The organism is Planomonospora antibiotica, from assembly GCF_014647955.1.
In the GTDB taxonomy this organism is placed as follows: domain Bacteria; phylum Actinomycetota; class Actinomycetes; order Streptosporangiales; family Streptosporangiaceae; genus Planomonospora; species Planomonospora parontospora.
Genome location: NZ_BMQE01000003.1, coordinates 1 through 114,042, shown reverse-complemented (window position 1 = coordinate 114,042; position 114,042 = coordinate 1). Strand labels below are relative to the sequence as shown.

Annotated in this window: 96 protein-coding genes, 1 tRNA gene and 1 pseudogene (1 of these 98 only partly in view); 41 read left to right on the top strand and 57 right to left on the bottom strand. The window is 72.3% G+C overall.

Annotated elements, in window-relative coordinates:
* Positions 1-1,213: the 3' portion of an MFS transporter gene (locus tag IEZ06_RS03805; RefSeq protein WP_189235236.1), read on the top strand. 8 nt of this gene lie to the left of the window's left edge; the window shows 1,213 of its 1,221 coding nt (coding positions 9-1,221); its start codon lies off the left edge, out of view; the stop codon is at positions 1,211-1,213.
* A gap of 194 nt (positions 1,214-1,407) precedes the next feature.
* On the opposite strand, the gene IEZ06_RS03800 is transcribed toward IEZ06_RS03805, so the two are convergent.
* Together IEZ06_RS03800 and IEZ06_RS03795 are read right to left on the bottom strand one after the other, a co-directional pair.
* The gene (locus IEZ06_RS03800; RefSeq protein ID WP_189235235.1) at positions 1,408-2,877 is read right to left on the bottom strand and encodes a UvrD-helicase domain-containing protein; all 1,470 of its coding nucleotides are present in this window, start codon (positions 2,875-2,877) and stop codon (positions 1,408-1,410) included.
* 274 nt (positions 2,878-3,151) lie between these two features.
* Entirely contained in the window at positions 3,152-4,471 is a 1,320-nt protein-coding gene (locus IEZ06_RS03795; protein ID WP_189235234.1) for an ABC transporter substrate-binding protein, read from the bottom strand.
* Between the two features lie 420 nt (positions 4,472-4,891).
* On the opposite strand from IEZ06_RS03795, the gene IEZ06_RS03790 reads away from it, so the two are divergent.
* From IEZ06_RS03790 to IEZ06_RS03775, 4 genes are all read left to right on the top strand, one after another.
* The gene (locus IEZ06_RS03790) at positions 4,892-5,875 is read left to right on the top strand and encodes a LacI family DNA-binding transcriptional regulator (RefSeq protein WP_189235233.1); all 984 of its coding nucleotides are present in this window, start codon (positions 4,892-4,894) and stop codon (positions 5,873-5,875) included.
* Positions 5,876-6,054: 179 nt separating this feature from the next.
* Positions 6,055-7,308, top strand: a complete 1,254-nt coding sequence (locus tag IEZ06_RS03785) for a serine hydrolase domain-containing protein (protein ID WP_189235232.1) — start codon at positions 6,055-6,057, stop codon at positions 7,306-7,308.
* Positions 7,309-7,436: 128 nt separating this feature from the next.
* Positions 7,437-8,396 carry an aldose epimerase family protein gene (locus IEZ06_RS03780; RefSeq protein WP_189235231.1) on the top strand — a complete coding sequence of 320 codons (960 nt, stop codon included), beginning with the start codon at positions 7,437-7,439 and terminating at the stop codon, positions 8,394-8,396.
* 122 nt (positions 8,397-8,518) lie between these two features.
* The gene (locus IEZ06_RS03775; protein WP_189235230.1) at positions 8,519-8,821 is read left to right on the top strand and encodes a hypothetical protein; all 303 of its coding nucleotides are present in this window, start codon (positions 8,519-8,521) and stop codon (positions 8,819-8,821) included.
* A 263-nt stretch (positions 8,822-9,084) separates the two neighbouring features.
* Here the strand turns inward: IEZ06_RS03775 and IEZ06_RS03770 are convergent, their stop codons facing one another.
* Complete coding sequence (locus tag IEZ06_RS03770) at positions 9,085-9,630, bottom strand: TetR/AcrR family transcriptional regulator (RefSeq protein ID WP_189235229.1); 546 nt, start codon at positions 9,628-9,630, stop codon at positions 9,085-9,087.
* 43 nt (positions 9,631-9,673) lie between these two features.
* Between IEZ06_RS03770 and IEZ06_RS03765 the strand changes: the two genes are divergently transcribed.
* Positions 9,674-10,084 (top strand): nuclear transport factor 2 family protein, encoded by a 411-nt coding sequence (locus IEZ06_RS03765; protein WP_189235228.1) that lies wholly within the window; start codon positions 9,674-9,676, stop codon positions 10,082-10,084.
* 45 nt (positions 10,085-10,129) lie between these two features.
* Here IEZ06_RS03765 and IEZ06_RS03760 read toward each other — a convergent pair whose 3' ends face one another.
* Both IEZ06_RS03760 and IEZ06_RS03755 read right to left on the bottom strand, forming a co-directional pair.
* Positions 10,130-10,774, bottom strand: coding sequence for a LysE family translocator (locus tag IEZ06_RS03760; protein WP_189235227.1), 645 nt, complete (start codon positions 10,772-10,774; stop codon positions 10,130-10,132).
* Positions 10,775-10,993: 219 nt separating this feature from the next.
* Positions 10,994-11,926: pseudogene (locus IEZ06_RS03755) on the bottom strand (LysR family transcriptional regulator); the annotation flags it as partial.
* 75 nt (positions 11,927-12,001) lie between these two features.
* Between IEZ06_RS03755 and IEZ06_RS03750 the strand changes: the two are divergent.
* On the top strand, positions 12,002-12,526 hold the full coding sequence (locus IEZ06_RS03750) for a cysteine dioxygenase family protein (protein ID WP_229797758.1): 525 nt from the start codon (positions 12,002-12,004) through the stop codon (positions 12,524-12,526).
* A 129-nt stretch (positions 12,527-12,655) separates the two neighbouring features.
* On the opposite strand, the gene IEZ06_RS03745 is transcribed toward IEZ06_RS03750, so the two are convergent.
* The 4 genes from IEZ06_RS03745 to IEZ06_RS03730 all read right to left on the bottom strand — a co-directional run bounded on the left by IEZ06_RS03745 (position 12,656) and on the right by IEZ06_RS03730 (position 18,049).
* On the bottom strand, positions 12,656-13,237 hold the full coding sequence (locus IEZ06_RS03745) for a TetR/AcrR family transcriptional regulator (RefSeq protein WP_203871811.1): 582 nt from the start codon (positions 13,235-13,237) through the stop codon (positions 12,656-12,658).
* A 98-nt stretch (positions 13,238-13,335) separates the two neighbouring features.
* A complete protein-coding gene (locus IEZ06_RS03740; protein ID WP_189235226.1) occupies positions 13,336-15,690 on the bottom strand; it encodes a YhgE/Pip domain-containing protein in 2,355 nt (784 codons plus the stop codon).
* Positions 15,687-16,610: an ABC transporter ATP-binding protein gene (locus IEZ06_RS03735; protein ID WP_189235225.1), complete on the bottom strand. Its 924-nt coding sequence runs from the start codon at positions 16,608-16,610 to the stop codon at positions 15,687-15,689. Before IEZ06_RS03735 ends, IEZ06_RS03740 begins: the two co-directional genes overlap by 4 nt.
* Before the next feature lie 89 nt (positions 16,611-16,699).
* Positions 16,700-18,049, bottom strand: coding sequence for a M20/M25/M40 family metallo-hydrolase (locus IEZ06_RS03730; RefSeq protein WP_189235224.1), 1,350 nt, complete (start codon positions 18,047-18,049; stop codon positions 16,700-16,702).
* A 283-nt stretch (positions 18,050-18,332) separates the two neighbouring features.
* On the opposite strand from IEZ06_RS03730, the gene IEZ06_RS03725 reads away from it, so the two are divergent.
* Together IEZ06_RS03725 and ald are read left to right on the top strand one after the other, a co-directional pair.
* On the top strand, positions 18,333-19,727 hold the full coding sequence (locus tag IEZ06_RS03725) for an aspartate aminotransferase family protein (RefSeq protein WP_189235223.1): 1,395 nt from the start codon (positions 18,333-18,335) through the stop codon (positions 19,725-19,727).
* Between the two features lie 40 nt (positions 19,728-19,767).
* Positions 19,768-20,886, top strand: a complete 1,119-nt coding sequence (gene ald / locus IEZ06_RS03720; RefSeq protein ID WP_189235222.1) for an alanine dehydrogenase — start codon at positions 19,768-19,770, stop codon at positions 20,884-20,886.
* Positions 20,887-20,921: 35 nt separating this feature from the next.
* Here ald and IEZ06_RS03715 read toward each other — a convergent pair whose 3' ends face one another.
* The 5 genes from IEZ06_RS03715 to IEZ06_RS03695 form a co-directional block, all read right to left on the bottom strand.
* On the bottom strand, positions 20,922-22,418 hold the full coding sequence (locus IEZ06_RS03715) for a tetratricopeptide repeat protein (protein ID WP_189235221.1): 1,497 nt from the start codon (positions 22,416-22,418) through the stop codon (positions 20,922-20,924).
* Positions 22,419-22,503: 85 nt separating this feature from the next.
* A complete protein-coding gene (locus IEZ06_RS03710; protein ID WP_189235220.1) occupies positions 22,504-23,580 on the bottom strand; it encodes an urease accessory protein UreH domain-containing protein in 1,077 nt (358 codons plus the stop codon).
* A 119-nt stretch (positions 23,581-23,699) separates the two neighbouring features.
* Complete coding sequence (locus IEZ06_RS03705; RefSeq protein WP_189235219.1) at positions 23,700-24,323, bottom strand: Uma2 family endonuclease; 624 nt, start codon at positions 24,321-24,323, stop codon at positions 23,700-23,702.
* Positions 24,324-24,391: 68 nt separating this feature from the next.
* Positions 24,392-25,093, bottom strand: coding sequence for a response regulator (locus IEZ06_RS03700; protein WP_203871803.1), 702 nt, complete (start codon positions 25,091-25,093; stop codon positions 24,392-24,394).
* Entirely contained in the window at positions 25,090-26,325 is a 1,236-nt protein-coding gene (locus IEZ06_RS03695; protein ID WP_189235218.1) for a sensor histidine kinase, read from the bottom strand. Before IEZ06_RS03695 ends, IEZ06_RS03700 begins: the two co-directional genes overlap by 4 nt.
* A 148-nt stretch (positions 26,326-26,473) precedes the next feature.
* On the opposite strand from IEZ06_RS03695, the gene IEZ06_RS03690 reads away from it, so the two are divergent.
* Positions 26,474-28,267 carry a gamma-glutamyltransferase family protein gene (locus tag IEZ06_RS03690; RefSeq protein WP_307811649.1) on the top strand — a complete coding sequence of 598 codons (1,794 nt, stop codon included), beginning with the start codon at positions 26,474-26,476 and terminating at the stop codon, positions 28,265-28,267.
* 94 nt (positions 28,268-28,361) lie between these two features.
* Here the strand turns inward: IEZ06_RS03690 and IEZ06_RS03685 are convergent, their stop codons facing one another.
* A complete protein-coding gene (locus tag IEZ06_RS03685) occupies positions 28,362-29,819 on the bottom strand; it encodes a flavin-containing monooxygenase (RefSeq protein ID WP_189235216.1) in 1,458 nt (485 codons plus the stop codon).
* A 215-nt stretch (positions 29,820-30,034) separates the two neighbouring features.
* A complete protein-coding gene (locus IEZ06_RS03680) occupies positions 30,035-30,205 on the bottom strand; it encodes a hypothetical protein (protein ID WP_189235215.1) in 171 nt (56 codons plus the stop codon).
* A 168-nt stretch (positions 30,206-30,373) separates the two neighbouring features.
* On the opposite strand from IEZ06_RS03680, the gene IEZ06_RS03675 reads away from it, so the two are divergent.
* On the top strand, positions 30,374-31,216 hold the full coding sequence (locus IEZ06_RS03675; RefSeq protein ID WP_203871804.1) for an SURF1 family protein: 843 nt from the start codon (positions 30,374-30,376) through the stop codon (positions 31,214-31,216).
* A gap of 112 nt (positions 31,217-31,328) precedes the next feature.
* Complete coding sequence (locus IEZ06_RS03670) at positions 31,329-31,652, top strand: DUF3817 domain-containing protein (protein WP_189235214.1); 324 nt, start codon at positions 31,329-31,331, stop codon at positions 31,650-31,652.
* A 142-nt stretch (positions 31,653-31,794) separates the two neighbouring features.
* On the opposite strand, the gene IEZ06_RS03665 is transcribed toward IEZ06_RS03670, so the two are convergent.
* The 3 genes from IEZ06_RS03665 to IEZ06_RS03655 form a co-directional block, all read right to left on the bottom strand.
* Entirely contained in the window at positions 31,795-31,986 is a 192-nt protein-coding gene (locus IEZ06_RS03665) for a tail-anchor membrane protein (protein ID WP_189235213.1), read from the bottom strand.
* A gap of 303 nt (positions 31,987-32,289) precedes the next feature.
* On the bottom strand, positions 32,290-34,230 hold the full coding sequence (locus IEZ06_RS03660; protein ID WP_189235212.1) for a protein kinase family protein: 1,941 nt from the start codon (positions 34,228-34,230) through the stop codon (positions 32,290-32,292).
* Positions 34,227-36,245: a serine/threonine protein kinase gene (locus IEZ06_RS03655; protein ID WP_189235211.1), complete on the bottom strand. Its 2,019-nt coding sequence runs from the start codon at positions 36,243-36,245 to the stop codon at positions 34,227-34,229. Before IEZ06_RS03655 ends, IEZ06_RS03660 begins: the two co-directional genes overlap by 4 nt.
* A gap of 246 nt (positions 36,246-36,491) precedes the next feature.
* Between IEZ06_RS03655 and IEZ06_RS03650 the strand changes: the two genes are divergently transcribed.
* Positions 36,492-37,181, top strand: a complete 690-nt coding sequence (locus IEZ06_RS03650; protein WP_068894672.1) for a response regulator transcription factor — start codon at positions 36,492-36,494, stop codon at positions 37,179-37,181.
* Between the two features lie 82 nt (positions 37,182-37,263).
* Positions 37,264-40,665, top strand: a complete 3,402-nt coding sequence (locus IEZ06_RS03645) for a DUF4153 domain-containing protein (protein ID WP_189235210.1) — start codon at positions 37,264-37,266, stop codon at positions 40,663-40,665.
* Between the two features lie 136 nt (positions 40,666-40,801).
* Here the strand turns inward: IEZ06_RS03645 and IEZ06_RS03640 are convergent, their stop codons facing one another.
* On the bottom strand, positions 40,802-42,511 hold the full coding sequence (locus IEZ06_RS03640) for a glycosyl hydrolase family 8 (RefSeq protein WP_189235209.1): 1,710 nt from the start codon (positions 42,509-42,511) through the stop codon (positions 40,802-40,804).
* A 207-nt stretch (positions 42,512-42,718) separates the two neighbouring features.
* On the opposite strand from IEZ06_RS03640, the gene IEZ06_RS03635 reads away from it, so the two are divergent.
* From IEZ06_RS03635 to IEZ06_RS03625, 3 genes are read left to right on the top strand one after another with little or no spacing between them, the layout of a single operon-like run.
* A complete protein-coding gene (locus IEZ06_RS03635; protein ID WP_229797757.1) occupies positions 42,719-43,852 on the top strand; it encodes an alanine racemase in 1,134 nt (377 codons plus the stop codon).
* A 25-nt stretch (positions 43,853-43,877) separates the two neighbouring features.
* Entirely contained in the window at positions 43,878-44,264 is a 387-nt protein-coding gene (locus IEZ06_RS03630) for a Rid family detoxifying hydrolase (RefSeq protein ID WP_189235208.1), read from the top strand.
* A gap of 30 nt (positions 44,265-44,294) precedes the next feature.
* Entirely contained in the window at positions 44,295-45,506 is a 1,212-nt protein-coding gene (locus IEZ06_RS03625; protein ID WP_189235207.1) for a hypothetical protein, read from the top strand.
* A gap of 12 nt (positions 45,507-45,518) precedes the next feature.
* Here IEZ06_RS03625 and IEZ06_RS03620 read toward each other — a convergent pair whose 3' ends face one another.
* Complete coding sequence (locus IEZ06_RS03620) at positions 45,519-46,073, bottom strand: TetR/AcrR family transcriptional regulator (protein WP_189235206.1); 555 nt, start codon at positions 46,071-46,073, stop codon at positions 45,519-45,521.
* A gap of 57 nt (positions 46,074-46,130) precedes the next feature.
* Between IEZ06_RS03620 and IEZ06_RS03615 the strand changes: the two genes are divergently transcribed.
* The gene (locus tag IEZ06_RS03615) at positions 46,131-46,898 is read left to right on the top strand and encodes an alpha/beta fold hydrolase (RefSeq protein WP_189235205.1); all 768 of its coding nucleotides are present in this window, start codon (positions 46,131-46,133) and stop codon (positions 46,896-46,898) included.
* Here the strand turns inward: IEZ06_RS03615 and IEZ06_RS03610 are convergent.
* Entirely contained in the window at positions 46,850-47,470 is a 621-nt protein-coding gene (locus IEZ06_RS03610; protein ID WP_189235204.1) for a LysE family translocator, read from the bottom strand. The genes IEZ06_RS03615 and IEZ06_RS03610 overlap by 49 nt on opposite strands.
* 117 nt (positions 47,471-47,587) lie before the next feature.
* On the opposite strand from IEZ06_RS03610, the gene IEZ06_RS37455 reads away from it, so the two are divergent.
* On the top strand, positions 47,588-50,347 hold the full coding sequence (locus IEZ06_RS37455; RefSeq protein WP_189235203.1) for a helix-turn-helix transcriptional regulator: 2,760 nt from the start codon (positions 47,588-47,590) through the stop codon (positions 50,345-50,347).
* A 40-nt stretch (positions 50,348-50,387) separates the two neighbouring features.
* Here IEZ06_RS37455 and IEZ06_RS03600 read toward each other — a convergent pair whose 3' ends face one another.
* On the bottom strand, positions 50,388-50,771 hold the full coding sequence (locus IEZ06_RS03600) for a response regulator transcription factor (protein WP_203871805.1): 384 nt from the start codon (positions 50,769-50,771) through the stop codon (positions 50,388-50,390).
* An 819-nt stretch (positions 50,772-51,590) separates the two neighbouring features.
* Here IEZ06_RS03600 and IEZ06_RS36075 point away from each other — a divergent pair.
* The 4 genes from IEZ06_RS36075 to IEZ06_RS03580 all read left to right on the top strand — a co-directional run bounded on the left by IEZ06_RS36075 (position 51,591) and on the right by IEZ06_RS03580 (position 53,304).
* On the top strand, positions 51,591-52,082 hold the full coding sequence (locus IEZ06_RS36075) for a C40 family peptidase (protein ID WP_229797756.1): 492 nt from the start codon (positions 51,591-51,593) through the stop codon (positions 52,080-52,082).
* An 81-nt stretch (positions 52,083-52,163) separates the two neighbouring features.
* A tRNA-Arg gene (locus IEZ06_RS03590) sits at positions 52,164-52,238 on the top strand.
* A 323-nt stretch (positions 52,239-52,561) separates the two neighbouring features.
* A complete protein-coding gene (locus IEZ06_RS03585; protein ID WP_229797755.1) occupies positions 52,562-52,996 on the top strand; it encodes a type II toxin-antitoxin system RelE/ParE family toxin in 435 nt (144 codons plus the stop codon).
* Entirely contained in the window at positions 52,996-53,304 is a 309-nt protein-coding gene (locus tag IEZ06_RS03580) for a helix-turn-helix domain-containing protein (RefSeq protein ID WP_189235202.1), read from the top strand. The genes IEZ06_RS03585 and IEZ06_RS03580 overlap by 1 nt, the downstream gene beginning before the upstream one ends.
* 139 nt (positions 53,305-53,443) lie before the next feature.
* Here IEZ06_RS03580 and IEZ06_RS03575 read toward each other — a convergent pair whose 3' ends face one another.
* Entirely contained in the window at positions 53,444-54,229 is a 786-nt protein-coding gene (locus IEZ06_RS03575; protein WP_203871806.1) for a GntR family transcriptional regulator, read from the bottom strand.
* A gap of 71 nt (positions 54,230-54,300) precedes the next feature.
* Between IEZ06_RS03575 and IEZ06_RS03570 the strand changes: the two genes are divergently transcribed.
* Positions 54,301-54,762 (top strand): NUDIX hydrolase, encoded by a 462-nt coding sequence (locus tag IEZ06_RS03570; RefSeq protein WP_189235200.1) that lies wholly within the window; start codon positions 54,301-54,303, stop codon positions 54,760-54,762.
* Positions 54,763-54,807: 45 nt separating this feature from the next.
* Here the strand turns inward: IEZ06_RS03570 and IEZ06_RS03565 are convergent, their stop codons facing one another.
* Together IEZ06_RS03565 and IEZ06_RS03560 are read right to left on the bottom strand one after the other, a co-directional pair.
* Positions 54,808-55,311, bottom strand: coding sequence for a hypothetical protein (locus tag IEZ06_RS03565; RefSeq protein WP_203871807.1), 504 nt, complete (start codon positions 55,309-55,311; stop codon positions 54,808-54,810).
* Position 55,312: 1 nt separating this feature from the next.
* Positions 55,313-58,063 carry an HD domain-containing protein gene (locus IEZ06_RS03560; protein WP_189235199.1) on the bottom strand — a complete coding sequence of 917 codons (2,751 nt, stop codon included), beginning with the start codon at positions 58,061-58,063 and terminating at the stop codon, positions 55,313-55,315.
* A 721-nt stretch (positions 58,064-58,784) separates the two neighbouring features.
* Between IEZ06_RS03560 and IEZ06_RS03555 the strand changes: the two genes are divergently transcribed.
* On the top strand, positions 58,785-59,894 hold the full coding sequence (locus IEZ06_RS03555) for a hypothetical protein (protein WP_203871808.1): 1,110 nt from the start codon (positions 58,785-58,787) through the stop codon (positions 59,892-59,894).
* A gap of 150 nt (positions 59,895-60,044) precedes the next feature.
* Here the strand turns inward: IEZ06_RS03555 and IEZ06_RS03550 are convergent, their stop codons facing one another.
* The 3 genes from IEZ06_RS03550 to IEZ06_RS03540 all read right to left on the bottom strand — a co-directional run bounded on the left by IEZ06_RS03550 (position 60,045) and on the right by IEZ06_RS03540 (position 61,409).
* Entirely contained in the window at positions 60,045-60,446 is a 402-nt protein-coding gene (locus tag IEZ06_RS03550; protein WP_189235198.1) for a PIN domain nuclease, read from the bottom strand.
* Positions 60,443-60,670, bottom strand: coding sequence for a type II toxin-antitoxin system VapB family antitoxin (locus tag IEZ06_RS03545; RefSeq protein WP_189235197.1), 228 nt, complete (start codon positions 60,668-60,670; stop codon positions 60,443-60,445). Before IEZ06_RS03545 ends, IEZ06_RS03550 begins: the two co-directional genes overlap by 4 nt.
* 196 nt (positions 60,671-60,866) lie before the next feature.
* Positions 60,867-61,409, bottom strand: coding sequence for a TIGR03086 family metal-binding protein (locus IEZ06_RS03540; RefSeq protein WP_189235196.1), 543 nt, complete (start codon positions 61,407-61,409; stop codon positions 60,867-60,869).
* Here IEZ06_RS03540 and IEZ06_RS37450 point away from each other — a divergent pair.
* A complete protein-coding gene (locus IEZ06_RS37450; RefSeq protein WP_308427600.1) occupies positions 61,399-62,355 on the top strand; it encodes a DUF6597 domain-containing transcriptional factor in 957 nt (318 codons plus the stop codon). The genes IEZ06_RS03540 and IEZ06_RS37450 overlap by 11 nt on opposite strands.
* A gap of 80 nt (positions 62,356-62,435) precedes the next feature.
* On the opposite strand, the gene IEZ06_RS03530 is transcribed toward IEZ06_RS37450, so the two are convergent.
* From IEZ06_RS03530 to IEZ06_RS03475, 12 genes are all read right to left on the bottom strand, one after another.
* Entirely contained in the window at positions 62,436-63,131 is a 696-nt protein-coding gene (locus tag IEZ06_RS03530) for a trypsin-like peptidase domain-containing protein (RefSeq protein WP_189235194.1), read from the bottom strand.
* A gap of 305 nt (positions 63,132-63,436) precedes the next feature.
* A complete protein-coding gene (locus IEZ06_RS03525; protein WP_189235193.1) occupies positions 63,437-64,981 on the bottom strand; it encodes an RICIN domain-containing protein in 1,545 nt (514 codons plus the stop codon).
* 35 nt (positions 64,982-65,016) lie between these two features.
* Entirely contained in the window at positions 65,017-65,844 is an 828-nt protein-coding gene (locus tag IEZ06_RS03520; RefSeq protein WP_189235192.1) for a PulJ/GspJ family protein, read from the bottom strand.
* Positions 65,844-67,586, bottom strand: coding sequence for a putative Ig domain-containing protein (locus tag IEZ06_RS03515; RefSeq protein ID WP_189235191.1), 1,743 nt, complete (start codon positions 67,584-67,586; stop codon positions 65,844-65,846). The genes IEZ06_RS03520 and IEZ06_RS03515 overlap by 1 nt, the downstream gene beginning before the upstream one ends.
* 358 nt (positions 67,587-67,944) lie before the next feature.
* On the bottom strand, positions 67,945-68,580 hold the full coding sequence (locus IEZ06_RS03510; RefSeq protein ID WP_189235190.1) for a type 4a pilus biogenesis protein PilO: 636 nt from the start codon (positions 68,578-68,580) through the stop codon (positions 67,945-67,947).
* A complete protein-coding gene (locus IEZ06_RS03505) occupies positions 68,580-69,302 on the bottom strand; it encodes a PilN domain-containing protein (protein ID WP_189235189.1) in 723 nt (240 codons plus the stop codon). The genes IEZ06_RS03510 and IEZ06_RS03505 overlap by 1 nt, the downstream gene beginning before the upstream one ends.
* Positions 69,302-70,339: a type IV pilus assembly protein PilM gene (gene pilM / locus IEZ06_RS03500; RefSeq protein WP_189235188.1), complete on the bottom strand. Its 1,038-nt coding sequence runs from the start codon at positions 70,337-70,339 to the stop codon at positions 69,302-69,304. Before pilM ends, IEZ06_RS03505 begins: the two co-directional genes overlap by 1 nt.
* Positions 70,340-70,405: 66 nt before the next feature.
* Entirely contained in the window at positions 70,406-71,194 is a 789-nt protein-coding gene (locus tag IEZ06_RS03495) for a prepilin peptidase (protein ID WP_189235187.1), read from the bottom strand.
* A gap of 82 nt (positions 71,195-71,276) precedes the next feature.
* Complete coding sequence (locus IEZ06_RS37445; protein ID WP_307811650.1) at positions 71,277-71,753, bottom strand: prepilin-type N-terminal cleavage/methylation domain-containing protein; 477 nt, start codon at positions 71,751-71,753, stop codon at positions 71,277-71,279.
* Positions 71,754-71,876: 123 nt separating this feature from the next.
* Positions 71,877-73,100, bottom strand: a complete 1,224-nt coding sequence (locus tag IEZ06_RS03485; protein ID WP_229797754.1) for a type II secretion system F family protein — start codon at positions 73,098-73,100, stop codon at positions 71,877-71,879.
* Positions 73,101-73,154: 54 nt separating this feature from the next.
* A complete protein-coding gene (locus IEZ06_RS03480) occupies positions 73,155-74,270 on the bottom strand; it encodes a type IV pilus twitching motility protein PilT (protein WP_275414858.1) in 1,116 nt (371 codons plus the stop codon).
* A 180-nt stretch (positions 74,271-74,450) separates the two neighbouring features.
* Positions 74,451-76,130: a GspE/PulE family protein gene (locus IEZ06_RS03475; protein WP_189235185.1), complete on the bottom strand. Its 1,680-nt coding sequence runs from the start codon at positions 76,128-76,130 to the stop codon at positions 74,451-74,453.
* Positions 76,131-76,365: 235 nt separating this feature from the next.
* Between IEZ06_RS03475 and IEZ06_RS03470 the strand changes: the two genes are divergently transcribed.
* A complete protein-coding gene (locus IEZ06_RS03470) occupies positions 76,366-77,853 on the top strand; it encodes a phosphoribosyltransferase family protein (protein ID WP_189235184.1) in 1,488 nt (495 codons plus the stop codon).
* Between the two features lie 52 nt (positions 77,854-77,905).
* Here the strand turns inward: IEZ06_RS03470 and IEZ06_RS03465 are convergent, their stop codons facing one another.
* Both IEZ06_RS03465 and IEZ06_RS03460 read right to left on the bottom strand, forming a co-directional pair.
* Entirely contained in the window at positions 77,906-78,799 is an 894-nt protein-coding gene (locus tag IEZ06_RS03465; protein ID WP_189235183.1) for a serine/threonine-protein kinase, read from the bottom strand.
* A 271-nt stretch (positions 78,800-79,070) separates the two neighbouring features.
* Positions 79,071-81,113, bottom strand: coding sequence for an N-6 DNA methylase (locus IEZ06_RS03460; protein WP_229797753.1), 2,043 nt, complete (start codon positions 81,111-81,113; stop codon positions 79,071-79,073).
* Between the two features lie 84 nt (positions 81,114-81,197).
* Between IEZ06_RS03460 and IEZ06_RS03455 the strand changes: the two genes are divergently transcribed.
* On the top strand, positions 81,198-81,995 hold the full coding sequence (locus tag IEZ06_RS03455; protein WP_189235182.1) for a PP2C family protein-serine/threonine phosphatase: 798 nt from the start codon (positions 81,198-81,200) through the stop codon (positions 81,993-81,995).
* Positions 81,996-82,012: 17 nt separating this feature from the next.
* Here the strand turns inward: IEZ06_RS03455 and IEZ06_RS03450 are convergent, their stop codons facing one another.
* From IEZ06_RS03450 to IEZ06_RS03435, 4 genes are all read right to left on the bottom strand, one after another.
* Positions 82,013-87,259 carry a DNA repair ATPase gene (locus IEZ06_RS03450; protein ID WP_189235382.1) on the bottom strand — a complete coding sequence of 1,749 codons (5,247 nt, stop codon included), beginning with the start codon at positions 87,257-87,259 and terminating at the stop codon, positions 82,013-82,015.
* A gap of 53 nt (positions 87,260-87,312) precedes the next feature.
* Complete coding sequence (locus IEZ06_RS03445; RefSeq protein WP_229797752.1) at positions 87,313-89,559, bottom strand: flotillin family protein; 2,247 nt, start codon at positions 89,557-89,559, stop codon at positions 87,313-87,315.
* A 12-nt stretch (positions 89,560-89,571) separates the two neighbouring features.
* The gene (locus IEZ06_RS03440; RefSeq protein ID WP_229797751.1) at positions 89,572-90,213 is read right to left on the bottom strand and encodes a hypothetical protein; all 642 of its coding nucleotides are present in this window, start codon (positions 90,211-90,213) and stop codon (positions 89,572-89,574) included.
* A 492-nt stretch (positions 90,214-90,705) separates the two neighbouring features.
* Entirely contained in the window at positions 90,706-91,470 is a 765-nt protein-coding gene (locus tag IEZ06_RS03435; protein ID WP_189235181.1) for a PP2C family protein-serine/threonine phosphatase, read from the bottom strand.
* A gap of 236 nt (positions 91,471-91,706) precedes the next feature.
* On the opposite strand from IEZ06_RS03435, the gene IEZ06_RS03430 reads away from it, so the two are divergent.
* Positions 91,707-93,293, top strand: coding sequence for a peptide chain release factor 3 (locus IEZ06_RS03430; protein ID WP_189235180.1), 1,587 nt, complete (start codon positions 91,707-91,709; stop codon positions 93,291-93,293).
* Between the two features lie 190 nt (positions 93,294-93,483).
* On the top strand, positions 93,484-94,464 hold the full coding sequence (locus tag IEZ06_RS03425; protein ID WP_189235179.1) for a Gfo/Idh/MocA family protein: 981 nt from the start codon (positions 93,484-93,486) through the stop codon (positions 94,462-94,464).
* Positions 94,465-94,566: 102 nt separating this feature from the next.
* On the opposite strand, the gene IEZ06_RS03420 is transcribed toward IEZ06_RS03425, so the two are convergent.
* The 4 genes from IEZ06_RS03420 to IEZ06_RS03405 all read right to left on the bottom strand — a co-directional run bounded on the left by IEZ06_RS03420 (position 94,567) and on the right by IEZ06_RS03405 (position 96,364).
* Positions 94,567-94,962, bottom strand: a complete 396-nt coding sequence (locus tag IEZ06_RS03420; RefSeq protein WP_268245576.1) for a PIN domain-containing protein — start codon at positions 94,960-94,962, stop codon at positions 94,567-94,569.
* Between the two features lie 11 nt (positions 94,963-94,973).
* The gene (locus IEZ06_RS03415) at positions 94,974-95,255 is read right to left on the bottom strand and encodes a type II toxin-antitoxin system Phd/YefM family antitoxin (protein WP_189235177.1); all 282 of its coding nucleotides are present in this window, start codon (positions 95,253-95,255) and stop codon (positions 94,974-94,976) included.
* A gap of 49 nt (positions 95,256-95,304) precedes the next feature.
* On the bottom strand, positions 95,305-95,601 hold the full coding sequence (locus tag IEZ06_RS03410) for a DUF3995 domain-containing protein (protein WP_189235176.1): 297 nt from the start codon (positions 95,599-95,601) through the stop codon (positions 95,305-95,307).
* A gap of 154 nt (positions 95,602-95,755) precedes the next feature.
* A complete protein-coding gene (locus tag IEZ06_RS03405) occupies positions 95,756-96,364 on the bottom strand; it encodes a hypothetical protein (protein ID WP_189235175.1) in 609 nt (202 codons plus the stop codon).
* A 221-nt stretch (positions 96,365-96,585) separates the two neighbouring features.
* Between IEZ06_RS03405 and IEZ06_RS03400 the strand changes: the two genes are divergently transcribed.
* From IEZ06_RS03400 to IEZ06_RS03380, 5 genes are all read left to right on the top strand, one after another.
* Positions 96,586-100,044 (top strand): ATP-binding protein, encoded by a 3,459-nt coding sequence (locus IEZ06_RS03400; RefSeq protein WP_189235174.1) that lies wholly within the window; start codon positions 96,586-96,588, stop codon positions 100,042-100,044.
* 111 nt (positions 100,045-100,155) lie between these two features.
* A complete protein-coding gene (gene glgX, locus IEZ06_RS03395; RefSeq protein WP_189235173.1) occupies positions 100,156-102,261 on the top strand; it encodes a glycogen debranching protein GlgX in 2,106 nt (701 codons plus the stop codon).
* An 82-nt stretch (positions 102,262-102,343) separates the two neighbouring features.
* Complete coding sequence (treY, locus tag IEZ06_RS03390; RefSeq protein ID WP_189235172.1) at positions 102,344-104,614, top strand: malto-oligosyltrehalose synthase; 2,271 nt, start codon at positions 102,344-102,346, stop codon at positions 104,612-104,614.
* A 3-nt stretch (positions 104,615-104,617) separates the two neighbouring features.
* Complete coding sequence (gene treZ, locus IEZ06_RS03385) at positions 104,618-106,348, top strand: malto-oligosyltrehalose trehalohydrolase (RefSeq protein ID WP_189235171.1); 1,731 nt, start codon at positions 104,618-104,620, stop codon at positions 106,346-106,348.
* Between the two features lie 137 nt (positions 106,349-106,485).
* Positions 106,486-106,944, top strand: a complete 459-nt coding sequence (locus IEZ06_RS03380) for a GNAT family N-acetyltransferase (RefSeq protein WP_203871809.1) — start codon at positions 106,486-106,488, stop codon at positions 106,942-106,944.
* Positions 106,945-106,962: 18 nt separating this feature from the next.
* On the opposite strand, the gene IEZ06_RS03375 is transcribed toward IEZ06_RS03380, so the two are convergent.
* From IEZ06_RS03375 to IEZ06_RS03355, 5 genes are all read right to left on the bottom strand, one after another.
* Positions 106,963-107,607, bottom strand: coding sequence for a DNA alkylation repair protein (locus IEZ06_RS03375; protein WP_189235379.1), 645 nt, complete (start codon positions 107,605-107,607; stop codon positions 106,963-106,965).
* 109 nt (positions 107,608-107,716) lie between these two features.
* Complete coding sequence (locus tag IEZ06_RS03370) at positions 107,717-108,367, bottom strand: SRPBCC domain-containing protein (RefSeq protein ID WP_189235170.1); 651 nt, start codon at positions 108,365-108,367, stop codon at positions 107,717-107,719.
* Positions 108,364-108,813, bottom strand: a complete 450-nt coding sequence (locus tag IEZ06_RS03365; RefSeq protein WP_307811653.1) for an ArsR/SmtB family transcription factor — start codon at positions 108,811-108,813, stop codon at positions 108,364-108,366. The genes IEZ06_RS03370 and IEZ06_RS03365 overlap by 4 nt, the downstream gene beginning before the upstream one ends.
* A gap of 163 nt (positions 108,814-108,976) precedes the next feature.
* Positions 108,977-109,438 carry an ATP-binding protein gene (locus IEZ06_RS03360; protein ID WP_189235169.1) on the bottom strand — a complete coding sequence of 154 codons (462 nt, stop codon included), beginning with the start codon at positions 109,436-109,438 and terminating at the stop codon, positions 108,977-108,979.
* The gene (locus IEZ06_RS03355; protein ID WP_229797750.1) at positions 109,435-109,809 is read right to left on the bottom strand and encodes a hypothetical protein; all 375 of its coding nucleotides are present in this window, start codon (positions 109,807-109,809) and stop codon (positions 109,435-109,437) included. The genes IEZ06_RS03360 and IEZ06_RS03355 overlap by 4 nt, the downstream gene beginning before the upstream one ends.
* A gap of 242 nt (positions 109,810-110,051) precedes the next feature.
* On the opposite strand from IEZ06_RS03355, the gene IEZ06_RS37070 reads away from it, so the two are divergent.
* From IEZ06_RS37070 to IEZ06_RS03335, 5 genes are all read left to right on the top strand, one after another.
* The gene (locus IEZ06_RS37070; RefSeq protein WP_268245572.1) at positions 110,052-110,186 is read left to right on the top strand and encodes a hypothetical protein; all 135 of its coding nucleotides are present in this window, start codon (positions 110,052-110,054) and stop codon (positions 110,184-110,186) included.
* On the top strand, positions 110,183-110,878 hold the full coding sequence (locus tag IEZ06_RS03350) for a DUF5753 domain-containing protein (protein WP_189235168.1): 696 nt from the start codon (positions 110,183-110,185) through the stop codon (positions 110,876-110,878). Before IEZ06_RS37070 ends, IEZ06_RS03350 begins: the two co-directional genes overlap by 4 nt.
* Complete coding sequence (locus IEZ06_RS03345) at positions 110,869-111,069, top strand: DUF397 domain-containing protein (RefSeq protein WP_189235167.1); 201 nt, start codon at positions 110,869-110,871, stop codon at positions 111,067-111,069. Before IEZ06_RS03350 ends, IEZ06_RS03345 begins: the two co-directional genes overlap by 10 nt.
* 139 nt (positions 111,070-111,208) lie before the next feature.
* Positions 111,209-111,862 (top strand): DUF433 domain-containing protein, encoded by a 654-nt coding sequence (locus tag IEZ06_RS03340; RefSeq protein WP_189235166.1) that lies wholly within the window; start codon positions 111,209-111,211, stop codon positions 111,860-111,862.
* On the top strand, positions 111,843-112,295 hold the full coding sequence (locus tag IEZ06_RS03335) for a PIN-like domain-containing protein (RefSeq protein ID WP_189235165.1): 453 nt from the start codon (positions 111,843-111,845) through the stop codon (positions 112,293-112,295). The genes IEZ06_RS03340 and IEZ06_RS03335 overlap by 20 nt, the downstream gene beginning before the upstream one ends.
* Before the next feature lie 153 nt (positions 112,296-112,448).
* Here the strand turns inward: IEZ06_RS03335 and IEZ06_RS03330 are convergent, their stop codons facing one another.
* Complete coding sequence (locus tag IEZ06_RS03330) at positions 112,449-113,258, bottom strand: SAM-dependent methyltransferase (RefSeq protein WP_189235164.1); 810 nt, start codon at positions 113,256-113,258, stop codon at positions 112,449-112,451.
* 179 nt (positions 113,259-113,437) lie between these two features.
* Here IEZ06_RS03330 and IEZ06_RS03325 point away from each other — a divergent pair.
* The coding region (locus tag IEZ06_RS03325; protein ID WP_189235163.1) for an RNA-guided endonuclease InsQ/TnpB family protein at positions 113,438-114,042 on the top strand (605 nt) is incomplete at its 3' end.

Here is a 114,042-nt window from a genome sequence, read left to right as displayed (position 1 = left end):
TGCTGACACCCCGGCCCCCGTGAGGGGCCTGGGCAGGGACTGGCGTCACCTGTGGGGCGCCGGGGCCCTGTCCACGCTCGGCGACGGCGCACTCGTCGCCGCGATGCCGCTGCTCGCCGCCGCGACCACCGACGACCCCGTGCTGGTCTCCGGCGTCACCGCCGCGGCCACCCTGCCGTGGCTGCTGCTCAGCCTGCCGATGGGGGCCTGGGTCGACCGGTTCGACCGGCGGCGCCTGATGATGGCCGCCCAGGGCGCGCACGTGTTCCTGATCGCCGTGCTGGCGCTGCTGGTGACGTTCGGCGCGGCCCGGATCTGGATGCTGTTCGTCCTGGCCTTCGGCGTCGGCGCGGCCGGCCTGCTGGTCACCGGGGCCGGTGAGGCGCTGATCGTCTCCGTCGTGCCGAAGTCGGAGCTGGAGACCGCCAACGGGCGGAGGGTCGCCACCGAATCGGTCCTGGGGGAGTTCGGCGGCCCGCCCCTCGGTTCGGCGCTGTTCGCGCTGGCGACGCCGCTGCCGTTCTGGCTGGACGCCGCCATGTTCCTGCTGGCGCTCATGATGATCGTCCGGATCCGCGCGGGCGGCGCGGTCGAGCGCTCCCGGCCGCGCGGGCGCATGCTCGCCGAGATCGGAGAGGGCCTGCGCTGGCTGGCCCGCAACCGGCTGCCCAGGACCCTCACGCTGATCGCCGGGGCCGGCAACTTCTGCGAGACCATGGCCCTGTCCACGCTGGTGCTGTTCGCCCGTGACGTGCTCGGCGTCGGATCGGGGGGGTACGGCCTGCTGGTGGCCGCCATGGCGGTCGGCGGCGTGGCCGGCAGCCTCGTGGCCGGGCGCGTCGTCGTCCGGTTCGGCGGCCGGCCGATCGCGCTCGGCGTCCAGCTGGTGATCCCGCTGAGCTGGCTGGGCATCGCCCTGGTCGGCAGGAGCGCCGTCACGGTGGTGGCCCTCTTCACCGTCTTCTCACTGGCCGTGGCGCTGTGGAACGTCATGGCCTCCTCCCTGCGCCAGCGCCTGATCCCGGCCGAGCTGCTGGGCAGGGTCGGCGGAGCGGGCCGCATGATCTCCTTCGGCGCCATCCCGCTCGGCGCGGTCTGCGGAGGCCTGGTCGCCGACTCCTTCGGGCTGGTCGCCCCCTGGATCGTCTGCGCCGTGCTGCGCCTGCTGGTCAGCCTGCTGGCCTGGCCGAGCCTGCGCCGCTGGGAGGGCTGACCGGGCTCCGCCGGGCCGGACGGCGGGGACCTTCGCCCGGCGCCCGGCCCCTTCGCCCGGTGCCCGGCCCCGATCGGCGGCTGGGCCCCTTCGCCCGGTGCCCGGCCCCGATCGGCGGCTGGGCCCCTTCGCCCGGTGCCCGGCCCCGATCGGCGGCGCGGGCCCCCGGCGCGGACGACCGGCGCGGGCCCCGGTCACGAGGTCGGGGCGTACCGGTCGATCCAGGACAGGCCGCCGAGGTCCAGGCGGTGGCGGGCCCGGGTCACCGCGACGTAGGCCAGACGCGCCTCGGCGTCGTCGACCCGGCCCTGGCGGCGCTCGCCGTCCTCGCCCTCCGAGACCTCGGGCTCGCCGCCCCTGAAGTCCCCGCCGATGCGCACCCGCGTCCACTCGCGGCCCTTGGCCTTGTGCGCGGTGGAGACCACGACCTCGGCGTCGCGCTCGTCGGTCAGCCGGGAGAGCGCGTCCAGGAGGACCTCGGGGCCGTGCTCGTCGACCAGATCGACGAAAGTCCGCAGGTCACGGCCGGCCGGGTCGAACTGCGCGTAGTCCTGCAGGTCGCCCCAGGTCTCGAAGAGGGCCAGCTCGGGATGCCAGGTGCGGCGGCCGGCCTTGAGGTCGCGGGCGGCCCTGGTCAGCGTGGCCAGGCCCTCCCCGCCGCCGACCAGGCCGACCCGCCCGCCCGTCTGCAGCAGGGCCATGATCTCGGCCATCGTGCCCAGGTTGGTCCGGCACAGGATCGCGTCCGGCCGCTCCACCGCGGCCAGCTCGGTGGGGACGTCCGGGGTCCCGCTCAGCCGGATGGGGGCGTCGACCAGGGTCAGCCACCGGTTGGCCTCCTCCGCCAGCGCCGGGCCGAACCGGAAGGACCGGGAGAGGGCGAGCCGGGTGCCGTCGAAGCCGGACATCACGTCGCGGGCGCCCCGCCAGCCGTAGATCGCCTGGGCGGAGTCGCCGACCATGACGAGCTGGGCGCGGCCCCGCTGGCCGGTGAAGAGCCGCTCGACCGCGGGGTTGGTGTCCTGGGCCTCGTCGAGCAGGAGGAAGTCGGCCTCGATCCGGGGCTCGGTCAGCGCCCACATCTTCAGGTAGTGGTCGTGGTCGAAGCGCACCGCGCCCTCGTACGGGTTCTGCAGGTCCGCCCAGGCCCTGCGGGCGTAGGGCAGGACGAGCTCCGCCAGCTCGGCGTGCAGGGGGTCGGCCTCCAGGCCGCGCAGCCGGGGGACGTGGCCGGCGGTGATCTCCCGGGCCGCGGAGTGGCAGAACCGGCTGACCGTCTGCAGGGCGGCCATGGACGCGGTCCTGCCGGTGATCCTGCGCTCGCCGATGCGCACCGCCAGATTGGGGGCGATGCCGAGATGGGCGCCCACCTGCCAGCTCGGGATCCGGACGGCGTTCGCCATCCGGTCCCGGTAGCGGTGGCCCACGGCCCGGTAGGCGAGCGAGTGCGTGGTCCGGCACTCCACGGTCGGCGGGAAGACCTGGGCGGCGGCCACGGCGATGGCCTTGTTGAAGGCCATGTACAGCCCGCGCCGCGGGGTGGCGGCGGCGAGCATCGTGAGCGTGGTGGTCTTACCGGTCCCCGCTCCGGCCTGCAGGGTGAGGTCCTCGCCGTCGCGGAAGGCCGCGACGGCGGCCTCCTGCTCGATCGTCGGTGCGGGCACGGGGGCTCCTGCGGAAGAGGTCGGATATGACGGAAGACCTCAGAATGTAATCGATCGGTGACGTTGAGGTATATCGGTTTCGGTGAAGGCTCCGACGAGGCGCCGGTGGAGCGCGGCGTTCCGGGCACGGAGCGGGAGGAGGCCGCAGGGGGCCGGGCCCCACCGGGTCAGGCGGCGGGACCCGGGGAACGGGGAGCGGCCGGCCGGGTCCGCGCGAGGGACCCGGCGGGCGGGTCGGCCGCTGCGGCGCTGCCTGTGCCGGCCTGGGCCGCGGTCAGCCGCTGTGGCGCTGCTTGTAGGCGGCCTGGGCCGCGGTCAGCCCGGCCGCCATCTCGCTCAGGAAGTCCTTGGCGGTCAGCTGGCCGAGCAGGACCTTCTGGAACTGCGGCTCCGCGTCGGTCTTGGTGATCGTGTTGAACTCCGGCAGGTGGTACGGCATCTGCACGACCCTGGTCGCCGGGTCGTTGAGCACCTTGACCGCCATGTCGACGTGCTGCAGCTTCTTGATCCAGGGCTCGTCGTTGACCTCGGTGTTGGCCGGCAGCACACCGGTCTTCTCCGCCCAGTGGCTGTTCATCGCCTTGGAGGCGGCGAACTCGGCGAACTTGAAGGCGGCGTCCTGCTTCTCCCCGCCGGCGAACAGGCCGATGCCGGTGACCGGGTTCGACAGGATCGTGCGCACGCCGCTCCCGGACCTCGGCACGGCCATGGCCGCGACCCGGTCCGCGCCGAGCGTCTTGACGTGGTCGTTGTAGGACCCCAGGTTGTGCTGCATCATCCCGATGCCGCCGCCGTCGAACTGGGCGACCATCTTCACGTAGTCGTTGTTGTAGTCGGCCTCGGGCGTGACCCGCTTGTAGAGGGCGGCGTACCTCTCCAGCGCGGCCACGTTCCGCGGGTCGTCGACGGTGGCCCGGCCCGCGGCGTCGAAGACCTCCGTGATGCCGGACTGGGCGTACAGCACCTCCAGCAGCTGCGCGATGGAGCCGGCGCCGCCCCGGATGGTGTAGCCGTAGCGGTTCTTGCCCGCACGGGTCAGCGTCTCGGCCGCGGTGTAGAAGTCGTCCCAGTTCTGCGGGACCTCCAGGCCGGCCGCGGAGAACCAGTCCGTCCGGTACCAGAACACGCCCATGTTGGTGGACATCGGCACCATGTAGATCCTGCCGTCCGCCGCGGTCGCCTTCACCGTGTTGACCACCTGCTCGTTCAGCCTGCCGTTCAGCGCGCCGTCCGAGATGCGGTCGTCGACCGGCTCCAGCGCCTGCTGCGCCACCAGGCTGGAGAGCATCGCGCTGGTGACGCCGCCCACGTCGGGCAGTTCGCCGCCGGCGATCGCGGCGTCGTACCTCTGCTGCGCCTGGGAGATCGGGATGCCGACGTACCTGACCTCGATGGTCGGGTGGGCCTTCTGGAACTCGGCGATGATGCGCTGCCACACCGGGGTGCGGGCGGGACCGCCGTTGTCGTCCCAGAAGGTGATCACGACCTTGCCGTCGGGGCCGGTGCCCGGCTCCCCGGACCCGCAGGCGGCGGCGCCGGTCCCGAGCACGAGTGCGGTGGCGAGGACCGCCAGACGCCTGGAGCGTGTGGTCATTGCGCTGAACCTCTCAACCCGACGTACCTCTCAACGGGACGTACCTTCATCGACGCGACGGCGGCCGGTGCGATCGGCGGGCGGGCGGCCCGGCGGGCGGGGCGTCCGGGCCGCGCGACCACGGCGGGGGCGTATCCTGGGATCCGCCGCGTCGACTGCCATCGTCGGGCCGACTCCTTCCCGTTCGGTGCCGGAGACTTGCAACCGGTTGCGTGAAAGATGGCGGATATCGGAACGCAACGTCAAGAGCGCAATTTGATAAACCCCCGTTAACCTGGGGCGCAGTGGCGCTTCAGGATTCACCGCGATGGCAACCGCTCCCACCCCTGCGAAGCTTCTGACATGCGGCATTGACACTAGTGCAACCGTTTGTACTACCCTGCTGCCGAGCCCGGTGAGCGACTCCGGCGAAGGAGCAGAGTGGCAGCGACGATCAGGGACGTGGCACAGGCGTCGGGTGTGCACGTCTCCACGGTCTCCCGCACCTTCTCCGCGCCCCATCTGGTCAACCCCGAGACGCGCAACCGCGTGCTCGCGGTCGCCGAGGACCTCGGCTACCGCCCGAACCGCGCGGCCCGCGCGCTGACCACCGGCCGGACGCACAACCTCGGGCTGATCGTCGCCGACATCTCCAACCCGTTCTTCCCGCCGCTGATCAAGGCGGCCCAGGCGCATGCCCGGACGCGCGACTACCACGTCTTCGTGGCCGACACCGACGAGGACCCGCAGGTGGAGGAGGAGCTGATCAAGGCCCTCGCCAAGCAGGTCGACGGGGTGCTGCTGTGCAGCCCGCGGTTGTCGAACCGGGCCATCGAGCGGCTCCACGCCGACGTGCCGTTCGTCGTGGTGAACCGCGAGGTCAAGGGCATGCCGACGGTGCTGATGGACATCGGCCAGGGCGCCCGGCTCGCGATCGAGCACCTGGCCGGGCTCGGCCACCGCCGGGTCGCCCTCGTCTCCGGGCCGAGCGGGTCGTGGACGAGCAAGCGGATGCGCGAGGCCGCCGCCGCGGTGGACGGGGTCGACCTGGTCTTCCTCGGTCCCAACACCCCCACCGAACAGGGCGGCCTCGCCGCCGCCGCCGAGGTGACCGCCTCCGGCGCGACCGGGGTGCTCGCCTACAACGACCTGGTCGCCATGGGACTGATCGAGGGGCTCCACGAGCGGGGCGTCCGGGTCCCCGGCGACGTCAGCGTCGTCGGCGTGGACGACATCGTCTCCGGCCGGCTGAACCGGCCCAAGCTCACCACCGTGGCCATGCCCACGGCCGCCGCCGGGCGGATGGCCGTGGACCTGCTGCTCCAGTCGGTGGCCGAGGGCGGCACCGCCACCCTGGCCACCCTGGCGACCGATCTGGTCGTCCGGGAGTCCACCGGACCGGCCCCGGGACCGGCCGTCTCCTGACATCGGCCGGTCCCTGACATCGGCCGGTCCCTGACATCGGCCGGCCCCGGGATCGACCGTCTCCTGACGCCGTCCGCCGCCTCCGCGCCGGCCGGTTCCGCCGAAAGATCATCACTCGGGTGCATGATCCCCTAACATGATCTCTTCTCGTGAAGATCTGTCTTTCGGATGGGGCGGAAATGGCGACGTTCAGCCGGAGAAACCTGATCAGGGCGGGCGCGGCGCTGGCGCCGGCCCTGCTCACCGCCCGCCCGGCCGCCGCCGCGCCGCCGCCCGCCGGGCTCCGGACGACCGGTACGGCTCCGGCGGAGCTCGCCGGGTTCGACGAGGTGATGAAGACCTTCGTCAAGGAGCGCGAGATCTCCTGCGCGCAGCTCGCGATCTCCAAGCGGGGCAGGCTCCTGCTGGCCCGGGGCTACTATGCCGCCTCCCAGGCGCGGTACGTCCCGCCCGTGAGTCCGACCTCGCTGTTCCGGATCGCCAGCCTGAGCAAGCCCGTCACCGCGGCCGCGGCCATGCGCCTGGTCCAGGAGGGCCGGCTCGGCCTCTCGGCCCCGGTCACCACTCTGCTGGGCCTGTCGGCCGAGGCCGACCCCCGCCTGGCGCAGGTGACCGTGCTCCGTCTCATGCAGCATCTGGGCGGCTGGGACCGGAGCGTCTCCCTGGACCACCTCTGGTCCGACCACGCGATCTCCGCCGCGCTCGACGTACCCCTGCCGATCGACCACGCCGACATCATCAGGTACGCCACCGCCCGGCCCCTGGACTTCGCCCCCGGGACGAGGATGGCCTACAGCAACTACGGCTACCTGCTGCTCGGCCGGATCATCGAGAAGGTCTCCGGGACGGACTACGAGTCGTACGTCAGGGAGAAGGTCCTCGCCCCGCTCGGCATCACCCGGATGCGGATCGGCCGCAGCCTCCGGTCGGAGGCGGCCCCGGGCGAGGTGGCCTACGCGTCGCAGTACACCGCCAAGACCGTCCTGGACGACACCGGGGCCACCGTGCCGTACCCCTACGGCGGATTCAACGTGCCCAACCACGACGCCAACGGCGGCTGGCTGGCCTCCGCCGTCGACCTCGTCCGCTTCGCCGGCGTCCTCGACGCCGCGGGCCCGGTGCTCGACGCGGCGTCGATCGCGAAGGTGCTCGCCAAGCCCGAGATCGGTGTCAGCGGGGACGGCTGGTGGTACGGGTGCGGCTGGTACGTGCGCCAGGTCCCGGGGAACCTCAACACCTGGCACGCGGGCGGCATGCCCGGGACCCACACCTACCTGGCCCGCCTGCAGAACGGCTTCACCTACGCCGCGCTGTTCAACCGGCGCGAGGAGCAGGGCACCCCCGACTACGACGTGCTCAGCTCCCGGATGAACGCCGCCCTGAACAAGGTCGCCTCCTGGCCCGCCACCGATCTCGGCCCCCGTTACTTCTGAGCGACCGGCGTGCCCGCCTACAATGATCCGGTCACCATGGGACCGATCGAGGGGCTCCACGAGCGGGGCGCCCGGGAGCCCACCGGACCGGCGCCGGGACCGGCCGTCTCCTGACGAAAGGCGCACGCATGCACTTCGGAACCACGCCGTCGGGGGAGCCCGTCGAGCGCCACGTCCTGTCCAGCGGGCGGATGCGCGCCGCGGTGCTGAGCTACGGCGCGGTCGTGCAGTCCCTGGAGGTCTCCGGGGTCGACGTGGTGCTCGGCTGCGCCACCCTGGACGACTACCTGACGCGCAGCCGCTACTTCGGCGCGGTCGTCGGGCGGTACGGCAACCGCATCGCGGGCGGGCGGTTCACCCTGGACGGGGCCGCCTACGAGCTGCCGGTCAACAACGGTCCCAACAGCCTGCACGGCGGGCCGGGCGGCTTCTCCTCGCGGGTCTGGCGGGTCGCCGACGCCTCGCGGTCGGCCGTGACGCTGGAGTACGTCAGCCCGGACGGCGAGGAGGGCTATCCGGGCACGCTGACCGCGAGCGTCACCTACACGCTGACCGACGACGCCCTGGTCCTGGACTACCGCGCGACCACCGACGCGCCGACCGTGCTCAACCTGACCAACCACTCCTACTTCAACCTCGCGGGCGCCGGTTCCGGCGACGTCCTGGGGCACGTCGTCCGGATCGACGCCGACCACTACCTGCCCGTCGACTCCACCAAGATCCCGACCGGTGAGCCCGCCCCGGTGGCGGGCACCCCGTTCGACTTCACGACGCCGCGCGCGATCGGCGAGCGGATCGACGACCCGGCGCTGGACGGCGGCTACGACCACTGCTACGTCCTGCGCGGCGACATCGAGGTCCGCGAACCCGTCAGCGGCCGCGTCATGCGGGTCACCACCACCGAGCCGGGCGTGCAGTTCTACTCCGGCAACATGCTCGACGGCGTGGCCACGGACTACGGCAGGCACGCGGGCCTGTGCCTGGAGACCCAGCACTTCCCCGACTCGCCGAACCGGCCGGAGTTCCCCTCCACCGTGCTGCGCCCCGGCGAGGAGTTCACCTCCGGCACGGTCTACCGGTTCTGCTGACCCCTCCGGTGTCCCGTCGGCGGCGACCGCCTCGGCCGAATGGAACGGCCGGGTACGGGCAGGGGACCGGGGACGGCGCGCGGCCCGCGTCCGGGCGCGGCGCCGGGAGGAGGAGGTGCGCCATGCCCGCACGCGGTGAGCCCTCGGTCGCGGCCTCGGGGGAGTGGGTGGACGACGGCGGCGTGCGCATGCCCGCGGGCGAGGTGCACGCCTGGTGGCCGGGGACGAACCAGACCCTGTGCGGCCTGGCGCTCAGCCGGTCGCGGCTGCACCGCTTCCACCACGTACGGTGGCCGGAGACGTTCCCGGAGTCGGGCGGCTCGGCCGCCGAGGTGCGCCAGGTGTGCCGCAGGTGCGAGGGCGCGACCGGCCGTTCCAGCCGGGGCTGGAGCAAGGGCTGGACCCGCACCTCGCCGCGTCCCTGAACCCGCGGATCCCCGGACCCGGGGCCCTGGGGACTGTTCGGAGTCCGGATCTCAGGGGGCCGAGGTTTTCGGATCCACAGGAGTTTTCGGATCCACAGGAGGACGCCTCGCGGCTGAGACCCGCCGCTGCGTCCGTTGAGCGCCAGGTCCGCGCGCCGGTCATCGCCGATGCCGTCCGAGGGCCGAGCGGAGACGAGCAGGTACACACGTCCCGCGCTCCGCCCGTCCTGCGGAAGCAGGCGCAGTGACCCGGTGAACGGCGCCTATGCAGCCAGACCGGCGAAGACGATGGCGAGTGTCCGTTCCTGCAGTTCCACGTCCCAGCCGCCCTGCAGGGCGCCTTGGCAGACGCTCACCAGCAGTGCCATCACCTCGGGCCGGCGGACGTCACCGCGTACCGTGCCCGCGGCCTGCGCCTGGCGCAGCAGCTCGTCCACCGCCTCGTCCAGCTGACCCACCGCCGCCGGGACACTGACACCGGCCAGGGCGACCACCGCGCGCTTGGCCGCCGCCTGCTCGACCAGCCGGCGGAAGAAAATGTGCAGGCCGTCCGCCCCGCCGAGCGTGGCCGCCTCCTCCGTCAGCCGCGCCAGCAGGCGTTTCAGGATCGCCGCCAGCAGGTCGTCCTTGGTCGGGAAGTGCCGGAAGACCGTGCCGATCGCCACGCCGGCCAGCCGGGCCACCTCCTCGGTGGACGCCGAGGCACCGCGGTGCGCGAACACCTCCTCGGCCGCGTCGAGGATGCGTTCCCGGTTGCGCTGCGCGTCCGCCCGCACGCCGACCCCCTTGGAAAATGAGTCTCGACTCATTATCTTAAGTCGAGTCGCCACTCATCTTATCTTGGAGGCAGGCATGACCCCACACGAGGTCTTCGGCCGCATGCGCGAGCGCTGGATCGCCAACGAGACCGTCTTCGACGACGACTCGCTCAGCGGGGACGTCATCCTGGAGATGCCGTTCGCCGCACCCGGTCAGCCCGGCCGGATCGAGGGCCGGGCCGCGGTGCTGGCCTTCGTCCGCGCCGGGCACGCCGACCTGCCGTTCCGCTTCGACGACTGCCGCGCGCTGGCCGTGCACGACACCGCCGACCCCGGCACCATCGTCGTCGAATACGAGCTGGCCGCGACGGTGACCGAGACGGGAGTGTCCGCCGCGGCCCCGTTCGTCGGCGTGCTGACCGTCCGCGAGGGACGGATCGCCCGCTGGCGGGAGTATCAGAATCCGCTCGCGATCGCCTGGGCGCTGCAGACCGCGGTGTCCTGAGCGGCCCTCGGCTCCGCTGCCCCGGACCCTCACGGCGGTCCGGGATCAGGCCCTGGCGGCGGCGCTCTCGCCGGTGAGCGCCGTGGCGGCGCCCAGGCCGAGGTAGACGAGGCCGCTGGTGACGTCGAGGCGGCGGCGGGCGCGGGCCGAGCGGCGCAGACGGCCGGCCAGCGCGGAGGCGAGCAGGGCGAAGGCGCCGTCGCTGGCGATGCCCAGGGCGATCCAGATCACGCCGAGGAGCACGATCTGCGGGGCGATCGGGCCCGCGGCCGGGTCGGTGAACTGGGGGAGGAAGGCGAGGAAGAAGATCGCGGTCTTCGGGTTGAGCACGTTGACGACGAAGCCCTCCCAGAACATCCGCCGCCTGCTCGCGAGTTGCGTCCCGGCCGTCTCACCGGCGTCCGCACGCGTCAGGAGCTTGCGCAGGCCGAGCCAGACCAGGTAGGCCGCGCCGAGGTACTTCACGATCGTGAACGCGGTGGCCGAGGCGGCGAGCACGGCGCTGACGCCGAGCGCGGCGGCGGCCACGTGGACCACCGAGCCGGCGTGGATGCCCAGGACGGAGACCAGGCCGGCGCTGCGGCCCTGGGCGACGCTGCGGGTGACGATGTAGGCCACCGCGGGGCCCGGCACGAGCAGCAGGGCGAGGGTGGCGGCGGTGAACAGGGCGAGGGTCGCGAGATCCGGCATGCCCGGATCGTAAGCCGGGCCGTGCCCTGATCACCTCCGGTTTTCCGGCGGCGCACCGCGGCGGGAGCGGGGACGGCCGTCCGGGCCGTCGTCCGGACCCTCCGCCGAGTTCTCGTCCGGGGCGTGATCCGAGACCCGGTCCGGCGCGCCGTCCGGGGCTCGGTCCGGGGCGCCGTCCGGGCCGGGGGGACGGTACGGCGCCGCTCGGACCACCGCGGCCAGGGCCTTCAGCAGAGCGGTGGTGGCGGGCGGGTCGGGCGGCTCGCCGTAGGTGGCGGCGTAGACGTGGCGGGTCGAGCCGGGGAGCTCGATCGCGCCGACCGCCGGATGCCGGTGGGCCCGCAGCGCCAGGCCGGGCAGGGCGGTCACCCCCATCCCGGCGGCGACCAGCGCCTGGACGGCCACGATGTCGTCGGTGGTGAAGGCGATGGCGGGTTTGAAGCCCTCCTTGGCGCACAGGTCGAGCAGGTGGCTGCGGCACCGCTCGCACCCGGCGATCCACCGGGCGTCGCGCCGGGCGCCCAGCACACCGCCGCCCGGCTCTGGGCCGCCTGCTCCCGGGCCCGCCGGTTCCGGACCGGCCGGTTTCGGGCCCCCGCTCCCCACGGGGACCGGGGAGCCGTCCCCCGGGACGACCAGGTAGCTCGGATCGTCCAGGAGGTGGACCAGCCGGATGCCGTCGTCCTCCGGGGCGGTGTCGTCGTAGCGGAAGATGACCGCCAGGTCCACGTAACCGGCGCGGAGCATGCGCAGGGCCTCGGGGGGCTCGGTCTCGGTCAGCCGGAGCTCCAGGCCGGGGTGCCCGCGGGCGAGCAGGGCGGCGGCCTCGGGGACGAACGTGCCCAGGGCCGAGGGGAAGGCGGCCAGCCGGACCCGGCCCGCGCGCAGGCCCACATGGGCGGCGAGCTCCGCGGCGGCGGAGTCCACCCGGCCGATGATCTCGGCGGCCCGCTCGGCCAGCAGCCGCCCCGCCTCGGTCAGCCGGATGCCCCGCCCCGCGCGCTGGACCAGCTTGGCCCCGGTCTCCGCCTCCAGCCTGGCGAGGTGGTGGCTGACCGAGGGCTGCGAGTAGTGCAGCTCCCGCGCGGCCCCCGTCACCGAGCCGGTCCGGGCCACGGCGGCGAGCACGCGGAGCCGTACGACATCGAGCACATATCAACGTTATCTATGAATCAGCGGAAAGATAGGCATTGGACGCCATGTGTCGTGAAGGCGCACGCTGGAGTCATGGGAACCATGACACTCGCGCGTCCCGGGCTCGCCGAGCTGGTCGAGGGGATCCGGGAGCTGCTCAGCAGGCCGGCCGAGCCCCGCGCCACGGCCTTCGCCGTCGCGGAGCTGCTCCGCGGGCGGCTGCCCGCGCCGGAGATCCTCACCGAGGAGGAGCGGACCGGCGACCCGGAGACCTACGTCAGGCACACCCTGCACACCGAGCCCGGCTTCTCGGTCGTCGCGGTGGTGTGGCGCCCCGGTCAGGGCACCAGGCCGCACGACCACATCGCCTGGTGCGCCTTCGGCGTCCTGCAGGGCGTGGAGTACGAGACGCTCTACCGCGACGAGGGCGACCACCTGACCGAGATCGGCCGCGCCGCCAACCGCGCCGGCGACGTCAGCGGCTTCGCCCCGCCCGGCGACATCCACCGGGTGCACAACGTCGGCGACGTCACCGCGATCTCCCTGCACGTCTACGGAGCCGATCTGAGCGTCGAACCGACGAGCGTGCGCCGCACCTACGACCTGCCCGTGCGCTGAGCCGGTCCGAAACCGTACGGCGCCGCCCTGCGCGCCGAGCCGGGCGGGCCGGGGGAACCGGAGGGTCCGGGAGACCCGCGGGAGGCGGCCGGAGCCGGAAGCCCAGGCGGGGAACGGGCCGGGGGACACCTACCCGGTGACCCGGCCGTGCAGGAGGTCGACCAGGGTGGCGTGCACCCGTTCGATCGGGCGGTCCGGATGCAGCGCCCTGCGCTCGATGGCGACGGTCAGCACCATGCCGAACACGGCGGTCGCCGCCGTCTCGACGTCCAGGTCGTCACGGACCGCGCCCTCGGCCACGGCCCGGCGCAGCACGTCCGCGTAGACCCCGAGCACGTCCCGGCGGAGCCTGGCCACCGCGTCCTGCCAGGCGGTGCGCCACATCTCGGCGAGCAGCACCCGGGCGAACGCGCCGTACTCCTCGAAGAACCGCAGCTGCGCCATGACCACCGCGTCCAGCGCGTCCAGCGCGGTCTCCCCGGCGGCCGCCCCGGACAGGGCGGCGGACAGCAGCTCGATCCCGTGTTCGAGCAGGCCGGAGAAGAGGGCCTCCTTGGTGCCGAAGTTATAGAACACGGTGCCCTTGGCCACCCCGGCCCGCTCGGCGATCGCGTCCACGGTGGTCGCGGTGTAGCCCTGCTCCGCGATCAGCTCCACCGCCGCGCCGAACAGCCGCAGCCTCGTCTCGGCCCGCCGGCCGTTCACCATCATGCCGACCACGGTAGCCACCCTGTCCCCCCACCGTGCGGGAGCTTCCCCGCGTCGTGCGGGGGTCGGGTCGCGATCCCGCCTCCGGGCGGAGGGGGACGTCAGAGCGACAGCTCGGGGTGGAGGCGGCGCATCGACCAGGTGCGCCCCCGGTGCACGGCGTAGACGCTCAGCGCCAGCCCCAGCGCGGTCCACAGGGTCAGCACCCCGCAGGCCTGCCAGACCACCGTCAGGTCGCCGCCGCTGATCAGCCGGCGCAGCGCGCTGACCACCCAGCTCATGGGCAGCCACGGCGAGATCGTCTGGAAGAAGCCGGGTGAGGTCTCGATCGGGTAGGTTCCGGCGGCGGAGGTCAGCTGGAGCATGAGCAGCGCCAGCACCGCGACCCGGCCGGGCGCGCCGAGCAGGGCGTTGACCGCCTGCACGATCGCCAGGAACGCGGCCGTGGTGAGCAGGAGGATCCCGATCGTCCCGGCCCAGTGCGCCGCCTGGAGGCCGAGGGCGAACCGGAGCACCGCCGCCAGTACGGCGGCCTGCGCCGCGCCCAGGGCCAGGCCGGGCAGCCATCCGCCCAGGGCGATCCGCCAGGCGGGGGCCGTGCCGGCCAGGAGGCGCGGGTTGAGCGGCCGGAGCACCATGTAGGCGACCATCGCGCCGACCCAGAGCGCCAGCGGGACGAAGAACGGCGCGAAGCCGGTGCCGTAGTTGGGCACCTCGTTGACGACGTCGCTGGCCAGGGTGACGGGCTCGCTCATCATCGCGGTACGGCCGGCGCGCTCCTCCTCGTCGTAGTCGGGGATCTCCCCGGCCCCGTCGCCGAGCTTGCGGCTCAGCTCGCGCGAGCCGTCCGCGAGTTCGCCGAGCCCGCCGGAGAGCCGGTCGATGCCGCCGGTGAGCTTTCCGGCCCCGCCCCGCAGGGTGCCGACCCCGGCGTCGGCCCGGACGGCACCGTCGCGGAGCTCCACCACGCCGCCGCCGAGCTCGGTGAGCCCGTCGGAGAGCTTTCCCGCCCCGTCGCCGAGCTCCGCCACGCCGGAGGTGATCTTTCCGTTGGCGGCCGAGGCGTCGCGCAGGCCCCGGTGGACCTTCGCCGAGCCGTCGGCCAGCCTGCCGAGCCCTTCGTCGAGCCGGTTCACCGCGTCCCGGGCCTGGTCGATCGTGCGGGCGGCGCCCGAGGCGCGGTCGGCCAGGAGGTCGGCGTACCGGGCGGCCTCCGCCGCGCGGGGAGCGCTCTGCCGGAGCCGGGCGAGGGCCTCGCCGGCACCGCCCGCAGGGGCATCCGCCGCTCCGCCCGCCAGGCCGCTCGCGACCTGGCCGGTGGACTGCACGAGCCGCCGGGCGGCGGCCTGCAGCTCCGGATCGGCGGCGGGGTCGCTCTCGAGCAGGTCCAGCAGCCGCTCGGCCTGCTGCCGGGCCTGTCCCGCCTCCCGGCCCACCTGGGCGGACGCCCCCCGCGCACCGCCGCCTGCGGCGGCCGCCGCCTCGGCGTCCTGCTCCAGGGCACGGGCGAGGGCGCGCAGCCGGGCGCTTCCCTCCTCCAGCGCGGGCACGGCCGTGCCCGCCACCTGATCGACCTTCGGCACCTGGGCGTGGACCTGCCGGTGGGCCTCCGCGTTGCCGTCGGCGACCTGCCGGGCGCCCTCGGCGAGCTCGCCGAGGCCCCGGCCCAGCTTCCGGGAACCGTTCCCGGCCTCGGCCAGGCCGGCGGTGAGCTTCTCCGCCCCGGCGCTCAGCCTCCCGGTGGCGGTGGCGGCGGTGCCCAGGCCGGTGGAGAGCTGCCGGGTGCCGTCCCTGAGCCGGTCGAGCCCGTCGCTCAGGTCGCCGGCCCCCCGGCGGAGCGCACCGGTGCCGTCCAGGGCCTTCCGGCTGCCGTCGTGGAGTCTCTCCGCGCCGTCGGCGGCCCTGGCGGTCGCGTCGTGCAGCTCGCCGAAGGAGACGAAGACACCGTCCCAGTAGTCCTTGAGCGCGGTACGGCCCGCGGCCTCCTTGACCTCGGCGAACACCGCGTCGGAGATGGTGCCCATGATGTAGCTGCGGCCGGTGTCCACCGTGACGCCCAGCTCCGCCGGGGTCGGCGTGCCGTCGCCGGAGGGCGAGGCGAGCCGGGCGCTGAAGTCGGCGGGGATCGTCAGGGAGAGGTAGAAGGAGCCGTCGGCGACGCCGTCGGCGGCCTGCCGGGCGCTCACCCGGCGCCAGGCGAAGACCTCGCGCTCGGTGAGCTCCCGGGCCAGTTCCCGGCCCGCGTCGACGGTCTCGTCACCGGCCCTGGCCGGGCGGTCCTCGACGACGAGCGCCACCGGGATGTTCTCCAGCCTCCCCTGCGGGTCCCAGAAGGACCACAGGTAGAGCCCGGCGTAGAGCAGCGGCAGCATCACCACGCCCGCCAGCGCGGCCCGGGTGAGCCGCGAGCGGGTGAAGCGCCGCAGCTCCAGTCGTCCCAGCCGGACGGGTCTCATCGCAGTCCCTCCTCGTCCGGCACGTCTCCGGTCCCGTCCCCGTCCCCGTCCCGTGCTCCGGTGTCGCCGGGATCCGGTGCGGTCCCCGTCCGCACCGGATCGCCGGGGTCTTCGGGGTGTGCTGCGGCCTCGGGAGCCGTGGGCTCCGCGGACTCGGGGAGCTCCGCGGGCTCTGAGAGCTCCGCCGCCTCGGAGGGTTCCGCCGTTTCGAGGAGCTCCGCCGCCTCGGGGAGCTCCGCCGCCTCGGGGAGCTCCGCGGGCTCGGAGGGCGAGGGCTCCACGGGCTCCGGGAGGCCGGGGCCGCCCAGGCGGAGGGTCCGGGGCAGGGTGCTCTCGGTGCAGGCGGCGACGACGGTCAGCCCCTGCGCGGCCAGGTCCTCCAGGGTCGCCCAGAGCGCGTCGCGCCGGTCGCCGGGGAGACCGGCGTCCACATTGTCGAGCACGAGCAGCCCCGGCCCGTCGAGCAGGGCGAGTGCGACGCCGAGCCGCACCCGCTGCTCGCGGCCGAGCTCGCGGACCAGGGTCCGGTCGTCGGGGGAGAGGCCCAGCCCGGCCCGTTCCAGCGCCGCCGCGGCCCGGTCCCTGCTCCGGGCGTTCCAGAACAGGCCCCGGGACCGCTCGTGCACGTGCTCGCGGACGGTCAGCGACCCCTCCAGGTCGTTGACCCCGTCGACCAGGCCCAGCGCGGCGACCCGCCGGATCGCCCTCGGCCGGGTGTGCCCTGCGACGGTGAGCACTCCCGCGGTGGGCCGCATGCGCCCGGCCAGAGTGAGCAGCAGGCTGGTCCGGCCGCTGCCCGCCTGCCCGGCGAGGGCGGTGAGGCTGCCCGCCGGGGCGTCCAGGTCGACGTCCCGGTAGACCGGCCCGTGCCCGCCCTCCAGGGACAGCCCCGCCGCGTGCACCGCCACCCCTCCGGCCATCGGGACCTCCATTTTTAAAACTGACTGGTCAGTACAAAAACTAGCACAGGAAAAAGCCCCGCCCTGCGCGGGCGGGGCCGTGCGGCGGATCAGCCGGCCGCGGTGGAGCCGTACTCCTGGAGGAAGAGAGCCTCGGAGACGATCGTGCGGCGGAGCTCCTCGATGACGAGCCGCTCGTTGGGCGCGTGGATCGAGGCGCCGTCGTCCTCGGCTCCGAAGAGCAGGACCTCGGCCGCCGGGAACTGCCTGACCAGCGTGGAGACCAGCGGGATCGAGCCGCCCGCGCCGACGTCGCGCGGCGGGCGGCCGTAGGCGCGCTCCATGGCCCGGTTGAGCGCGGAGCGGGCCGGGCCGGCCGTGTCGGCGAGGAAGCCCGAGCCCATGGTGTAGTCGGTGACGTCCACGCGGACGCCCCAGGGGGCGACCTGCTGGAGGAAGCCGACCACGGCCTCGATCGTCGTCTTGGGGTCGCCCGCCGGAGGGACGCGCACGGTGACGCGGGCCCTGGCCATGGGCTGGACCGCGTTGATCGCCCCGGAGACGGTCGGTACGTCCAGGCCGGTGACGGTGACGGCGTAGGAGGCCCAGAGGCGGTCGGCCAGCGAGCCGGAACCGACCAGCGAGACCCCGTCCAGCACGCCGGCGGTCTCCCGGAACTCCTCCTCCGAGGGCCCGACCCCCAGGAAGGTGCCGCGCGGCAGGCCGGGAACGCGGATGTCGCCGTGGTCGTCGTGCAGGGCGGCCAGCATCCGGATGAGCGCCGCCAGGGCGTCCGGGGCCGCGCCGCCGAACGAGCCGCTGTGCAGCGGCTCCTCCAGGGTCCGCACCTCGATGGTGAACGCCCCCATGCCGCGCAGCGAGGTGGTCACCGACGGGTCGCCCACCCGCGGGTTGCCGGTGTCGGCGATGATCATCGTGTCGGCCCGGACCAGCTCGGGGTTGCGCTCGACGAACGCCTCCAGGCGCTCCCCGGCGTACTCCTCCTGGCCCTCGATGAGGACCCGGACGCCCACCGGGAAGCGGCCCTGGAAGACGCGGAGCGCGGCGACGTGGGAGATGATGCCGGACTTGTCGTCGGCGGCGCCGCGGCCGTGGACCGCCCCGTCGATCTCCGTCGGCTCGAAGGCCGGGGTGCGCCAGAGGGCGGGGTCGCCCGCGGGCTGGACGTCGTAGTGGGCGTAGAGCAGCACGGTCGGCGCGCCCGGCGGGGCGGGGGCCTCGGCGTAGACGGCGGGGAAGCTGCCCTCCACCGGGATCTGCCGGACGTGCGGCAGCCCCGCGCCGCGCAGCAGCTCCTCGGTCAGCGCGGCGGCCGCGCGCACCGGCTCCTCCGGGTGGCCGGGGAAGGCCACCGAGGGGATGGAGACGAGCCGCTTGAGCTCTTCGATCGCCCGGGGCAGGTCCGCGGCGACGGCGCCCTCGATCTCGTCAGGAGTCAACGCTTTCCTTCGCATCTCGACAGCTGTACCTCCCCCTATTTGAGCACAGCCGCCGCACGGCCGTGTCCGGGCGCCGCGCCCCGCGGGCCGCTCCGCCGCTCCCCGGCCCGGGGCCGCTCCACGATCACCGGGGCGAAGAGCCGGTGTCGCTGATTTCGTTGCCGTTAGACGAATGTGATGCGGATTCCGGTGTTCTCCCTACATGGTTCGACGCTTTCACTTGTCAAGACTCCGCCTTGGTGTGCACACTGTGGGAAGCCCAGCTCACCGAGGGAAGATGGCGATGACGCACCCCGAGAACACCGACGTGACGTCGGTCATGAAGGCCGCGCAGGACAACCTGTGGATGCACTTCACCCGGCACGGCTCCTACGCCGACGCCGACGTGCCGATGATCACGCGGGGCGAGGGCGCCTACGTCTACGACGTCAACGGCAAGCGCTACCTCGACGGCCTGGCCGGGCTGTTCGTCGTGCAGGCCGGGCACGGGCGCAGCGAGCTGGCCGAGGCCGCCGCCAAGCAGGCCCAGGAGCTGGCCTTCTTCCCCCTGTGGTCCTACGCCCACCCCAAGGCCGCCGAGCTGGCCCAGCGCCTGGCCGCGCAGACCCCCGGCGACCTCAACCGGGTCTTCTTCACCACCGGCGGCGGCGAGGCCGTCGAGACCGCCTGGAAGCTCGCCAAGCAGTACTTCAAGATCACCGGCAGGCCGCTCAAGCACAAGGTCATCAGCCGCCAGATCGCCTACCACGGCACCACCCAGGGCGCCCTGTCGATCACCGGCGTGCCCGCCTTCAAGGTGATGTTCGAGCCGCTGGTGCCGGGCTCGGTCCGGGTGCCGAACACCAACCACTACCGCGCCGACGAGATCACCGGCGTCCCCGGCATGACCCCCGAGCAGTACGGCTACTGGGCCGCCGAGCGGGTCGCCCGCGCCATCGAGATGGAGGGCCCGGAGACCGTGGCCGCCGTCTTCGTCGAGCCGGTGCAGAACGCCGGCGGCTGCTTCCCCCCGCCGCCCGGCTACTTCCAGCGGCTGCGCGAGATCTGCGACGCCTACGACGTGCTGCTCGTCTCCGACGAGGTCATCTGCGCCTTCGGCCGCCTGGGCACCATGTTCGGCGGGCAGAAGTTCGACTACGTCCCCGACATCATCACCTGCGCCAAGGGCATGACGAGCGGCTACTCGCCGATCGGTGCCATGATCGCCTCCGAGCGCCTCTTCGAGCCGTTCAAGAACGGCACCGAGATGTTCGCCCACGGCTACACCTTCGGCGGCCACCCCGTCTCCGCGGCGGTGGCGCTGGCCAACCTCGACCTCTTCGAGCGCGAGGACCTGCTCGGTCACGTGACCCGTAACGAGCCGGTCTTCCGCGCGACCCTGGAGCGTCTCCTCGACCTGCCGATAGTCGGCGACGTGCGCGGTTCCGGATTCTTCTGGGGCATCGAGCTCGTCAAGGACAAGGCGACCAAGGAGACGTTCACCGCGGACGAGTCCGAACGGATGCTCCGCGGGTTCCTGTCCAAGGCCCTCTACGACGCGGGCCTGTACTGCCGTGCCGACGATCGCGGAGATCCCGTGATCCAGCTCGCCCCGCCGCTCATCTGCGGCCCCAAGGAGTTCGACGAGATGGAGTCGATCCTCCGCTCCGTGCTGACCGAGGCATGGAACCGGCTCTGATCCCCTCCGTCCCGCCGAGGCTCCGGAAAGGAAACCCCCCATGAAGATCGGCGTGCCCGCCGAGGTCAAGAACCACGAGTACCGCGTCGCCGCCACCCCGGCCGGCGTGCACGAACTGGTCCGCCACGGCCACGAGGTGTCCGTGCAGCGCGGCGCGGGCCTCGGCTCGCACTTCCCCGACGAGGACTACCTGGCGGCCGGCGCCAAGATCTCCGACTCCGCGGACGCGGTGTGGGCGGAGGCCGACCTGGTCCTCAAGGTCAAGGAGCCGATCGCGGAGGAGTACCCCCGCATGCGCCCCGGCCAGGTGCTCTTCACCTACCTGCACCTGGCGGCCGGCCGCGCGTGCGCCGACGCCCTCCTGGAGCGGCGGGTCACCGGCATCGCCTACGAGACCGTCCAGTCCGGGAGCGCACTGCCGCTGCTCGCCCCGATGTCGGAGGTCGCGGGCCGGCTGGCCCCGCAGGTCGGCGCCTACCACCTGATGCGCTCCAACGGCGGCCGGGGCCTGCTCCCCGGCGGCGTGCCCGGCGTGGCGCCGGCCAAGGTCGTCGTCATCGGCGCCGGCGTCTCCGGCCTCAACGCGGCCCAGATCGCGGTCGGCATGGGCGCGGACGTCACCGTGCTCGACCTCAACGTCGACCGCCTGCGCTTCATCGACGCCGTCTACCAGGGCCGGATGAAGACGCTGGTCTCGACCTCCTACGCGATCGAGCAGGAGGTCCTGGAGGCCGACCTGGTCATCGGCGCGGTGCTGATCCCGGGCGCCAAGGCCCCGACCCTCGTCTCCAACGACCTGGTCTCCCGGATGAAGCCGGGCTCCGTGCTCGTCGACATCGCGATCGACCAGGGCGGCTGCTTCGAGGACTCCCGCCCCACCACGCACGCCGAGCCGACCTACCGGGTCCACGACTCGATCTTCTACTGCGTGGCCAACATGCCGGGTTCGGTGGCCAACACCTCCACCCGCGCCCTGACCAACGCGACCCTGCCGTACGCGGTCAGGCTCGCCGACCTGGGCTGGCGCGAGGCGCTGCGGCAGGACGCGACCCTCGCGCCGGGCCTCAACACCCACGCGGGCCTGCTCACCAACGAGCAGGTGGCCGTCGCCCTCGGCCTGCCGTTCACGCCGGTCTCCGAGGTGCTCGCCCAGGCGTAGCGCCCGCCCCCCGGCGCCGCGTACGGCGGGCGGCGTCAGCGCGTCTCCAGGCGGCCGCGCAGCTCGCGGGCGGTCACCAGGACGTGCTCGATCTCGGCCGGGGTCGGCCAGGGGGCGCTGCCGGGACGGAGCAGCGTGGCCCTGACCGCGCTCAGGTGCTCGACCGCGCCCCGGTGCAGCCCGCTCCGCTCGGCCAGCCAGTCCACGACGCCGGTGTGGTCGAGCAGCGGCCGGGTGACCAGGTCCCAGGTGCCGAGGATCTCGGCCAGGTCGCCGGGGACGAGCGCGGCGCCGCCCCGGCGGGCCACGGCGGCGGCCGTCAGCTCGGCGCGGGCGACCAGCTCGGGCTCGGCCGTACGGTCCCACGGCGACGAGGGCGGGGCCGGCGGCCACGGCTCGCTCCGGTAGAGCTCGGTCAGCTCGGGCGCCGAGCCGGTCACCGAGAGCAGCGCCGCCAGCTCGGCCGCCGCCTGGCGGTGACCGGCCAGCGCCGCCTGGCGGAACCAGTGCTGCCCGCCCTTGAGGTCGTTCAGCTCCGCGATGAGCAGCAGCCCGAAGTTGAAGGCGGACTCCGCGTCGCCGCAGGCCGCCGCCCGCCCGAACCAGTGGCTGGCCGCCTGCGGGTCCTTCAGCTCCACGCAGACGAAACCGGCCGTCCGCTGGTCGTCCACCCGCCCCGCCTGCGCGGCCTGCTCGAACCAGGCGCGGGCGGCGCGCAGGTCTCCGCGGGCCAGCGCGATCCCCCCGAGCCGCGAGGCGGCGCCCGGATGCTCGTTGCGGGCGGCCGTCCGGTAGCACGCCTCGGCGCCCTCCGGATCCCGGTGGGCGGCCATGAGCAGGCCGAGATGGTAGGCCGCGTCGGAGTGGCCGTTCCGAGCGGACAGCTCCCACCAGCGCAGCGCCTCGTCCTCCGCGCCGGAGGAGTAGGCGAGGAAGCCGAGATCGTGGGCCGAGAGCGGGTCGCCGTCCAGCGCGGCCCTGCGGTGCCACTCCCCGGCCTCCTTCACCTCTCCGGCGTCCTCGCAGATCAGGGCCAGCCGCCGGGCCGCGGGCCGGGAGCCCGCCCGGGCCGCCGTCTCGAACCACCGCCGGGCCGCCGGCAGGTCGCCGTGCTGCTCCATCAGCAGTGTCGCCAGGTTGAGCGCGGCCTCGGCGTCGCCGCCGCCCGCGGCCAGCTCGTACCAGCGCACGGCCTCGTCGAGGCTGCCGTGCTTCTCGTGCCAGACGCCGAGGTTGTAGGCGCTGTCCAGGTTGCCCGCGGTCGCGGCCCGCTCCCACCAGTGCCGCGCCGTCGACCGGTCGCCCCGCTGCGCGTGGCGGCGGCCGAGCAGGTGCGCGGCGTGCGCGTCACCGCTCTCGGCGGCCCGCAGCAGGGCCGCCTCGTCGACCGCGCCGTTCTCGTCGTCCGCCCCACCCGCGTCGTCCGCCCCACCCGCGTCGCCCGCGCCGTCCGGAGCGTCGTGCCCGGTGCCCCGGGGAGCGGGCACCAGCGCCGCCGTGGTCGTCTCCGGGTCGTCCGGCCACCACCCCATGTCCAACCTCCTCGCAGCCAAGCCACAGGTTCGCATGCGACGGATTGACAGCGGAGCGTAATCACTTCTTCTGCTCGGGGATTTCTCAGCGGAAGGTGATGAAGCCGACGTACATCCCCATCGAGCAGACGTAACGCAGCGAGCCGGGCCGGCGCGGGGCGAGCCGCACCGCGGCGGGCAGCGTCACGTCCCGGCCGTCGACGGTGACCGTCCGGGTGCAGCCCGGCGCCCCCGCGAGGTGGAAGGAGACCTCGGTGGGCACGCCCGCGCGGGCGGTCACGATCCCGGGCCGGTAACCGCGGTCCGTCGCCCAGACGTCGATCCGCTGCACGCCGTCGGCGCCGACCGGCCGCACGGGCGGCGCCGCGGCGGCCGTGCCGCCGGAGGAAGGGAGCCAGCCGCCCAGCCGGAGCCCCGAGCCGGCGGTCCACAGGCCCGCGGCCAGCGCGGCCACCCCGGCCAGCGCCGCCAGCCTGGTCGCGGTCACCCGCCGCAGCACCAGCCCGAGCAGCGCGAACGCGGGCGCGCTGCCCGCCGCGAACCCGGCCATGACGGCCGCCCCGCCTGCCGCCGAACCGCTGGAGACCGCCACCGCCTCGGTGCTGAGTGTGACCCCGCAGGGGACCAGGACCGTCGCCGCCCCCAGCAGCACGGCCCGCCGGGTGGAGGGCGGTGCGGTCTGCCGGGTGGAGGGCGCAGGACCGTCGGCGGGCGGTGCGGGGTCGCCGGGAGTGGGCGGTGACGCCGGAGCCGGATCGGCGGGAGACGCGGACGCGTCCGGCGGACACGAGGCGGAACCGCGGACGAGCAGCCGGAGCCCGAAGCCGGTGACCGCGATCCCGGCCGCGACGAGCAGCACCGCCCGGACCGGAGGGCCGAGCCGTACGGCGGAGCCCAGCAGGCCGAGCAGGACGCCGGCGGCGACGTGGGAGGCGAGCCGTCCGGCGAGGAAGAGGGCGACGGCCTTCGGGCCCGACGGCTCACGGGACGGGTGGCATCCCCCGCCCGCGGCTCCGGGCGCTCCGCGGCCTCCGGCGGACCGGCGGGCTCCGGGGGCCAGTCCGGCCAGCAGCCCGCCCTGCGCCGCCGTGCACGATGCGGTGCCCACCACCGCTCCGGCGGCCAGACCGCCGGTGAACAGCGTGATCACCTCGGGGCTCAACGAACGCCCCCCGCCCGGGTCCTCACGCCCCGAACGCTAACCGCCCCCGGCCGGTGCGAACAGTGACACTTCGCTCACCCGCCGCCACACCGGAGGGCCGGAGGTGGGACCGGCCCGTGCTAGCCGAGGGCTTTCTCGAAGATCGAGGTCTCCAGGGTGAAGTCGACGGGTGCGGGGAGGCGGAGGGGGCTGCCCACGGCGACGCGGGAGACCGTGTGGTACTCGCCGCCCTTGGGGTCGCTGAACACGGTCACGGTGGCGGGGGTGGCGACGGGGTCGATGAGGAGCATCACGGGGACCAGGCCCATGGCGTAGAGGTCGGGTTTGCGGTCGCGGTCGTCGATGACGCTGCCGGGGGAGACGATCTCGGCGACCATGAACAGGCCGGAGGAGAGCAGCTCGCGCGTGCCCCAGCGGGGGCAGTCGGCCGGGGCCAGCACGAAATCCGGCTCGACCGGGTCGCGGGGGCCGTCGATGCAGACGTCGACGTTGCCGACGTACGCGCGCCAGTCACGGTCCATGACCAGTGACTGGAGGGCGTGATAGAGCAGCGTGGCGGTCCAGCCGTGCTCGGGGGTGCCTACCGGACTCACTATCAGACTCCCGTCGATGACCTCGGTCCGCAGCCCGGGCAGCTGCGGGAGCGCGTCGAACAGTTCGCGCGCGGTGCTGGGCAGGGGCCGGGACGCCGTCTCGGGAGTGGGCCGCAGTTCGGCGGGGAGCCGTCGTGACGTCTTGACCATGACCGTGTCCCTTCGTGTCCTGATGAACACGTTCAGTATTGCAAACGCCTGGTCGGATCGCGAGGAGTTCAGGCCCAGCCGGGGCGGACGAGGCCGGACTCGTAGGCGATCACGACGAGCTGGGCGCGGTCGCGCGCGTGCAGTTTGGTCATGGTGCGGCTGACGTGGGTCTTGGCCGTGGCGGGGCTCATGAAGAGCGTGCGGGCGATCTCGTCGTTGGTCATCCCGGTGCCCACCAGGGCGAGGACCTCGCGCTCCCGGTCGGTGAGCGCGGACAGGTCCATCCCGGCGACGGGCTCCTTGGCGCGGCCGGCGTACTCGGCGATCAGCCGCCGGGTCACCCCGGGGGAGAGCAGGGCGTCCCCGGCGGCGACGACGCGGACGGCCTGGATCAGCTCGGCGGGCTCGGTGTCCTTGACCAGGAAGCCGCTGGCGCCGCCCCGGAGGGCCTCGAAGACGTACTCGTCGAGCTCGAACGTGGTCAGGATGATGATCCTCGGCCCGGGGGGCATGCGCCGGGTGGCGGTCAGGCCGTCCATGCCGGGCATCCGGACGTCCATCAGGACCACGTCCGGCCGGTGCTCCTCCGCCAGGACGAGGGCCTCTGCCCCGTCGGCGGCCTCGGCCACCACGGTCATCCCGGGCTGGGCGTCGAGCAGCGCCCGGAACCCGGCCCGGACCAGGGCCTGGTCGTCGGCGAGGACGATCCTGATGACGTCGTCCCCCCGGGTGCGGGCGTCGTCACGGCTCCCGCCGGGCGGGGGCGTCACGGCGTCCTCTCCGGTGCCCTCGCCGGGACGGACGCGGTGGCGTCCCGCCCGGCGCGGGGGTCGCGCGGCCCCTCCGGGACGGGCAGCCGCGCCTCGACGCGGAAGCCCCGCTCGAAGGGGCCGGCGGTCAGCGTGCCGCCGAGGGCGGCGGCCCGCTCGCGCATGCCGGGGATCCCGTTCCCGCCGCCCAGCCTCTCGCCGGGGTCCGCGTCCGGTCCCCCGCCGGGCACGCCCGCCGGACGGCCGTCCGGACCCGCGGCGGTGACCCCGGCGCCGGAATCGGTGACCCGGATCAGCAGTTCGCGGGCGCCGTACTCCAGCAGGACCGTGACGGAGGAGCCGGGGGCGTGGCGGCGCGCGTTGGTGAGCGACTCCTGCACGATGCGGTATCCGGCCCGTTCCACGCCCGGCGGGAGCGGCCGGACGCTTCCGGAGGTCTCCGCGGTGACGTCGAGGCCGCTCCGCTCGACCAGCTCGTCCAGCCGGTCCAGCCCGGCGGTGGGGGAGCGCGGCGCGTCGTCGCGCAGGACGCCGATCACCGAGCGCATCTCGGTCAGCACGTCCTTGGAGGCCTGCTTGATCGTGGTGAGCGCGGTGCGGGCCTGTTCGGGGTGGTCGTCGATCAGGTGCAGCGCGGTGGAGGCCTGGACGTGGATGAGCGAGATGTTGTGCGCGAGCACGTCGTGCAGCTCCTGGGCCATGGTCAGCCGCTCCTCGCTGACCTGCCGCCGGGTCTCCTCCCGCGCCGTCCGCTCCCGCTCGGCCTTGCGCTCCCGCCTGGCCCGGGCGAACTCGCCCGTGGCCAGCAGCACCCCCATGACGGCGGCCATCGCCAGGGAGTGCCACAGGCCTGTGCTGGGGACGGGCGCCAGCCAGGTGGTGTGCACGAGGAAGAACGCGTAGGCCGCCGCCGCCGCGGTCCAGGCGGTCCGGCGGTGGCCCAGGACGAGGGCCTGGTGGAGCGCGATGGCCGGGCTGAAGAAGATCGGGCCGTAGGCGTGGCCCCGGGCGACGAAGACGATCATCGTGGCGACGGTGACGGTCAGGGTGAGCACCGGGTTGCGCCGCCGCCAGAACAGGGCGAGCGGCCCGGCGAGCAGCAGGACGACGCCGAGCGGGTCCGCCGGGAGCCGCTCGGGCTGGTTGCCCTGCGCCGCGTGGTTGGTCGCGACCTGAGCGGCTCCCACGATCAGCGGGAGCATCCGGTCGGTCCAGCGGGGTCGGGTGCGCACGCCAGCACCCTACGCCCGCCCGCCTGACCTGCGCGTCCGCCCGGAGGCGCGGGCGCCGCTACATCTTCGGCGGTACATGAGGCTGACAACCCTGCCGAGGTGGGTAAAGCTGTGCGCGGGAGGACATATGATCACTAATCGCTCTGTCGTGCCCCTCGCAGTGATCCTGGTGGCGGGCTCCACCGCGCTCACCCCGCCGGCCTGGGCCGATCCGCCGCCGACCCCGCAGCCGGTCGCGCCGGCCGCCTCGCCGACGACCGGGAGACCGGGCGGCGGCCAGACCGGGAAGGTCCCCGTCGCCGAAGGGTACGGCGGCGCGGTCTCGACCGTCGACCCGGAAGCGAGCAGGGCGGCGCTGAAGGTCCTCAGGCGCGGGGGCAACGCCGTCGACGCGGCGGTCGCGGCCGCGGCCGTGCTGGGGGTGACCGAGCCCTACTCGGCCGGACTGGCCGGGGGAGGGTTCCTGCTCTACTACGACGCGCGGCGCGGGAAGGTCCACACGATCGACGGCCGCGAGACGGCTCCGAAGGCGATGACGGCGACCTCGCTGGAGGGAGTCCCGTTCGAGGAGGCCGTCACCAGCGGGCTGTCCGCCGGGGTGCCCGGCAGCGTCGCCCAGTGGGAGCTGGCGCTGCGCCGGTTCGGCACGCTCTCGCTCCGGCAGGCGCTGCAGCCCGCCGTCGAGGTGGCCGACCGCGGCTTCACCGTCGACCGGACGTTCCACGACCAGACCGCCGCCAACGCGGCCCGGTTCGCGGGCTTCACCTCCACCGCGAAGCTCTTCCTGCCCGGCGGCGCGCCGCCGCGGGTCGGCTCCACGTTCCGCAACCCCGAGCTGGCCGAGACCTACCGCACGCTCGGCAGGAAGGGGCCCGGCTGGCTGTACGGCGGGCGGCTCGGCGAGGAGGTCGTGGCGACCGTGAAGCGGCCGCCGGTCACGCCCGGCTCCACCCGGAACGTCCGGCCGGGCCTGATGGAGCTGCGCGACCTGAGGGCCTACCGGGCGCTGGAGCGGCCGCCGACGAAGGTCGCCTACAAGGGCATGGACGTGTACGGCATGGCGCCCCCGTCCTCGGGCGGCTCCACCGTCGGCGAGGCGCTGAACATCCTGGAGGCGCTGCCGGAGGTCGGCCCGCACGAGTACCTGGAGGCGTCCAGGCTGGCCTTCGCCGACCGGGGGAGGTACGTCGGAGACGTCCCCGGCGTGCCGCTGGCGGAGCTGCTCTCCGACGGGTTCGCCAAGGAGCGCGCCTGCCTGGTCACCGAGCGGGCGATGGCCCACCCGGCCCCGGCGGGCGAGCCCGACGGGACCTACGGGCCGTGCCCGGCGGACTCCCCGGCGGTCCCGGAGACCGGCACGGCCGCCCCCGAGGGCCCGGAGACCACCCACCTGGTGGTGGCGGACCGGCGGGGGAACGTGGTCGCCTACAACATCACCATCGAGTCCACCGGCGGCAACGGCATCGTCGTCCCCGGTCGGGGCTTCCTGCTCAACAACGAGCTGACCGACTTCACCTTCGGCCCGGCCCCCGGCGACCCGAACCTGCCCGGTCCCGGCAAGCGGCCCCGCTCGTCCATGGCCCCGACGATCGTCCTGGCCGACGGCGAGCCGCTGCTGGCCCTGGGCTCGCCGGGCGGGTCCACGATCATCACGACCGTGCTGCAGATCCTCGTCAACCGCTGGGAACTCGGCATGTCCCTGCCCGAGGCCCTCGCCGCGCCCCGGGCGACCCAGCGCAACACCGCCCAGACCCAGGCGGAGCAGGGGTTCATCGACCGCCACGGCGCCGAGCTGACCGGGCTCGGCCACAGCCTGGTCCTCAACCCGGAGATCGGCGCGGCCACCGCCGTGGAGTTCCTCGGCCGCGGCCGGCTGCAGGCGGTCGCCGAGCCGTCCCGCCGGGGCGGCGGCAGCGCGCTGGTCGTCTCCCCGGCCCGGTGACCACGCCGGTCGTCTCCCGGCCCGCCGCGACCGGGAGACGACCGGCGCGCCGCCGGTCTGGGCCGGGGCCGGGCCGTCCGCCGTCCGCCGGCGGTCAGCGGATGAGCCGGTAGGCGCCGGGTCTCACCTTCCGGGTCCGCGCCCAGTACTCGAAGGTGAAACCCGGCCAGATGGTGCGGTTGACGCCGCGGGAGTCGAGGTACCAGCTCCGGCAGCCGCCCTCGTTCCAGACCAGTGCGGAGAGGCGCCGCTGGAGGCGGTCGTTGAAGTCGCGCTGGGCCTCGGGCCGGACGTCCAGCGCCCTGGCCCCGGTGCGGGAGAGCAGCCGCAGGCACTCGATGACGTACCGGACCTGGGACTCGATCATGAACACGACCGAGTTGTGGCCCAGGCCGGTGTTGGGTCCGAGGAGGAAGAACAGGTTCGGGAAGCCCGAGACGGTGACGCCGTAGTAGGCCTCGACGCCGTCCTGCCAGGCGTCCTGGATCTTCCGGCCGTTCCGGCCGGTGATCCGCTGGTCGTTCAGCGCGTCCACGACCTTGAAGCCGGTGCCGTAGACGATCACGTCGGCCTCGGTCTCCCGGCCGGCGGCGTCGACGATCGAGCCCTCTCGGATCTCGGTGATCCCTTCGGTCACGACTTCGACGTTCTCCCTGGTGAGCGCGGGATAGTAGTCGTCGGAGAGCAGGATGCGCTTGCAGCCGATCGTGTAGTCCGGGGTCAGCCTGGCCCGCAGCCCCGGGTCGGGGACCTGCCGCTCCAGGTGGCGCAGGGCGACCGCCTCGTGCACCTTCATCAGGCGCGGATCGACGGTGAAGCCGAGCGCACGGGTCTCCAGCACCCAGTAGATCGCGTTGCGCAGCGTCCGGGCCGCGCCGGGCAGGGCGAGCAGCCGCTTCGCCCGCTCCGGGAAGGCGAAGTCGGGCTTGGGCTGGATCCAGGGCGCGGTGCGCTGGTAGACGGTCAGGTGCGCGGCCCGCTCGGCGATCCTGGGGACGAACTGCACCGCGGAGGCCCCGGTGCCGACCACCGCGACCCGCTTGCCGGCCAGGTCCACCGAGTGGTCCCAGGCGGCCGAGTGGAAGGCCGGGCCGCGGAAGCGCTCGCGGCCCGCGATCTCCGGGAGCGACGGGACGTGCAGCGCGCCGACGCCCGAGACGACCGCGTTGGTGGTGAACGCCGCACCGCCGGCGGTGCCGACCCGCCAGTTGCGGGCCGCGTCGTCGTACTCCAGAGAGACGACCTCCTCGCCGAACCTCAGGTGCGGGCCGAGGCCGTACTTCTCCGCGCAGGCGCGCATGTAGTCCCGGATCTCCTCCTGCGGGGGGAACATCCGCGACCAGCCGGGATTGAGCTCGAAGGAGAAGGAGTACATGTGGGAGGGGACGTCGCAGGCGCAGCCGGGATAGGTGTTGTCCCGCCAGGTGCCGCCGAGCTCGGCGGCCTTCTCCAGGATCACGAAGTCGTGGTATCCGGACTCCTTCAGCTTGATCGCCATGCACAGTCCGGCGAAGCCCGAGCCGATGATGGTCATCCCGGGGGAGGTTCTCATCCCATCTCCTTATTGGACGCAAAGTCCAATGTAACGAGCGGGCCTGCCTGCCGTCCATCCCCGAGGCCGCCGGGCATCGATGAAACCGACCGGTCGGTACGGCATGGCCCCGGGGCACGCGAAAAGCGCCGAGGGCGAGGCCTTCGGCGCCGGCGGACGTGCGTCGGGTCGTACGGCGGGGCGGTCGCCGCCCTGCCGTGTGACTGGAGGTGCGGCTAGAGGATCAGGTAGGCGGCGACGGCGGCGATGACCAGCACCACCACCACGCCCGCGACGATGGGGACGATCGGCGACCGCCGCTGGGGGGCGGCCTCCGGGTCCTTGCGCTGGGCGAACGCGCGGAACTGCTGGGTGTTCCCTGCCGGGTCGATCTGAGGGTCAGACATGGGTCGACTTTAGCGACACATCGCGACTTTTCAACCCGGGTTCCCGTACCCGGACCGTTCCCGATGCTCCGCCGGTTTCCGGCACCCTACCGGGTCGCCGGCGCGCCACCGCGGGCGTGGCGCGGTCCTGGAGGCGGGACCGCGGGTGCGGGCGGATAGCGTGGTGTCATGCTCCGGATCCTGTTCTCTCCGCGCGTGGTGGTGCTCCACCTCCTCGCGGTCGGAGCGCTCGTCGTGTGCGGACTGCTCGGCCGCTGGCAGCTCGGGGTCTTCGAGGACTCCGGCAGGCCCCAGTCCACGCGGGACCCCGCCCCGGTGGCGGTGGGCACGCTCACCGAGGCCGGTCGCCACCTGACGGCCGACGCGATCGGCCGCAGGGTGACGGCGGAGGGGACCTTCGACGCCTCCCGGCAGCTCCTGGTGGCGCAGCGGGACGAGGGCCTGTGGATCCTGACCCCGCTCGACCTGGGCGACGGCACGGTGGTCCCCGTCGTGCGCGGCCGGGTGCCCGCCGCCGGAGACCCGGCGACGGCCGTGCCGCAGGGGAAGGTGACCGTGACCGGGCGGCTGCAGGCGTCGGAGCCGACCGACAGCGTGCAGCGCAGGACCCGGCAGCTCCCCCAAGGGCAGGTGCTGACGGTGTCGTCGGCGGAGCTGGTGAACCTGTGGCGGGGCGTGAAGCTGCGCGACGGCTTCGTGATCGCCACCACCCAGTCGCCGGCCCCGCCCGTCGCCGCCGAGCCGGTCCACGCCTCCGCGCCGACGCAGGAGGGCGTGCTCACCTGGCGCAACCTCGCCTACGCCGCCCAGTGGTGGATCTTCGGCCTGTTCGCCGTCTTCATGTGGTGGCACTTCGTGCGCGACGCCCTCCGGGGCGGGAGGGCCGCTCCGGAGGGCGGAACGGGCGCGGGCTCCGGGCCGGATCCCGGCGCGGAGCCGGGATCCGATCCGGAACCCGCCTCCGGTGCGGACTCCGGATCCGAACCGGAGTCCCGGCCGGCCGCCGTCTGATCGGTGGTCCCGGGTGCGGACCCCGGATCCGTCCGCGGGGCCGGCCCGTCCCGTGCACACCCCGTCCGACCCCGCATATCGTTGAACGTCCCCGCTCCCCGACCCGAGGTAGATGACCGTGGAATCCGCCCTCAAGCCCTTCCGAGTCCTGGCGTACGTCGTCGGTGTGATGCTGCTCGTCCTGACCGTGTGCATCGTGCTCAGGTACGGCTTCGGCATCGAGGGCCCGTCGAAGGTCGTCTCCCCGATCCACGGCTTCCTCTACATGCTGTACCTGGTGGCCGCGATGAACCTGGGCATGAAGGCCCGCTGGTCGTGGCAGTACATCCTGGGCGTGATGCTCGCGGGCACCGTGCCGCTGCTCTCGTTCGTCTTCGAGCGCAAGGTCACCCGGCGTGTGGAGACCGAGGCCGCCGCCGCGACGGCGACCGCCTGACCCCTGCCGGGTTCCCCGCCTGGCCCCTGCCCGGATCCCCGCCTGACTCTGCGACGGGGCGGGGCCATACGGAGATCCCGTCGGGCGGGACCCCGGAGCGCTGTGACGTGGAGGCCCGCCGGGAGCGGGCCTCCACGCCGGATCAGCGGCCGATGCCCCGCCTGCGGGCGCGCTTGAGCCGCTCCCGCTGGGAGGGGTCGAGCATCATGTAGCCGACGGCCGGGGCGGCGACGACGCCGAGGACGACCAGCAGGGTCAGCCAACCCGGCAGGAAGATCCACGAGAGCAGCACGGCTGCTCCGGCGCCGATCGCGTACTTCTGGATGGGCGACATCCTCAACATCCTCCGAACGCGGAGCGCGCGCCCCGCCTGGTGACATTCTGCGTCGCCCGGTCAACGCGCGGGCCACCGCCCGGGTTCCAGCTGAGATATATCTCGTCTCCCGGGACGGGATCACCGCGGTCCGCCGAGGGCTCACCACGGTCTGCCGGGCCGTCCTGAGCGCCGGACCGTCCTGAGCGCCGGACCGCCTGGCGGAGCCGGTTCAGGACGGGGCCGGTTCAGGGTGGCGCGGGTTCAGGACAGGGCCGGTTCAGGGTGGCGCCGGTTCAGGGCGGTGCGAAGCGGCCCGGCGGGTCAGCCGCGGGCTCTGAGCGCCTCGGCGACCCAGCGGGCCACCTTCGCGCCGTTCTCCGCGACCCTGCCGTCGGCGTCCTCCTTGACGCTGCCCCGCTCGTACTCGACCTCGGCGACGAGGTTGCTGACACGGAAGACCACGGTCACCTTGTAGGAGCCGCCGTAGAGCTTGCTGGGGCCGTAGCCGCCGGTGATGAAGGCCTCCTCCCCGAGTCCCTTCAGGTCCTGGGGCGGGAGGGGGGCGGGCGTGGCGCGCTCGCTCCGGTCGCGGGTGTCCTGCTTCCTGCCCGCGAGGTACTCCTGTGCCCGCCGCACCTCCGACCCGTCCTGCTTCTGGGCGACCAGGCGCACCCGCAGGTCGAATTTCTCCGAGCCGGGTTTGCGCCAGTCGGCGCTGTTGAGCCAGTTGCACTCGGCGGGCTCGACCTCCGAGCTCCTGAAACCGGGGACGACCTCCCCCGCCTGCGCGTCGGTGAGCAGGCCGCAGGCCCTCGGGGCGGCGGCGAAGCGGCCCTTGGCACCGGGGTCCGTGCTCTCCTCCTCACCGGAACCGCTCAGCACCGGCACGAGCAGGATCCCGATGGTGACCGCCATCCCCGCCATCAGCACACCGGTCAGCGCCACGATCGAGCGGGGCACGAGGACGCCGCCCGGCCGACCCGTGGGGCGCGCGGCAGGAGGCGCGGCGTCGACGGGTCCGGAGCCCTCGCGGGAGGAGCCGTCCTGGCGGACGGAGGGCGCGCCGTCCCCTGGATCGGATGGGATGGAGCCCGCGGGGGTGTGCGCGGCGGGTCCGGAGAAGATGGCGGGGCCCGCCGGGGTGGCGGGATCCGTCGGCGTGAGGGGGCCCGCCGGGGTGGCGGGGCCCGTCGGTGCGGGTGCGGGAGCCGGTGCCGCTGAGGGGGCCGCCGAAGTGGAGGCGTGAGCCGCGGCACCGGGCGCCGCGGCGGCCGAGGACTGAATCCGGAAGGGCACGGTCAGCTCGGGGGAACCGGACGGCGCGGAGCCGGCCGCTCCGGCAGGGAACGGCGGTGCCCCCCCGGGCTCCGGAGACGGCGACCCGGGGGTCGGCCCCGGCTCCTGGGATGAGAACCCGGGGGCCGCCCCGGGCTCCGGGGACGGGAATCCGGACGGAGCCTCGAACGGGGCGCCGGCCCAGGGCGGCTGCGGGGCCGGGGGCACCGGACCGGGGAACGCGCGGCCCGGTACGGAGTCCGGTGACGAGAAGGGGAGGGCGCCGCCCGGGTCGGAAGTGGGCGGCGGGGCGGGGAGGGCGGGGAGGGCGGGAGCCGGTTCCGAGGTGGGTGGTGAGGCGAAGGCACCGAGGGGACCGGAGGCCGGAGGCGGGGCGGGGAGGGCGCCGCCCGGGTCGGAAGCGGGCGGCGGGGCGGGGAGGGCGGGAAGCGCGGGGAACGGCGCGGGGCGGCCCTGGGAGACCTCCAGCAGGCCGCCGCGGAGCGCGCCCGGGTCGGGTCGGAGGGCGGGGTCGCCCGAGAGGAGGCCGACCAGGATCGGGCCGAGCGGGCCCGCGTTCTGCAGCGAGGCGCCGGGGGCCGGGGGTCTGCCCTCGACGGCGGTGAAGAGGGTCGCGCCCAGGGACCACAGGTCCGCGACCGGGCCGGTGACGCCCTCGGGAGCGGTGAAGACCGGGGAGCGGAGGGACGGCCCGGCCAGGACCACCTGATCCTGCGGCCCCATCAGGACCGAGCCCGGCCGTACGTCGCCGTGGGCCATCCCGTGCCGGTGCACGCTCATGAGCTGGTCCAGCACGGACAGGCCGATCCGGGCGGCCTGGGCCGGCGTCATCGGGCCGTGGCGTCCGATGACGAGCTCCAGGGAGGTCTGCGCGGGGACCCCGAGGCCGAGGGGATCGGCGTCGGAGACGCCGGATCCGGATCCGGCGTGCCTGCCGTACGGCCTGGGGGTGTCTGCCTGGTTCATCCGGCTGCCGCCTTCTGCTTTCTCAACGCGTCCGCGACCCAGGTCGCTGCGGTGTGGGCCCCACTCTGGATCGAGGGACCGTCCTTGCTGCCGTCCGCCACGGTGTACTCGGCCTCGACGACCAGGTTGTCCACCCGGAACGTCACGTGGCTCCGCTCCAGCCTGCCGGTCGTGCGGTTCTCGTACACGTCGTGGCGGAACGCCTCCTCCCCGACGGGATTCACCGGCAGCGGGCCGGTGCTCCTGGCGGAGCGGATCCCGGCGGAGATGCTCGACCGGCTCCAGACGAGCCCGCCGTCGGGGATGGTGCCGTTGCGCCGGTTGACGAAGAGCTCGTGGGCCTGCCGCGGGCTCCTGCCCCACTGCGCGGCCGGACCGGCCGGGACGACCCTCAGACCCGTCCCGGGGCTGGTCCACTCGCAGCCGCCCCCGTCGGTCGGCCTCCCCTCGCCCGTAAGGGCCGGGAGCAGCTGCCTGACCCGGTCCACGGGGATCAGGCCGCACACGTCCACCGGGGAGGTGAAGGCGCCGGGCCGCTCGCTGAGCTCCGCGGCGGGGGCCGGGTCCGCTCCGGAGGAGACGAGGCCGGTCACGCCCATGGCGACCCCGCCGAGCACCGCCAGGGCGGCGATCTCGGCCGCGGCCCAGACCAGAGGCCCGCCCGCGCGCGGAAAGCGGACGGGGGCGCCGTCCTGGCGCGGAAACCGGGCGGGGAGCGGCGCCCGGACGGAGGGGGCCGTTCCGGGGGACGGCTCCGGGGGGATCCCGGGGGTCTCGCCGGTCACGTCCCGATGGTGGCCGGTCCCGCCGCGCCGGGGGCCGTCGGTCCGGGCGGGGGCAGGCAGGGGGAGCGCGCGTTCCGGCGGAACCGGCCCGGGGACGTCGGCCCGGTCAGGGGCCGTCCCGGAAGGGCCGTGCCCGGAGGCGGCGGGCCCGGGGAAGGCGGGAGCGGAGGCGGACGGTCCCGGGAAGGAGCTTTCGGGAGCGGCCGTCCCGGGGAGGACCGGCCCGGAGGCGGCGGATCCGGGGAAGGCGGGAGCGGAGGCGGACGGTCCCGGGAAGGAGCTTTCGGGAGCGGCCGTCTCGGGCGTGACGGATCCGGGGAGGGAGGTCCCGGAGGAGGCCGGTGCGGGGAACCCATCGGAGGAGACCGGTCCGGCCGGGGTGGACGCCGGGGGGAGCGAGGCGGTGGAGCGGCCCTGGGCGACGTCGTCCAGCATCCGGGCGACGGCCTCGGCGGACGGCCGGGCCATGGGGGACGGGGCCAGCATGAGCATCAGCAGCGGACCCAGCGCACCCGCGCGCTCCGGCCGCCGGGGCGGTTCGGCGAGCGTCCGCCTGATCGTGTCGGCGGGGGTGTCCGCGGGGTGCGGGGGCGTGCCCTCGACGGCGAAGTAGAGGGTGGCGCCGAGCGACCACAGGTCGGAGCGCGCGTCGCCCAGTGCGCCGCGCAACCGCTCCGGAGCGGTGTAACCGGGGGCGCCGATCGGGCGGCCGGTGCTCGGGGCCTCCCCTCCGCCCTCGGTGAGGACGATGCCGAAATCGGTGAGGAGGGCCCTGCCGTCCTCGGCGAGGAAGACGTTGCCCGGCGCGATCCCCCGGTGCAGCACCCCGGCGGCGTGCACCGCGGACAGCGCGCCGAGGATGCCCGCACCGACCCGGGCCGCCTGACGCGGCGGAAGCGGCCGCTGTTCCCGGACGGTCTCCTTCAGGGAGGCCCCGTGCAGCAGCTCCATGACGATCCACGGGCGGTCGTCGTCGACGACCACGTCGTGGACGACGACGATGGAAGGGTGCTTGATCCGCACGGCCAGGTTGGTCTCGCGCAGCGCGGCGGCGTGGAACGTCTGCCGCGCGACGGGTCCGAGACCGGACGGGATCCGCACCTCCCTGACCGCCACGTCGCGGTGGAGCACCTCGTCGGCGGCGAACCACACGATGCCGTCGCCGCCCTCGGAGAGGGGGCGGAGGAGGCGGTAACGGCCCGCCAGCACTCGTGTGTCGATCCTGCTCACCCCGTTCACCGGCTGCCGCGCTCAGAAGGTCCACTGGCCCGTATCGGACAGCTTGTCGCGCTCAAAAGATAGTCATTCAACGGGATGGGGACCAACGAGAGTGACCTCCCCTTTCCGTCACGATCGCGGTCTCACGCCGCAAGACCATCTCAACCACCGTAATCCGCACGGAGCATGTTCCGGTGTGCGCGGAATCTTCACAATCCACCCCAAGTCATCTGCACAGGGCCCCTCTACGCTCCTCGTATGGCATTTCCCCAGCAACGACGTGTCCTCGTGGTGGAGGACGACGAGACGATCGCGCGGGCCGTACGGCACCGCCTCGCGGCGGAGGGCTTCGACGTGCGGGTGGCCGGGGACGGGGAGGGCGCGCTGGCGGCCTACGCGAAGGCCGAGCCCGACGTGGTGATCCTCGACCGGCTGCTCCCCGGCCTGGACGGCCTGGAGGTCTGCCGCCGGATGCAGGCGGCCCGGCCGGTCCCGGTGCTCATGCTCACCGCGCTGGGGGAGGAGACCGACCTGCTGGTGGGGCTCGGGGTCGGAGCCGACGACTACATGACCAAGCCCTTCAGCATGCGCGAGCTGGTGGCGCGGGTGCACGCGCTGCTGCGGCGGGTGGAGCGCGCCTCGCAGCTGGCCGTGGACGACTCGGTGGTGCGCGTCGGCGACGTCGAGATCGACACCGCCGAGCGCCGGGTCTACGTGGCGGGCGCGGAGGTGCGGCTGACCCGGACCGAGTTCGACCTGCTCTGCCGGCTGGCGGAGCGCCCGGGTCAGGTGTTCGAGCGGGAGCGGCTGCTCGCCGACATCTGGGGTTTCTCCGAGGCCGCGGCCACCCGAACGGTGGACAGCCACGTACGGGCCCTGCGCCGCAAGCTCGGCCCCGGGGCCGTCAGGACCGTCCACGGGGTCGGATACGCCCTCGTGCGGCCCTGACCGTCCCGCAGGCCGGTGGTCCCGCCGGGGTCCGGCGAACCGATCCCCTTTCCCGCCACTCGAACACCCCGGAATGCGAAACATGACGAGATCCGACGAGGAGAGCACCCGGCCCGCCCGGCGGGGAACCGGTCTCCCCGCCGCCTCCTCCCCGTCCCGCGGGGACGCGGCCCGCCCGTCCGCCGCCCCGGCGGAGGAGCCGGGAGGGCGGCCCGCCCGCGGGGGGAGGCGGTGGCTGCGGCCCCTGGACTTCCTCGGCCGGATCAAGGCGAAACTCGGCGTGGTGATCCTGCTGGCCGTGGTGGCGGCGTTCGTCGTCAACGAGGTCGGCATCAACGCCGGCTACTCGCGGAACACCCGGATCGCGGTGGCGGTGCTGCTCGCGCTCGTCATGGTGCAGTTGCTGGCCCGGGGGATGACCCGGCCGCTGCGCGAGATGGCCGCCGCCGCGCAGACCATCGCCAAGGGCCGGTACGGGCTGCGGGTCACGGCCACCTCCCGCGACGAGGTCGGCGAGCTGGCCCGGGCCTTCAACGCGATGGCGGCGGACCTGGGCGAGGTCGACCGGCAGCGGCGGGAACTGGTCGCCAACGTCAGCCACGAGCTCCGCACCCCGATCACCGCTCTGCGCGCGGTGCTGGAGAACGTGGTGGACGGGGTCTCGGAGCCCGACCCGGTGACGCTCGGTACGGCGCTGGCCCAGGCGGAGCGGCTGGGGCGGCTGGTCGCCCAGCTGCTGGACCTGTCCCGGCTGGAGTCCGGGGCGCGGCTGATCGAGCGGGACGAGGTCGAGCTCGGCCCGCTCTGCGAACAGGCGCTGCGCGAGGCCGTACTGGCGCGGGACGGGGTGGCGGCGCGGTGCGAGGTGCCCGGCGGGCTGAGCGTCCGGGCCGACGCCGACCTGCTGGCGCAGGTGCTGGCGAATCTGCTCGACAACGCGGTACGGCACAGCCCCGAGGGCGGCGTCGTGGTCCTGTCCGCCCGGCCCGAGGGGTCCGGCGTCCGGCTGCTGGTGACCGACCAGGGGCCGGGCATCCGCGAGGAGGACCGGGCCCGGGTGTTCGAGCGGTTCTCCCGGCTGGACGCGGGACGGGCGGCGGACCAGGGCGGCGCCGGGCTGGGCCTGGCCATCACGAAGGAGATCGTCGAGCTCCACGGCGGTTCCATCCGTGTCGAAGACGGCGTCGGCTGCCGGATAGCGGTCGACCTCCCAGGAAGGATCCAGATGACCCCCTCTCCCGCCTCCGGCGGTACCTCCGCGGAGGACTCCCCCTCCGGAGGGTCCGGTGTGCCGGAGACCCCCGTCCCCGGTGGTCTGCCGGACGCCCTCGGTGCGTCTCCCGGCCCGGACGGCCCTCCCGGGGGGCGTTCCGGCCCTGATCCCGCCCCCGCAGGGGCCCCCGCCCCCGCAGGGGCGGTCCGGACGCCGTCCCATCCTCCGGCCCATCCCGGGGTCACGGCCCCCAGGCCCCTGCCGGGACATCCCGGAGCGGTCCCCGTTCCGGTCCGGAACTGGCCGGGAGCGATCGCCGGGGTCCTGCTCGGTGGTTTCCTCGGCGTTCTCGCGGGCCTGCTCCTCGGCTTCGGGCTCGGGGCCGTCTCGCCCTCGCTGGGCATCCTGGTGGGAGTCGGCGTTCCGCTGGTCGCGGGGTTCGTCGGCACGGTGATCGGCGCCACCACGGCGTCGGACGGGTTGTGGACGGGCTACCAGCCGGCCGCCGGCCCGTTTCCCGCCGGCCCGCCTCCGGCTGGTCCGTTTCCCGCCGGTCCGCCTCCGGCGGGTGCGGGGCGGACGCCGCAGGGACCGGTGGAGAAGACGGCAGGAGGACCTCCCGGTGCGGCGGCGGGCGGGGGTTCCGCCGTCGCGCCGGCGGGACCGGCCCGGGAGCCCGCCGCGGCGGGACCGGTCCGGGGACCGGCCGCCGGAGGGAGGACGGCCGCTCCTTCCGCGGTGAGGGCGGCCGGGGGGCCGCCCGGCGGGTACGTGGCGCCGCCGGTGTTCCCCCGCCCCGAGCTGCCGGACGCGCCGCGGTGGCTGCTCGCCGCCTGCGCGGTCGTCGGGCTGCTCGCCGCGGTGGCACTGCCGTACAGCTCGGTGGGAGTGGGGCTCGTGCTGGTGGCGGCGGCCATGGGGGCGGCGGTGCTGCCGGTCGTCAGAAAGCGGATCACCGCCTGGTCGTCGGCGATGGGGCTGGTCGCCTACGGGCTGATCTCGGTGGCGCTCTTCCGGGACGCCGACTGGCTCGTCGGGCTGCTCCTGCTCGCCGGGTTCGGGATGGCCGCGCTCGCCCTGTCGGGGGCCGGGCGCGGCTGGCTCGGGGTGGCCAGGGGCGGGGCCTCGGTGCTGCTGGGGCTGCTGCCGGTGCCGTGGTTCCTGGCCGCGCAGCTGAAGGGGCCGGCGAAGGGGATGGCGACCCGCAGGGTGCTGCCCACGCTGGTCGGGCTCGGCCTGACCGCGGTGCTGCTCGGGATCTTCGGCGCGCTGTTCGCCTCGGCGGACGCGGTCTTCGCCCGCACGGTGGAGCAGCTGCTGTTCTCGCAGGACTGGGCGGAGACACTGCCGCTGCGCGTCCTGGTCTTCGCGGTCTTCGCGGCCGTGGTCGCCGCGGCCGTGCTGGTGGGCCTGCGGCCGGTCGCCGAGCCGGAGGCGCCGGGCCTGCGCCTGCGCGTCGGCCGCGGCCTGTGGGTGACCCCGCTGGCGGCGCTCAACCTGCTGTTCGGCGCGTTCGTGGCGATGCAGCTGACGGCGCTGTTCGGCGACGCCGGCTGGGTGGTGGCCACCACCGATCTCACCTACGCCGAGTACGCCCGCTCCGGGTTCTTCCAGCTGGTGGTGGTCAGCGTCTTCGTGCTGGCGATCGTGGCGGTCGCGTCGGCGGTGGTCGAGACGGAGGGGCGCGAGCGCTGGCTGATGGCCGGGCTGCTCGGCCTGCTGTGCGCGCTGACGATGGTGATCCTGGCCTCCGCGATGTACCGGCTGGACCTGTACGTCGACGCCTACGGCCTCACCCGGCTCCGCGCCTCGGTGCAGGCGGCCATCTGGTGGCTCGGCGGCGTCTTCCTGCTGGTCCTCGCCGCGGGCGCGCTGCGGCTGCTGCGGCGCGGTCCGGCCGGGTGGCTGCCCCGGACGATGGTCCTGATGACGGGCGTGGGCCTGCTGGCCTTCGCGGTGTGGAACCCGGACCTGCGGGTCGCGGAGACCCAGCTCGCCGTCCGGGGCGTGGACCGGCTCGACCAGCGCTATCTGGGCGGTCTGGGGGCGGAGGCCGTGCCCGCGCTGGACCGGCTGCCGGAGCCGCTGCGCAGCTGTGTGCTGAGGGAGGTGACCCGGGCCAACCGGCTCGACCGGCCGGACCCGTGGAACGGCTGGAACCTGGCGCGGGACCGGGCCAGGGAGGTGCTCGCCGCGCGGCCCGTCCCGCCGGGACCGGTCCTGTGCCTGGACGGCTACTCGTCGTCCCGGCTCATCCCCGACCAGGACTGACAGGGCCGGCCAGGACTGATCCGGGGCGGCCACGGCATCCAGACCGGGACGGGCCGGGCCCGTCCCTGCCCGGCGAGGGCCGGCGGGCCCGGCCGTGGCCCCTCCCCGGGAGAGGGACCGCGGCCGGCCGTGCGGGTCAGGGCACCCAGTGGTTGCCGGTCACGGTGATCATGACCTGGAGCTGGATGCTGGCGGCGTAGTAGCTGTCGGTGGAGATCGGGGTGGCGAGCATCCGGTTCCAGAGGGCGTCCAGCCAGGCCTGGCTGCCGGGGTCGGTCATCGCCGCCACCGCGAACGGGGCGAAGAAGGCGGGGGAGGCGTAGTCGGCCAGCGCGCCGCCGTCGAGCCGGTAACCGGCCACGATCCTGCCCGGGTCGCCGCCCGTCCTGGCCTTGATCCAGGCGTTCAGCTTCCGCGCCGCGGTCAGGGACCTGGCGTCCCCGCTGGTCACCGCGTCGTTGGCGATCCGCCACGGGACCCGGCAGGCGTTCCACCAGAAGTCGCCGTCGTTGGCGCTCTCCAGCACCTCGCCGGGCGCGGGCCGGGCGTTGCCGTTCGTGTCGACCACGAAGTCGGGCAGCAGGCCGGTGCCCGGGGCGTACTTCGACTGCATGGAGGCGATCAGGTTCTGGTGGTTGGCCCGGACGGTGTCCCAGGTCGCGTCCCCGGTCGCCTTCCGGAAGGCCCGGAAGTGGTCGATCATCCAGTCGGAGGGCCGGCTGATCCAGTAGTGCTCGCCGCCGGAGCTGCTCCAGTCGCCCAGCTTCAGCAGCTTGGTGGTCGGGTTGAGCTCACCGGCCTTGATCGCGTTGATGTGCCTGATCGCGAGCCGCCTGTAGTCGTACGTGCCGGAGCTGCCCCACTGCCGGTCGGCCAGGAGCAGGCCGTAGGCGACGTCCAGATCGCCGTCGGTGGCGGAGTCGCCGCCGTTGACGCTCCTGCAGGAGGCGTCCTGCTCGGCGGCGAGCAGCCCGGGGGTGATCGAGGACGGGTGGGCGAGGACGTACTTCAGCAGGCCGTCGAAGATCTTCTTGGCGTCGGGGTCGGCTCCGGCCATGGTCGCGGCGATGACCATGCCGTAGCCCTGCGCCTCGGCGACGTAGGGGTGGTCGGCGTCGGGGGAGATGATCTGGTACCAGCCGTTGCCGCAGTTCTGCCGGACGAACGCGGCCTTCCACTTGCGGTAGTAGTCGACGACCTTCTGGTCGAGGGCGGCCTGACCGCCGCCGGGGCGCAGCATCCCGGAGGCGTAGGGGATCGTGTGGCCGCCGAACGGCACGCGCGGGCCCCCCGCCGTGGGCGTCGGGGTCGGGCTCGGGCTCGGACCCGGCGTGGAACCGCCGGTGGAGCCGTAGACCTCCATCTCGTACAGCGAGTAGCCGTACGGGGTGCCCCGGCCGGTCCCGTACATCCGGACGTAGCGGCCGGTGCCGGAGACGGGGAGGTCGTCCACGGCGCCGTCCCCCGACGAGGTCGCGTAGACGTCGGTCCAGGACGAGCCGTCGGGTGAGACCTGGATCCGGTACGCCCTGGCGTAGGCCGCCTCCCAGGTCAGCCTGACCCGGGAGACGGCGGCGGAGCGGCCGAGGTCGACGCGGAGCCACTGGGGGTCGACGCCCTCGGCCGAGGCCCAGCGGGTGGCGGCGTTCCCGTCGAAGGCCCTGGCGGGCAGGAGCGTGGCGTCCTCGTCCGAGGAGGAGGCGGCCGGACGGCCCCGGGAGAGGAGGGAGTCGGCGCTGTGGCCCGGGGCCGCGGTCAGCACGAGCGCCGGCGCGATCAGTCCCAGTGCCAGGGCGAGGAGGGTCGAGGGGCGGCGGAGACGCCGCGGGCGCGGTCTCGCGTACATGGGAGCCCTCTCTGTCGTCGGCTAGCCCTGTTCGGCTAGTTAGGAAAGATTCCTAATTAAGGGAAGATGGCACCATTCCTGACACGCCGTGGTCAATAGTGCCGGGGACCCAAATTCCCCCCGAGACCGTGCACGGACGGCTTCCGGAGCCGGATAGGGTCCTCGGGAAAGCGGATCACGGAGCATCGCGCGCACGCTGGGGGGCCGATGAAGGGGCCGATCAAGGGACCGGTGAAGGGGATCGCGGATCTCGACGCGGCCGTGGGGTCGTCGCTGTTCGGCGGGGCGTTCACCTTCCCGGTGATGACCGCCCGCCGCAGCGCGCTGCGGCACAACATCGAGACGCTGGCGGCCTTCGCGAGCGGGCACGGCATGCTGCTCGTCCCGCACGCCAAGACGACCATGTCGCCCGAGCTGGTGGCGGCCCAGCTGGAGGCGGGCGCCTGGGGGCTCACCGTCGCCACCCCCAGCCAGGCGCTCATCCTGCGCGGCTTCGGCGTCTCCCGGATCACGATCGCCAACCAGGTCTTCGACCCCGCGGGACTCGACGCCCTCGCGGCGCACCTCGCCGAGGACCCGTCGTTCGAGCTGCTCTGCTTCGCCGACTCGGTGGCCGGGATCGAGACGCTGTCCGAGCACGCCGGACCCCGGCCCTTCCGGGTGCTGGCCGAGCTCGGCCACACCGGCGGGCGGGCGGGGTGCCGGACCCTGGAAGGGCTCCTGGAGGTCGCCGCGGCGGCCCAGGCCGCGCCCGGAGTGGAGCTCGCGGGCGTCGCCGGGTACGAGGGCACGCTGGCCTCGGCCGCCGAGGTGCGGGCCTTCCTGCACCGGCTGCTGGAGGCGCTGGAGCACCTGCGGGTCCGCCGCCCGGTCCTGTCGGTGGGCGGCAGCCAGTGGTTCGACGTGGTCAGCCGCGAGCTCGCCGCCTGCCAGGCGACCGTCATGCTCCGCAGCGGCGCCTACATCTCCCACGACGACGGCCACTACCGCGAGCACACGCCGTACAACCGGATCGAGGGCGAGCTGCGCCCCGCGCTGGAGGTCTGGGCGCACGTGCTCTCCGTGCCCGAACCCGGCCTGGCCGTGGTCGGGCTCGGCAAGCGGGACGCCCCGTTCGACGAGGGCATGCCGATCCCCCGGGGGGTCCTCGCCGGGGCGGAGGTGACCAGGCTCTACGATCAGCACGCGGTCCTGCGGACCGCCCCGGACTCGCCGGTGAGGCCCGGGGACCTGGTGTCGTTCGGGATCTCCCACCCGTGCACCGCCTTCGACAAGTGGCGGGTCATCCCGGTGGTGGACGACGACCACGTGGTCGTCGACCTGATCCACACCTATTTCTGAAACTCCGCACTTGAGGACGGGTGACATGAGCGAGAAGCTCGAACTGCGGACCGACGAGGGCGCCGCGCCGGTCGGGGCCTACTCGCAGGGCCTCGTGGTCGGCGACTTCGTCTACACGTCGGGCATGGGACCGCTGGACCCGGCGACCGGCGAGGTCGTCGGGACCGACGTGGAGACGCAGACCCACCAGGTGATGCGCAACCTCGGCGCGGTCCTGGCCGCGCACGGCCTGGGCTTCGACGACGTGGTGAAGTCGACGGTCCACCTGCAGCACCTCAAGCGCGACTTCGGCGCCTACAACGAGGTCTACAAGTCCTACTTCACCAAGCCCTACCCGGTCCGCACGACCGTCGGCTCCGAGCTGATGGACATCCTCGTGGAGATCGACTTCGTGGCCTACAAGGGGCGTTAGAGTCTGAGCGACTGCGCACCGGGAGGCGGCTTGGACAGCTCTGTGTACGTCCACGTGGAGGACGTGCGGGGGGAGGGATCGGAGCGGGTCCTCGACCGGATCGCCGGGTACGGCGTGACCGGGGTGACCGTGGCCGCGGCCTCCCGGCGGACCCGCGACGTCACCCCGCACGGCTCGTCCCGGGTGACGGTCCGCGGCGACGGCGTGCACTTCGCCCCGCCCGGGGACCTCTTCGGCGGCCTGCGCCTGGTCCCGCCCGTCCAGGCGGGGGCGGAGGAGGAGCCGCTGGCGGCCCTGCGGCGGGCCACCGCCGAGCGGGGGCTCCGGCTGCACGGCTGGGCCGCCTTCCTGCGCAGCGCCCCCCTGGGCGAGGCCTGCCCCGACGTGACCGTGCGCAACTGCTTCGGCGACGCGGCCTCGGCCGAGGACCTGTGCCCGTCCCACCCCGACGTCCGCCTCTACGCGGTGGCGCTGGGCCGGGCGGTGGCCCGGCAGGGCGTCGACGGCGTGGTCGCCGAGGCCCTGCACTTCGCGCCCTACGGGCAGGGATGCCGGCACGACCGGAGCGCCGTCCCGCTCGGGCCGATGGACGCGTTCCTGTTCGGGCTCTGCTTCTGCGAGTTCTGCCTGCGCCGCGCCGCGGACCTGGGCGTCGACGCGGGGGCCGCGCGCCAGGAGTGCGCCAGGATCGTGGACGGCGTGCTCGGCGGGGACCCGCCCGCGCAGGGCGAGGTGACCCGGGCGGCGCTGACCGCCTACGCCGGGCCCGAGGTGGTGGCCTACGCGCGGGCCCGCTCGGAGACGGTGACCTCGCTGGTCTCCGAGGTCTCGGCGGCGGTCTCGGCCGAGGGCTCCCGGCTGGTCTTCCTGGACGGCACCGGGTCGGTGAAGGGCTACGCCGACGGGCTGCCCTCCTCCGGTCTCGCCGCGCACGACTCCTGGCAGCTCGGCGTGGACCTGGTCGCGCTGGGCGACCTGGTGCCCTCGCTCGGCGTCCTGGCGTACGCCCGCGACGCGGCCCGGGTCGCCGACGACGTGGCGGCCTACCGGCGTTCGACCGGCAAGGACCGGGAACTCCGGGTGGTGCTCCGGCCGGGCCCGCCGGACACCGACTCGGCCGACCGTCTCGCCGCGAAGGTCCGGGCCGTCCGGGCCGCCGGGGCCGGGGCGGTCGACTTCTTCGCCTACGGGCTTCTGCCTTACCCGATCCTGGACCGGATCCCGGGCGCGCTCACGGGCTGAGGCCGTACGGCCTCACCTCGGGGAGGCGCCGCCGAGGACGGTCCGGACCGCCTCGGCGGCGAAGCCCTCGTCGACGGAGAGTCCCCGGAAGACCGCCCGCAGCCACACCGCGCCCCCCAGCAGATCCATGATCATCATGGGGTCGGCGCCGTCGGCGAGCTCGCCGCGCCGCCGGGCCCGTTCGAACACCCGCTCCTCGCGGGCGAGGCGATCGGCGAAGAAGCGGCGGGCGACGTCCGCCAGCTCGGGGTGGTGCACGGCGGCGCCGAGTGCGGCCACCGCGACGTCCGCGGCGGGAGGCCGGGTGAGCAGCGCGGCGACCTGCCCGACCAGTGCCTCCAGGTCGCCCCTGAGGCTCCCGGTGTCCGGCGGGTCCAGGGCGAGCACGTCGGCCTCGACCAGCGCGGCGGCCAGCAGCGCCGCCTTCGACGGCCACCACCGGTAGATCGTGGTCTTGTTCACCCCCGACCGCTCCGCCACGCCCTCCACGGTCAGCCCCTCGTAGCCCCTCTCGGCGAGCAGGCCGAGCGTGGCCGAGAGGATCTCCTGTTCCCTGCGCGGTGCCATGGGGTGATAATAGCAACGCAACGGTGCGTTGCATTTTCTCGGTGCGGGAGGTCCGTCATGGTGCCCATCGTCTTCGTCCACGGGATCCGGGTCAGCGCGACCATGTGGGACCCGGTCAGGTCCCGTCTCGACCGGCCCTCCGCCGCCGTCGACCTGCCCGGGCACGGGAGCAGGAGGGGAGAGCCCTTCACCATGGAGGCGGCCGTGCGGGCCGTGGCCGACGCGGTCGAGGGCGTCGCGGGGAGCGGCGGGCGGGCCGTCGTGGCCGGGCTCTCCCTCGGCGGCTACGTCGGGATCGCCACCGCCGGGCGGTTCCCCGACCGGGTGGCGGGGCTGGTCGCGATGGGCTGCACGGCCTCCCCGGGCCGCCGCGCCGGGATCTACCGCTCCGTGGCGTCCCTCGCCGCGCGCGACCCCGGGCTCGCGAACCGGATCAGCGCGTACGGCCTGCGCCGCCTGCTGCCGGGTCCGGCGGGCGAGGCGCTCGTGGCGGGCGGGCTGTCCTGCGAGGCCGTGCCCCAGGTGGTCGAGGCCGTCGCCGGGCACGACCAGCTCGCGGCGCTGGCCGCGTATCCGGGGCGGGTCTGGCTGGTCAACGGCACCCGCGACCCGTTCCGGGCGGACGAGCGGGCCTTCCTGCGGGCCTGCCGGAACGGCCGGCTGATCCACCTTCCGCGCCGCGGCCACCTGGGGGTGCTCGCCGCCCCCGGACCGCTGGCCCGCCTGCTGGACGACCTGTGCGACCAGGTGGACCCGGCCCCGCGCGACCGGGCGGATCAGACCGAGCGGCCGGAGAAGGCGGTCGCGACGCCGAGCCCCAGGTAGACGACCCCGCTGGCGCGGCCGAGCAGCCTCGCCCGGCTCCGCAGCCGCCGCCCGAGCGCCCCCGCCCCCGCGGCGTAGACCATGTCGGAGAGCAGCCCCAGGAGCAGCAGCGTCCCGCCCAGGACGGCGATCTGCAGCGGGACCGCGCCCGCCGCCGGGTCCACGAACTGCGGCAGGAACGCCAGGAAGAACAGGATCACCTTGGGGTTGAGGACGTTGACGACGACCCCTTCGAGGAAGATCGAGCGCAGCGGCTGCGGGGCGGTCTCCCGGACCTCCGGTTCCGGCCGGCTCGTCAGCGCCCGGACCCCCAGATAGAGCAGGTAGGCGACCCCCGCCCACTTGACCGCGTTGAACAGGGTCGCCGACCGGGCGATCACGTAGGAGAGCCCGGCCGCCGCCGCGGCGATGTGCACCAGGGTGCCGACCTCCACGCCGAAGGCGCTGGCCATCCCGGCCGCCCGGCCCTGGGCGACGCCGCGGGCGATGATGTAGAGGTGGTTCGGGCCGGGGACGAGGACCAGCGCCAGGGACGCCGCCGAGAACAGCAGGAGCGTGGAGAACGAGACCATGCCCCGACCATAGGCGCGGGACGCCCATCGGGGGGAAGGCCAATCCGGAGCGCCCGCGGCGGACCAATCCGGCCGTCGGCGGTCCGTGGGATACTCGCCGACGTGGAGCCGCAAAAGGTGCAAAGCACGCTGGTAGGGCGACTGGGGGAGCTCGATCGCCTGCTCGCCGTACTGCGCGCCGCCGCCGAGGGGACGGCCGGGGTCGCCCTGGTCGGCGGGGACGCGGGCATCGGCAAGACCCGGCTCGTCACGGAGCTGGCCGAACGGGCGCGGGCGGAGGGCTTCGCCGTACTCGTCGGGCAGTGCGCCGAACTCGGCGACGCCCTGCCGTACCTCCCGCTGGCCGACGCCCTGCGCGGCGTGCGCGGAGAGCTGCGCGCGGCGCTCGACGCGCGGCCCGTCCTCGGCAGGCTGCTGCCCGGCGGCACCGACGCCGGGCCGGAGAGCGCCTCCGCCCTCACCCAGCAGCAGCTGTTCGGCTCGGTGCTCGGCTTCCTGTCCGCCCAGCCGGTGCTGCTGATCCTGGAGGACCTGCACTGGGCCGACCAGTCCACCCGCGACCTGGTGGTCTTCCTCAGCCGGATGCTCCAGGGCGAGCGCGTCTGCCTGGTCGGCACCTACCGCACCGACGACATCCACCGCCGCCACCCGCTCCGCCGGGTCCTCGCCGAGCTCAAGCGCCTTCCCTCGGTGACGTCCGTCGAGCTGAGCCCGCTGGACCGCGGTGAGATGGCCGACTACGTCGCCCTGCTCGGCGGGACCGACGCCCGCATGATCGGCGAGGTCGTCGACCGGGCCGAGGGCAACCCGTTCTACGCCGAGGAGCTCCTGGAGGCGGCGACCGAGGGCTGCGCGATGACCGACGGCCTGGCCAGCCTGCTGCTCTCCCGCTCCGAACAGCTCTCCGAGTCCGCCCAGCGGGTGCTGCGCGGCGCGGCCGTCGCCGGGCGGAAGGCCGACCACGACCTGCTCCGCGAGGCCTCCGGCCTCGACGAGCTGGCCTTCGAGGAGGCCATGCGGGAGATCGTCTCGCGGGGACTCATCCGCCCGTCCGGCGAGTACGGCTACGCCTTCCGTCACGCCCTGCTCCAGGAGGCCGTCTACACCGACCTGCTGCCCGGTGAGCGGACCCGCCTGCACGCCGAGTTCGCCCGGCTGCTGACCGCGCGGAACGCCAGCGCGGCGGAGCTCGCCCACCACTACCTGGCGGCCCACGACCTCGCCGGAGCGCTGGCCGCCTCGGTCGAGGCGGGCCGCCGGGCCGAGCGGCTCGGCGCCCCCGCGGAGGCGCACCGCCACTTCGAGCGGGCACTCGGCCTCTGGGAGCGGGTCGCCGACGCCGAACGCCTCACCGGGACGGACCACACCCGCCTCGCGCTGCGCACCGCCGCCGCCGCGGCCGACATGGGCGACAACCACCGGGCGGTCGCGCACGTGCGGGCGCTGCCGCCGTCGGCGGAGGTGTGCGAACGGCTGGCCTACTACCTCTACGACTCCGGCCAGGAGACGGAGGCGCTGGAGACCGCCCAGGCCGCCGTCGAGGCGGCCCCCGAGGGGCCGCTGCTGGGCCGGGCGCTGGCGACCTTCGCCCGGACCGTCTTCTGGACCGAGCGGCACGCCGAAGCCGAGCCGCTGGCCGGGCGGGCCCTGGAGGTGGCCCGCGCGGCCGGGGCCCGGGACGCGGAGAAGAGCGCGCTGATCATGCTCGCCTCCTGCGCGGAGTTCGACGGCGACCGGGACCGGGCCGAGGAGCTGTTCGCCCAGGTCGCGGCAGAGGAGTCCGGCGACCTCGCGATGGACCTGCGAGGGCTGTTCCACTACACCCGGATCCAGTTCGAGCGGGGCGCCATGGCCGAGGCCGCCGCGACCGCCGACCGCGGCATCCGGCTGGCGGCCGAGACGGGTCTGTCGTGGAGCACCTACGGCACCGACCTGCGGTTTCTCCGCTTCCTGATCCACTACACGGCCGGGGAGTGGGAGCAGGCCCGCGCCGCCGGGTTCGGCCGGCGGGTCGGCACGATCCCCGAGGCGATCCTCTCCTCGTTCGCGCTCTTCGTCGAGGTCGCCATGGGCCTGCCGGAGGTCGACGAGCGGCTGGCCTGGCTCCGGCCGTTCTGGCGGGACTCCCTGGTGGCGTACATGTCCCGGGGGCTGGCCGCCGAGCACGCCCTCTGGCGGGGGGAGCCCGAGCGGGCACTGGACCACGTCACCGCGGTGCTCGGCGTCCTGGAGCCCTCCGACACCGGCAGCATCCGCATCGCCGCGATCGGCCTCTGGGCGCTGGCCGAGCTCGGCCGCGCCGACGGGGCCGACGGGCTGCTCGACCGGGCGCGGAGCGCGGCGCGGACGGGGATGGGACGCGAGGGTACGGCCTGGCTGCTGCGGGCCGAGGCCGAGTGGCACCGCGTCCACGGCAGGCTCGACGCCGGGGCCTGGCGCGCGGTGGCGGAGGCGTTCGACTACGGGTTCGTCTACGAGGTCGCGCGCTCCCGGTGGCGGTTGGCCGAGGCGCTGCTGGCCGCAGGCGACCGCGCCGCCGCGCTGGAGGAGTGGGAGCAGGCCGTCAAGACCGCCGAGTCCCTCGGCGCCCGGCCGCTGGGTGATTCCCTGGCGGCGCTGGGACGGCGGGCGCGCTTCGGCCCGGTCCGGAGGTCCGAGCCGGAGCCGGCCGGCCCGGACCGGACGGCGGCGCTGACGGGACGCGAGCGGGAGGTGCTCGCGCTGGTGGCCGAGGGGCTGCCCAACCGGGAGATCGGCGAGCGGCTCTTCATCGCCCCGAAGACGGTGAGCGTGCACGTCTCGAACATCCTGGGCAAGCTCGGCGTCGCCTCCCGCACCCAGGCCGTCGCCGCGGCCCGCAGGGCGGGCCTCCTCTGAGCCGGATCCGCTGAGCCGAGACGACTCCGTTCCGGGCGGGTCAGCCCCTGTCGAGGGCCAGGTCGCGGACGACCTGGATGAGCTCGGCCGGGTCGAACGGTTTCGTGAGGTAGGCGTCCACCCCGATCTCCATGCCCCGCCGCTTGTCCTCCTCCTGGGCCCGAGCGGTGATCAGGACGACCTTGATGTGACCGGTGCCGTCGTCGCCGCGCAACCGGGCGGCGGTCGTCCAGCCGTCCAGCCTCGGCATCATGACGTCCAGAGTGATCACGTCGGGCCGCACGTCCAGCACCCGGTCCAGGCAGTCCTGCCCGTCGAAGGCGGTCTCCACCTGGAAACCCTCCAGCGTCAGGTTGACCGCGATGAGCTGCCGGATGACCTCGTCGTCGTCCACGACCAGTACCTTGCCCAGAACCTCGTCCACGGCCGCCAAGCTAACCCCTCGACAACGATCATGCGAGGTTTTCCGGGAGATGAGGGCGCCCGCTCATTCGGCGGGTCGCCCGACAGGTCGGCCGGTGGGTCGCCTGGCAGAGCGTTTGGCAGGGCGCTTGGCAGGTCGGCCGGTGGGTCGCCTGGCAGAGCGCTTGGCAGGACGCTTGGCACGCCGGCCGGTGGGTCGCCTGGCAGAGCGCCTGGCAGGTCGGCCGGTGGATCGTCCGGTCGGCCGTCCACAGGTGAGGAGCCGTCTGGCGGATCGTCCACAGAATCCGGATCGGTCCATTGGTGATCATCCCGTTCTGCGGATCCTGGGCTCGGTCGTCCAACGAGTCCAGGAGGTCCGCACATGATCGTCGCTCTCACCGTCGCCGCCGCCCTCGCCACAGCACCCGCGGGTGGTCCCGGAGCCTTCCAGACACGGCCGTCGTGCCCGGCTCACCTCCACGGGTTCACGGCCCACGTCCGGCACTGGATCCCCGATGAGGTGTGGGCCCTGATGACCGTGAACTGCGAGGACGGGCCGGGTGCCGAGTTCCTGGACCGGCAGGGCCCCGTGTTCGGAGGGGAGCCTGCGCCCGCCTGGCGAGCCGGCCCCCGACAGGTGCCCGGGCTTCAGCCGGAGACCGGACTCCGGCCGGATGGCGACGCCACCGCGAAGGGGTCCGGATCCCGTCCGGGAATCGTGCCCGGAGGGGGGTCCGGAGCCATACCCGGAGGATCCGGACCCCGCCCCGCGCCGAGGCCGGGAGAGCTCGCACCGGTCGAGCGGCCGTTCACACCGGGGCCGGAGAAGCCCGCGCCGGTGGAGCGGCCGTCCGTGCCCCGGCAGCGGGAGCCCGAGTCCCCGGAGGGCCGGAAACCCGGATCACCGGCGAGACCGCTCGGGATCCAGCGCCGTCTCACCCCCGGCCGGACGGCGGCGGCCGCGGCCCTGCGGCAGCTCGGCACGCCGTACGTATGGGGCGGCGGGTCGGGCAGGGGGCCGACCCGCGGCGGCTTCGACTGCTCCGGGCTGGCCCTGCACGCCTGGTCCAAGGCCGGGGTCCGGCTCACCCACTACACCGGCAGCCAGTTCCGCCAGGGCCGCCGCGTGCCGTTCTCCCAGCTCCGCGCGGGCGACCTGGTCTTCTTCGGCGGCGGTTCCGGCGACCCGACCCACGTCGGCGTCTACCTGAAGGACGGCACCATGGTCCACGCCCCCAAGACCGGTGACGTCGTCAGAACCGTGGACTTCGCCGACTCCTCCTACTACCGCGCCCGCTACCGCGGAGCCGTCCGGCCCTCCGCCCGCTGACCCCTCCGCCCCCTGAGATCATCTGCTTCGCCTAACGAGTGTCGAGCAGCCTCCGGATGCTGGTAACCTAATGACTCGTTGGCCCCCTTAGCTCAGGGGATAGAGCACCGGCCTCCGGAGCCGGGAGCGCAAGTTCGAATCTTGCAGGGGGCACCAACCGAAGGCCAGGGCAGACATCGTCTGACCTGGCCTTTTGCTTTCCCGGTGATGGGCCGGCCTTGCCGTCCCACGACGGCCGTAGACGCCAGACGCTGCGGGACGTGTATTGATCATGACCACCAGTGTTTTCTCCGGCGGTGCCCCTCTCGGTCGATATGGATGCGATGCGCTGCCGTTGCGGGTGCGGTTCGTCGGAACGAGTGCCTCCACGGCGTAGCGCGCATGCACGTCGGGCTCAGCAGGCTGGCTTTGCGATCTCCACGTCCTGGGCACTGCCGTGTCGGACATGATGCCGGAGAAGATCGTCTCGGTCGTCTGCAGTGAAATCGCTCACGGCGTGCGATCGGTTCATTATCCTCGGCGAGATTGCGGCGAGGAGGTTTGAGGTGGGGCGGGAACTGTACGACTTCGAGATCGAACCTGAAGTCCGCGAGTGGCTCGACTCCCTCGGTGACGGTGACTTCAAGCGGGTCGACGAGGTGGCAGGTCTTCTCGCGGAGAAGGGTGCCGAACTTGGCGGGCCGTGGTCAGATCATCTGGAAGGCCCTGTGTGGGAGCTGCGGATACGGCTTCGTGATGTTGCAGCTCGGGTAACGTACTGGTGTACTCCAGACAGGATCATCGTGTTGCTTACGGTTTTCCGTAAGACCAGGCAGCATGATCAACGACAGATCGACCGGGCGGTCCGGGTGCAGAAGATCTGTGAGCGTGATCATTGGGGACCGGTGACCGAGACCTACGAGAGGCAGGTGTGATGGCCGGCTACCACACCCGCTGGGTGCGTCCCGAGACGCAGATCCAAGACCCTGAGCGAGTGGCGATCCGTGAGGCGTTGGCCTTCGGTAAGGCGCTGTACGACCGGCGTACGGCCCTTGGTCTGAGCGTGGCCGAACTGGCCGAGCGGGCGGATATGACCGAGGACGAGATCGAGTGCATCGAGGAGGGCGGTACGACACCCACCGTCGCGTTGCTGCGGCACCTGGCCGCCGCTCTCGACGCTGATGTTCGCATCACCTCGGGTGACGACTTGGATTCCCTTTGGTTCGAGGCCCACGCCGCGTGATCGATATGCGAGAGAACTATCAGATCAGCCCTGCCTTGTAGGCTTTTCGTGTTCTCGCACGCCTTCTGTCTTCTCTGGGCGCACCACCCCGGACATGATCGAGAGAATCGAGTCCTCCGTCTGTCGGGTCGGTCAAGACCTATCGCACAGGAAGTCCGTACGAGAACACGTAGGCGTCGGTCGACATGACCGTGTCGCACGCCTCGACGGCCCGGCCGTCGGCGGCGTAGGCCGTACGGACCAGGTTGAAGACCGGGACACCGGGTGCGAGTTTCAGGGCGCGGACCTCTTCGCGGAACGGCATGCGTGAGCGGATCTCCTCGACGAACCGGTCAAGGCGGTAGCCCAGCTCCTCCAGCCTGGCGTAGATGCCTCCGGGACCGCTGTCCGGATGCTCGATCTGCGTGCCCTTGGCGATGTCGGCGGGCAGGTAGGAGACGGCCGTCTCGACCGGCTGCCCGTTGATCAGGTACCGGCGGGACCGCATGATCACGGGGGCGCCGGCCGCCAGGCCCAGGAGCTCGGCTACCTCCGGAGGGGCGGCCTGCTCGGTGACCTTGATGGAGTCGACGGAGGGCTTTCCGCCGGCCTCTTCGGTCTCCGCGATGAAGGCTGCCTTGCCCCGCTCGCGGTGGCGACGGGCGAACCGGTCGGAGGCGAGCCGGCGGACCGGCGGCCGGGAACGGACGAAGACACCGCGGCCGTGCTCGGCGACGGTGAGCCCTTCGCTCTGGAGGACCTGGAGGGCGTTCCGGATGGTCATCCGGGCCACGCCGTAGTGCTGCATGAGCTGCGCTTCGGAGGGCAGCTTGTCACCCTCGTGGAGGGCTTCGCGCTCGATCGCGTCCCGGATGTGGTCGGCTATCTGGCGGAACACGGCCCGGTCGCTGTGTGCGTCCAGCTCCGGAAACGGCAGCTCCGCCACGGGCCAACTCCTCAACTCGTACATACGTGTAGCGTCGAGTCTAACGACGGCTGACCTTGGAGGGACTGCTGATGGATCACGAGCACCTGCACTCCGTCAGCGTGGCCGGCGTCGTCATCGACGACCAGGGGAGAGCCCTCCTCATCCAGCGCCGGGACAACGGCCACTGGGAGGCCCCCGGCGGCATCCTCGAACGGAACGAGGACATCGAGTCCGGCCTGATCCGCGAGGTACGGGAGGAGACTGGCCTGCAGGTCGAGCTGGTCGCACTTACGGGCGTCTACAAAAACATGCCCCGCGGCATCGTCGCACTGGTCTTCCGCTGCCGAGCAGTAGCCGGCAGTCTCGCGGAGACCGATGAGTCCCGAGCTTTCCGGTGGGTCACCGCCGACGAAGTACGGGACCTGGCATCAGAGGCCTTCGCCGTCCGGGTCTTGGACGCGATGGTTCTCGCTGATGCACCCGCCGTCCGTCAGCACGACGGAGTTCGCCTAATAAACGTCAATGGGCGTACGGCAGATATAGGTCAATAATACTTTATGGATTTCATTACGAATACTCTTGTGGCCTATGGAATATCATTTAATTCCAGGAAGAATTAGCTCGATAGCATAGAACCACATGAAGAGGGTTGACGCTGCAATGAAGCCGATTATGTAAGTTTCATACCAGCGCCAAGAGTTTTTCATTCTCGGTAGATTTCGAAATCCTTGATGCACTAGTCGATTGGTAAGGTCAACCTCTTCTCTCCGGTAATCTATCCATGAGAGAATTCCTGTAATAATTAGCAAGATTGTAAAAGCGGCAACCGCTGTTTCGAGGCACAACAGACCGATGATTCCAGCTTTAGCTGTTGCTGGATTAATTTGCCATTGTCTATATCCCACAAATAGAGCTAAAGCCACTCCTATGATTGTAGTCGCTAGCGTCTGGTAAATGCCCAAGAATTTATAGGCATTATCGTTAAGGGCGCTAATCTGGTGGAGTATATAACGGTATCGCTCCAGCCCGAACTCTTTTATTAGATCTGTATCCGGCGGTGCGGGCGATGATTCTTCATTTGAAATTTCGGCTGTGGACATATTACTTCCCTCCTGATCTTTTGGGTCGCCTTAAGCGGATAGCATCAATTAAGAAGATACGGCCATCTGCCGTTGGGAGCATTAACCGTGAATCACGCTCATCGGTCAAGCAGCATGCCTCCAGACCATTAATGACATCGAAGATTCCCATGTGCCAAGTTTCTGCAATTGCTTGGATGACCGTACTAATGGCACCAAAGCTGCCATCGTTGTACCACCAATATCGCGGATCGGAATACTCGGTATCCGCTGCAACGTCTGCGAATCGCTCATCACGAGGACGTTTTGCGATCTCGTCGGGAAATAGCCATCTTGGATAGATGTCAACGACAAGACCGTTGTCGGGTATCCGGACCTCGGAGCCTTCGCTACTAAAGAATCGACAACGTTGTTCTGCTTGTTCCGCATGTTGATCGATGCGGAGTAATTCGGATTCGGATATCAGCAGTACCTCATCTCGCTTACTTAGCCACTCCTCTAGGCCTCGTCGATCAAGAAGATGAGTTCCGCAATCCGCGCAAGGCAATTCAGGATCGCTTCCACCAAATCCATGAACTAGATCACTGGCTATCCAAAGTAGGCTAGGCGTGCTCCATCTACTATTTTTGGCAACCTTGGCCTGAGATTCTGCCCATCGTCTAAGATCATCTAGGCTTGCGGTTGGAAATGCGTTAAGTCGATTTGCAGTTAAAGGTTTACCTTGAAAGGCTCCCAAGGTCCATTGAATGTACGAGGACTTTAGTCCGCCCGTGTAAACATAGCCGAATGGTGCGTAATATTTATTAAGGCCATACGTTAGGACGTGCTCCTCTCCCGAGCTCAACATTGCACGTCCGACGATTTTTCCATTCTCGTCGAGAAGGTCAGTCGCGTGATCTACGAATAATGTTTGATAATGCTCAAGTATTCGCTGATACAGGGGATTCTGTTCCCACTGGAGATAGATACGCCAGAATAGCTCATCTGCGGAAATTTTAGTCCAATCGCCAGCGCATATGATGCGAACTGGCGCCGGATCGTCTGGTCCCTGAACCTGGACGTCTACCTCGGAAAGAGCACACAGGTTAGTTAGCTCGGCGTGGAGATTCTGAGTGTGCGACCTCCGGCGACTATCGATACGAAATATTCCTTCAGTTGTACGAGGATCGTTCCTCAGCTTTATCTGCACAACTGTTCCTGGCCCTGATAGCCACTCAGAACGCTCAGCTTCACGCAGCAAAGGGCGTCCTGCTACGCCTTGGCTAAACTCCAATACATAGGTTGAACGCGAAGCTTCACCGAGGGCAAGGCTGCGGACTCTGACCTCGTCGGCAGCCATGAAGACGGCGAAGAAACCAATGCCAAACCTCCCGCTGGGCTCGAATCCCTTAGCGAGCAAGCCCGGGAAGCTTGACAAGGTCGCAGATGAGCGCCAGTGTGAGTGGCCAAAATCCGTAAGTGCTGCAACCATGGTCTCGGGTGACATCCCGATTCCTTCGTCTTCAACAGTGAGCCACCAGTCGCCGTTTACCTCTGCAAGACGTATGGTTACTGGACGTAAAATTCCGCCCTCATGAGCCGCGCGAGCGCGGGTCGCGTCAGAAGCATTGGCTATCAGTTCACGGACTGCGATTTCTGGTCGTTTACCGTATAGATCCTCACCGCCGATGCTTGAGACTAGCTTAGTGGCATCGGTAACGCGCAATCTTGCATCAATAGGTGTCCAACCGTCAGTCTTGATGTGCTCAGAAAGACGCGTCGGCGCATCTGCCCCGGCAATCGATCGAACCATAAAGCGAGGTAATCCCATATCGGCACAAAGGGCATCGACTTGGCGCAGCTCATGATTAATCATCTGGATCGTCTCGAACGCCAACCACCAGGCTGCAGCTTCATCCCGACGGAATGAACGGGTCGAGGTGTAGACGAATCTATCGGCGACCACTAAAGGTCGCGTTAACCTTTCCTGAAAATACCAGTGATCCCGTGAAACTCCTGTAGGACGCCGGAATGCATGCGTATAAATAGGGGCGCGACGGCTATCGATCTGTGATGCATCGGCTAACCGTAACACGCATGCAATCTTCAGGGGATTGAGTTCCCAGTTGCCCGGATGACCTGCATACGCCCCTCTCCGCTGAGGTAGTTCCCGAAGTTGCTCTACTGGCCACCAATGACTATGTGATATCTGGCCGATTAGCTCGCTAAAGGTTTGCCTTAGTGCGGCATCCTGAAGCAGATAAAAAACTTCTCCGTTGGATGTGTGGAATTGGGTGCTTATGAGGCGCTCGGCCCGCTGAGCATGCCTGAGGCGAAGTAGGCTGGCGATTGCCTCTTCACGAGCGGCTTCCTCAATTCCTTCTGCGTTAGCGATTAGTCCAGGGCCTTGCAACCCGGCCTTAGCGCTGACCACTAAATCTTCGAAATTTGGATCTAGTTCGATCTCTTTTACACCTCCGGGGAACGCGGCAAGCCCCATGCCAAGATCGTGAAGTAGGAAGGAGCCGCCGAGTACGAATGCCTCGGCAGGGTTGATCGGGAAGTCTTCTCCGCAGATTTGCGAGGCGGTGTCCCAGAGTGCATCAGCATGCTTAATTGAGTGGTCAGTAAACATTGGTAGGCTGACTGAGATCTCGTCAGCAAGCGCTTCTACTACCGTGCGGAACTGGAGATAAGCAAAACGAAGTGTCTGTCGCTGCTCAGCATGTGGATCATCGGGGCGGCTTCCCAGGGTTCGTCGCCAGAGTGGTGTCTCCTCGAACGTATAGGACATGAGCACTCCGTTGCACTGATCATGTGGTGTTGATTGGAGGGACGGCGAAGACCGTCCAGCCATAAGCTGACCCTTCATCCTTGTTCCCTACATCTACCAAAAGTAGGGGAAGCTCAACGGTTTCGTTATGAGGACGTTGTCTAGCTGTCGAAGCACCTGCCTGAAGCACTCCGAGCTCGTGGAAGACGTGATGTGGTGCATCTTTGCTGAAGTCACGATGGTTAACTTGTGCACCATTGTTCACATAAGGAGAGAAGTGGTGCGTTTAGGTTGCTCTCCGGACTTTATGGGAGGATCAGAGCTACCGAACTGATGGTTCCTGGCACAGCTGGCCCAGGGGATTGCCGGCTCTCTCCTATAGACGTGGGATGTGAGCTGTATGCGGGCCAGCAAGTCTGGACAGAGGGATAAGCCGCAGGTGGGAGAGGGATCGGGGAGGGGCCTCCGGAGCCGGGAGCGCAAGTTCGAATCTTGCAGGGGGCACCAACCGAAGGCCAGGGCAGACACCGTCTGACCTGGCCTTTCACTTTCTCCTGCGGCGGCCCGGTCCTGCCATCCTGCGACGTCCGGAGACACCGGATGACGGACGCTGCGGGACAGCCGTGGGACATGATCGTTCCGGACTGGAGGAGCGTCGGCCGCCTGGCGTTCTATTGCCTCTGATCGGTTCGTGCTGGCATCATCCGAACATGATCGAGAGAATCGAGTCCTTCGTCCGCCGGTGAGCGTGACGACCGAGCCTGGATCGCTCGGACCCCGAACTACTCTGTTCACCCACGCATTGCATCTGCACCGGCAAGATCCGGATTCACCCCTGCCTCGTGACGGGGAGCCGTACCCCGACGAGGAGAAGCACCGCCGGCGGTCCCGGCCGGATGCGCCGGAAGACCGGCGGTTCATCGGGATGGACATCGCCGCGATCCTGGACGCGCACTTCGCCAAGGCTGACGCGCCACCCGGCGAGCTCGCCGATGCGTTCCATGGCCTCTACGTCCCGATCCACCACAACGAGCACATCGCCGCTGCGGCGCTGCGAGCGGACAAGCACCGGGTTCAGCGGACCGGCCGATGGCTGGTACGGCACAGCAGAGATCGCTGTTCCGCCACCGTGGGACTGGCGCTGCTCGCCGTCGGCTGGGCCGAAGAGGACACTCCGCTGATCCAGACGATCGGCCTGCTGTCGAACCACTTCGGCCCGCTGACCGCCGACGCCCTGCGACGCCGCCACAACGGCGAACAGGCACTGCTGTGGCTGGCCGAGAGGGTCACCGGCTGGGGACGGGTCTACATCGTCGAGGCGCTCTGTCAGATGGGCGCCTTCCAGGCGCGCTCGTGGTTGCTGAGGCATGCCTGCGATGGCGACTACCTCAATGGTTACTTCGCCGGCAAGGTCGCCACCGCCGCTCATCTCCAGGAAGCGATCACTCGGCCTGACGTTGACGACGACCTGGTCGACCACACCGGCCGGTTGCTGAACGTCATGGCCGACTGCGGCGGCATGGGGATGACCCTGGAGCGCTATCCGCCAGCGCGCGTCGTCCTGGAGGCGCACGCCGGTCACCTCAGCCGTCAGGAGCCGACCGTGAACAGGTATGTCGGCGCCGCGACGCTGGCAGGCCACCTGACCCGGCAATCACCGCAGCGGCTGGGCTGCACCCCGGAACAGCGAGACCACATCCTGCAGCGGTACCTCGCGGTCCTCGACCGGGAGGACTGGAGTCGGACGGTCCGCGCAGGACTTGACCGCAACGGCTACTTCTTCACCTGGTTCGTCGAGAACGTGGCAGTGCCGCTGCGCCTGCGGGCCTTCACCGATCGCGAGGAATGGTGAATCACGAGGCCGATCGGTTGCCGGATGAGGTACGGCGGGCGAGAGTCGGGGATGGGGTTGCGGACGATGACGGAATCGTGCATGAAGCCGGGTCCCAAGGGGGAGAGGCCTCGCCGGGATCTGGTCCGGTACGGAGGAAGCGGCGCCCGATCAGCCGATTCGGCGTACGGATTGTCCGGTCAGGCGGGAGATGGTGTCGAAGTCGTTGTCCGCGTGAAGCACGGTGAGCTTGTGATGCCGGGCCGTCACCGAGATGAGCAGATCGATCGGAGATGCACACTGATGCCACCCCTTGTCCGCTAGATCGCGTTGCAGCTCGCTTGTCTCTTCCCAGGCCGAATCGGGGATTGCGTAGTAGGGGAACGTGTCCCGGAGCAGGCCGTCCGCCTCGTAGAAGGCCGGTCGGCCGCCGACGGCGCGGAGATATTCCTGCCTGACCGGTTCGCAGAGGCCGACGAGCCCGGCGGAGACGGTCTGATCCCATTCTGAGCCGACCTGGCCGCGGTAGAAGCGGATCAAGGCACTGGTGTCGGCGAGATACAGCTCCGTCATGCCACGTTCTGCCGTGTGCCGTCGTCATTCTTCTCTATGACCGAGAAGTCGATCTCCCCCTCGGCCACCATCTCGCGCATGCGGGCCACGGCCGCCGCCCGTCTGCGCCGGTCGACGATCTCCCGCAGGGCGGCGTTCACCGTGTCTTTCTTGGACGAGGTGCCGAGCAGTCTTGCGGCTTCCGCCAGCGCCTCGTCATCAAGGTCGATCAGGGTCTTGGCCACGGCATGCCACCTCACTTATATATACGAACTGAAAACATTATATCCATGGGCGGTGGTCGCGAAGGGTTTCCGGCCGAAGCCCGTGTGGGGCGGCGTGCTGGTGCCGAGGCCGTCTGGACCGGGGCGGCCGGAGAGATCGATACTCGCGGAGGCTTCCAGCTTCCTGCGGAGGTGGCCGGGCTTCTCGCGGAGAAGATCACGATGTCCAGGCCGGATCCCGGCCGATGGCGCCGAGCAGGCGGTCGAACTCCGGGGCGTCGGCCGGCACCGCCACCGGCGGCCCGAAGACGCCGCGCTCCCTGCCCGTCTGCACCATCCGGCCGGTGAAGTCCAGCGCCCGCGAGACGGCCTCGGGCTCCGGCTCGTACCGCTGACCGGTGGCCCTGGCCAGGTCCCAGCCGTGCACCACCAGGTCGACGAGGTACATGTGGGCCAGCGTGCCCATCGGCAGGCCCATGGCGGGGCTGGTCCCCTCCCATGCCTCGCGCCGCGACCAGGCGGCGAGCGTGCGCTGCGCTCGCTCGGGGAAGTCGCCCGCATAAGGTCCCTGCTCGACGTACGGCCCCTTGCGCCCCAGCGACTCGAACAACTCCGCCACCCACTCCAGATGGTTGATCAGATCTTCGACGTCGAACTCCGCGCACGGCGTCGGTGACCCGAACTGCTCCTGCCGGACCGCACGCACCAGTTCCGAGGTGCTTTCGGTGGCGCGCGCCATCAGCGGCATCATGTCGTCCATGGCAGCCAGGATGACCCGCTCACCCCGGGCGCGGCTTGTAGAAACGCGACGGCGCGGCTGGGTCGACCCGTACGGGGGGCTCGGCGCCTTCGATTTCATCCGCCATGCGCCGTCACCCAGGGTTTCGGCGTATGTGGAACACTTCTGGGTCGTCACCTGGACCGATCTCGCCGAGCCGTACGAACAGCGCATCGTCTCGCATCCCACCGTGAACATGATCATCGGCCCGGACTTCCACCGGATCGCGGGGGTGATCAGGGGCGGATTCTCCCACACGATGCGGGGCAGCGGGCGCATTCTCGGCGCACGCTTCCGGCCCGGCGGCTTCCGTCCGTTCCTCGGCGGCCCGGTCTCCGAGCTGACCGGCCACTTCGTGGAGATCGGTGAGATGTACGGCACAGCGGGTGCGGCCCTGGTCGAGCAGGTGCTGGCCGAGCCCCGCCCCCGGTCGGCCGTCGCGCTCACCGAGACGTTCCTGCTGGGGCTGGGGCTGGGGCTGGGGCCGGAGCAGGATCCGCTGGTCGAGGAGGTCGCGGCGCTGGTCGCAACGGCGGAGAGCGACGTGTCCGTGACCAGGGTCGACGAGCTGGCCGCCAGATCGGGGCGGTCGGTGCGCTCGCTGCAGCGGCTCTTCCGGGACTACGTCGGTGTCGGCCCCAAGTGGGTGATCCGCCGTTTCCGGCTGCACGAGGCCGCGGAACGGGTCCGTCAGGGCCTCGGCCTCGCCGCGCTGGCCGCCGAACTCGGCTATACCGACCAGGCCCACCTGACCCGCGACTTCACCGCCGCGGTCGGCATGCCACCCGCGGCCTACGCCCGGCTCGGGAGCGAGGCCCGTCCCGGCGGTCACCGGGAGTCGTCTCCGCAGCACGGCTCGTCTGGCCCGGAGGACGCGGTCTTGGCGCTCGACGAGTTCCAGGTGCGGCACGAGGAGATCGTGCAGTGACGTCTCACCGCCGAGGAGCCGGCGGATGTCGTCCATACCGCCACTATGGGATCTCGAGCGGCTTGAGGCTCAAGCCCCGATCAGTCGCAGTCCCGGGTGCCGACCGCCTCGGTGAGCCGGGCTCCGGCGCGCGCCTGAGGGGCGATCTCCGACGCGGTGAGGGCGTATCCGACTCCGGCCTGGTCGGAGGCCGAGGCGAAGAGCATGCCGTAGACCCGGCCGTCGGGACTGAGGAGCGCGCTTCCGCTGCCGCCCTGCTGGACCTCGCCGCGGATCGTATGGACCTCGCGGACGACGTCGGCGGTCTCGTAGAGGTCGCGTCCTGAGGCGTCCTGCGTCGCCGTGATCGTCGCCGGAGTGGCGGAGAAGCCCGCGCCGTGCGGGTGACCTGCGATGACGGCGGGAGCGTTCCGGCCGGCCTCGGCGAACCGCAACGGCTGTGCCCGCAGGGTCGGTACGTGGAGGACGGCGACGTCCCGCTCGGGATCGAAGAGCACGACCTTGGCGTCGTGCACCTTCGACCGGTCGTCGATGATGCGCTGCCGGTGGTCGACGCCTGCGACGACGTGGGCGGCGGTCATCACGTGGCCGGGGGCGTAGACGAATCCGCTGCCCTCGATCACCTTGCGGCAGCTGCGGGCGATCCCCGTCACCTTCACCACTCCTCGTCGCGCCGCCTCCGCTGCGGTGGAGACTGCGGGCGGGGACGGAGGAGCGGAGGGATCCGAGGCCCGGACCGCCATCTTCGTCAGGGCGAACACGGAGGCGGCGGACACCGAGACGATCAGAAGAACGGCCCCTGTGACCCGGCGCCAGACATGTGAGCTGCTCGGAGCGGGCGGCGGAGGGAGGTCATGGGACATGCGAGGTGGCGATTCTTCTCTTCTGTCGGATTCAACGGAGAAGTCTCGCACAGGCCGAGGACCGGCTCCGATCCCATGGCGTTCTCGGCGACATGGAGATTGCGCCGGTCGACGTGCGTCTCATACACGTTGTGGCCGCCGGTCGGCGTACGTCTCGTACGCGTCGTGGCCGTCCGTCACCGCCCGAGGGTGTCCCGCCGGGAGGGTGTCCCGCCGGTTCACTTCTCGGTGATGTCCGTCAGCGGCAGCGGCCGGTTGAAGTTGGCCGGGGCGTTCCACTTCTGCAGCTCGGAGCCGTCGCAGACGGCCACCTTCGCCTTGCTGGTGCCGTCGCTGTGCGTGTCGGGCTGGAGCACGTCGAGGTCGGTCGGGGTCAGGCAGTTGCCGTAGTGGTCCACGATGCGGTAGCTGGTGGTGTAGTCGCCGGTGTCGCCGTACACCTTCCAGGTGAGGTTGGCCGCCAGCGAGCCGGTGGCGGTGCAGGCGGCCAGCGTGACGTACTGGTTGGCGGCGGTGGAGGCGGGGCTGCGCAGGCAGTACCCGGCGCCCGAGTCGTTGACGGTGCGGATGCGGCCGGTGGCGGGGAGTCCAGGGGTGGTGACCTTGGGGAAGGACCACTTCTGGTTCCAGCGGACGTTGCCGTCGGGGGCCTGCTTGCAGAACCAGACGATCATGTAGGGCCGGGTGACCGTGAAGTCGGTGACGTCCAGGCACCGGCTGAACTGCCGGAAGTTCACGAGCTGCCCGGTGGGGGCCCCCGCCATGCCGGTGCCGACGCCGGTCTGCGCGCGGAAGACCTGCCTGTTCAGGGTGGTGCCGCACGATCCCAGCACGACGCCCCCGGGCGCGCCCGGGTTCTTCAGGTTGAAGCAGAAGGAGTTCGTGGTGACGCCGTTGCCGGTGCCCTGGAAGTTCGAGTTGTCGTTGAGGCTCCACTGCTGCCGCGGCGTGCGGCCCTTGCACGGCTGGAACACCACGTTCGCCCCGGTCTTCTGCGGGGAGCCCGCGTCGAGGCACATGCCCAGCGGCGCCCTCGAGGTCCCCGAGGTCCCCGAGGTCTCCGAGGTCTCCGAGCCCACCAGCTTGATGCTCAGGTCCTCGGTGTAGACGAACCGCTGCCGGCTGGCGCCGGGCTGGCACCTCTGCATCTGGAGCGGGGTTTCCGCCTGGGGGGACGCGTCGGGGCCGGCGTCCATGCAGAGCTGCGGCGAGGCCGGCTGGGCGACGGGGATGGCCCCTCCGGCGATGTTCGCGTTGGTGGTCTGGAACGCGTAGATGGCCTTGATCGTCCGGGTGCCCGCCGTACCGGCGGCGAAGGCGGCGTCCGGCGCCTCGGCGCCGGTGGACTCGATCAACGCGGTGGCCGGCACGTCCGTCGGGGCGCAGCCGAGCTCTTCGTCGGCGGCGTCACGATAGGTGATTTTCACCTGGTAGCGGGGGGAGCCAGTGCCGTCCCCGGGGAACAGGCCGCCCGTCAGATCGCAGGAGGGCAGCCGCTCCACCAGGCCGTTGCCGTCGGCGTCCGCGGCGGCGCGGATCTGCCCGACCGCGACGTCGACGCCGGCCTGGGCGGCGTGCAGCGCCCGGACGCGCTCGGAGGCGGTGCGGGTGGCGGTCATCTGGTTGACCACCACCGGCACCAGCAGCGCGCTCAGCGAGATGCCGACCAGGGTGAGCAGCAGGGCCAGGGGCATGGAACCCCGGTCGGAGGCGGTGCGGGGGAGCCCCCGCCGCGGACGGCCGCCTCTCGGCGTGCGGGCCACGGCGGTTTCCCTCCGGCGTAGGGTACGGGTCACGACTACGGTCTTCCTTCGGAGCAGACGTTGGCGGCCGGGGTCTCCCGGGATGTGTTCAGTGCGGTGAACGTGACGTCGAGGTTCGAGGTGCGTTCGTGCTCCCCGGTGCCCACGCGGCTGGTCAGGTGCAGCTCCAGCCGGTGGAAGTCGGGGGCGAAGTCGGCTCCGGTGGAGCCCACGCCGGAGCCGCGGTAGGGCCGGGACCCGGCGGGCTGGAGCACGAAGGGTTCCTTCGCGGTCCCGCTCGGCGAATCCGCCTTCAGGCCGTCGACCGCGATCTCCGAGGCCAGCGTCTCGCCGGGCCGACCCTCCGCGGGCGGCGAGCCGGGCGTCCACCGGACGAGTTGCAGGACTCCCCGGTTCACGTCGAGCCGGAGCTGCCCGCACATCGCCTGCCCGGTGTGCGCCTGCCCGGTCTGTGCCTGCCCGGTCTGTGCCTGCTCGGTCCGCGGATACTCCACATAGGCGAACTCCACATACCGGTTGCCCCGGATCGGGGCGCTCGGCTGGGAGATCCAGGTGGCGTAGCGGATCTCCCTGTCGAGCCGCTGGAACGCCGTCTGCAGCTGGGACTGGGAGGCGGACAGGGCCTCGACGCCGTTGACGGCCCGGTAGACCTGGAGCACCCCGGTCGTGAAGATCACCATCATCACGCCCATGAGGGAGATGGAGACCATCACCTCGGTCAGCGAGAGGCCCGCGTCCCCGGCGGGCCGGGCCCGCCGGAGGCGTCCGGAGCGGGTCCGGTCCCGGCCCGGGAGCGGGTGCCGGAGCCCGTCCTGGCCCCGGCGCGGCGTCCCGTGGGGCGTTTCGCGCGTCGCCGGGCCCATCACCGCACCACCCAGGTGAACATCAGTGCCGCGGCCTTGTTGGTGGAGTCCTCCACGCGCAGCGTGACGGTGTAGGTGCCCCGGGTGGTTGGCCTGCCCGTGATCCTCGCGGACTGGCGGCCGACGGGGGCGATGGTGAGCCCGGGCGGCAGCCCTTCCGCCGACCAGGTGTTGTAGCCGCTGTTGCTCCCGCCCTCCGCCTCGGCGGTCAGCGAGACCTGCACGCCGGCCGTACCGGTGCGGTCGGGGGCGGCCGGGTCCGGGAGCGTCACGCTGAGGTCGTTCGGCTGCCGCGGCCGGACCCGCCAGGGGAACGTCGTGGAGACCTCGTCGCCCGCGTCGTCCCTGACGTACACCGTGGTGAGGTACCGGGTGCCCTGCCAGGCGGTGCCGTAGATCTCACCCGTCGCCGGGTCGATCCGCAGGCCCTCGGGCAGGTTCTCGGCGCGCCAGGTGTACGGCCCGTCGCCGCCGGTGGCCCTGAGGCGGACCCCGTCGACCTTGTCCCGGATGTGATTCGCCCGGGCGTCCGCCTCGGCGAGCTCCAGCGTCAGGACCTTCCAGGTGAACGTCACCGCGTCGGTCTTCCCTCCCTTGTCGGTGACCTTCACGGTCACCGTCGTCGTCTCGCGGGCGGTCGGGGTCCCGGAGACGCGACCCGTCGACGCGTCGATCGACAGGCCCTCGGGCAGGCCGGTGGCCGACCAGGTCAGCGCAGGCCGTCCTCCGGTCACCGGCATCGCCAGCGAGACCGCCGTACCGGCCCGGGTCACCTGGTCGCCGGGGTCGGTGAGCGCGGGCAGGTCGAAGACCGTCCAGGTGAACTGGACGTCGTCGGTGTCCTGCTGCCGGTCCGTCACGGTGACGGTCACGGTGGAGGTCACCGGGGAGGTCCCGGGCGCGGTCGGGCGGCCGGTGACGAGGCCGCCGGTGGACATGCTCAGGCCGGCGGGCAGGCCGGCGGCCGACCAGGTCAGCGGGAGCCGTCCTCCGGTCGCGACGAGCTGCAGGCTCGCGTCGGTGCCGCGGTAGCCGTACTGGGCGCCGGGATCGGTCACCGAGGGCGGGGGCCGCTTGACGTTGAAGATCGGCTCACTGGTCGGGCTCATCAGGGTCGAGGTGACGTACACGCACTGCCCGTCGGAGCACCCCTTGTGCTTCCACTCCACCGCGACCACGACGCGGAAGAACCGCACGTCCGCGCTGCCGGGGTCAGGGACGTCGGTGCAGGCGCGTTCGGCGGCGGATCCGGCGATGGGGGAGGTCTGCTGCCAGCAGCGGCCGACGTACCAGGTCCGGGTGTACTCCACGCCGTTGACCGAGACCTTCTCGGGCTCGGTCGGCAGCGGCGCGGAGGCGCCGGCGCCGGAGCCGGAGCCGGCGATCAGGGTCGGGTCCCAGGCGGACTCCGTCGACTCCAGGTGTTTCCGTACTTCCCGTACGGCGGGATGGGTTGCTTCGGGATCGGTTGCTTTTCCCCACCAGACCTTCACCCGATCCTCCCCCCGTCCCGCGAGCAGCGCAGACCCCTTGAGGGCGCGTGCCCGCTCGATGCCGTCGCCGGCCAGCTGGACGGCGACCTGCCGGCTGCGCTGCTGGCCGGTGAAGGCCAGCGAGTTGGTGAAGAACACGGTCAGCGACGCCATGACGGTGCCGATCACCGCCATGGAGACCAGCACCTCCATCAGGGTGAAGCCCGCCTCGCCGTCACCGCGCACGGGCGCGGGCACGCGGCCGCGCACGGCGGACCTTGCGGACGCCCGGCCGCGCACGGCGGGTCGCCGGGACGCTCGGCCGCGCACGGCGGCGGGGGCCGGCGGCGCGGTGCGCGCCCCGGCCGCCCGGCGGTCGGCTCGACCGGCTGGCATCACGCCTCCTGGGTTCCGTCGTCTGGGGGCCGTCCTCGAAGGACGGGCTACCTGTACCGATCGGCGGCTGCGGGCCGCTGATTAGCGCTCGCGGGGAATTTCCGGGTGGCGCCGTCCCCATCGCGGGTCGTCATGCTGCTGCGTGCCGTCTCCGTCACGGGTCGCCACACCGCTCGAGTCGCCTCCGTCGGCGAGCCGCCCGCTATGCCGCTGCGTGCCGCTCGCCGGGTCGCTACGAGCCGTTCCCGCCGGCGGCCGGGGGAGCGGCGGCCGGAGCGGTCTTCGCCCCGTCCGGCGGGGCGACGAAGATCTTCAGGTTGACCACGGTGCTCAGCGCGCCGCCGCCCTCTGCGCCCTCCTCGCCCTCGTCGTCCCCTCCGCCGAGCGTGACGCTCTCGACGAGTACGGCCCGCGGCTGCACCCGCTGGATCTGATCCAGGAACTCCTCCGCCTCGGCGGCGCCGCCGGTGACCGTCACGGCCACGGACAGGTGGTGCATCACGGCGTCGGCGCCTTCGAGTTTGGCGGGATCGCCGACGTTGACGCCCTGCAGGAAGACGCCCGCCGCCTCGCCCGCCTGCTGGAGCTGCTCCAGGAACTTCTCCGAGTCGGCCGTCGCGGGCAGCGCCCTGCGGGCCTCCGCCAGCTCGGACCGGTACCGCGGCAGGTCGGCGTTCTCCCGCTCCAGGTCGGCGAGCCTGCTGCGCAGGGTCGCCACCTGCGTCTGCGCGGTCTCGGCCTCCCCGTGGAGGCGGTCGGCCTCGGCCTTCTCCGGGCTGATGAGGAGGAACCAGCCGGCGACGAGCAGGACGGCGGCGGCGAGGACGCCGCCGATGATCCAGAGCCGGTCCGTGCGTCCCGAGAACATCAGTCCCCCTTCTTGGCGGTGTCCGCGGTGTCCGCGGTGTCGGCGGGGTCGGTGTACCGGCCGCCGAGGGCGGCTTCGGTGAGGTCGGCGCGTACGGCGAAGCCCACGCCGGACTCCTCCTCGCGCACGTCGGTGAGGAGCGGGTTGCCCAGGCCGGGTATCCCGCCGAGCGCGTCGACGTACTCGGTCACGGCCTGCTTGCCGCCGGCCGTGCCGGTGATGCTCAGCTCGCCGACCAGCTTCTCGCCCGAGGTGTTGAGCTGATCGGAGCCGGCCGCCTCGGCGCCCCGCTCGTTGACCTTGCCGCTGACGCTGACGAGTTCCACTCCGGCGGGCGCGGCCTTGCGGACCGAGGAGAGCACGGTGGCCCACCGCAGGTCGTTCGCGAGCAGGGTGGAGAGCCGCGCCTCGATCGTCTCGGCCTGCGACCGGACGGTGACGAGGTCGGAGAACTCCCGCTGCTGCCGGATCAGGTCCTGCACGTCGGCCTGGGCGACGGCCACGGCGTCCTCGGCCTCCGCGGTCTGCTGGCGGGCGACGACGTACCAGCCGGCCAGCAGCATGGCGAACACGGCGAGGGCGGACAGGACGATCGCGCGGGCCCGGTGGCCCCGGCGCGCGGCCGTGATCTCCGGCGGAAGCAGGTCTGCCGCGATGGACAGCGGCCGGAACGGGTCCAGGACCGGCGCCCCGGACTCGGGTGGGGTGAGGGTGGTGGTCATCAGGCTGCTGCTCCCATGGCGAGGCCGATCGAGACCGCGGCGGCCGCGCGGAACCGGTCGAGGTTGTCGTGCTTGCCGCGGCGGCCCTGGCGGATGCGCACCGTGGGGTCACCGGGCACCACGTCGATGCCGAGCTGCGCGTGCAGCATCTCGACCAGGCCGGGCATCAGGGAGCCGCCGCCGGACAGCACCATCCGGGTGACGCGGGTCGGCTTGCTGCCGGAGCCGAGATAGGCGAAGGAGCTGCGGATCTCACCGATGAGGGGCCGTACGGCCTCGCGGACCACCGCGGCGGCGGCAGCGGCCTCCTCGCCGTCCTGGTCCTCGCGGACGCCGATGCGGCACTTGAGCTCCTCGGCGGTCGGCACGTCGACGTTGAGCCGGGCGGCGACGGTCTCGGTGACCTCGGCGCCGCCGCGGGGGAGCGTCCGGACGATCAGCGGCACGCCGTCGGTGTGGGCGATGACGCTCGTCGACCGGGCGCCGATGTCGACGATGGCCTCCACCTGCGAGTCCAGGCGCGAGGCGGCGCGCAGCAGCGCGAAGGAGGCGAGGTCCACACGGGCGACGTGCAGCCCGGCCTGCTCGACCGCCTGCACGGCGGTGAGCACGGCCTCCTTCGGGGCGGCGATCAGCAGCCCGCGCACGGTCTCCTGGGTGCCCGGGTCCTCCAGGGGGAAGAAGTCGAGCAGCGACCGCTCGACCGGGAGCGGGAGCGCGTCGCGGACCTGGAACGGCAGGGACCGGCGCAGTTCGCGGGCGGGGAGGTTGCTCACCGACATCTCGCGGACCACGAGCTGGGGGTTGGCCACGCCGATCACGACCCTGCGGGTGCGGAACTTCGTCGCCGACCAGAGCCGCTTCAGCTCGGCGGTGACGGCCTTGGCGTCGTGGACGACGCCGCCCTGCACGGCGCCCGGCGGGAGCGGGGCCATCCCGGAGTTCGTGATGACCGGGCCGTCCTTGCCGCGGGCGGTCTCCACCGCGCGGATCGACATCGAACCGATGTCCAGTCCGATGGGGTTGACGGTGGCCATCAGGTGCTCCTCGTCGTGGAAGGCGGGCGGGGTCGGGCGGTGGGTCGCGGGGGTGCGGGGCCGGGGTCAGGCGGAGGGGAGGAGGAGGGCGCCGTACCAGGCGGCGATCGGCCCGGCGGCGAAGAGGGCGAGCAGGGCGCCGGCGAGCATGGCCGGGCCGAACGGCAGGGCGGTCTTGCGACCGGCCCGGCCGGTGGCCAGCAGCGTCACCCCGGCGATCCCGCCGAGCAGGAAGGCGGCGAACGTGCCGATCACGACCGCGCTCCAGCCCAGCCAGCCCAGGTAGAGGCCGAGCAGCCCGGCGAGTTTCACGTCGCCGAAGCCCATCCCTCCCGGGTAGAACCAGGCGAGCGCGAAGTAGAAGGCGTACAGCGCGGCCATCGCGGCCAGGCCGCGCAGCGCGGCCGTCCAGCCGGGGCCGGCGAGCGCCGCGGGAAGCAGGAGCAGGGCGCCGACGGCGTACGACGGCAGGACGATCGCGTTCGGCAGCCGCTGCACGTCGAGGTCGATCATGGCGAGCGCCACCGCGACCGCGGCGAGGTAGAGGTAGGCGGGGAGTTCGGGCGTCGCGCCGAGCCGGGCGGCGACCGCGGCGAACAGCAGCGCGGTGGCCAGCTCGACCAGCGGGTAGCGGACGCTGATCGGCTCCCGGCAGGCGGCGCACCGGCCGCGCAGCGCGAGCCAGCTCAGCACCGGCACGTTCTGCCAGGGGCGGACGGGGGCGGAGCAGGCGGGGCAGTGCGAGCCGGGCCGCAGCAGCGACTCGGCCCGCGGCACCCGGTGGATGACCACGTTGAGGAAGGAACCGACCAGCAGGCCGAGCAGGGCGGCCAGGGCGGGCACGAGCGCGTCCATCGGGGTGTCTCCTTCCTCTCGGTGGGTTCGCTACGGGGTCCGGTGGGGCGGCACGGTTCGCGTGCCGCCCCGCCGGGTTGGGTCAGGAGGTGGTGCCGCCGGCGCAGGTGGTCATCGAGACGGTGCCCGTGGCCTTCTCGACTGAGCCGCCCTTGGCACTGTCGTACACGTACACCGCGCCGGAACCGCCCTCGTTCTTGGCGCAGATGAGGTATCCGCCACCGCTGGTGGACGGCTTGATGTAGGACAGCTCGGTGCCATCCGAGACGGCTACATCCTGCGCGTCGGTGGTGAAGCCGAAGGATGTCTTCTGGCTCACCTTGTCCGCCGCCGGGTACGCGTTGCTGTTCACCGTGTAGAAGTTCTCCACGGCGGTGATGGCGCCGCGCACGTCGGACTGGGCGGCCTTGTCCGCCGCGCCCTTCTGGTAGTTCATGTACACCGGGATCGCGATGGCGACGAGGACGCCGATGATCACGACGACCACCAGCAGTTCGATGAGGGTGAAGCCGCGGTCGCCGTGCGCGCGCGTCTGCAGACGCCGGAGCGTTGCCTTCATGGTGAGACTCCTGTGAATCATTTTTTGGGATGGGGAGTGACGTCCCGGACGGTCGCCCTGACGCCGGTCCGGCCTCGCGGCCGGTCATTCCGTGGCGCGCACGGAAAGCCTGTGAGGGTCGTGCTAGCCCTGGATGTTCTGGTAGATCGTGAACATCGGCAGGTAGAGGCAGAGGACCATGCCGCCGACCACGACGCCCATGACGATGACCATGAGCGGCTCGATCGAGGCGGTCAGCGACTCCGCCGCCGTGTCGACCTCTCTGTCATAGAAATCGGCAACCTTGTCCAGCATCTGACTGATTTGCCCGCTCTCTTCGCCCACTTCAATCATCTGCGCGACCATCCGCGGGAAGACCGGGTGCTTGGCCAGCTGGGCCGACATGGGCAGGCCGTCGCGGACGGACGACTGCAGGTCCTTCGTCGCCTCGGAGATGACCGCGTTGCCCGTGGTGGCGCCGACGACCTCCAGCGCCTGCATCACCGGCACGCCGACCCCCAGCAGGACGCCGAGGTTGCGGGAGAACCGGCTGACGGCGATCTTCGCGAACAACTTCCCGAAGACCGGCAGGCGGAGCTTCAGCCTGTCGAACGCGAGCCGCAGGGCGGGTCTGCGCCCCAGCTCCCGCCGGAACAGGAAGGTCGACCCCAGGACGGCGCCGACGAACAGCGGGCCCGACCAGAGCAGGCTGTGGCTGGCGTCGACGAGGATCTGCGTCGGCAGCGGCAGCTCCCCGCCGAACTGGGCGAACATGCCCTCGAAGACGGGGACGATGAAGGCCAGCACGCCGGCCACGAGCACTCCGGTGAAGGCCAGGACGATGACCGGGTAGGTCATCGCCCCCTTGATCTTCCCGCGCAGGGCGGCGTCCTTCTCCAGGTTGACGGCGATGCGTTCCAGCGCGCCGTCCAGGAAGCCGCCCGCCTCGCCCGCCTTGACCATCGCGACCATGATCGCCGGGAAGACCTTGGGATGCCTGCCGAGCGCCGAGGAGAGCGAGACGCCCGCCTCGATGTCCACCCGCACCTCGCTGATCGCCTTCTTCAGCGACGGTTTGGTCGCCTGGTCCTCCAGGACCGACAGGGAGCGCATCAGCGACATGCCGGAGGCGGTCATGGTCGCGAACTGGCGGGTGAAGACCGCCAGGTCCTTGAGCGTGGTACGGCCGCCGAGGCCGGGGATCGTGAGCTCCCGGCGCAGCAGCGAGCCGCCCTCGGAGATCGAGACGGGGACGAGGCCCTGCTGGCGGAGCTGCTGGGCCGCGGCCGCCTCGTTGGGGGCCTCGATGGTGCCCTTGGCCCGCTTGCCGCCGAGGTCGACGGTCTGGTACTCGAAGGTCTTGGTCACCGGCACGGGATCACACCCATCCGATACTCGAAGGTCTTGATCACGGGCACGGGATCACGCCCATCCGACGAGGCGCCTGAAGTCATCCGCCGCGTGGCAGATGTCGAGCGCCTGCTCGAAGGTGACGAGTCCCTGGCGGACCCGCTCGGCCAGATGCTGGTCGAACGAGAGCATGCCCTCCCCGCCTCCGGCCTGCATGAAGGACGGGATCTGGTGGCTCTTGCCCTCGCGGATCAGGTTGCGGATCGCGGGGGTGGCGACCATGAGCTCCGCCACGACCGTGCGGCCGAGGCCGTCCGCCCGCGGCAGCAGGGTCTGGGTGACGACGCCCTGCAGGGCCGTGGACAGCTGCATGCGGATCTGCGCCTGCTGGTGCGGGGGGAAGATGTCGATCACGCGGTCGATCGTCTGCGCGGCGCTCTGCGTGTGCAGGGTGGCCAGGACCAGGTGACCGGTCTCCGCGGCGGACAGCGCCGTGGAGGTCGTCTCCAGGTCGCGCAGCTCGCCGACGAGGATGATGTCCGGGTCCTGGCGCAGCGCGTGCTTGAGCGCGTCGGCGAACGACGCGGTGTCCGCGCCGACCTCGCGCTGGTTGACGATGCACATCTTGTGCTGGTGCAGGAACTCGATCGGGTCCTCGATGGTGACGATGTGGCCCGAGCGGGTGCGGTTGGCCAGGTCGACCAGGGCGGCGAGGGTGGAGGTCTTGCCCGAGCCGGTGGGCCCGGTGACCAGCACGAGCCCGCGGGGCAGCTGGGCGAACCTGGCCACCGCCTCCGGCAGCCCCAGCTCCTCCAGCGGCTTGATCGTGTGCGGGATGGCGCGGAAGACCGCCCCGTACGAGCCGCGCTGCCGGTAGAGGTTGGCGCGGAAGCGGGAGACGCCCTCGATGCTGTAGCCGACGTCGAACTCCTGGTGGCGTTCGAAGTGCCGCCACTGGTCCTCGCTCACCACCGTGCGCAGCAGCACCGCCGTGTCGCCCGGGGCGAGGGGCGGGTGACCCGGTAGCTGCCGCATCCGGCCGTCCACCCGGACGGTGGGCGGGGCGCCCGCCGTCAGGTGCAGGTCGGAGCCTCCCTCGCGGACCAGGGCCACCAGCATCGCGTCGAGGTGCCCGCGCGCGCCGTCGAGGTCGACCCCCGGGCGGCCGGGCGCCTGCACTGTCTCCATCGGAAATCTCCTTGCCGTACTGATGCCGGACTCTTCGGCCGGTGGTGCCCGGATCTGAGCCGGATCCGAGGGGCGTTCGTGCCCGGATCCGGCGGTGTTCGTGCCTGGATCCGAGCGGTGTTCTTGGCCGGACCCGAGGGCGGTGCGTGCCGGATCCGAGGAGGGCGGGTGCCCCGCGCGTCAGATCGCGACGCGCAGGACCTCCTGGATCGAGGTCTGGCCGGCGGCGGCCTTGGACAGGCCGTCGGTGCGCAGCGCGAGCATGCCCTGGGCCTCGGCGACCCGCTGCACCTCGCTCGCCGAGGCGTGCTGGACGGTGAGGCGCTCGATCTCCGGGGACATCGGCATGACCTCGTGCAGCGCGATCCGACCGCGGTAGCCGGTGTTCGCGCAGTTGCGGCAGCCGGCCGGCCGCCAGAGCCGCTCCGGCAGGGGCAGGTCGCCGGTGGGCCACCGGGCGCCGGCCAGCTCGGCCTCGGCCGGGACGTACTCCTCCTTGCACCAGTCGCACAGCCTGCGCGCGAGCCGCTGGGCCAGCACGCAGTCGACGGACGAGCCGACGAGGAAGGGCTCGATGCCCATCTCGGTCAGGCGCACGACGGCGCTGGGCGCGTCGTTGGTGTGCAGGGTGGAGAGCACGAGGTGGCCGGTGAGGGCGGCCTCGACGGCGAGCTGGGCGGTGGTCCGGTCGCGGATCTCACCGATCAGCACGACGTCGGGGTCGGAGCGCAGGATCGCCGGCAGCACGGCCGCGAAGGTCAGCCCGGCCTTGTGGTCCACCTGCACCTGGTTGATGCCGGGCAGTCGGTACTCGACCGGGTCCTCGACGGTGATGATGTTGACGGTGGGCTTGCTGATCGCCGCGAGGGTGGCGTAGAGGGTGGTCGACTTGCCCGAACCGGTCGGCCCGGTCACCAGCACCATGCCGTGCGGCTTGGTGAACGAACCGGAGAAGCGGCGGTGGTTGTCCTCGGTGAAGCCGAGGCTGTCGAGCTTGAGGTTGATGCCGCCGGTGTCGAGGACGCGCAGCACGATCTTCTCGCCCCACACGGTGGGCAGGGTCGCGGTCCGCAGGTCGACCTTCCGGCCGTTGATCATGACGGTGATGCGGCCGTTCTGCGGGATCCGGCGCTCGGTGATGTCGACGTTCGACATGATCTTCAGGCGGGAGATGAGGGCCGACTGCACGTGCCGGGGCACGGTGTCGACCTCGTGCAGCACGCCGTCGATGCGGTAGCGCACCCGCATGTCGTGCTCGGTCGGCTCCAGGTGCAGGTCCGAGGCGCGGTTCTGGATGCCCTGCTCCAGCAGCGAGTTGACGTACCGGACGATCGGCGCGTCCTCGTCGACGGAGTTCAGGTTCGAGACGGTCTCGGCCTGGTGCTCGGCGCGGAGCGTCTCGCCGAGGTCGCCGAGGTCGTTCTCCTCGCGCTTGAGCCGGTCCATGATGTGGCGCAGGTCGCTGCGGGCCACCACGACGGGGCGGACCGTCAGCCCGGTCGCCGCGCGCACGTCGTCGAGGGCCAGCACGTCGCCCGGGTCGGTGATGCCGACGGTGATCTCGTTGGTGTCCTCGTCCAGGGAGAGGCCGAGGACGCGGTGCCGGAGCATCAGGGAGAGCGGGATCTTGGCCATCGCGGCCGGGTCGATCGGGTAGCCGACCAGGTCGACGCTCTTGATCCCGTACTCGATCGCCGAGGCCTCGGTGAGCTGCCCCTCGGTGACGATGTTGTCGTGGATCAGCACCGCGCGCAGGGAGCGCCCGGTGCGCTCGGCCTCCCCGGCCGCCCGCTCCAGCGCCTGCGGGTCGACCCCCAGCTGCTTCAGTGCGTTGAGCAGCGGCGAGAATAGCTGGTTCATTTCACCCCTAGCAGCGGCCTTCGCCGACTCGGTCCCCGTTACGGAAACCCCATCGGCCGCCGGGCGCGCCATCTGAGTCACTTCTGGGCGGTTCGAGCCCTTTCCTCCGGTGGAGGTTCGCGGCGGAGGTCCGCGCCGGACGGCGGCTTTTGGCACGGCGGGGACCGGGTAGGGCTCCGGCGACGACCCCGGGCGGCCCGATGAGGGAAGGGCGCCCGGCAGGGGGTGAACGGCGATGTTCTTCGACCGTCATGACGCGGGGACGAGGCTGGCCGAACGGCTGAGGGGCCATGCCGGAGGCGCGGGCACGGTCGTGGTGGGGCTGCCGAGAGGCGGTGTCCCGGTGGCGTCCGAGGTGGCGCGGGTCCTGGGCGCGCCGCTGGACGTGATCGTGGTGCGCAAGCTCGGCGTGCCCGTCCAGCCGGAGCTGGGTTTCGGCGCCATCGGGGAGGGCGGGGTGCGCGTGGTCAACGACGACGTGGTGCGGGCCGCGCGGCTCACCGCCGAGGAGATGGCCCGGGTGGAGGAGGCGGAGCGGGCCGAGCTGGAACGCCGGGCCCGCCGCTTCCGCGGTGACCGCCCTCCCGTGGCCCTGGAGGGGCGCACCGTGATCGTGGTGGACGACGGGATCGCCACCGGCGGTACGGCCCGCGCCGCCTGCCGGGTCGCCCGGGCGCACGGCGCCTCGCGGGTGGTGCTGGCGGTCCCGGTCGGGGCGCCGGAGGCGATCGAGAGCCTGCGCGGGGCCGCCGACGAGGTGGTGTGCCTGCTCGCCCCCGACGACCTGTTCGCCATCGGCGCCTGGTACCGCGACTTCGACCAGACCTCCGACGCGCAGGTGGTCGAGCTGCTCCGGCGGGCCGCCTCCATGCACGCCGCGGCCTCCGGGACGGGCGGGCCTGGAAGGGACGCGGTCGGGGCGGGCGGGCCCGGGAGGGACGCGGTCGGGGCGGGCGGGCCCGGGAGGGACGCGGCGAGGAGCGCGGCGGGGAGCGCGGCGGGGGAGAGCGCGGCGGACGGGAGCGCGGCGCCGGGCGGGAACACGGCGGGGAGCGGAGCCGGGGGCCGGGTCCCCGCCTTCACCGCGGAGGTCCAGGCGGACGCCGGGGACGTCCGGCTGCCCGGCCGGCTCGCCGTACCGGACGCGGCCGCCGGGACGGTGGTCTTCGTGCACGGCAGCGGGAGCAGCCGGCACAGCCCGCGCAACCGCCAGGTCGCGACCGCCCTCTACCGCGCCGGCCTGGCCGTGCTCCTGTTCGACCTGCTCACCCCGGGTGAGGAGCTCGACCGCGGCAACGTCTTCGACGTGCCCCTGCTGGCCGGCCGGCTCGACCGGGTCACCGGCTGGCTGCGCGGGCATCCGGGGGTCCGGGGCCTCCGGGTCGCCTACTTCGGGGCCAGCACCGGGGCCGCCGCGGCGCTGTGGGCGGCCGCCGAACCGGGGGCCGACATCGCCGCCGTGGTCTCCCGGGGCGGCCGGCCCGACCTGGCCGGGCCCCGGCTGCCCGCCGTACGGGCCGCGACCCTGCTGGTCGTCGGCGGGAACGACGAGGCGGTGCTGGAGCTCAACCGGGCGGCGCAGCGCCGGCTGCACTGCGAGAACAGCCTGCGGATCGTCCCCGGCGCCACCCACCTGTTCGAGGAGCCGGGTGCCCTGGAGACCGTCTCGGAGTTCGCCCGCGACTGGTTCACCGCGCATCTGGCGCCGGTCGCACGGCGGTGAGCCGCCCCGTACGGCCGGCGGGCCCACCGGGCGGGGCGTGCCGGGACGTCCTTCAGGCCAGGACGCGGCCGACCATGCGGGCGTACATCCGCACCGGGCTGGGGGCCGACGGCGGGCTGAGGAAGCCGGGGAGCATGGGGAGGTCCACGGCGAACCGCTGCAGGCGCTCGTAGAGCTCGTCGGCGCCGGCCGGGCGGCGGTCGGGGTCCTTCTCCAGCAGTTCCCCGATCAGCCGGTCCAGCCCGCCGGGCAGGCCGGGGACGGGCGGCGGGCGCTCGTTGACCTGCCGCTCGAACACGGCGTACTCGGTGGGGCCGGTGAACAGCTGCCTGCCGGTCAGCATCTCGTGGATCACGCAGCCCAGCGCGTACAGGTCGCTGCGCGGACCGGCCAGGCCGCGCTGGATCTGCTCGGGGGCCATGTAGGCGGGGGTGCCGAGCAGCTGGCCGACCCGGGTGAACCGGGTGGAGCCGGTCTCGCGGAACATCGCCAGGCCGAAGTCCAGAACCTTGACGCTCCCGTCGGGGCAGAGCATCAGGTTGGTCGGCTTGAGGTCCCGGTGGTAGATCGAGAGCGCGTGCGCAGCCGACAGCACCGCGCAGGCCTGGGCGGCGATGGCGGCGGCCCACGGGACCGGGAGCGGGCCGTGCTCGCTGACCAGGTCGGCCACGGTGACGCCCTCGATGAACTGCATCACCTGGAACAGCCGGTGGTCGAAGGTGCCGAAGTCGTACAGCACGGGTGCGCCGGGATGCTCCAGCCGGGCCAGGATGCGGGCCTCGCGCAGGAAGCGGCGCTGCAGCTCCTCGTCGGGGCCGGTGTGCAGACGCAGGAACTTGACCGCCACCCTGCGGTCGAGGTGCCTGTCATGGCCGGCGTAGACCGCGCCCATGCCTCCCTGCCCCAGGGGGAGGTCGTCGAGAACGTACCGGTCGCCGATGACCATGCGGCCCTCCCCACGGACTCCCGGGACTCACCAGGTCCTCGGGAGGAAGCCCCGGGCTTCAGACCGGGGAGGAATCCGGACCCCCGAGCGCCACGTGCTGGTAAAGTTACGCTCGGTGGTGATAACCAAGCCACCAGCACGACCGCCCCAGGGCATGGGGTGGCTGCGCGGGGAGGCTTCGGGGGTGCCCGGCCGGTGAACCGCGAACCTCAACATGGTTTCCTCCTCGGGGACCAGGTTGGAATCCTCCGCCTTCAGGCGGAGGAGGATGTCAAACCCCTCGGTCGCACGGTCGCAGATGGCCGTCGACCAGTCCGTCAAAGCCTAGCCTGATCAAGGTCTCTCCCCGTGCCGCCGTCTCGCGGAGCCCGTCCTCCAGCGCGGTCAGTTCGCGGAAGGCCGCGCCGTACCGGCGCTGCTCGGCGATCGGCAGCATCGGCACCCGGGCCCGCCGCACGTCGAGCCGGCTGGAGCCGGGGTGGGCGGACCGCCCGGCGGAGCGCAGGCATCCGGCCAGGAAGTGGGGGTCGAGCCGGGAGGGGTCCACCCGGTAGAGGGTGAGCTGCGGTCCCAGCGCCGCGCCCGGCTCGGCGACCACCCGGACCGCGCCCAGGGCGGTGGCCACGACGTCGCCGGGCCTGACCATGACCAGCGCGGGGTCGAGCACGGTGCCCCCGGAGGGCGGCGCGCCCGCCGCGGCGTCCTCGGCGGTCAGGACCGGGACGGGCCCGGCGCCGGAGGCCATCCTCGGCGGGGCCGTCAGGACGGTGACCAGGCCGGCCTTGGCCAGCTCACCGATGGTGGTGACCGGGAGGTCGTGGCGCTCGGGCGGCGGCTCCAGGGCGGGAGGCGCGTCCGCCAGCGTGGCCGAGGCCGCCCGGAACCGGTCCAGCGCGTCGCCGAAGTCGCGGGCGAAGTCCAGCGCGCCCTGCTGCGGGCGGTGCCGGGCGGGGGTCAGGTCGACCTCGTCGTCGAGCAGGTCGACGATCCGGACCGTACGGCCGGCGGCGGACGGCTCGGCCTCCGGGTCCTCGAGGTAGGCGCGCCAGGCCGGCTCCACCGCCGACAGGTCTTCGGCCGCGTCCACCAGCAGCAGGCGGGACGGGGGCCGGCTCCCGTCGGGACGGCGCAGCAGCCACAGGTCGGGCCCGCCCGGGGCGAGGCTGACGACGGCCCGCAGGGCGCCGGCCCGCAGCAGGTTGCCCCGGATGCGCTTGCCCGGGCGGCGGCCGGCCGCGGCGGCGGGCATCAGGATCGCCACCAGCCCTCCGGGCCGCACGTGGGCCAGGCAGTGCTGCACCCAGGCGAGCTCGGACTCGCCGCGGGGCGGCAGGCCGTACTCCCAGCGGGGGTCGCCGGTCAGCTCCTCGTAGCCCCACGCGCGCTCGTTGAACGGCGGGTCGCAGACCACCGCGTCGGCGAGGGCGAGCTCGCCGGTCAGCCGGTCCTCGCGGAGCGAGTCGCCGGCGGTGATCCGGGCGGATGTGCCGCGCAGCAGCAGCCGGACCGCGGCGAGCCGGGCGTTCGTCTCGCTGAGCTCCTGGCCGATCGGTGTGGTCACGGGCAGCAGGAGGGTGCCGACGCCGCAGGCCGGGTCCAGCACGGTGCCGCCGTCGGGGACGACCAGCCGGGTCATCAGCGCGGCCACGTCCTGCCTGGTCACCGCGAGCTGCCGGGAGTGGGCCTCGGCGTAGCGCTCGCAGAGGAACTCGAACGCCGCCAGCGGGCCGTCCGCCGCGGCCAGCCGGGCGACCAGCCGGAGCAGGGCTCGGTCGTCGGGCAGTGGCTCGGCGGAGCCGGGCAGGTCGGCCGTGGCGGCCGCGACCCGCTCGGCGAGGGACCGCCCGTCGTGCCCGTCGCGCTCGGCGAGGGACCGCCCGTCGTGCCCGTCGCGCTCGGCGCGCCGGTCGTCCCTCCCGTACCCGCCGTCCCTCCCGTCCCAGCCGCCCCCGCCGTGCCCGTCGCGGCCGGGAAGGGGCCGCAGGCCGTGCTCGTCCCAGGCGCCGGGCTCGCGGTGCAGGAAGAGCAGGAAGGCGCCGATCAGGCCCACCAGCCCGCCCAGCCGCAGGTCGTCGGCGGTGGTCCGGATCCGCTGCCAGACCAGGTCGCCGAGGGAGACCTCGAAGGACTTGCCGTTGCCGCGCAGCCACGCGGCGACCTCGGACAGGGAGAAGAGCGGGCTGGAGGCGGTGCCGCCGACCGGCTGCGGGAAGTCCTCGTGGCGGCGGCGCCAGTTGCTGACGGCGGCCCGTCCCACGTCGGCGAGCCGGGCGATGTCGCCCGCGTTGACGGTGATGTCCCGGCTCTCCTCCATAGCCAGTCAGAGTAGTTGACCAGGCTGAAACGGTCTACAACATCTTTGCTTGTGAAGTGCTTCAACCAGTGCTTTACTGCCCTCATGGCACAAAACGAAGGACTGGCACTGCGCTACGCCGCCCGCTCCGATGTCGGGGTCCGCCGCGAGTCCAACGAGGACTCGGGTTACGCCAGCGCGCGCCTGCTGGCCGTCGCCGACGGGATGGGCGGCCACGCGGGCGGAGAGGTCGCCAGCTCGCTCGCCGTCACCACCCTGGCCGCGCTGGACGAGCGCCTTCCGGTGACGGGCGCCGACCTGCAGGACGCCCTCAGGGGCGTCGCCAGGGACGTCAACCACGCGCTGCGCGAGATGGCCGAGCGCGAGCCCGCGCTGCGCGGGATGGGCACCACCTTCACCGCCATGCTCTGGGACGGCGCCGCGTTCGCCCTGGCCCACGTCGGCGACTCCCGCGCCTACATGCTGCGCGACGGCGCCCTCTTCCAGATCACCCACGACCACACCCTCGTCCAGTCGCTGGTGGACGACGGGCGGATCACCCCGGAGCAGGCGGCCGAGCACCCGCGCCGGTCGATGGTCCTGCGCGTGCTGGAGGGCACCGGCGACGGGGAGCTGGACCTGACCCTGCGCGAGGCCCGGCCGGGTGACCGCTACCTGCTCTGCTCCGACGGCCTGACCGCCGTGGTCGGCCCGGAGACCCTGTTCAACACCCTCACCGACGTCGGCGACCCCGACGAGGCCGCCCGCCTCCTGATCGACCTGGCCAACCGGGGCGGCGGCCCGGACAACATCACCTGCGTCGTCGCCGACTTCGGCCCCCACCCGGCCTCCGCGGAGCGCCTCGTCGTCGGCGCCGCGACCGAACGCAGACTGACCCCCTGACCGTCCCCGCCCGAGGCTCAGGACTCCGGCGCGAGCCGCTCGGCGGCCTGCCCGATGGCGGTGCTGACCCGGTCGGCGAGCAGGCCGACGGCGCCGACGGCCCGGGTCACCGCGTCGTCCTCGCTGCCGCCCAGGGCCTGGGCGCGCACGTACGCGGCCTTCACCTCGGCCCACCGCCCGGCCTGCTCCGGGGTGAGCCGCCCCCGGAGCTCGGCCAGCTTGAGCAGGTTGGCCTCGGCGCCGGAGGTGAGGGTCTGCGCCTCGCCGAGATAGTGGTCGTCGATGACGGCGTCCAGCTCGGCGTCGTTCATCACCGGCACGATCCGGGCGGCGAGCTTGGCCATGTTCCGGTAGGACCCCTGCAGCTGGAACGGCGGCTCGGTCCGCGCGTCGTCGGACTGGGCGGCCGAGGCGATGTAGGCCCGGTTGACGGCCAGCACCACCCGCTGGACCTGGAGCAGCCGCCGCAGTACGGCGAGGACCTGCTCCAGCTCGACCGGGGAGTAGGGGTGGGCTAGCCGGTCGGCGCGGACGGCGGGGTCGCCCTGCGCCAGCCGTACCAGCAGGCGGACGTCGTCGCGGTCGCGGGTGGACAACGGGGCCAGGACCGGGTTGGAGGTCAGCGCGTTGTCCACGTAGCTCAGCGCGAACAGCTCCTCCCGGCCCGAGAGCACGTCGCCGAGGTTCCACACGTCGGCGCGGTTGGCGAGCATGTCGGGGATGCGGAACCGCTTGCCGGACTCGGTGTACGGGTTGCCCGCCATGCAGACCGCGAAGCGCTTGCCGCGCAGGTCGTAGGTGCGGCTCCGGCCGTTCCAGACCCCCTCCATGCGGCGCTGGCCGTCGCAGAGCGAGATGAACTTCTGCAGCAGCTCGGGGGAGGTGTGCTGGATGTCGTCGAGGTAGAGCAGGACGTTGCCGCCCATCTCCAGCGCGAGGTTGATCTTCTCGACCTCCTGGCGGGAGGTCGCGTCGGGCGCCTCGGCCGGGTCCACCGAGGTGACGTGGTGGCCCAGCGCCGGGCCGTTGACCTTCACGAAGACCAGGCCCAGGCGGCCGGCGACGTACTCCATCAGGGTCGTCTTGCCGTAGCCGGGCGGGGAGACGAGCAGCAGCAGGCCCATCTGGTCGGTCCGCTTGGCGTCGCCGCTCGCGCCCAGCTGCTTGGCCAGGTTGTCGCCGATGAGCGGCAGGTAGACCTCGTCGAGCAGCTGGTTGCGGACGAACGAGCTCATCACCTTCGGCCGGTACTCCTCCAGCCGCAGGCGCGCCCGCTCGGCGGCGACCAGCTCGTTGCGCCGCCGCAGGTACTCCCGGTAGGCGGGGACGCGGCGGGTCCTGAAGCGCCGGGTCCTGGCGAGGAACTCGTCCAGGCGCACCTCCAGCCGCCGCCCGGTGACGCGCGGGTGCGCGCCGAGCAGGCCCTCGGCGGTCGCGGTCAGCGCCGCCGAAGAGTCGTGGCGGGGCAGCTCGCACAGGAGTACGGCCAGCGCCTCGGGCAGCTCGGGGGAGCGCTCGAACGCCTCCAGCCACGCCCCCGCCAGCCGCAGGCGGGCGGGCAGGTCCCCGGCGAGGGCGCGCAGGTCGTCCTCGAAGTCCGCGCGGGCCGGGCCGAGCGCCCGGTCGAAGCGCTCCAGCAGCCTCCGGGCCCCGGCGCTCGTCACGAACCCGGCGGGCGCGCCCGCCAGCTCCTCGAACAGGTACTCCCCGGCGAGCTCGGCGAGGTCGGCCCGGGCCTCCGGCCCTTCCCCGCCACCGTTCAGGACGCCCGTGCCGCCTGCGCCGTTCAGGGTGCTCGTGCCGCCGCCACCGTTCAGGACGCTCGTGCCGCCTGCGCCGTTCAGGGTGCTCGTGCCGCCGCCACCGTTCAGGACGCTCGTGCCGCCTGCACCGTTCGGGCCGCCTGCGCCGTTCGGGGTGCTCGTGCCGTCGGTGCCGGGCGTGCCGTCCAGGCCGGCCGTGAAGGCCGCGACGGCGGAGCCCAGGGCGCGGCAGGTCTCCTCCACCGCCTCCACCCGCCCGAACCTGGCGCGGGCCCGCGCCAGCGAGACCGCCTTGGTGCTCCAGGAGGCGCGGGCGGCCTCGTCCGTACCGAAGGCCCAGAAGAGCTGGGCGGCGGCGCGGGCGGCCGGGGGGTAGCGCAGCAGCCCCGCGCCCGCGTGCAGCCGGAGCACGACGTCCAGGATCGCCGCGGCGTCATGGTCGTGCACGCCCCGCTCGTAGCCCTCGTCGTAGCGGCTCTCCGCGACCCGCCGGACGATTTCGAGCAGTCCGCCCTCGGCCACCGCCGCCTCGTGCAGCGCGTCCAGCGAGACCGCGGAGCCGCCGCGGTCCCCCGGACCGCCGCCGTTCCCGGAGGTCCCGTTCCCGGAGGTCCCGTTCCCGGAGGTCCCGTTCCCGGAGGTCCCGTTCCCGGAGGCGCCCGCGACCGGAGTGCCCGTCTCGGCGGCGGCCAGGATCGAGGCGGCCAGGTGCTCGCCCCGGTAGACCTCCGGCGACTCCGAGACCAGCAGCTGGGACCAGAACGGCCGGGTCGCGGCGAACGCCGGGTCGGCGACGGGGGAGCGGTAGTCGGTCCCGGTGACCGCGAACGCCATCGCCTCGCCGTGCGGGACCAGCGTCAGGTCGGCGGCCTGGGTGTTGACCGCGAAGCGGTGCCGGCCCAGCCTGATGGTCTCGCCGCCGTCGCTGTAGAGGTCGAGGCGGTCGCGCAGGGCGCGGCCGGCCTCCTGCCTGGCGGACTTGACCCGCCCCTCCAGCTCCTCGGCGCGGACCGCCTCGCCCAGCTCGCGCAGCTCCCCGGCGACCGCGTGCAGCTTGGTCACCATCGGGTCGGAGGCGAAGTAGGTGTTGATCTCGTCGACCGAGCCGAGCGAGGCCGCCCGGCGCCGCACGCTGGACAGGATCCGGTCTGCCGACTCGGCCAGCCGGCCGGCCCGGCGGGCCCGTTCGTCCAGCAGGGACTGCCGCCGGGAGGAGAACGCCTCGTAGACGTCCTCGCGCTCGGTGCCCAGCTGGGCCAGGAAGTCGTCGAACTCGGCGAAGCGCGACTCCAGGTTCTCCAGCCGGAGCATCAGCCGGCCGAGTTGCTCGTCGCACCGGTCGGGGGTGTCGGCCACCGCGAGGGCGCCGGTGACCGCCTGCCCCAGCAGGGCGAACTCGGCGGCGAAGGCGGCGCGGCCCTCGGTCGCCAGCAGCTCGCGCCGGCGCGCCTCCAGGGTGGCCCGGGCCCGGTTGACCCCGCCGAGGACCTCGCCGATCCGCTCCAGGATGCCGGTGCGCGCCCCCGCGTCGGCGATGTCCAGCGTGCCGACCACCTCGATCACGGTCTCCAGGCCCCGCGACTGCGCGGCCAGGCGCTCGCCCACGCCCGCCGCCTCGGCCGTGGTGGCGATGGCCCCGGCCTCCTCGACCAGCCGTTCGACCTCGGCGTGGTAGCCGGCGAAGGCGTCCGCGCCGCGCAGGAAGCCGACCGCGCGCTGCGCCGTGTCGTCGAGTGCGGCCGCCAGCCCGGCGTCCAGCCGGTCGATCCGGCCGGTGTCGGCGTAGCGCAGCTCGCGCAGGGTCACCAGGTGGCCCTGCGCCTGGCGGAGCCCGGCCAGCCGGGTGACCCACTCGGCGGCGGAGCGGGCCGCCTCACCGCGGGACCGCCGCACGAGGGAGGAGATCTCCTCCTCGGCGGCGTCCAGCGCCGCCGCGGCCTGCCCGGTGAGCGAGCGGACCTTCTCGAACTCGTCCAGCACCTGCTCGGCGGTGGCCCGGACGTCGGCCAGCGGCCCGCGCAGCCCGTGGTCGCCCAGCCAGTGGTAGTGGTCGGCCGTGCGCGTGCAGGCCGCGATCAGCGCCTCGAAGACGGCGTCCGACGGCGCCATCTCCTCGACCATGCGCGCCACCGACAGGCAGTCGGAGACGCCGCGTACCAGTTCCGCGTTGCCGATCCGCTCCAGCGGCCCGGTCCCGACCGGCTGGGCGGCGGCGTAGACGTCGGAGGTGAACGGCGTCTGCCACACCTGCATCGGGTGCACCCGGGTCGGCTCGTCCGAGGTCGCCCGGAACACCACCAGCGTGCCGTCGTCGAACAGCGAGTAGCCGTGGCAGGGGATCGGCGTCGCCACCTGCTTGCGGATCACGTTGTACGGCAGCAGCAGCGACCGGCCCTCGGCCCGGGCGTAGAACACGTAGAGCACGTCCTCGCCGTTGGCCGAGCGGACGACCCGCTCGAACTCCAGGTCGGTGACGTCGGTGTCGAAGGTCTTGCTGACCCCGGTGGACAGGTAGTAGCCGCCGGGGAAGATGATGCCCTGGTCCTCGGGGAGCCGCCGGCAGGCCTGGCCGATGCCGTCCAGCCGTACGACGTCCCTGGTCCGGGTGTTGAAGACCAGGTGCCGCCAGACGGACTCGTTGTAGGGCCGGATGCGCAGCAGGATCAGCGGGCCGATCCTGGCGTGCTGCACGTCGGCGTCGGCGAGGCTCTGCAGCGGCTCGTCGACCGGCTCCCGGTAGATCCCCTCGCCGGTCTCCGTGTTGTTCTCGATCTTGATGGTGAGGTCGCCGCCGACGGTCTCGACGAACACCTCCCCCTGGATCGAGATGTGCGGGTGGCGGCCGAGCACGTGGTCGTCGCGGGTGGCGGCGGTCCACTCGAAGTCGTGCGAGGCGGGGAAGACGTGGTCGCGCTCGCCGCGGTCGTCGACGTAGGCGAGCGAGCCGTCCGCGCCGACCTGCCAGCGCAGCACCCGGATGTCCTTCGGGCCGGTCTGGAAGACGGCCAGCAGCCTGCCCTCGACCCGGCGGAGCTGGACCAGCCGGGTCTCCCGGTAGTACCGGTAGAGCTCGGCGAAGTCCCGCTCGAACTGCGGGTGGCGGAAGAGCCGTTCGGCGTCGGCGTCGGTGTCGAAGCCGACGGCGTCGCCGTCCCGGCTGAAGCGGTGCACGGAGAAGACGTCCGCGACGGTCGTCTCCGGCTTCAGCCCGATGAACACGTTGTAGCCGAACAGCATCAGGTCGCCGATCGACACGATGTCGCGGGGCACGCAGTTGTTCTCGGTGCGGATGCGCTCGGTGCCGATCAGGCGGAGCTCGGCCCCGCCGAAGACGTCCAGGCGCCGGGAGTTGAGCTCCTCGGCCCGCCGGGCCAGCTCGGCCGCCTGCTCGGCGAGCCGGGCGCGGAGCACCTCGTAGGTGCCCGCGTCCAGCGTCCGGCCCGCCGCGAACGCCGTGCCCGCCGCGAACGCCGTGCCCGGCGTGCCCGCGGTGTCCTCCATGCTCCCGGTGCTCCCGGTCCCGTCCGGGGTCTCGGTGACGGTCACGTCCGGCGTCACTCCCGGCCCGCGTCGGCGACGGGACCGTTCACCGGGAGATCGGCGCGGTCGGCGAGGTCGGCCAGGTCGGCGACCGCGACGGCCGGCACGGTGGCGGTGGGCGTCACCGGCGGCGCAGGCGACACAGCGGCCGTGACGGTGGCCGCGGGCGCCACCGGGGGCGCGGTGACCGTCGCCGCCGCGCCGCCGCCCGCGGTACCGAGCAGCTCGCGCAGCCGGGCGCCCTCGGGGCCGCCCTCGCTCATCAGCTTGACCAGCAGCGCCGAGACCGACAGGTCCCGAACGTCGCCGCTGCCCAGCGAGCCGAGGATCCGGGTCAGGTCGGCGGGCAGGCTCTGCGACCCGTCGAGGTACGGCCCGGCGAGTGCGCGGGCGACGTCGGAGTGCTCCACGAAGCCGTCGACGGTCTTGCCCATGGTGACCGAGCCGACCAGCTTGTCGAAGAACACGCTGTCGCCGCCGACGATGTCGATGTTGGCCTTCTCCAGCCCGGCGGCGAGCACCATGGCCTGCGCCTCGGCGAGCTTGACCTGGGAGGTGACGCCGGCCAGGCGGATCTCCTTCTCCATGTCGAGGCGGAGGCGGTACTCCTCGTGGCCCCGGCTGGCGTCGTCCAGCGCGGCCATCGCCGCGGCCTTCTCGGTGAGGCCCTCGGCCTCGGCCTTCAGCCGCTCGCCGATCCGGGCCGCCTCGGCCAGCGCCTTGGCCTGCTCACCCTCGGCCTCCGCCTTGAGCTTCTCGCGCACCGAGGTGGCGACGGCGTGCGCCCTGGCCTGCTCGCCCTCGGCGGCGGCCAGCGCCTTCTCCCGCTCGACCGCGGCCTCGGCCCGGCCCACCTTCTCGATCGCGGCGGCGTTGCGCTCGGCGACCTGCACCTCGGCCAGTCCCTCCGCGGCGGCCTCGGCCTGCACGCCCTCGGCCAGGCGGATCTTCGCGCGGGCGTCGAGCTCGGCGGCCTGCTGGCGCGCCTCGGCCAGCACCAGGGTCTCGCGGGCCTTGTGCTTGGACGCGGCCTCGGCGGCCTCGGCGGCCTTGATGTCCTTGACCAGGTTCTCCTGGGCCTCGGCCTCCGCCTGGATGATCACGGCCTGGCGGGTCCGCTCGGCCTCCTCGACCACCCGCAGGCGCTTGATGCTCTCCTCCTGCTCGGCGACCGTCTTCTCGACCGCGATGCGCTCGCGGACCACCTCGGCGATCGAGCGCTTCTCGCCCTCGACCTCCTTGTCCTTGGAGATGCGCGACAGCTCGGTCTCGCGCTCGCGGGAGATGACCTCCAGCATGCGGTCCTTCTCGATCCGCTCGCTCTCGATGGCGATGACCCGCTCGCGGTTCTTGGCCGCGACCGCGATCTCCCGCGCCTGGTTCTCCTGCTGGATGCCGAGCTGCTCCTGGGTGCGCAGGTCCGCGGCCTGGGCCTTGAGCCGCTCCTCGGCCCGGACCCGGGCGATCTCCGCCTCCTCGCGGGCGCGCATGGTCTCGACCTCGCGCTTCTGCTTGATCTCCGCGTCGGCCTGGCGGCGCTCCAGCTCCAGGATGGCCTCCCGCGCGTCCACGTTCTGGCGGGTGATCTCCTTCTCCTCGTGCCGCTGGAACTCGTTGGTCCGCACGTGCTCGATCGCGGTCAGCTCGGTGATCTTCCGGATGCCCTGGGCGTCGAGGATGTTGGCCGGATCGAGCTTGCTCAGCGGCGTCTGCTCCAGGTAGTCGATCGCCGCGTCCTCCAGGCTGTAGCCGTTCAGATCGGTGCCGATGACCTGGATGATCTGGTCGCGGAACTGGTCGCGCTGGGTGTAGAGGTCGACGAAGTCGAGCTGCTTGCCGACCGTCTTCAGCGCCTCGGAGAACTTGGCGTTGAACAGCTCCTGCAGCGTCTCGGCGTCGCTGGCGCGGGTGGTGCCGATCGCCTGGGCGACCTTCACCACGTCCTCGACGGTCTTGTTGACCCGGACGAAGAAGGTGATCTTGATGTCCGCCCGGATGTTGTCCCGGCAGATCAGGCCCTCGTTGCCGGAGCGCTCGATCTCGATGGTCTTCACCGAGATGTCCATGAACTCGGCCTTGTGCAGCACGGGCAGGACGACCGCGCCGGTGAAGGTGACGTCGACCTTGTTGACCTTCGAGACGATCAGGGCCCTGCCCTGCTCGACCTTGTGGAACAGGCGCGTGATCATGAATATCAGGCCGATGGCGACGAGCAGCACGACGGCCAGGAGCACGCCGAAACCGGTGGAGATGACGTCCATGGACTCCCTCGTTCAGATGGGACGGTCGGGGTCGAGTTCCGCGTCGTACGGCATCACCCAGAAGAATTCGCCGGGGGCGTCGTAGGCGAATATCAGGGCGGTGCTGCCGGCGCCGAAGACGTCGCCGCCGGTCTGCCTTACCTGGACGAGAGCGGAGGAGCCGTCGGGGGAGGTGACCTCGGCCTGGCCGAAGTCCCGCCCCACCCGGCCGGTGCGGATGACGCAGGTGCGGCCCACGAAGTCGGCGCGGGAGGGGACGCGCTCCTTCGGTACGGCGCGCCGCAGCGGCAGCGTGAGCAGGCGGGTGCCGAGCCAGGCGCAGGCGACCGCCGCGACCGGTACGGCCGGCAGGACCGGGGTCCCCGCGGCCAGGACGGCCCCGGTGAGGCTGGCGAACCAGGCGACGGCCACCAGCAGCGAGACGGTCACCGCGACCGGCACCCCGCCGAGCCCGAGGCCCGCCAGGAACCCGGCGAAGCCCCCGCCGCCCGGGACCTCGGCGGCCTCGGCGCCCTCACTCGCGGCGTCGTCGCCGAGCGCCGTGCCGGTGAGGAGGGAGACGATCCAGTAGCCGACCACCACGATCAGCGGGAAGCTGAACAGCACGGTGGGAAAGGCCAGCGCGGCGTCGACGAACTCGTGCAACCGACCCATTGGTATGTGAGATCCCCCTGCTGGTGCCTACCGGCGCGTCCCCCCGAACGCATGCGCCTGACTATATGTATATAAAGCGCAAGTAAAAGCGATAGTTCCCGAAAGTCGAGAAATATCCACCTGTAGGGGGAGGCGGCAACGGCCCGGGGTCCGCCGGGCGGGTCACCCGGGGTCCGCCCGGCGGTCCATCCGGGGTCCGCCGGGCGGGTTGCCCGGAGTTCGCCGGGTGGGTCGCGAGGGGCGCGCCGGGCAGGTCGCGAGGGGCGCGCCGGGAACCGGGCGGGACGGCCCGGCGGACCCTAGGCGCTCGCGATCATGGGGACGACCCGGCGGACCCTAGGCGCTCGCGATCATGGGGACGACCCGGCGAAGCCTAGGCGCTCGTGATCATGTAGGCGAGGCCGACGAGGATGACGACGGGGATGAGCCAGACGATGGCCTCGCGGGCGAATTCCTTGTACACGGCGGCGTCCCTTCGTGGCGGTGGTGGTGCTATGACGCGGCGGCACCCACGATCATCGGGGCGTCCTGCGCGGGCCCCGGTTCGTCGACCACGTCGGCCACCACGCAGGTGATGTTGTCCGGGCCGCCGGCGTCGCAGGCGAGCTCGATGAGCGTGCGGGCGACGGTGTCGAGGTCGTCGATCGTGGCGAGCACGTGCCGGAGGCGGTCGGCGTCGACCACCCCGGACAGGCCGTCGGAGCAGAGCAGGTAGCGGTCGCCGACCTCGGCGTCCCGCAGCGACAGGTCGACCTCGATGGTGTCGCTGCCGTCCAGGACCTGGAGCAGGATCGACCGGTGCGGGTGGCGGGCCGCCTCCTCGGCGGTGATCCGGCCGTCGTCCATCAGGGTCTGGACGAGCGTGTGGTCGTAGGTGATCTGGTAGAGGTCGCCCTCGCGCAGCAGGTAGGCCCGGGAGTCGCCGATGTGGGCCAGGGCCACGCGCGGCCCGTCCCAGAGCATCAGGGTCAGCGTGGTGCCCATCCCGGTGAGGCTCGGGTCCTGCTCGACCATCTCGCGCAGGCGCCGGTTGGCGCGGTGGACCCCGTTCTCCGCGGCGGCGACGAGGTCGGGCGGGCACTCGTGGTCCAGGGGCGCGACCGTGGCGACCGCGGCCGCGCTGGCGACCTCCCCGCCCACGTGGCCGCCCATCCCGTCGGCGACGGCCAGCAGCCGGGGGCCCGCGTAGGCGGAGTCCTCGTTGCCCTGGCGGACCCGGCCGACGTCGGAACCCGCCGCATAGCGGAGCGTGATCATCTGCACATCACTGCTGGAACGTCGAGTCGCACGAGTGAATCGCTTTCAGACGGTCGGTACGGGCACGAGATCTCCCAACGATCCACTGTGCGCCCGTACTGGCGCAAGCGGCCCGGGGAAGTGTCGTCACATCAATCGGCGCGCGCGGCGGCGCGTAAGCTGTTCCGACACCCTGGATGACAGTACGGACGACAGTACCCGGACGCGAGTCCCCACGGCACGGCAAGGAGAAGACGATGAGCACCGCGATCGCGCAGGAGGCGGCGCGGCGCCGCACGTTCGCGGTGATCAGCCACCCCGACGCCGGAAAGTCGACCATGACCGAGGCGCTGGCGCTGCACGCCTCGGCGATCACCGAGGCCGGCGCCGTGCACGGCAAGGCCGGGCGGCGCGGCGTGACCTCCGACTGGATGGACATGGAGAAGGCCCGGGGCATCTCCATCACCTCGGCCGCCCTCCGCTTCGAGTACCGCGGCCACATGTTCAACCTGGTGGACACGCCCGGCCACGCCGACTTCTCCGAGGACACCTACCGCGTGCTGGCCGCCGTCGACTGCGCGGTCATGCTGCTCGACGCGGCCAAGGGCATGGAGCCGCAGACCCTGAAGCTCTTCGAGGTCTGCCGCCACCGGCGCATCCCCGTCATCACGTTCGTCAACAAGTGGGACCGGCCCGGCCGCGAGGCGCTGGAGCTGCTGGACGAGATCCAGGAGAAGACCGGCCTGAAGCCCACCCCCATCACCTGGCCGATCGGCACCGGCGGCTTCTTCCACGGGGTGATCGACCGGATCTCCGACCGGGCCGTCCGCTACACCCGCACGCCCGGCGGCGCCACCAAGGCCATCGAGACCGAGCTCACCCCCGAGCGGGCGGTCGCCGAGATCGGCGAGGACTGGGAGCGGTCGAGGGACGAGGCCGACCTGCTCACGGCGATCGGGTCCGACCACGACCAGAAGGCGTTCGAGTCCCACGAGACGACCCCGGTGCTGTTCGGCGCGGCGCTGTCCAACTTCGGCGTCGGCCGCCTGCTGGACGCCATGGTGGACCTCGCCCCGCCGCCCGCGCCCCGCCCCGACGTCAAGGGCGACCCGCGCCCGCTGGAGGAGCCGTTCTCCGGCCTGGTCTTCAAGGTCCAGGCCAACATGGACCCCTCGCACCGCGACCGGATCGCCTTCGTCCGGGTCTGCTCCGGCCGCTTCGAGCGCGGCATGGTGCTCACCCACGCGGCGACCGGGCGCCCCTTCGCCACCAAGTACGCCCAGTCGGTCTTCGGCCAGGAGCGCGCCACGATCGACGAGGCCTACCCCGGCGACGTGATCGGCCTGGTCAACGCCACGGCCCTGCGGCCGGGCGACACCCTCTACGACGGCCGCGCGGTCGAGTTCCCGAAGATCCCGAGCTTCGCGCCGGAGCACTTCTGGACCGCGCGGGTCCGCGACTCCAGCCGGTCCAAGCAGTTCCGCAAGGGCATCGAGCAGATGGAGGCCGAGGGCGTCGTCCAGGTGCTCCGCTCCGAGATCCGCGGCGACCAGTCGCCGGTGCTCGCGGCGGTCGGCCCGATGCAGTTCGACGTGGTCAAGCACCGGCTGGCCGGGGAGTTCAACACGGAGATCGCCCTGGACCGGCTCGACTTCAGCCTGGCCCGCCTCACCGACGCCGAGTCGGCGCCCGTCCTGACCCGCCAGCGCGGGGTCGAGGTCCTCACCCGGACCATCGACGGGGCGCTGCTGGCGCTGTTCACCGACGAGTGGCGGATGCGCGGCGTCCTGCGCGACCACCCGGACCTGGTCCTGGAGCCGCTGCTCGCCGACACCCGCGGCTGACGGCCCGGCCCGCCGTACGGCCCCGTCTCCGGGCGGGCCGTACGGCGGGCGGTGGCCGCGCCCGTACGGCGTGCGGCGCGGAGGTGCGGACGGTCCGCGCGGTGCGTGGACGGTCCGGTGTGCTGCGTGGACGGTCCGGCATGGTGGGAGCGTTCCCACCAGTTGTCCAGGCATGATGTGATATGTCGTTATGAGCACGATTAAGTGGGGCATCCTGGCGACCGGCGGCATCGCCGCGACCTTCACCGAGGACCTGAAGCTGCTGCCGGACGCCGAGGTGGTCGCCGTCGGGTCCCGGTCGATCGGGAGCGCGCAGGCCTTCGCCGACCGCCACGGCATCCCCCGTGCCCACGGCACCTGGGCCGAGCTGGCCGCCGACCCCGAGGTGGACATCGTCTACGTCGCCACCCCGCACAGCGCCCACTACGACGCCGTGACGACCTGCCTGAACGCCGGCAAGGCCGTCCTGTGCGAGAAGCCGTTCACCCTCGACCGGGCCCGGGCCGCCGAGCTGGTGGACCTGGCGCGCGAGCGCGGGCTGTTCCTCATGGAGGCCATGTGGATGCGCTGCAACCCGGCGATCCGCAGGCTCGTCGAACTGGTCCGGGAGGGCGCGCTCGGCCCGGTCGACACCGTGCACGCCGACTTCGGCATCTCCGTCGAGGTCGGCCCCGGCCACCGGCTCCGCGACCCCGCGCTGGGCGGCGGCGCCCTGATGGACCTGGGCGTCTACCCGGTCTCCTTCGCCCACATGCTGCTCGGCGCCCCCGAGAGGGTGCAGTCCTGGGCCCGCCTGACCCCCGAGGGCGTGGACGAGAACACCGGCATGCTCTTCGGCTACGCGGACGGCGCCGTCGCGATGCTCTCCTGCGGCATCACCACGCACAGCCCGGTCACGGCCTCGGTCTCCGGTCCGCTCGGCCGGATCGAGCTGCCGCACCTGTTCTTCCGGCCGGAGGCCTTCACGCTGTACCGGACGGACGGCGAGCCGGAGACCTTCCAGGTGCCCTTCGACGGCAACGGCATGAACCACGAGGCCGCCGAGGCCATGCGCTGCCTGCGCGAGGGGCTGCTGGAGAGCCCGCTCGTGCCCTGGCGGTCGACGCTCGAGGTGATGGGCATCCTGGACGAGGTCCGCGCCCAGGCGGGAGTGCGCTTCCCCGGCGAATGACCCCGGGCTCCTCTTGTCCGCCCGGCGGAGCGGGGGAGGGGCGCCGTCACGGCGCCGGCGACAGGCTCGGCGACGGACGGGCACCGGAGGTGGCGGAATCTCTCAGAGATCTCTCGGGTGCAGGACCCTGATCCGGCTGATGTGGCGCAATCGCTCGAACCCTCTGTCCTTTGTCAGGAGGAAGGCGCCGTGTTCCATCGCCGAAGCGGCGATGAGCATGTCGGATCGTTGCCCTTCGCGTCCTTTCGACAGGGCTGCGGCGTTGAGCATCGCGTAGGCGACGGCCGTACGGAGAGAGAAGTCCAGCACCGGAACCAGGCGCACCAGACCGCTGATCCTCCGGGTCCGTTGCTCACGCTCCGCCTTGGTCTTCGCCTTCGCGAGCCCGGTCAGCAGCTCTCCCAAGGTCAGCACGGACATCGCCGGGTCGTAGGGAGCGAGACGCCGCGGATCGAGGACTCCACGCTCGATGTCCGCCATGACGCATGTGTCGATCACGACACGCGAGGTCAAGACCGGTCCCGTATGGCGGCCTCGATGTCGTCGGCGAAGTCGGGGTCGGGACCGAACTCCTCGAACCAGCGAGTCAGGCGGTCTCCTATGGCCTGGCCGGAGAAGGGCGGCCGGGGAACGGGGCCCAGGACTGCGGCGGGCCGTCCGCCTCGGGTGATGATGATCTGCTCTCCGGCCTCCACCCGGTCGAGTAGCCGGGAGAGGGTCTTGCCCGCTTCGGCGACACCGACCGTGCTGGTGGGTTCCTCGGGAGAGGAGCCGATGGGAAGTGCACTCATACCGCCCACTGTAACTCTGACCTCCGGATGGTTCCGGAGGTCACCGGAGTTATCCGGAGCTCCAGGTGCGCAGTTCGGAAGAGGCTTCGCCGCGGCCTGATCCGGGCAGCCCGCCGACGACCTTGAGGAGGCCGGTGACCCACAGGGTGACCACGAACCAGGTGACCTCCTCCTCCACCAGCCGGACCAGGGAGGGGGAGATCGTCGTGGTCGCGCCCGCCGTACCGCCCAGGGCCCAGTAGAAGCTGGGCACGGCGAAGGCGAACCCCCAGACCGCCGCCGCGTACCCGGGCCACCTCCAGCGGGGCTGCGCCGGCTCCCGTACCCCGGGGTGCGATCTCGTCATGATCACAAACTACGGCAGGCGGCCCGTTCCCGCACCGTCGTCCCTCGCGCTTCGCACGCGTTGCCCGCCCCCTCATCGCCTGCTCCGGGCGGTACCGCAAGGTCGGGGTCCTCTGCGGGGCAGGGGCCGGCCCTGTGCGGGGGAGGCAGCCGGATCAGACCCGTTCCCAGTCGTGGCGCTCCAGGAAGGCCCGGTTGTCGACGGCGTACTCGGCGAAGGCGTCCTGGACCGTCTCCAGGTCGGCGACGTGCGTGCGGTACATGGCGTTGCGGACGCTGTCCTTGTACTCCAGCTCGTAACCGCCGGGCTCCGGGGAGGTCTGGACGAAGTGCTCGCCGAAGACGACCAGGGCGGTGAAGGGGTTCTGCGGGCCCATCGTGGCCAGCGCGTCGTGGATGAGCTGGAGGTCGGGGTCGATCAGGATCATCCCGTCGCCCGTGTGCATCTGCATGCCGGGGTAGGCGCCCAGCGGCTCGCGGTTGTGCACGAGCCGGCGCTGCGGGTCGTAGCAGACCAGCTCGCACTCCCGGGCCGCCTCGAAGGCGACGCCCGACACCTCGTCGGACCGCTCGCGCTCCACGGTGACGAGGGCGTACTCCGGGGAGACCTGCCGGGCCTCGGGCAGGCGCTCGGCGAACGCCGCCACCCCGGGATGCGCCGCCGCGGCGTCGGGCTCCCCCCGGCGGAGCGCCTGGAAGACGTTCTCCGCGTGTTCCTTGGTGATCGGCTTGGGCTCGTACCAGACGGCCAGTTTGAAGCTCACCCTTCCATCGTCCTACAGCCCTCGTGGAGAACCGGTCTCCGCTCGCGGGCGGCGGCGGGTTTCTCACCGGGACGAGAGGACCGGGAGGCCCGGGCGGGGCCTGACCGCGGCAGAGACCCGGGACCGGGGCCTGGCCGCGCCGTGGACCGACCGGGCCGCGGGGACCGGGCACCGGTCGCGAAGGGCTAGCATCGGCGCAGTTCGGGAGCGAGGTGGCCGGGATGGACTTTCGGGTGCTGGGGCCGGTCGGCGTGGCCGGCGACGGCGGGGAGCCGCTGGACATCGGCCCCCACCAGCAGCGGGCGGTGCTGGCCCTGTGCATGCTCGCCGCGCCCCGGCCGGTGGCCCCGGCGCGGATCATCGACGTGCTCTGGGAGGACGGGCCCCCGCCGGGGGCGGTCAACACCGTCCAGGCCTACGTCTCCAAGCTCCGCCGGGTCTTCGAACCGGACCGGCGGCGGAACACGCCCCCGTCCGTCCTGGTCAGCCGCCCGGGCGGCTACGCCCTCGCGATCGGTGAGGCGGACCTCGACCTGGCGCGGGCACGCGGGCACGCGGCGGAGGGCACCCGCCTGGCGGCCGCCGGGGACCACGCGGGGGCGGAGCGGGAGTTCCGGCGGGCGCTGGGGGAGTGGCGGGGGGAGCCGCTGGCCGACTTCACCGGCGCCTCCTGGGCGGAGCAGGAGCGGGCCCATCTGGCCGAGTTCCGGCTGACGCTGGAGGAGGACGCCGCCGAGGCCGCTCTGGCCCTGGGCCGGGGCGACGCGCTCACCGGCGGGCTGGCCAGGCTGGTGGCCGCCCACCCGCTGCGCGAACGGCTCCGTGTGCTCGCCGCGCACGCCCTCTACCAGGCCGGACGGCAGGCGGACGCGCTGACCGTGCTCGCCGAGGGCCGCAGGCTCCTGGTGGACGAGCTCGGCCTGGACCCCGGACCGCCCGCGCGGGAGATGGAACGGCGCATCCTCGCCCAGGACCCGGCGCTCGTCCCGCGGACGGAGGCGCGCGGGGCGCACGGGACGGTCGCCCCGCCGCCGACGGGGTCGGCGGTCCCTGCGGCGTCAGTCCTGCCGTCGGTGGGATCCGCGGTCCCTGCGGCACCCGTCCCGTCGTCGGTGGGATCCGCGGCGCCCGTCGCTCCGGAGTCCCCGGCACCCCGGCTAGTCGGCAGGGACGCGGAGATCGCCGTCCTCGACCGCGCGGTCACCGGCGACGGGCACCGGGTGGTGCTGCTGGCGGGGGAACCAGGGATCGGCAAGACGAGCCTGGCCGAACACGCCGCCGCGACCGCGGAGGCGGCCGGGCGGCGGGTGGTGTGGGGCCGCTGCTGGGACGGGGGCGGTGCCCCGCCCTTCTGGCCGTGGACGCAGGCCGCCACGGCGCTCGCGGGCTCCACCGAACCGGGAGGACCCGGCGCGGGCTCTGCGGGCCTGATCGGATCCGGTTCCGCGGGTCTGACGGGACCCGGTACGGCCCCCGCGGGACCGGGCGGAGCGGGAGCGCAGGGAGAGGGCGGGCGGTTCCGGTTCTACGAGGCCTTCGCCCGGCTGCTGAACGGGTACGGCAGGGTCCTGATCGTCCTGGACGACCTCCAGTGGGCCGACGCCTCCTCGATCCGGCTGCTGGAGTTCCTCGCCTCGACCCGGCTCTGCCCGGAACTGGCCGTGGTGGCCACCTACCGGGACACCGACGTACGGCCCGGCGGGGCACTGGAGCACGCCCTCGGCACGCTGGCACGGCTGGCGCACGTACAGCGGCTGGCCGTACGGGGCCTGGCCGAGGACGACATCCGCGAGTACCTCGGCCGGGCCGGGGCCGACACCGGCCGGGCCGCGGAGATGACCCGGCTCACCGCGGGCAACCCGTTCTTCCTCGGCGAGGTGCTGCACCTGGCCGAGGGGTCCGGAGCCCCGGAGTTCCCGGCGGCCCCGGCCGCGCTGGCCGACCTGTCGGACGTGGTGCGCGGCCGGCTGGCCGGGCTGCCGCCCGGAACGGAGGAGGTGCTGACCGTCGCGGCCCTGCTCGGCAGGGACGCGCCCGCCGACATCCTGTTCCGGGTCGCGGACCTGCCCGAGGAGGAGGTGCTCGACATCCTCGACGCCGCGGTCCGGGCCCGGCTGCTGACCGCGGGGGACGGGCCGGCCTGCCGGTTCGTCCACGACATCGTCCGCGACGTGCTGCGCGAGGCGCTGCCGCCGCTGCGGCGCAGGCGCCTGCACGCCCGGATCGCCGAGGTACTGGAGGAGCGGGGCGGGACCCGGCTGGTCGAGGTCGCCCACCACTACGGCGAGGGCGTGCTGAGCGGGCGCATGGCGGGCAAGGCCATCGGCTACGCCCGGCGCGCGGCGGCGCAGGCCACGGCCCAGTTCGCGCACGAGGACGCGGTCGAGCACCTGGAGCGGGCGATCACTCTGATCGGCGCCCTGCCCCGGTCCGACGACGCGCTCCGCTGCGACCTCCTGCTCGACCTGGCCGAGGCGCAGGCGGCGGCGGGCCTGAGCACGGCCGCCCGCACCCGCCTGGAGGAGGCCGCGCGGATCGCCGAGGACCTCGGCGACGACAACCGCCTGGCCCGGGCGGCGCTGGGCCTGTCGGACCAGATCTACACGGCCATGTACGAGGAGGTGACCGACGTCGAGCGGCTCGCCGGGCGCATCGACCGGGCGCTCGCCTCGGACCTGGCCGAGGGCTCGCCGTGGCGCGCCCGGCTGCTGGCCGCCTCGGCGTTCATCGGCTCCACGGGACGGCCGGTCGCGCAGAGCCTGGAGCTCGCGGCGCAGGCCGTACGGCTGGCCCGGCGCGGCGGCGACGAGCGGACCCTGTCCCGGACGCTGATCGCCTGGGAGCTGCTGCTCCGCTCCGGCGACGACCACGACCTGCGGCGGGCGGTCATCAACGAGATCGTGGAGCTCGGCGTGCGCACCGGCGACCTGGTGACCGAGTGGATCGGCCGGGAGACCGACCACGTCGAGCGGACCGCCCGGGGCGAGCGCGACGGCGCGGCCGGGGACCTCGCCTGGCTGCGGGAGACCGCCGAGCGGCTCCGGCTCCCCTCGCTGTCCGGTCTCGCCGCCTGGCAGAGCGCGGTCCACGCCTACCTGGACGGGCGGTTCGGCGACGCCCTCGCGGCGGCCGGGGAGTCGGGGGCGGCCCACCCGGAGGGCGCGCTCGGCCGCGACGACGCGCACCTGCGGCACGAGACGCTCCGCTTCCTGGCCCTGCGTGCGGGCGGGCGCCCGGCGGAGGCGCTGGCGCTGGCCGACGAGACCCTCGGCTCGCGCCCCGGTCAGCGGCCCTGGCGGGTCCTGCGCTGCCTGGCCCTGACCGACCTGGGCCGGGCGGCGGAGGCGCGGGCGGACTTCGCCGGCCTCGCCCGCGACGGTTTCGCGGAGCTCCTGCCCGACCTGGGCTACCGGTTCGTCGCGGACGCGGCCGGCGAGCTCTGCGCGGCCCTCGGGGAGGTGGAGGCGGGCGGGGCCCTGGCGGACCGGCTGGCGCCGCACGCGGGACGCCTGCTGGGCTGGTCGGTCACCGACCTGTGCCTGGCCAGGCTGGCCCTGCTGCGCGGCGACCGGGACCGGGCCGGGGAGCACCTGCGGGCGGCCGAGGCGTTCGTGCGCCGCTCCGGCGTCCGCGTCCACGAACCCGCCCTGCGGGAGCTGCGGGCGCGGCTCTCCGGCTGAGGCCGGAATCCGGCTCGCGGCGGGGGCGGAAATCCGGCGCGCCGGAGATGGCGGAACATGCATGTACGGGGGAGCATTGGGCATGTCTCCACACCGCTGAAGGGCGGTGAAATGATCGAAATCTGGCCTGGTGACCCCTATCCTCTCGGGGCCACCTATGACGGCGCGGGGACTAACTTCGCGCTCTTCTCCGAGGCCGCGGAGAAGGTCGAGCTGTGCCTGTTCGACGACGAGGGCGAGGAGACCAGGGTCTCGCTCACCGAGGTCGAGGGCCACGTCTGGCACGGCTACCTGCCCCGGGTCGGCCCGGGGCAGCGGTACGGCTACCGCGTGCACGGCCCCTACGACCCGGGCGCCGGGCAGCGCTGCAACCCCGCCAAGCTCCTCCTCGACCCCTACGCCAAGGCGATCGAGGGCGACGTGGCGTGGGACGAGGCGGTGTACGGCTACCGCTTCGGGCGGCCGGACAGCCGCAACGACGCGGACTCGGCGCCGTTCATGCCGCGCTCCGTGGTGATCAACCCGTTCTTCGGGTGGGGGCACGACCGCCCGCCCGCCACGCCGTACCACGACACGGTGATCTACGAGGCGCACGTCAAGGGCCTCACGATCAACCACCCGAAGATCCCGGAGCGGATCCGCGGCACCTACGCGGCCATCGGGCACCCGGAGATCATCGACCACCTGACCGCGCTCGGTGTGACGGCGATCGAGCTCATGCCGGTGCACCAGTTCGTCACCGACCACATGCTGGCCGACAAGGGCCTGGCGAACTACTGGGGCTACAACACCGTCGGCTTCTTCGCCCCGCAGAACACCTACTCCAGCAGCGGCCAGCGCGGCGGCCAGGTGCTGGAGTTCAAGGCCATGGTCAAGGCGCTGCACGAGGCGAACATCGAGGTCATCCTCGACGTGGTCTACAACCACACCGCCGAGGGCAACCACCTGGGCCCGACGCTGAGCATGCGCGGCATCGACAACGAGGCCTACTACCGGCTCGTCGAGGACGACCGGCGCTACTACATGGACACCACCGGCACCGGCAACAGCATGCTGATGCGCTCGCCCCAGGTGCTCCAGCTGATCATGGACTCGCTGCGCTACTGGGTCACCGAGATGCACGTGGACGGCTTCCGGTTCGACCTGGCGGCCACACTCGCCCGCGAGCTGCACGAGGTGGACCGGCTGAGCGCCTTCTTCGACCTGGTCCAGCAGGACCCGGTGCTGTCGCGGGTCAAGCTCATCGCCGAGCCGTGGGACGTCGGCCCCGGCGGCTACCAGGTGGGCAACTTCCCGGCCCGGTGGACCGAGTGGAACGGCAGATACCGCGACACGATCCGGGACCTGTGGCGGGGCGAGCCCGCCGCGCTGCCCGAGTTCGCCTCGCGGCTGACCGGCTCCAGCGACCTCTACCAGGACGACAGCCGCCGTCCCGCCGCCTCCATCAACTTCGTCACCTGCCACGACGGCTTCACCCTCACCGACCTGGTCTCCTACAACCACAAGCACAACGAGGCCAACGGCGAGGACAACCGCGACGGCACCGACGACAACCGGTCCTGGAACTGCGGGGCCGAGGGGCCCGCGACGCTGGCCATCGAGTCGCTGCGCGAGCAGCAGAAGCGCAACTTCCTGACGACGCTGTTCCTGTCGCAGGGCGTGCCGATGCTCTCCCACGGCGACGAGCTCGGCCGCACCCAGCAGGGCAACAACAACGTCTACTGCCAGGACAACGAGCTCAGCTGGGTCGACTGGTCCGACGTCAGGGAGAACTGGCTGCTGCTGGAGTTCACCCGGAAGCTGGCCAAGCTCCGCGCCGACCACCCGGTCTTCCGGCGGCGCCGCTTCTTCTACGGCCGGCCGGTGCGCGGGTCGGAGGACGAGCTGAGCGACATCGCCTGGCTCACCCCGCAGGGCAAGCGGATGACCGACGACGACTGGAACGTGGGCTACGCCAGGTCGCTGGCCGTCTTCCTGAACGGCGAGTCCATCACCGAGCCGGACCGCCGGGGACGGCGCATCACCGACGACTCGTTCCTGCTGCTGATCAACGCCCACCACGAGACCATCAAGTTCACGATCCCGGAGGATTACGGCGACATGTGGCTGACGGAGATCGACACGGCGATGCCGATCACGGTCGACACCCCGCTCGGCCGGGCGGGGGAGGCGGTGCCCGTGGCGGGCCGCTCGATGCGGGTGCTGCGCCGTGTCTGAGCCCGTGTCTGAGCCCGTGTCCGAGCCCGTGTCCGAGCCCGTGTCCGGTTCCGCGTCCGGCACCCGCCCCGCTTCCGAGTCCGTGTCCGCCGTCCGGGCCGCGCCGGTGTCCACCTACCGCCTCCAGCTGACCCCCGACTTCGGGTTCGACCGGGTCGCCGAGCTCGCCCCCTACCTGCGCGACCTCGGGGTGAGCCACGTCTACCTCTCGCCGATCCTGCAGGCCGTGCCCGAGTCGCGGCACGGCTACGACGTCACCGACCACTCGCGGATCCGCGAGGAGTTCGGCGGGGTCGAGGGCCTGCGGGCGATGGCCGCGACGCTGGCCGACCACGGGATCGGCATCGTGGTGGACATCGTGCCCAACCACATGACGGTCCCGGTGCCCGAGTCGGGCAACGCGCCGCTGTGGTCGGTGCTCGCCGAGGGGCGGGCCTCGCCGTACGCGTCGTGGTTCGACATCGAGTGGACCGGCGGCAGGGTGAACATGCCGGTGATCGGTGACGACACCGAACCCGTGGTGGACGGCGACGTGCTGCGCTACCACGACCACGTGTTCCCCTACCCGGACACCCACTACCGGCTGGTCGACTGGCGGCGCGGCCCCGGCTACCGGCGCTTCTTCGACGTGTCCTCGCTGATCGGCCTGCGGGTGGAGGACCCGGAGGTCTTCGACGCCACCCACCGGGTCGTCCTGGACCTGGTCCGCGAGGGCGTGATCGGCGGCCTGCGGGTCGACCACCCCGACGGCCTGGCAGACCCGCGCGGCTACCTGGCCCGGCTGCGCGCCGAGTCGGGCGTGTGGACGGTCGCCGAGAAGATCCTCGTCGGAGACGAACGGCTCCCGGACGATTGGGAGTGCGACGGCACCACCGGCTACGAGGCGCTGAACCGGATCACCGGGCTCTTCGTCGACCCGGCCGGGAAGGAACCGCTGGTCGAGGAGTTCGTCCGGCGGACCGGGATGCCGCGCGACTACGCGGAGGTGGTCTACACCGCCAAGAAGCACGTCCTCGACCTGTTCTTCGGCGCCGAGATCGACCGGTTGCACGCGGTCGTCGGCACCGACCGCGACACGCTCGCCGAGCTGCTGGCGGCCATGCCGGTCTACCGGGCCTACACGGTCCCGAGGGAGCCGGTGCCCGCGGCCTCGGCGGCGATCGTGGAGGCGGCCGGGGAGCTCGCCGCCGCGCGACTGCCCGAGGGCGCGCCCGTCGCCGAGACCGTGGAGAAGGTGCTGTACGGCCCCGCCGAGGCCGTCGTCCGGTTCCAGCAGACCTGCGGCCCGGTGATGGCCAAGGGGGTGGAGGACACCGCCCTCTACCGGTGGTACCCGCTGGCCTGCCTGAACGAGGTGGGCGGCGAGCCCGACCGGTTCGGCGGGCCGGTGGAGGAGTTCCACGCGTTCTGCCACCGGATGGCCCCGGGCACGATGACGACGCTGTCCACCCACGACACCAAGCGCTCGGAGGACGTCCGGGCCCGGCTGGCCGTGCTCTCGGAGCTGCCCGGCGAGTGGACGGAGGCGGTCGAGGAGTGGTCCGCGAAGGTCTCCTTCGACCCGGCGCTGGACTACCTGGCCTGGCAGAACCTGATGGCCGCCTGGCCGATCGACCCGGACCGCTTCTTCGACTACCTGTTCAAGGCGGCCCGCGAGGCCAAGACCGCGATCTCCTGGGCCGCGCCCGACCCGTCCTACGAGAAGGGCCTGCGGGCCTTCGTGGAGCGGGCGATCGGCGAGTGCGGCCCCTCGATCGGGGAGTTCGCCGCCCGGATCGAGCCCTACGCCCGGTCCAACTCACTGGGCCAGAAGCTCGTCCAGCTCATGATGCCGGGCGTGCCGGACCTGTACTGGGGCAACGAGATCACCGACTTCTCCCTGGTGGACCCGGACAACCGCCGCCCGGTCGACTTCGGCCTCCGCGCCTGGATGCTCGCCGGGGACGGAGCCCCCGGTTCGCCCGGCGCTCCCGGGGCCGCCGGGTCTTCCGGATCTACCGGGGCCGCCGGACCGGCCGGGTCCTCCGGGGCCGGCTGGTCCGAGTGGGACGCCGCCAAGCTGCTCGTCACCCGGCAGGCGCTCGGCCTGCGGCGGCGGATCGACCCCGCGGCGCCGTACGTCCCGCTGGAGACCGGTGAGCACGCGGTCGCCTTCGCCCGCGGGGAGCGGGCCGTGGCCGTGGCGACCCGGCTCCCGGTGGGCCTGGAGCGGCGCGGCGGCTGGGGGAGCGAGACGCTCACGCTCCCGCCCGGCCACTGGCGCGACCTGCTGTCCGGTGCCGAGCACACCGGACGCATCCCCATGGCCCATCTGCTCTCCTGCCACCCGGTCGCACTGCTGGAAAGGGACTGATCGATGTTCGAGGTGTGGGCGCCGCAGGCGGGCGCCGTCGAGGTGGAGGTCGACGGGACCCGGCACGCGATGCGGCGCGGGAACGGCGGCTGGTGGTCGGCGGAGGTGCCGGGGGCCGGCCACGGCACCGACTACCGGTTCCGGCTGGACGGCGGCGACCCGCTGCCCGACCCGCGCACCCGCTGGCAGCCCGAGGGGATCTTCGGACCGAGCCGGGTCTACGACCACGACCGGTTCACCTGGAGCGACGACCTGTGGAAGGGCCGGGCCCTGCCCGGCTCGATCGTCTACGAGCTGCACATCGGGACCTTCACCCCGGAGGGCACGTTCGAGGCGGCGATCGGCAAGCTGGAGCACCTGGTGGCGCTGGGCGTCGACTTCATCGAGGTCATGCCGGTGCCGCCGGTCCCGGGCGGGCGCAACTGGGGCTACGACGGGGTGGACCTGTGGGCCGTCACCGACAACTACGGGGGCCCCGACGGGTTCAAGCGGTTCGTGGACGCCTGCCACCGCCAGGGGCTCGGCGTGATCCTCGACGTCGTCTACAACCACCTCGGGCCGTCCGGCAACTTCCTGGCGCCCTTCGGCCCGTACTTCCACTCCTCCGCCTCCTCCTTCTGGGGCCAGGCGGTCAACCTGGACGGCCCCGGCTCCGACGAGGTGCGGCGCTATTTCATCGGCAACGCGCTGCAGTGGCTGCGCGACTACCACGTCGACGGCCTGCGGCTGGACGCCGTGCACGCGCTGCACGACGACCGGGCCGTGCACTTCCTGGAGGAGCTGGGAGGAGAGGTGGACGCCCTGTCGGCCGCCGTCGGCCGCCCGCTGACGCTCATCGCCGAGTCCGACCTCAACGACCCCCGGCTGATAACCCCGCGCGAGGCCGGCGGGTACGGCCTGGCCGCGGCCTGGAACGACGACGTGCACCACGCCCTGCACGCGGCGGTCACCGGCGAGCGGCACGGCTACTACGACGACTTCGCCGGGGCGCCGTCCGGCTCTCCGGCCGCCGCCCTGGCCAAGGTGCTGACCTCGGCCTACTACCACGACGGGACCTACTCGTCGTTCCGGGGCCGCTGCCACGGCCGCCCGGCCCGGCACGTGCCCGGCCACCGGTTCGTCGTCTGCGCACAGAACCACGACCAGATCGGCAACCGGGCCGAGGGCGACCGGGTCGACCCCGAGGCGCTCCGGCTGGCCGCCGGACTCCTGCTGACCTCGCCCTTCACTCCGATGCTGTTCATGGGGGAGGAGTGGGGGACGCGCACGCCGTTCCTGTTCTTCACCGACCACGTCGAGCCGCAGCTGCGCGAGGGCGAGGCCGACCGGCGGCGGCGGGAGTTCGTCGGCTTCGGCTACGACGACTGGGCGGACAAGGCCCCCGATCCCGGCGAGGAGCTGACGTTCCTGCGCTCCAAGCTCGACTGGAGCGAGCTGGAGCAGGATGCGCACCGCGCCCACCTCGACTGGTACCGGGCGCTCATCGCGCTCCGCCGGGCCCACCCCGACCTGTCCGACCCGCGCCTGGACCGGGTCCGGGTGGAGCACGAGGGCTCCTGGCTGGTGGTGCACCGGGGCGCGTTCCGGGTGACCGCCAACCTCGGCCGGGCCCCGGTCGCACTCCGGGTCCAGCCCGCCGAGATCGTCCTGGCCTCCGACCCCGGCACCCACCTCGACGGTGACGACCTGACCCTGCCCGCCCGCTCGCTGGCGGTCCTCAAACTGACCGCCTGACGGTTCCGCCGGCCTCGCCGGGCGGAGGGCCCCGCCGCACAGGCGGAGCCCTCCCCCGGCGAGAGCGGCGACCGGGCGGAGGACTCCGGCGGATCCGGCGGATCCGGCGACGCCTGCCAGGCTGCGACAATCATGGGATGCGCATCGCGGACATGACACTCGACGACGAGGCTCTGGCGAAGGAGGTGCTGGCCGTCCAGCACGCGGCCTACGCCGTCGAGGCGGAGATCATCGGAGACGACCGCATCCCCGCCCTCCACGAGACCCTGGAGGACCTCCGCGCCGAGCCGCTGACCTGGCTGGGCGCCTTCGACGGTGACCGGCTGGCCGGGGCCGTGGCGTGGTCGGAGACGGAGGACGAGGTGGACATCGACCGGCTCGTCGTGGATCCGGGAGCGCACCGGCGCGGCATCGGAAGGGCGCTGACGGGGGAGCTGATGGCGCGGGCGGGCAGGCGCCGGATCACGGTCTCCACCGGCAGGGCGAACACGCCCGCCCGCGCGCTCTACGAGCGGCTCGGGTTCGGCGGCGCCGAGGACGTCGAGGTGATCCCCGGGCTCTGGATCACGAGGTACGCCCGCCCCGCCGAGGGCTGACCGGCCTCGGGCGTCCGCCTACCCGGCGTGCCGCCGGCGCACCATCTCCGTGATCCAGACGGGTGCGAACGGAGACGTGCAGTTCGGCGGGGTCGGGTAGTCCTTGAGCACCTCCAGGCGTTCGCCGATGCCGATGGCGCGGGCGCGGTGCTCGGCGTGCTCGATGCCGATCTGCGCCAGGCAGTGGTTCATCGCCCACTGCAGGCGGTCCGGGGCGTCCTTCATCTCCGCCTCGATGACGTCGAGCAGTCCTGCGAGGTCGAGCCCTTCGGGCTGCTTGGCCACGCGCTCGGTGGTCAGCGCCCAGCCGGCGCTCGCGACCGCCGGATCCGGGTCGGTGGACCAGGCCAGGCGCAGCTCTTCGGCGTGCGGGTTCTTCTTCACCACGTAGTTCACGAGCCAGTCGTGCACCTTGGGGGTGCGCGCCTGGCGCACCATGGCGTCCAGTTCGTCACGCCCGAACGCCTTCGGGCGGCAGACCAGGATCGCCAGCAGCCGCGCCGCGGTGTCGCCCGTCTCCCAGAGGCGGCACGCGAGATCCTGCTGCGTCTTCAGCCGCTTGGCGAGCGCGCGCAGCCTGCCGAGGTTCACCCCGTGATCGTCGCCGTGCCTCTCGTTCACCTCGCGCGCCTTCGGGTCCTCCAGCGCCGCCAGCTCGGCCATCACCTCGGCCACCGTCGTCTCACTCACCTGAACCTCCTGTCCTGCGGCCCGGCAGCCGCACCGCGGGTGAGCGGGGTCGCCGCCCGTCGCCGGGCGGTGACGGGCCCGGTCACGACTCGCCGGCTTCGGGGGCGAAGTGCTGAACGCCGAACGCGACGGCCGCGGTGATGTCCTCGTCGCCGATGCCCCACGCGTCTCGGACGACCGCACCCCAGGCGTGGCAGCTGCGCGTCGCGAAGGCCTTCGCCTCCGGGGTGTCCTCCCAGGTGGCCGGGTCGACGTCCACGCCGCGCAGGTGAAGGTCCAGGCCGAGTACGGTGAGGTCCCAGCCGCCGCCGATGCCGATCGTGCCGCCCGGCCCGTACGTCCTGACGAGCTCGTCGACGATCTCGGCCGGCGAGGAGTGCTCCAGTTCGAAGGTGGTGCGCCCGTCGCCGGAGGCGGTCAGCCGGACCTCGACCTCGGTCGCCATGCCCTCGCCCAGCACCCACGTCACCTTGAGCAGGCGCGGCTGCTCGCACCGCAGGATCTCGCCGCCGGCGTTGTCCTTGAGCTGGAACGCGCCGCCGATCCGGAAGTCACCCTCGACCGGGCCCAGCCAGCGGCCGAGCCGTACCGGGTCGGTGCAGGCGTCCCAGACATCCTCGATCGGGGCGTCGTAGACCCGGCGCAGCAGCAGCGACCGCCCCGCGCCACCGGCGACCGGCAGGTCCCCGATCTCCCGGTGCGTGGCGTTGATCTGGTCGACGATGTCGATCACGTGTTCTCCTCGGTGTCGGTGTCGGTGTCGGTGTCGGTGTCGGTGCCGGGCTCGGTGCCGGGCTCGGTGCCGGGCTCGGAGGTCGCGGCGGGTTTTTCGCGGTCGTCGGAGGCCGGACGTCGTCCGCGTCTGCTCCGCGCCAGTTCGGTGGCCAGCGCGTCGAGCCGCTGGTTCCAGAACGGGCGGAAACGCTCCAGCCACAGGTGCGCCTCCTGCAGAGGTTCCGTCTCCACGGTGTAGAGGCGACGGGTGCCCTCCGCCCGGGACGAGGCGAAACCTGCCTCCCGAAGGACCCGGAGATGCTGGGAGACCGCGGGTGGCGAGATGCCGAACTCCGCCCGGATGACCTCGCTGATCACCCCGGCGGCCTGCTCGCCGTCGGCGAGCAGCTCCAGGATCCGGCGCCGGACCGGGTCACCGAGGACGTCGAAGGCGTGCACCCCCATACTGTTTCAGTCTGCACTTAATTAAGTCAAGGCTGAAATTAGGATCGAATCTCTCCGCGGCGTGAGACCTCCCTGAAGAGGCGATCTGCGGCTGCCCGCCGTACCCGTCTCCGTCGGTGATCGATCAGTTCGGGCGAACGGTGACGTCTCAGGGCGGGGCAGGTCAACGATCCGGAAGACGGAACCAGACCGACCCGCCCGCCTCGTCGCGGCGGTAGCCCCACTCCGTCGCGAGCAGATCCACCAGCCACAGGCCCCGGCCGCCGTCGTCGTCGGGCTCCGCGACCCGTACGGCGGGCACGCCCGCGGCCGAGCCGTCGTCGGTCACCTCGACGTGGACGGCTCCGGGAGAGAGAACCAGACGGACGGTCACCCGGCCGCTCGCCGTACGGCCGGAGTCGGAGTGCACGACCGCGTTGGTGGCCAGTTCGCTCAGCAGGAGCAGGAGGTCGTCGAGGACCGGGGCGGACAGGCGCCCGGACAGTGAGTCCCGGGCCCATTCGCGGGTTCGGGAGACGGACGCCGCGTTTCCCGGGAATTCCCGGTCCCAGGCGTTCCGGAGGGGGTCTGGGACCGGGAATTCCTTTCCGGGGTCGCGACGGCGGACCGGGTCGCGCATTCTCATGCGTTCACCTCGGCCATGATGATGTCGGCGGCGTTGTCGGCCTCGGCCACCACCCATTTGTCCCGCCGCCACAGCCGCGCCCACCACGGTCGCCAGGTGAACACCCAGCCGCAGTAACGCCGGATGACGGTGATGCGGACCGGATCACCGGCCGCCGTACGGACCTCCAGGACCGGCTCCCCGCCCGCCGGGAGGACCAGTGAGGCGCACACGCCGAGACCGTGCAGGTCCCAGCCCAGCCGCACCAGATGTGCGAACCTCTCGTACCGCTCGCCCGCCGTCATGGTCCCGCCCTTCCGTACGAGTCCGACGCCTCCGGCGTAGGGGAGAGGGCCGCCGGGCCGGTGCGCGGCCTGATCCGCGCTCCGCATTCCGCCCTCCACACCTCGCATTCCACCGGCCGTGTTCCGGCTGGAGGTGATGGACTGCTTTCTTTTCCGCGCTGTCCGGCGGAGAAGTCCTCCGCCTAGACTGCCTTTCCGTCGATTGATCGGTAATGGGGTCGGCAATCCATGCGACGCCCGATAATGACGGCCATCGGTGTGGCGCGGTGTGGAGCCGGTGTGGCCGATTAATCAAAAAGACCGTTTTTCTCTATTTGGGGAGGAATGCGATGAGCGTCGCGCCGTCTCTGGACCCGGGCTCGCCGCGCGTGCGGTTCGGCGCGGAGCTGCGCCGCCTGCGCGAGACCGCGCAGCTCTCGCAGGCCGCCGTGGCCGCCCGTCTGCGTGCACGCAGACGCAGGTGAGCCGCCTGGAGATGGCCACCCGGACCCCGTCGCGGTCGGACGCGGAGAAGCTGGACCGGCTCTTCGGCGAGGCCGACGGCGTCTCCTTCACCGGGCTCTACCAGCGCATCGTCTCCCGCCCCGGCGGCCCGGTCTGGTTCCGCGGCTGGGCCGAAGAAATCGAACCCACCGCCCTCGTCCTCCGCTCCTGGGACCCGCTGCTGGTCCCGGGCCTGCTGCAGACGGAGGCCTATGCCAGGTGTCTCTTCAGCCGAGAGCCCAGGATCACTTCAGAGGAGGTGGAAGAGCGTGTCCAAGCACGTATGCAACGGCAGCAAATCCTGGACCGGGACGCCCCTCCACTCATCCTCGTCCTCATCGACGCAGGTGTGCTGCGTCGACGGGTCGGTGATCCGGAAGTCATGAGAGAGCAGCTCGGCCACCTGCTGGAGGCTGCGAGCCGGCCCGCTGTCTCCGTTCAGGTGGTCGATCCGGAATGCCTTCCCGGGCTGGCCGGGGCCTTCATGATTGCCGAGTTGCCGAACGGCCATCCGGTGACGGTCCATGCGGACTCACCGGCCCAAGGGCAGGTCTCGACCGATCCCGACATCGTGACCGCTATCCAAAACCGATATGAGGCCGTACGACTGTGGGCCTATCCTGAGCACGTATCCCTCAAGATGATCGAGGAAGTGAAGCGGGAATGGACCTGAGCGCCGCCGTGTGGCGGAAGTCGTCCCGATCTTCAGGGAACGGCGGCCAGTGCGTCGAGGTCGCCGACAACCTGCCCAGTGTGGTCGCCGTCCGCGACAGCAAGGACCCCGACGGCCCCAAACTGCTGTTCACCCCCGCCGAATGGCGGACCTTCGTCGTCGGCGTCAGGGCCGGCGAGTTCGACCTCTGACTCCGACGCGCTCCTGCCCCGGCTGAGGACTGCGCCAGCAGCCAGCGAACCCGGGATCACACAAGAAGCGTGAGCACCGAGGGGATCTTTGCCATGATGACCAGGTAACGGCTCTCGTCGGTGCGGAGGAGGTGGAGCGGTGTCCTACGGCCCGAAGCTCGCGGCGGCGCTGTCGGGTGCCACGCTCCGCCAGCTCGCCCACTGGCGCAAGGCCGCGCCGGGGCGCGGAGCCGTACTGGTGCCGGAGATCTCCACCGTCAGGCCCGTCCTGTACTCGTTCCGGGACGTGGTGGCGCTGCGGACCTGCGTCAAGCTCCGTAGCGACGCCTCCCTGCAGAAGATCAGGAGGGCATTGGACACGCTCCGCGAGGAGTTGCGAGAGCGCGATCACCTGTCGGAGTACCGGTTGGCGGCCGACGGCAGCAGCATCTATCTGGTGGCCCCTGAGCAGGCGGTCGACCTGGTGCGGAGGAAGGCCAACATCGTCATTCACCAGATGGTGGATGTTCTGCGGCCGTTCTACCGCGACGGTCGCCACATCCCAGACCTGCTGCAACCGCGTGACCATGTCACGGTCGACCCGGCGGTCCGGGGCGGAGTTCCCGTGATCGAGGGCACTCGAGTCCCCTACGACGAGGTCGCCGCGCTGCTCCGGGACGGCGTGCCCGCCGAGCGGATCTCCGACTACTACCCGAGCGTCACGGCGACGGCCGCACGGGACGCCGCGGACTTCGCCGACTACGTCGACAGTTACGAATCTCCCAGGGAGCCGCGTGAGGCTGCTGCTGGATGAGAACGTCCCGAAGCCGCTCCGCGACGTTCTCTCCGCCTTCATCGTGAACCACCAGGTCGTCCACCTGCTCGACCTGCCGGGCTGGTCGGGAACCCGGGACGAGACGCTTTACCCGAGGGCGGCCACCGAGGGATTCCACGCGGTCCTGACCAATGACGGGCGGCAGATGCAACGTCACCGGGAGGTCGCCGTCATCGCGTCCTCCGGACTGCACCGGATCGAATATCCGCACAAGCACGGGGGGCTGGTGGGCATGGGCATCGCGGTCGCGACGATCACGGCCGGACTGCCCCTCGCGCTGGCTCTGCTCGACAAGGCGGACGGTCAGCGGCTCATCACCTTGCGAGGGGTCGATCCCACCCCGGGAAGCCGGCTGGGCGTGACCGATCCGGCGGTGGACCCGCCCAAGTTCTGGCCGGACTCCCGGATCTGAAAACGTGCCCCAGGGTGATCGAGGAAGGAGACGGGAATGGACCTGAGCGTCCTCTGACCCGATCCTCTCGGCGGATCTCCTGGCTCAAGCCGGGGAGTCGGCGACGGCGGCTGACGAGTCGGGGGACCACATGAGAAGCATGCGCATCCCCGCTCACGGCACCTTGGCGACCACGCCGAGGATGCCGGGCTTGCCGAGGTCGTACGCGGTGTCCTCCTCGAACTCCGGACGCCAGGCCTGGACCGGGACGATTCCGGGGTCGATCACCTCCAGGCCCTCGGTGTAGGCGGCGAGGTGGGCCGGGGTCCGTGTGGTGACCGATCCGGCGGTGGTGGCGCGGTAGACCGCCTTCGCCTCGTCGTGGGCCGCCACCGGACGGTCTCCGGCGTGGACGTGGGAGATCACCAGATGGCTGCCGGGGACCATGACCTCGCGGACCGCTGCGACGATGGCCGCGGCGTCGGCGTCGTCGGGGATGAAGTGGAGCATGGACAGCAGGATCACGGCCACCGGCTGGTCGAAGTCGATCCTCGCCCGGATCTCGGGGTGGTCGAGCAGGGCCTTGGGCTCGCGCATGTCGGCCTGGACGACGGCGGTGTGGGGGTTGTCCTCCAGCAGGGCCCGGCCGTGCGCCAGGACGATGGGGTCGTTGTCGACGTAGACGACCTTCGCGTCGGGGATGATGCGGTGGGCGACCTGGTGGACGTTCTCCTGGGTGGGCAGGCCGGAGCCGATGTCCAGGAACTGGCGCACGCCCCGTCCGGCGATCTCGGTCACGACCCGGGAGAGGAAAGCGCGGTTGGACCGGGCGTTGGCCCGTGACTCCGGGATCAGCTGGATGATCTTCTCCGCGGCCTCGCGGTCGGAGGCGAAGTTGTCCTTGCCGCCCAGGTAGTAGTCGTACATCCGGGCCACGCTGGGGATCGACGGATCGATCCCGGCCGGTGCCTGCTCGTCTTCCATCAGATCCTCCCGAGGGAACCGGCGCCTTCAGGCGTCGGGGGAATCGGGAGCGGGAGGGCCGCCGAGGCCCGAGCGTGCCCTGACCTGTCAGGTCCGCACATCATGGATATCCTTCCCGGTTTTACCGGCGCTAGCCGATATCGTGGTGCTGTCGTTACCGAACGTGAGGGGAGGTGGAGGTGCGCAGGTCCTACACGTTCCTGCTGCGCCCCACCGCCAAGCAGGCCGCCGCCCTCACCGCGTGCCTGGAGGACCACCGGCAGCTCTACAACGCCGCCCTGGAGCACCGCCGCACCGCCTACGCCAAAGCGGGCGTGAGCATCCGCTACGGCGATCAGTCCGCCGACCTGAAGCACATCCGCGCCGACGACCCCGGCGGGCAGGACCGCTGGAGCTTCTCCTCCCAGCAGGCCACCCTGCGCCGCCTCGACAAGGCGTTCGCCGCGTTCTTCCAGCGCGTCCGCGACGGCCGCACGCCGGGCTTCCCCCGGTTCAAAGGCCGCGGCCGGTTCGACACCGTCACCTGGCCCAAGGACGGCGACGGCTGCCGGTGGGACTCCCAACCCGGCCACCCGACCGCCACGTTCGTCCGGCTGCAGGGTGTCGGCCACGTGCGGGTCCACCGGCACCGCCCGGTCAAGGGGCGGGTCAAGACGATCAGCGTCAAGCGGGAGGGCTCCCGCTGGTACGTGATCCTGTCGTGCGACGAGGTGCCCGCCCAGGCCCTGCCCGCCACCGGAGCCGCCGCCGGGATCGACCTGGGGGTGGCCTCCCTGGTGACCAC

Coding starts and splice junctions, on each gene's coding strand:
- IEZ06_RS37070 (WP_268245572.1), top strand. CDS start 110,052: ATGAGCGTCGCGCCGTCTCTGGACCCGGGCTCGCCGCGCGTGCGGTTC.
- IEZ06_RS03675 (WP_203871804.1), top strand. CDS start 30,374: ATGCTCCGGATCCTGTTCTCTCCGCGCGTGGTGGTGCTCCACCTCCTC.
- IEZ06_RS03435 (WP_189235181.1), bottom strand. CDS start 91,470: ATGATCACGCTCCGCTATGCGGCGGGTTCCGACGTCGGCCGGGTCCGC.
- IEZ06_RS03770 (WP_189235229.1), bottom strand. CDS start 9,630: ATGAGTCGAGACTCATTTTCCAAGGGGGTCGGCGTGCGGGCGGACGCG.
- IEZ06_RS03455 (WP_189235182.1), top strand. CDS start 81,198: ATGGCACAAAACGAAGGACTGGCACTGCGCTACGCCGCCCGCTCCGAT.
- IEZ06_RS37450 (WP_308427600.1), top strand. CDS start 61,399: ATGTCGTCCATGGCAGCCAGGATGACCCGCTCACCCCGGGCGCGGCTT.
- IEZ06_RS03705 (WP_189235219.1), bottom strand. CDS start 24,323: ATGGTCAAGACGTCACGACGGCTCCCCGCCGAACTGCGGCCCACTCCC.
- IEZ06_RS03615 (WP_189235205.1), top strand. CDS start 46,131: ATGGTGCCCATCGTCTTCGTCCACGGGATCCGGGTCAGCGCGACCATG.
- IEZ06_RS03355 (WP_229797750.1), bottom strand. CDS start 109,809: ATGCGGAGCGCGGATCAGGCCGCGCACCGGCCCGGCGGCCCTCTCCCC.
- IEZ06_RS03725 (WP_189235223.1), top strand. CDS start 18,333: ATGACGCACCCCGAGAACACCGACGTGACGTCGGTCATGAAGGCCGCG.
- IEZ06_RS03450 (WP_189235382.1), bottom strand. CDS start 87,259: ATGGAGGACACCGCGGGCACGCCGGGCACGGCGTTCGCGGCGGGCACG.
- IEZ06_RS03765 (WP_189235228.1), top strand. CDS start 9,674: ATGACCCCACACGAGGTCTTCGGCCGCATGCGCGAGCGCTGGATCGCC.
- IEZ06_RS03635 (WP_229797757.1), top strand. CDS start 42,719: ATGAAGGGGCCGATCAAGGGACCGGTGAAGGGGATCGCGGATCTCGAC.
- IEZ06_RS03630 (WP_189235208.1), top strand. CDS start 43,878: ATGAGCGAGAAGCTCGAACTGCGGACCGACGAGGGCGCCGCGCCGGTC.
- IEZ06_RS03440 (WP_229797751.1), bottom strand. CDS start 90,213: ATGGGTCGGTTGCACGAGTTCGTCGACGCCGCGCTGGCCTTTCCCACC.
- treZ (WP_189235171.1), top strand. CDS start 104,618: ATGTTCGAGGTGTGGGCGCCGCAGGCGGGCGCCGTCGAGGTGGAGGTC.
- IEZ06_RS03570 (WP_189235200.1), top strand. CDS start 54,301: ATGGATCACGAGCACCTGCACTCCGTCAGCGTGGCCGGCGTCGTCATC.
- IEZ06_RS03610 (WP_189235204.1), bottom strand. CDS start 47,470: ATGGTCTCGTTCTCCACGCTCCTGCTGTTCTCGGCGGCGTCCCTGGCG.
- IEZ06_RS03680 (WP_189235215.1), bottom strand. CDS start 30,205: ATGTCTGACCCTCAGATCGACCCGGCAGGGAACACCCAGCAGTTCCGC.
- IEZ06_RS03480 (WP_275414858.1), bottom strand. CDS start 74,270: ATGGAGACAGTGCAGGCGCCCGGCCGCCCGGGGGTCGACCTCGACGGC.
- IEZ06_RS03660 (WP_189235212.1), bottom strand. CDS start 34,230: ATGAACCAGGCAGACACCCCCAGGCCGTACGGCAGGCACGCCGGATCC.
- IEZ06_RS03760 (WP_189235227.1), bottom strand. CDS start 10,774: ATGCCGGATCTCGCGACCCTCGCCCTGTTCACCGCCGCCACCCTCGCC.
- IEZ06_RS03475 (WP_189235185.1), bottom strand. CDS start 76,130: ATGAACCAGCTATTCTCGCCGCTGCTCAACGCACTGAAGCAGCTGGGG.
- IEZ06_RS03565 (WP_203871807.1), bottom strand. CDS start 55,311: ATGTCCACAGCCGAAATTTCAAATGAAGAATCATCGCCCGCACCGCCG.
- IEZ06_RS03650 (WP_068894672.1), top strand. CDS start 36,492: ATGGCATTTCCCCAGCAACGACGTGTCCTCGTGGTGGAGGACGACGAG.
- IEZ06_RS03365 (WP_307811653.1), bottom strand. CDS start 108,813: ATGGGGGTGCACGCCTTCGACGTCCTCGGTGACCCGGTCCGGCGCCGG.
- IEZ06_RS37445 (WP_307811650.1), bottom strand. CDS start 71,753: ATGAAGGCAACGCTCCGGCGTCTGCAGACGCGCGCGCACGGCGACCGC.
- IEZ06_RS03470 (WP_189235184.1), top strand. CDS start 76,366: ATGTTCTTCGACCGTCATGACGCGGGGACGAGGCTGGCCGAACGGCTG.
- IEZ06_RS03795 (WP_189235234.1), bottom strand. CDS start 4,471: ATGACCACACGCTCCAGGCGTCTGGCGGTCCTCGCCACCGCACTCGTG.
- IEZ06_RS03415 (WP_189235177.1), bottom strand. CDS start 95,255: ATGAGTGCACTTCCCATCGGCTCCTCTCCCGAGGAACCCACCAGCACG.
- IEZ06_RS03505 (WP_189235189.1), bottom strand. CDS start 69,302: ATGACCACCACCCTCACCCCACCCGAGTCCGGGGCGCCGGTCCTGGAC.
- IEZ06_RS03665 (WP_189235213.1), bottom strand. CDS start 31,986: ATGTCGCCCATCCAGAAGTACGCGATCGGCGCCGGAGCAGCCGTGCTG.
- IEZ06_RS03495 (WP_189235187.1), bottom strand. CDS start 71,194: ATGGACGCGCTCGTGCCCGCCCTGGCCGCCCTGCTCGGCCTGCTGGTC.
- IEZ06_RS03445 (WP_229797752.1), bottom strand. CDS start 89,559: ATGGACGTCATCTCCACCGGTTTCGGCGTGCTCCTGGCCGTCGTGCTG.
- glgX (WP_189235173.1), top strand. CDS start 100,156: ATGATCGAAATCTGGCCTGGTGACCCCTATCCTCTCGGGGCCACCTAT.
- IEZ06_RS03580 (WP_189235202.1), top strand. CDS start 52,996: ATGGCCGGCTACCACACCCGCTGGGTGCGTCCCGAGACGCAGATCCAA.
- IEZ06_RS03465 (WP_189235183.1), bottom strand. CDS start 78,799: ATGGTCATCGGCGACCGGTACGTTCTCGACGACCTCCCCCTGGGGCAG.
- IEZ06_RS03510 (WP_189235190.1), bottom strand. CDS start 68,580: ATGTTCTCGGGACGCACGGACCGGCTCTGGATCATCGGCGGCGTCCTC.
- IEZ06_RS03520 (WP_189235192.1), bottom strand. CDS start 65,844: ATGGGCCCGGCGACGCGCGAAACGCCCCACGGGACGCCGCGCCGGGGC.
- IEZ06_RS03745 (WP_203871811.1), bottom strand. CDS start 13,237: ATGATGGTGAACGGCCGGCGGGCCGAGACGAGGCTGCGGCTGTTCGGC.
- IEZ06_RS03425 (WP_189235179.1), top strand. CDS start 93,484: ATGAGCACGATTAAGTGGGGCATCCTGGCGACCGGCGGCATCGCCGCG.
- IEZ06_RS03780 (WP_189235231.1), top strand. CDS start 7,437: ATGCACTTCGGAACCACGCCGTCGGGGGAGCCCGTCGAGCGCCACGTC.
- IEZ06_RS03670 (WP_189235214.1), top strand. CDS start 31,329: ATGACCGTGGAATCCGCCCTCAAGCCCTTCCGAGTCCTGGCGTACGTC.
- IEZ06_RS03380 (WP_203871809.1), top strand. CDS start 106,486: ATGCGCATCGCGGACATGACACTCGACGACGAGGCTCTGGCGAAGGAG.
- IEZ06_RS03560 (WP_189235199.1), bottom strand. CDS start 58,063: ATGTCCTATACGTTCGAGGAGACACCACTCTGGCGACGAACCCTGGGA.
- IEZ06_RS03640 (WP_189235209.1), bottom strand. CDS start 42,511: ATGTACGCGAGACCGCGCCCGCGGCGTCTCCGCCGCCCCTCGACCCTC.
- IEZ06_RS03685 (WP_189235216.1), bottom strand. CDS start 29,819: ATGAGAACCTCCCCCGGGATGACCATCATCGGCTCGGGCTTCGCCGGA.
- IEZ06_RS03750 (WP_229797758.1), top strand. CDS start 12,002: ATGGGAACCATGACACTCGCGCGTCCCGGGCTCGCCGAGCTGGTCGAG.
- IEZ06_RS03360 (WP_189235169.1), bottom strand. CDS start 109,438: ATGAGAATGCGCGACCCGGTCCGCCGTCGCGACCCCGGAAAGGAATTC.
- IEZ06_RS03410 (WP_189235176.1), bottom strand. CDS start 95,601: ATGACGAGATCGCACCCCGGGGTACGGGAGCCGGCGCAGCCCCGCTGG.
- IEZ06_RS03775 (WP_189235230.1), top strand. CDS start 8,519: ATGCCCGCACGCGGTGAGCCCTCGGTCGCGGCCTCGGGGGAGTGGGTG.
- IEZ06_RS03430 (WP_189235180.1), top strand. CDS start 91,707: ATGAGCACCGCGATCGCGCAGGAGGCGGCGCGGCGCCGCACGTTCGCG.
- IEZ06_RS03330 (WP_189235164.1), bottom strand. CDS start 113,258: ATGGAAGACGAGCAGGCACCGGCCGGGATCGATCCGTCGATCCCCAGC.
- IEZ06_RS03550 (WP_189235198.1), bottom strand. CDS start 60,446: ATGACGGAGCTGTATCTCGCCGACACCAGTGCCTTGATCCGCTTCTAC.
- ald (WP_189235222.1), top strand. CDS start 19,768: ATGAAGATCGGCGTGCCCGCCGAGGTCAAGAACCACGAGTACCGCGTC.
- IEZ06_RS03540 (WP_189235196.1), bottom strand. CDS start 61,409: ATGGACGACATGATGCCGCTGATGGCGCGCGCCACCGAAAGCACCTCG.
- IEZ06_RS03715 (WP_189235221.1), bottom strand. CDS start 22,418: ATGGGGTGGTGGCCGGACGACCCGGAGACGACCACGGCGGCGCTGGTG.
- IEZ06_RS03785 (WP_189235232.1), top strand. CDS start 6,055: ATGGCGACGTTCAGCCGGAGAAACCTGATCAGGGCGGGCGCGGCGCTG.
- IEZ06_RS03400 (WP_189235174.1), top strand. CDS start 96,586: ATGGACTTTCGGGTGCTGGGGCCGGTCGGCGTGGCCGGCGACGGCGGG.
- IEZ06_RS03460 (WP_229797753.1), bottom strand. CDS start 81,113: ATGGAGGAGAGCCGGGACATCACCGTCAACGCGGGCGACATCGCCCGG.
- IEZ06_RS03345 (WP_189235167.1), top strand. CDS start 110,869: ATGGACCTGAGCGCCGCCGTGTGGCGGAAGTCGTCCCGATCTTCAGGG.
- IEZ06_RS03735 (WP_189235225.1), bottom strand. CDS start 16,610: ATGGCCGGAGGGGTGGCGGTGCACGCGGCGGGGCTGTCCCTGGAGGGC.
- IEZ06_RS03620 (WP_189235206.1), bottom strand. CDS start 46,073: ATGGCACCGCGCAGGGAACAGGAGATCCTCTCGGCCACGCTCGGCCTG.
- pilM (WP_189235188.1), bottom strand. CDS start 70,339: ATGGCCACCGTCAACCCCATCGGACTGGACATCGGTTCGATGTCGATC.
- IEZ06_RS03645 (WP_189235210.1), top strand. CDS start 37,264: ATGACGAGATCCGACGAGGAGAGCACCCGGCCCGCCCGGCGGGGAACC.
- IEZ06_RS03375 (WP_189235379.1), bottom strand. CDS start 107,607: ATGGCCGAGCTGGCGGCGCTGGAGGACCCGAAGGCGCGCGAGGTGAAC.
- IEZ06_RS03740 (WP_189235226.1), bottom strand. CDS start 15,690: ATGAGACCCGTCCGGCTGGGACGACTGGAGCTGCGGCGCTTCACCCGC.